The organism is Paracoccus sp. (in: a-proteobacteria) (assembly GCF_046289755.1).
Taxonomy (GTDB): Bacteria; Pseudomonadota; Alphaproteobacteria; order Rhodobacterales; family Rhodobacteraceae; genus Paracoccus.
The window spans coordinates 1-95,434 of sequence record NZ_JBKBVD010000011.1 but is presented as its reverse complement, the minus strand read 5'-3'; the positions used below and the strand labels follow the sequence as shown (position 1 = coordinate 95,434).

Annotated in this window: 89 protein-coding genes and 1 pseudogene; 35 read left to right on the top strand and 55 right to left on the bottom strand. The window is 67.1% G+C overall.

The window, feature by feature from the left end; genetic code table 11:
• Positions 1–494: pseudogene (locus ACK41U_RS06280) on the top strand (3-oxoadipyl-CoA thiolase); the annotation flags it as partial.
• A gap of 44 nt (positions 495–538) precedes the next feature.
• On the opposite strand, the gene ACK41U_RS06275 reads toward ACK41U_RS06280, so the two are convergent.
• Positions 539–2,539: a TonB-dependent receptor plug domain-containing protein gene (locus tag ACK41U_RS06275; protein WP_409677362.1), complete on the bottom strand. Its 2,001-nt coding sequence runs from the start codon at positions 2,537–2,539 to the stop codon at positions 539–541.
• A 228-nt stretch (positions 2,540–2,767) separates the two neighbouring features.
• Between ACK41U_RS06275 and ACK41U_RS06270 the strand changes: the two genes are divergently transcribed.
• The 3 genes from ACK41U_RS06270 to ACK41U_RS06260 are packed head-to-tail and all read left to right on the top strand — an operon-like array spanning position 2,768 to position 5,035.
• Complete coding sequence (locus ACK41U_RS06270) at positions 2,768–3,418, top strand: lysophospholipid acyltransferase family protein (protein ID WP_409677360.1); 651 nt, start codon at positions 2,768–2,770, stop codon at positions 3,416–3,418.
• A complete protein-coding gene (locus tag ACK41U_RS06265) occupies positions 3,415–4,365 on the top strand; it encodes a phosphatidate cytidylyltransferase (RefSeq protein WP_409677358.1) in 951 nt (316 codons plus the stop codon). The genes ACK41U_RS06270 and ACK41U_RS06265 overlap by 4 nt, the downstream gene beginning before the upstream one ends.
• Positions 4,366–4,393: 28 nt before the next feature.
• On the top strand, positions 4,394–5,035 hold the full coding sequence (locus ACK41U_RS06260) for a CDP-alcohol phosphatidyltransferase family protein (RefSeq protein WP_409677356.1): 642 nt from the start codon (positions 4,394–4,396) through the stop codon (positions 5,033–5,035).
• A 166-nt stretch (positions 5,036–5,201) separates the two neighbouring features.
• On the opposite strand, the gene ACK41U_RS06255 is transcribed toward ACK41U_RS06260, so the two are convergent.
• From ACK41U_RS06255 to ACK41U_RS06235, 5 genes are all read right to left on the bottom strand, one after another.
• On the bottom strand, positions 5,202–6,206 hold the full coding sequence (locus tag ACK41U_RS06255; RefSeq protein WP_409677352.1) for an ABC transporter ATP-binding protein: 1,005 nt from the start codon (positions 6,204–6,206) through the stop codon (positions 5,202–5,204).
• Positions 6,207–6,209: 3 nt separating this feature from the next.
• Positions 6,210–7,034: a carbohydrate ABC transporter permease gene (locus ACK41U_RS06250; protein WP_409677350.1), complete on the bottom strand. Its 825-nt coding sequence runs from the start codon at positions 7,032–7,034 to the stop codon at positions 6,210–6,212.
• Complete coding sequence (locus ACK41U_RS06245; RefSeq protein ID WP_409677348.1) at positions 7,031–7,891, bottom strand: carbohydrate ABC transporter permease; 861 nt, start codon at positions 7,889–7,891, stop codon at positions 7,031–7,033. The genes ACK41U_RS06250 and ACK41U_RS06245 overlap by 4 nt, the downstream gene beginning before the upstream one ends.
• Before the next feature lie 67 nt (positions 7,892–7,958).
• Positions 7,959–9,239 (bottom strand): ABC transporter substrate-binding protein, encoded by a 1,281-nt coding sequence (locus ACK41U_RS06240; RefSeq protein ID WP_409677346.1) that lies wholly within the window; start codon positions 9,237–9,239, stop codon positions 7,959–7,961.
• 54 nt (positions 9,240–9,293) lie between these two features.
• Entirely contained in the window at positions 9,294–11,615 is a 2,322-nt protein-coding gene (locus ACK41U_RS06235) for a family 78 glycoside hydrolase catalytic domain (RefSeq protein ID WP_409677344.1), read from the bottom strand.
• 159 nt (positions 11,616–11,774) lie between these two features.
• Here ACK41U_RS06235 and ACK41U_RS06230 point away from each other — a divergent pair, with 159 nt between their 5' ends.
• The 3 genes from ACK41U_RS06230 to ACK41U_RS06220 all read left to right on the top strand — a co-directional run bounded on the left by ACK41U_RS06230 (position 11,775) and on the right by ACK41U_RS06220 (position 13,779).
• Positions 11,775–12,791 (top strand): LacI family DNA-binding transcriptional regulator, encoded by a 1,017-nt coding sequence (locus ACK41U_RS06230; protein ID WP_409677342.1) that lies wholly within the window; start codon positions 11,775–11,777, stop codon positions 12,789–12,791.
• A gap of 108 nt (positions 12,792–12,899) precedes the next feature.
• The gene (locus tag ACK41U_RS06225) at positions 12,900–13,340 is read left to right on the top strand and encodes an N-acetyltransferase family protein (RefSeq protein WP_409677340.1); all 441 of its coding nucleotides are present in this window, start codon (positions 12,900–12,902) and stop codon (positions 13,338–13,340) included.
• Positions 13,341–13,383: 43 nt separating this feature from the next.
• Positions 13,384–13,779 (top strand): hypothetical protein, encoded by a 396-nt coding sequence (locus ACK41U_RS06220; protein ID WP_409677338.1) that lies wholly within the window; start codon positions 13,384–13,386, stop codon positions 13,777–13,779.
• 26 nt (positions 13,780–13,805) lie between these two features.
• On the opposite strand, the gene ACK41U_RS06215 is transcribed toward ACK41U_RS06220, so the two are convergent.
• Both ACK41U_RS06215 and ACK41U_RS06210 read right to left on the bottom strand, forming a co-directional pair.
• Positions 13,806–14,969 carry a LysR family transcriptional regulator gene (locus ACK41U_RS06215; protein ID WP_409677336.1) on the bottom strand — a complete coding sequence of 388 codons (1,164 nt, stop codon included), beginning with the start codon at positions 14,967–14,969 and terminating at the stop codon, positions 13,806–13,808.
• Positions 14,942–15,820 carry a DUF1932 domain-containing protein gene (locus ACK41U_RS06210; protein ID WP_409677334.1) on the bottom strand — a complete coding sequence of 293 codons (879 nt, stop codon included), beginning with the start codon at positions 15,818–15,820 and terminating at the stop codon, positions 14,942–14,944. The genes ACK41U_RS06215 and ACK41U_RS06210 overlap by 28 nt, the downstream gene beginning before the upstream one ends.
• 159 nt (positions 15,821–15,979) lie before the next feature.
• On the opposite strand from ACK41U_RS06210, the gene ACK41U_RS06205 reads away from it, so the two are divergent.
• From ACK41U_RS06205 to ACK41U_RS06175, 7 genes are all read left to right on the top strand, one after another.
• Positions 15,980–16,723, top strand: a complete 744-nt coding sequence (locus ACK41U_RS06205; RefSeq protein WP_409677332.1) for a PIG-L deacetylase family protein — start codon at positions 15,980–15,982, stop codon at positions 16,721–16,723.
• A gap of 12 nt (positions 16,724–16,735) precedes the next feature.
• Positions 16,736–17,707, top strand: a complete 972-nt coding sequence (locus ACK41U_RS06200; protein ID WP_409677330.1) for a VOC family protein — start codon at positions 16,736–16,738, stop codon at positions 17,705–17,707.
• Positions 17,708–17,710: 3 nt separating this feature from the next.
• Entirely contained in the window at positions 17,711–18,382 is a 672-nt protein-coding gene (locus ACK41U_RS06195; protein WP_409677328.1) for a 4-carboxy-4-hydroxy-2-oxoadipate aldolase/oxaloacetate decarboxylase, read from the top strand.
• Positions 18,375–19,439 carry a 4-oxalomesaconate tautomerase gene (locus tag ACK41U_RS06190; RefSeq protein ID WP_409677326.1) on the top strand — a complete coding sequence of 355 codons (1,065 nt, stop codon included), beginning with the start codon at positions 18,375–18,377 and terminating at the stop codon, positions 19,437–19,439. Before ACK41U_RS06195 ends, ACK41U_RS06190 begins: the two co-directional genes overlap by 8 nt.
• Before the next feature lie 315 nt (positions 19,440–19,754).
• Entirely contained in the window at positions 19,755–20,744 is a 990-nt protein-coding gene (locus ACK41U_RS06185; RefSeq protein WP_409677324.1) for a TRAP transporter substrate-binding protein, read from the top strand.
• The gene (locus ACK41U_RS06180; RefSeq protein WP_409677322.1) at positions 20,744–21,253 is read left to right on the top strand and encodes a TRAP transporter small permease; all 510 of its coding nucleotides are present in this window, start codon (positions 20,744–20,746) and stop codon (positions 21,251–21,253) included. Before ACK41U_RS06185 ends, ACK41U_RS06180 begins: the two co-directional genes overlap by 1 nt.
• Entirely contained in the window at positions 21,250–22,554 is a 1,305-nt protein-coding gene (locus tag ACK41U_RS06175; protein ID WP_409677320.1) for a TRAP transporter large permease, read from the top strand. The genes ACK41U_RS06180 and ACK41U_RS06175 overlap by 4 nt, the downstream gene beginning before the upstream one ends.
• 10 nt (positions 22,555–22,564) lie before the next feature.
• Here the strand turns inward: ACK41U_RS06175 and ACK41U_RS06170 are convergent, their stop codons facing one another.
• On the bottom strand, positions 22,565–23,515 hold the full coding sequence (locus tag ACK41U_RS06170) for a LysR family transcriptional regulator (protein WP_409677318.1): 951 nt from the start codon (positions 23,513–23,515) through the stop codon (positions 22,565–22,567).
• Between the two features lie 101 nt (positions 23,516–23,616).
• Here ACK41U_RS06170 and ACK41U_RS06165 point away from each other — a divergent pair, with 101 nt between their 5' ends.
• From ACK41U_RS06165 to ACK41U_RS06135, 7 genes are read left to right on the top strand one after another with little or no spacing between them, the layout of a single operon-like run.
• Complete coding sequence (locus ACK41U_RS06165) at positions 23,617–24,795, top strand: cytochrome P450 (RefSeq protein WP_409677316.1); 1,179 nt, start codon at positions 23,617–23,619, stop codon at positions 24,793–24,795.
• 58 nt (positions 24,796–24,853) lie between these two features.
• Entirely contained in the window at positions 24,854–25,177 is a 324-nt protein-coding gene (locus ACK41U_RS06160) for a 2Fe-2S iron-sulfur cluster-binding protein (RefSeq protein ID WP_409677314.1), read from the top strand.
• 4 nt (positions 25,178–25,181) lie between these two features.
• A complete protein-coding gene (locus ACK41U_RS06155) occupies positions 25,182–26,348 on the top strand; it encodes an NAD(P)/FAD-dependent oxidoreductase (protein WP_409677312.1) in 1,167 nt (388 codons plus the stop codon).
• Positions 26,345–27,055, top strand: coding sequence for an alpha/beta fold hydrolase (locus tag ACK41U_RS06150; protein ID WP_409677310.1), 711 nt, complete (start codon positions 26,345–26,347; stop codon positions 27,053–27,055). The genes ACK41U_RS06155 and ACK41U_RS06150 overlap by 4 nt, the downstream gene beginning before the upstream one ends.
• The gene (locus ACK41U_RS06145) at positions 27,039–27,389 is read left to right on the top strand and encodes an extradiol ring-cleavage dioxygenase (protein ID WP_409677308.1); all 351 of its coding nucleotides are present in this window, start codon (positions 27,039–27,041) and stop codon (positions 27,387–27,389) included. Before ACK41U_RS06150 ends, ACK41U_RS06145 begins: the two co-directional genes overlap by 17 nt.
• The gene (locus ACK41U_RS06140; protein ID WP_409677306.1) at positions 27,389–28,237 is read left to right on the top strand and encodes a class III extradiol dioxygenase family protein; all 849 of its coding nucleotides are present in this window, start codon (positions 27,389–27,391) and stop codon (positions 28,235–28,237) included. Before ACK41U_RS06145 ends, ACK41U_RS06140 begins: the two co-directional genes overlap by 1 nt.
• Positions 28,237–28,581: a YciI family protein gene (locus ACK41U_RS06135; protein ID WP_409677305.1), complete on the top strand. Its 345-nt coding sequence runs from the start codon at positions 28,237–28,239 to the stop codon at positions 28,579–28,581. Before ACK41U_RS06140 ends, ACK41U_RS06135 begins: the two co-directional genes overlap by 1 nt.
• A 21-nt stretch (positions 28,582–28,602) precedes the next feature.
• On the opposite strand, the gene ACK41U_RS06130 is transcribed toward ACK41U_RS06135, so the two are convergent.
• The 3 genes from ACK41U_RS06130 to ACK41U_RS06120 form a co-directional block, all read right to left on the bottom strand.
• Complete coding sequence (locus ACK41U_RS06130; protein WP_409677303.1) at positions 28,603–30,381, bottom strand: monovalent cation:proton antiporter-2 (CPA2) family protein; 1,779 nt, start codon at positions 30,379–30,381, stop codon at positions 28,603–28,605.
• 160 nt (positions 30,382–30,541) lie between these two features.
• Positions 30,542–30,946, bottom strand: a complete 405-nt coding sequence (locus ACK41U_RS06125) for a hypothetical protein (RefSeq protein ID WP_409677301.1) — start codon at positions 30,944–30,946, stop codon at positions 30,542–30,544.
• Positions 30,943–31,803, bottom strand: a complete 861-nt coding sequence (locus ACK41U_RS06120; RefSeq protein WP_409677298.1) for a TIGR02587 family membrane protein — start codon at positions 31,801–31,803, stop codon at positions 30,943–30,945. Before ACK41U_RS06120 ends, ACK41U_RS06125 begins: the two co-directional genes overlap by 4 nt.
• Before the next feature lie 200 nt (positions 31,804–32,003).
• Here ACK41U_RS06120 and ACK41U_RS06115 point away from each other — a divergent pair, with 200 nt between their 5' ends.
• A complete protein-coding gene (locus ACK41U_RS06115) occupies positions 32,004–33,293 on the top strand; it encodes a PQQ-dependent sugar dehydrogenase (protein WP_409677296.1) in 1,290 nt (429 codons plus the stop codon).
• A gap of 61 nt (positions 33,294–33,354) precedes the next feature.
• Here ACK41U_RS06115 and ACK41U_RS06110 read toward each other — a convergent pair whose 3' ends face one another.
• The 11 genes from ACK41U_RS06110 to ACK41U_RS06060 form a co-directional block, all read right to left on the bottom strand.
• The gene (locus ACK41U_RS06110; protein ID WP_409677295.1) at positions 33,355–34,827 is read right to left on the bottom strand and encodes a mannitol dehydrogenase family protein; all 1,473 of its coding nucleotides are present in this window, start codon (positions 34,825–34,827) and stop codon (positions 33,355–33,357) included.
• A 91-nt stretch (positions 34,828–34,918) separates the two neighbouring features.
• Positions 34,919–35,689: an L-iditol 2-dehydrogenase gene (locus tag ACK41U_RS06105; protein ID WP_409677293.1), complete on the bottom strand. Its 771-nt coding sequence runs from the start codon at positions 35,687–35,689 to the stop codon at positions 34,919–34,921.
• The gene (locus tag ACK41U_RS06100) at positions 35,686–36,690 is read right to left on the bottom strand and encodes an ABC transporter ATP-binding protein (RefSeq protein WP_409677291.1); all 1,005 of its coding nucleotides are present in this window, start codon (positions 36,688–36,690) and stop codon (positions 35,686–35,688) included. Before ACK41U_RS06100 ends, ACK41U_RS06105 begins: the two co-directional genes overlap by 4 nt.
• Positions 36,691–36,701: 11 nt before the next feature.
• The gene (locus tag ACK41U_RS06095) at positions 36,702–37,532 is read right to left on the bottom strand and encodes a carbohydrate ABC transporter permease (RefSeq protein WP_409677290.1); all 831 of its coding nucleotides are present in this window, start codon (positions 37,530–37,532) and stop codon (positions 36,702–36,704) included.
• Positions 37,533–37,544: 12 nt separating this feature from the next.
• A complete protein-coding gene (locus ACK41U_RS06090) occupies positions 37,545–38,417 on the bottom strand; it encodes a carbohydrate ABC transporter permease (RefSeq protein WP_409677288.1) in 873 nt (290 codons plus the stop codon).
• Between the two features lie 108 nt (positions 38,418–38,525).
• The gene (locus tag ACK41U_RS06085; RefSeq protein ID WP_409677285.1) at positions 38,526–39,845 is read right to left on the bottom strand and encodes an ABC transporter substrate-binding protein; all 1,320 of its coding nucleotides are present in this window, start codon (positions 39,843–39,845) and stop codon (positions 38,526–38,528) included.
• Positions 39,846–40,028: 183 nt separating this feature from the next.
• Positions 40,029–41,726 (bottom strand): ABC transporter ATP-binding protein, encoded by a 1,698-nt coding sequence (locus ACK41U_RS06080; RefSeq protein WP_409677283.1) that lies wholly within the window; start codon positions 41,724–41,726, stop codon positions 40,029–40,031.
• A 13-nt stretch (positions 41,727–41,739) separates the two neighbouring features.
• The gene (locus ACK41U_RS06075) at positions 41,740–42,507 is read right to left on the bottom strand and encodes an ABC transporter ATP-binding protein (protein ID WP_409677281.1); all 768 of its coding nucleotides are present in this window, start codon (positions 42,505–42,507) and stop codon (positions 41,740–41,742) included.
• A complete protein-coding gene (gene fhuB / locus ACK41U_RS06070) occupies positions 42,504–44,468 on the bottom strand; it encodes a Fe(3+)-hydroxamate ABC transporter permease FhuB (protein WP_409677279.1) in 1,965 nt (654 codons plus the stop codon). The genes ACK41U_RS06075 and fhuB overlap by 4 nt, the downstream gene beginning before the upstream one ends.
• Positions 44,465–45,379, bottom strand: a complete 915-nt coding sequence (locus tag ACK41U_RS06065; RefSeq protein ID WP_409677277.1) for an ABC transporter substrate-binding protein — start codon at positions 45,377–45,379, stop codon at positions 44,465–44,467. The genes fhuB and ACK41U_RS06065 overlap by 4 nt, the downstream gene beginning before the upstream one ends.
• A complete protein-coding gene (locus ACK41U_RS06060; protein WP_409677275.1) occupies positions 45,373–47,460 on the bottom strand; it encodes a TonB-dependent siderophore receptor in 2,088 nt (695 codons plus the stop codon). The genes ACK41U_RS06065 and ACK41U_RS06060 overlap by 7 nt, the downstream gene beginning before the upstream one ends.
• 141 nt (positions 47,461–47,601) lie before the next feature.
• On the opposite strand from ACK41U_RS06060, the gene ACK41U_RS06055 reads away from it, so the two are divergent.
• A complete protein-coding gene (locus ACK41U_RS06055) occupies positions 47,602–48,585 on the top strand; it encodes a siderophore-interacting protein (RefSeq protein ID WP_409677273.1) in 984 nt (327 codons plus the stop codon).
• On the opposite strand, the gene ACK41U_RS06050 is transcribed toward ACK41U_RS06055, so the two are convergent.
• Positions 48,548–48,874 (bottom strand): VOC family protein, encoded by a 327-nt coding sequence (locus tag ACK41U_RS06050; RefSeq protein WP_409677271.1) that lies wholly within the window; start codon positions 48,872–48,874, stop codon positions 48,548–48,550. The two genes, ACK41U_RS06055 and ACK41U_RS06050, sit on opposite strands and share 38 nt — an antisense overlap.
• Here ACK41U_RS06050 and ACK41U_RS06045 point away from each other — a divergent pair.
• Genes ACK41U_RS06045 through ACK41U_RS06030 form a run of 4 tightly spaced genes read left to right on the top strand, consistent with a single transcriptional unit; the run spans position 48,836 to position 51,035 of the window.
• A complete protein-coding gene (locus ACK41U_RS06045) occupies positions 48,836–49,282 on the top strand; it encodes a MarR family winged helix-turn-helix transcriptional regulator (RefSeq protein WP_409677366.1) in 447 nt (148 codons plus the stop codon). The genes ACK41U_RS06050 and ACK41U_RS06045 overlap by 39 nt on opposite strands.
• Positions 49,283–49,339: 57 nt before the next feature.
• Positions 49,340–49,681 carry an ArsR/SmtB family transcription factor gene (locus ACK41U_RS06040; RefSeq protein WP_409677269.1) on the top strand — a complete coding sequence of 114 codons (342 nt, stop codon included), beginning with the start codon at positions 49,340–49,342 and terminating at the stop codon, positions 49,679–49,681.
• Positions 49,678–50,160: an SRPBCC family protein gene (locus ACK41U_RS06035; protein ID WP_409677267.1), complete on the top strand. Its 483-nt coding sequence runs from the start codon at positions 49,678–49,680 to the stop codon at positions 50,158–50,160. Before ACK41U_RS06040 ends, ACK41U_RS06035 begins: the two co-directional genes overlap by 4 nt.
• The gene (locus ACK41U_RS06030; RefSeq protein WP_409677265.1) at positions 50,157–51,035 is read left to right on the top strand and encodes an SRPBCC domain-containing protein; all 879 of its coding nucleotides are present in this window, start codon (positions 50,157–50,159) and stop codon (positions 51,033–51,035) included. The genes ACK41U_RS06035 and ACK41U_RS06030 overlap by 4 nt, the downstream gene beginning before the upstream one ends.
• 403 nt (positions 51,036–51,438) lie before the next feature.
• Here ACK41U_RS06030 and ACK41U_RS06025 read toward each other — a convergent pair whose 3' ends face one another.
• The 6 genes from ACK41U_RS06025 to ACK41U_RS06000 all read right to left on the bottom strand — a co-directional run bounded on the left by ACK41U_RS06025 (position 51,439) and on the right by ACK41U_RS06000 (position 60,124).
• The gene (locus ACK41U_RS06025; RefSeq protein ID WP_409677264.1) at positions 51,439–53,139 is read right to left on the bottom strand and encodes a hypothetical protein; all 1,701 of its coding nucleotides are present in this window, start codon (positions 53,137–53,139) and stop codon (positions 51,439–51,441) included.
• Positions 53,057–53,734, bottom strand: coding sequence for a hypothetical protein (locus tag ACK41U_RS06020; protein WP_409677262.1), 678 nt, complete (start codon positions 53,732–53,734; stop codon positions 53,057–53,059). Before ACK41U_RS06020 ends, ACK41U_RS06025 begins: the two co-directional genes overlap by 83 nt.
• 89 nt (positions 53,735–53,823) lie before the next feature.
• Complete coding sequence (locus ACK41U_RS06015; RefSeq protein ID WP_409677260.1) at positions 53,824–57,429, bottom strand: vWA domain-containing protein; 3,606 nt, start codon at positions 57,427–57,429, stop codon at positions 53,824–53,826.
• A gap of 314 nt (positions 57,430–57,743) precedes the next feature.
• Positions 57,744–58,709, bottom strand: coding sequence for a helix-turn-helix transcriptional regulator (locus tag ACK41U_RS06010; protein WP_409677259.1), 966 nt, complete (start codon positions 58,707–58,709; stop codon positions 57,744–57,746).
• 313 nt (positions 58,710–59,022) lie between these two features.
• Positions 59,023–59,892, bottom strand: coding sequence for a LysR family transcriptional regulator (locus ACK41U_RS06005; protein WP_409677257.1), 870 nt, complete (start codon positions 59,890–59,892; stop codon positions 59,023–59,025).
• Between the two features lies 1 nt (position 59,893).
• Positions 59,894–60,124, bottom strand: a complete 231-nt coding sequence (locus ACK41U_RS06000) for a hypothetical protein (RefSeq protein WP_409677255.1) — start codon at positions 60,122–60,124, stop codon at positions 59,894–59,896.
• A gap of 35 nt (positions 60,125–60,159) precedes the next feature.
• On the opposite strand from ACK41U_RS06000, the gene ACK41U_RS05995 reads away from it, so the two are divergent.
• The 6 genes from ACK41U_RS05995 to ACK41U_RS05970 all read left to right on the top strand — a co-directional run bounded on the left by ACK41U_RS05995 (position 60,160) and on the right by ACK41U_RS05970 (position 66,871).
• Positions 60,160–61,443 (top strand): TRAP transporter large permease, encoded by a 1,284-nt coding sequence (locus ACK41U_RS05995; protein ID WP_409677253.1) that lies wholly within the window; start codon positions 60,160–60,162, stop codon positions 61,441–61,443.
• A gap of 22 nt (positions 61,444–61,465) precedes the next feature.
• Positions 61,466–62,437: a TRAP transporter substrate-binding protein gene (locus ACK41U_RS05990; RefSeq protein WP_409677251.1), complete on the top strand. Its 972-nt coding sequence runs from the start codon at positions 61,466–61,468 to the stop codon at positions 62,435–62,437.
• Positions 62,438–62,465: 28 nt separating this feature from the next.
• Entirely contained in the window at positions 62,466–63,017 is a 552-nt protein-coding gene (locus ACK41U_RS05985) for a TRAP transporter small permease (RefSeq protein WP_409677249.1), read from the top strand.
• Positions 62,998–64,191, top strand: coding sequence for a M20 aminoacylase family protein (locus ACK41U_RS05980; protein ID WP_409677247.1), 1,194 nt, complete (start codon positions 62,998–63,000; stop codon positions 64,189–64,191). Before ACK41U_RS05985 ends, ACK41U_RS05980 begins: the two co-directional genes overlap by 20 nt.
• 319 nt (positions 64,192–64,510) lie before the next feature.
• Positions 64,511–66,109: an ABC-F family ATP-binding cassette domain-containing protein gene (locus ACK41U_RS05975; RefSeq protein ID WP_409677245.1), complete on the top strand. Its 1,599-nt coding sequence runs from the start codon at positions 64,511–64,513 to the stop codon at positions 66,107–66,109.
• Between the two features lie 69 nt (positions 66,110–66,178).
• Positions 66,179–66,871, top strand: coding sequence for an aspartate/glutamate racemase family protein (locus ACK41U_RS05970; protein WP_409677243.1), 693 nt, complete (start codon positions 66,179–66,181; stop codon positions 66,869–66,871).
• 73 nt (positions 66,872–66,944) lie between these two features.
• On the opposite strand, the gene ACK41U_RS05965 is transcribed toward ACK41U_RS05970, so the two are convergent.
• The 6 genes from ACK41U_RS05965 to ACK41U_RS05940 form a co-directional block, all read right to left on the bottom strand.
• Complete coding sequence (locus ACK41U_RS05965) at positions 66,945–68,207, bottom strand: TRAP transporter large permease subunit (protein ID WP_409677364.1); 1,263 nt, start codon at positions 68,205–68,207, stop codon at positions 66,945–66,947.
• 50 nt (positions 68,208–68,257) lie between these two features.
• Entirely contained in the window at positions 68,258–68,857 is a 600-nt protein-coding gene (locus tag ACK41U_RS05960) for a TRAP transporter small permease subunit (RefSeq protein ID WP_409677241.1), read from the bottom strand.
• 65 nt (positions 68,858–68,922) lie between these two features.
• Complete coding sequence (locus tag ACK41U_RS05955; protein ID WP_409677239.1) at positions 68,923–69,939, bottom strand: TRAP transporter substrate-binding protein; 1,017 nt, start codon at positions 69,937–69,939, stop codon at positions 68,923–68,925.
• A 32-nt stretch (positions 69,940–69,971) separates the two neighbouring features.
• A complete protein-coding gene (locus tag ACK41U_RS05950; RefSeq protein WP_409677237.1) occupies positions 69,972–71,021 on the bottom strand; it encodes an L-idonate 5-dehydrogenase in 1,050 nt (349 codons plus the stop codon).
• Positions 71,021–71,791, bottom strand: coding sequence for an SDR family oxidoreductase (locus tag ACK41U_RS05945; RefSeq protein ID WP_409677235.1), 771 nt, complete (start codon positions 71,789–71,791; stop codon positions 71,021–71,023). The genes ACK41U_RS05950 and ACK41U_RS05945 overlap by 1 nt, the downstream gene beginning before the upstream one ends.
• On the bottom strand, positions 71,788–72,990 hold the full coding sequence (locus ACK41U_RS05940) for a mandelate racemase/muconate lactonizing enzyme family protein (protein ID WP_409677233.1): 1,203 nt from the start codon (positions 72,988–72,990) through the stop codon (positions 71,788–71,790). Before ACK41U_RS05940 ends, ACK41U_RS05945 begins: the two co-directional genes overlap by 4 nt.
• Before the next feature lie 257 nt (positions 72,991–73,247).
• Between ACK41U_RS05940 and ACK41U_RS05935 the strand changes: the two genes are divergently transcribed.
• Entirely contained in the window at positions 73,248–73,913 is a 666-nt protein-coding gene (locus ACK41U_RS05935; protein ID WP_409677231.1) for a FadR/GntR family transcriptional regulator, read from the top strand.
• Positions 73,914–73,944: 31 nt separating this feature from the next.
• Here ACK41U_RS05935 and ACK41U_RS05930 read toward each other — a convergent pair whose 3' ends face one another.
• Both ACK41U_RS05930 and ACK41U_RS05925 read right to left on the bottom strand, forming a co-directional pair.
• Positions 73,945–74,709: a coniferyl-alcohol dehydrogenase gene (locus ACK41U_RS05930; protein WP_409677229.1), complete on the bottom strand. Its 765-nt coding sequence runs from the start codon at positions 74,707–74,709 to the stop codon at positions 73,945–73,947.
• 93 nt (positions 74,710–74,802) lie between these two features.
• The gene (locus tag ACK41U_RS05925) at positions 74,803–76,275 is read right to left on the bottom strand and encodes an aldehyde dehydrogenase family protein (RefSeq protein ID WP_409677227.1); all 1,473 of its coding nucleotides are present in this window, start codon (positions 76,273–76,275) and stop codon (positions 74,803–74,805) included.
• 186 nt (positions 76,276–76,461) lie between these two features.
• On the opposite strand from ACK41U_RS05925, the gene ACK41U_RS05920 reads away from it, so the two are divergent.
• Entirely contained in the window at positions 76,462–78,150 is a 1,689-nt protein-coding gene (locus ACK41U_RS05920) for a XylR N-terminal domain-containing protein (RefSeq protein ID WP_409677225.1), read from the top strand.
• A 36-nt stretch (positions 78,151–78,186) separates the two neighbouring features.
• On the opposite strand, the gene ACK41U_RS05915 is transcribed toward ACK41U_RS05920, so the two are convergent.
• From ACK41U_RS05915 to ACK41U_RS05835, 17 genes are all read right to left on the bottom strand, one after another.
• Positions 78,187–79,101 carry an aminotransferase class IV gene (locus ACK41U_RS05915; RefSeq protein ID WP_409677223.1) on the bottom strand — a complete coding sequence of 305 codons (915 nt, stop codon included), beginning with the start codon at positions 79,099–79,101 and terminating at the stop codon, positions 78,187–78,189.
• Positions 79,102–79,127: 26 nt separating this feature from the next.
• Positions 79,128–79,901 carry an amino acid ABC transporter ATP-binding protein gene (locus ACK41U_RS05910; RefSeq protein WP_409677221.1) on the bottom strand — a complete coding sequence of 258 codons (774 nt, stop codon included), beginning with the start codon at positions 79,899–79,901 and terminating at the stop codon, positions 79,128–79,130.
• Between the two features lie 18 nt (positions 79,902–79,919).
• On the bottom strand, positions 79,920–80,585 hold the full coding sequence (locus ACK41U_RS05905) for an amino acid ABC transporter permease (RefSeq protein ID WP_409677219.1): 666 nt from the start codon (positions 80,583–80,585) through the stop codon (positions 79,920–79,922).
• Positions 80,586–80,595: 10 nt separating this feature from the next.
• Positions 80,596–81,261: an amino acid ABC transporter permease gene (locus ACK41U_RS05900; RefSeq protein WP_409677217.1), complete on the bottom strand. Its 666-nt coding sequence runs from the start codon at positions 81,259–81,261 to the stop codon at positions 80,596–80,598.
• A gap of 74 nt (positions 81,262–81,335) precedes the next feature.
• Positions 81,336–82,160 carry a transporter substrate-binding domain-containing protein gene (locus ACK41U_RS05895; protein ID WP_409677215.1) on the bottom strand — a complete coding sequence of 275 codons (825 nt, stop codon included), beginning with the start codon at positions 82,158–82,160 and terminating at the stop codon, positions 81,336–81,338.
• The gene (locus ACK41U_RS05890; protein ID WP_409677213.1) at positions 82,157–82,843 is read right to left on the bottom strand and encodes a GntR family transcriptional regulator; all 687 of its coding nucleotides are present in this window, start codon (positions 82,841–82,843) and stop codon (positions 82,157–82,159) included. The genes ACK41U_RS05895 and ACK41U_RS05890 overlap by 4 nt, the downstream gene beginning before the upstream one ends.
• Before the next feature lie 215 nt (positions 82,844–83,058).
• Entirely contained in the window at positions 83,059–83,544 is a 486-nt protein-coding gene (locus ACK41U_RS05885; RefSeq protein WP_409677211.1) for an NUDIX hydrolase, read from the bottom strand.
• A gap of 64 nt (positions 83,545–83,608) precedes the next feature.
• On the bottom strand, positions 83,609–84,364 hold the full coding sequence (eutC, locus tag ACK41U_RS05880; protein WP_409677209.1) for an ethanolamine ammonia-lyase subunit EutC: 756 nt from the start codon (positions 84,362–84,364) through the stop codon (positions 83,609–83,611).
• Positions 84,361–85,761, bottom strand: a complete 1,401-nt coding sequence (locus ACK41U_RS05875) for an ethanolamine ammonia-lyase subunit EutB (RefSeq protein ID WP_409677207.1) — start codon at positions 85,759–85,761, stop codon at positions 84,361–84,363. The genes eutC and ACK41U_RS05875 overlap by 4 nt, the downstream gene beginning before the upstream one ends.
• Positions 85,758–86,702 carry a choline kinase family protein gene (locus ACK41U_RS05870; protein ID WP_409677205.1) on the bottom strand — a complete coding sequence of 315 codons (945 nt, stop codon included), beginning with the start codon at positions 86,700–86,702 and terminating at the stop codon, positions 85,758–85,760. The genes ACK41U_RS05875 and ACK41U_RS05870 overlap by 4 nt, the downstream gene beginning before the upstream one ends.
• Positions 86,699–87,688, bottom strand: coding sequence for a phosphotransferase family protein (locus tag ACK41U_RS05865; RefSeq protein WP_409677203.1), 990 nt, complete (start codon positions 87,686–87,688; stop codon positions 86,699–86,701). The genes ACK41U_RS05870 and ACK41U_RS05865 overlap by 4 nt, the downstream gene beginning before the upstream one ends.
• A complete protein-coding gene (locus ACK41U_RS05860) occupies positions 87,685–88,959 on the bottom strand; it encodes a Zn-dependent hydrolase (RefSeq protein WP_409677201.1) in 1,275 nt (424 codons plus the stop codon). The genes ACK41U_RS05865 and ACK41U_RS05860 overlap by 4 nt, the downstream gene beginning before the upstream one ends.
• Positions 88,952–90,790, bottom strand: a complete 1,839-nt coding sequence (locus ACK41U_RS05855) for an ABC transporter ATP-binding protein (RefSeq protein ID WP_409677199.1) — start codon at positions 90,788–90,790, stop codon at positions 88,952–88,954. Before ACK41U_RS05855 ends, ACK41U_RS05860 begins: the two co-directional genes overlap by 8 nt.
• A gap of 1 nt (position 90,791) precedes the next feature.
• A complete protein-coding gene (locus tag ACK41U_RS05850; RefSeq protein WP_409677197.1) occupies positions 90,792–91,700 on the bottom strand; it encodes an ABC transporter permease in 909 nt (302 codons plus the stop codon).
• Positions 91,700–92,680, bottom strand: a complete 981-nt coding sequence (locus ACK41U_RS05845; RefSeq protein ID WP_409677195.1) for an ABC transporter permease — start codon at positions 92,678–92,680, stop codon at positions 91,700–91,702. The genes ACK41U_RS05850 and ACK41U_RS05845 overlap by 1 nt, the downstream gene beginning before the upstream one ends.
• A 93-nt stretch (positions 92,681–92,773) precedes the next feature.
• A complete protein-coding gene (locus tag ACK41U_RS05840) occupies positions 92,774–94,348 on the bottom strand; it encodes an ABC transporter substrate-binding protein (protein WP_409677193.1) in 1,575 nt (524 codons plus the stop codon).
• Between the two features lie 32 nt (positions 94,349–94,380).
• The gene (locus tag ACK41U_RS05835) at positions 94,381–95,178 is read right to left on the bottom strand and encodes an inositol monophosphatase family protein (protein WP_409677191.1); all 798 of its coding nucleotides are present in this window, start codon (positions 95,176–95,178) and stop codon (positions 94,381–94,383) included.
• Positions 95,179–95,434 lie beyond the last annotated feature (256 nt).

The following is a 95,434-nucleotide window of genomic DNA, read 5'->3' as shown; positions in this document are numbered from 1 at the left end:
AACTGCGGCCTTTGTTCACCGGCGGCTCGGTCACGGCGGGCAATGCCTCGGGCGTCAATGACGGGGCGGCGGCGCTGGTTCTGGCCTCCGAGGCAGGCGCGCGCCGCCACGGCCTGACCCCGATCGCGCGGGTGCTGGGCGGGGCTGCGGCGGGCGTGCCGCCGCGCGTGATGGGCATCGGGCCCGCGCCTGCGGCACAAAAGCTGATGGACCGGCTGGGGCTGACGCCCGCCGATTTCGACGTGATCGAGCTGAACGAGGCGTTCGCGGCCCAAGGTCTGGCCTCGCTGCGTCAGCTGGGGATTGCGGATGATGACCCGCGCGTGAACCCGAACGGCGGCGCCATTGCGCTTGGCCATCCGCTTGGCATGTCGGGCGCGCGCATCACCGGCACGGCGGCGCTGGAGCTGCGCCTGACCGGCGGGCGCCGCGCGCTGGCCACCATGTGCATCGGCGTGGGCCAGGGCATCGCCATCGCCGTCGAGCGGGTCTGAGGGGGTCAGCCCGGCCCGGACCTCAGATCCGGGCCGGGCGCCACTCAGAACCGCAGCGCAGCGGTCACGCTGACGGTACGGCCCGGCTCGTTCAGCGGCGCGATGCTGGTGAAATCGGCACCATAGGTCGCGCGGTCGGCATAGCGCTTGTCAAACAGGTTCGCGACCTCGCCCCGGATCGTCAGATCGGACATCTGCGGCGGGACATATTCGACGAACAGATCGACAACACCGTAGCCCGGCAATGGCCGCTCGTCATCGGCGGCGCCTTCGTGGCTGTAGGATTGCGCCGCCTGAATGCCGCCACCAAAGGCGAAGGGGCTGCCCGCAGGGCCATGCTGAACCTCCAACGCAAAGACGCCGCCAAGGGGGGTGCCGTAATCCTGCGCGGCAAAGCTGCTGGCCGGGGCATCGTCGACGCGGACCTTGCTTCTGGAATAGCTGGCGCGCAGGAAGCCCTGCTGCCAGTCATAGGTCGCGCCCAGATTGAAGCCCCGGCTTTCAAAGTCGAAATTCCGGACTGCCCCGCGCGTGACATTGCGCGCGTCATCCACCTGCGTCACGAACATCTCGCCATCCAGCCGCAACGTGCCTGCGTCATAGTCGAAACCGATCGTCGCGTTTCTGGCCCGTGACGCCGCCAGCCCCTCATAGCCGGTGAAGCCGTCAAACAGGAAATTGTCCTCCAGCACGATGCCGCCAAAGACGGATGAGACGCCGCCGCGCAGACGCAGGCCATCGCTGGCCTGCCATGCCAGCGAGGCATTGCCGCTGGCGCCCGACACATCGCGCCCGGTCCCGTCGATGCCGGTAAAGTCCTGCCAGTCATAGCGCAGCCCGAACGAGGTCGAGATCACATCCCCCGGTTCCAGCCGGGCCTGCACATAGACGCCGGTATTGCGCGCGCGTTCGGTCAGGGCCGGGATGACATCGTCGGAATAGGTGCTGCGGCGGTCGTAATGGTCCACACCCACCGTCACCGTGTCGCGGTCGCTGAGGTGAAAGCGGTTCTCGATCTTGCCGTTGCGGTTTTCCGAGGTGCCGTCGCTGCGCCGGATCGCCGCGAAATCGGGCTGATCGACCCTGATCCCCACGCGCGAGCGCCCGAACGACACGGTCGGGTCCCACATTCCCTGCGCCTGGGTGTTGGTATAGGTCAGGGCGATGGTGTCGCGGCTCGTGTCATAGCGCCGCTGCGGCGTATAGGGCCGCCCGCCGGAGGCATCGCCGATATTGGCGCGCGAGCGGCGTAGCGCGTCATCCTTCATCCGCTGGCCCGACAGCACAAAGCGGTGGCCGTCCGGCGTCTCATAGGCCAGCTTCAGCAGCGCGGATTGCAGATCGGCCGCCGTCCCGCCCAGCACATCGCCGCCCCCGACCTCATAGTCATCGCCGGTTGCGGATTTCAGATAGCCCAGCCACTCGACCCCCTCATGCTGCCCGGCCAGCGTCAATGAGCGGCCAAAGGTGCGGCCATTGTCGGCATAGGACAGGCGCGCAGCCCCGCCCACCGTGGCGCCATCGCGCAGGATGTCATCTGCATCGACCGTCTCCATCACCACGGCACCGGCCAGCGCGTGCGGCCCGGCATCGGCGGCAGCGATCCCGGCATCGACGCGCACGAATTTCATCAGCCCCGGATCGAAGGCATTGGCCGAGACGTGGTGAAAGATGCGATTGTTCTGCGAGACACCATCGACGGTGACATTCAGGTTCAGCATATCGACGCCGTTGACGAAAATCTTCTGCGCCACCGGAATCCCGCCCCCGACCGAGACCGAGGCGACGCCCTGAAACAGGTCGCGCAGATTGCCCATGCGGGCGCGATCCAGCTCGGCATCGGCGACATATTTGCTGGTCGCGCGGTCGGCGGCATTGCCGTCGATGTCGCGCGCGCGCATCGTGATCGGGTCGAGCATGATGACCTGAGGCGCGCCCTGAGCAGCGGCCACATCGGCCAGCAGCCCGGCCAGCGCCACGCCGCACATCAGCCGGGTCAGAAAAGCGCCACGACGGGGCGCTGTGGGCAGGGGGGAATATGCCATGAAACTACCTCTGTCAGAGTTGATGGCTGGACAGAGTCGTGGCTGCGGCGCGATTAGCACCGACAAAGACAAGGCGCAACAGGCGCCGGTCGGTCAGAAGGGGTTCAGACCGCACACCCGTTGACAAAGACGGGACATCGCCGGATCAATTCAGATCCGTGCCCGTCTGCCGGGGGCCGGGACAGCGCAGCCGACTGAGGGGGCCGGAATCATGCAGGTGGCGGAAACATGGTGAAAAGCAGGCGGATGGCGGGCTTGGCGGGCGGCGCGATCGCGTTCTTTGCGCGGGCTGTGACGGCCGTGCAGGCCGTCTGGTCCGGCAGCGACCCGACGCAGGTGCAGCAGCGCATCTATTTCGCCAATCACGCCAGCCACGGTGACTTTATCCTGATCTGGGCCGCCCTGCCGCCCCGGCTGCGCCAGCAGGCGCGGCCCGTGGCCGGGGCCGATTACTGGAACACGGGCAGGCTGCGCCGCTTTGTCGGCTGCGACGTGTTCAACGCGGTGCTGATCGCCCGCAACGGTGCCGACCGCGACACCGACCCGGTCGGCCAGATGGCGGGCGCGCTGGATGAGGGGTCGTCGCTGATCCTGTTTCCCGAAGGCACCCGCAACATGACCGACAATGTGCTGCTGCCCTTCAAGTCCGGGCTGTTCCATCTGGCCCGGACGCGGCCCGACATTGATCTGGTCCCGGTCTGGATCGAGAACCTGAACCGGGTGCTGCCCAAGGGCGCCGTGATCCCGGTGCCGCTGATGTGCCGGGTGCATTTCGGCCCCGCCCTGCGGCTGGAGCGGGACGAGACCAAAGACGCCTTCCTGCAACGATCACGCGCGGCGCTGCTGTCGCTGAGCCCGCAAAGGGGGGCGCCTGAATGAGCCATCTGCACGCGGATCTTCTGACCGTCATTGCCGGGATCGGCGGGCTTTTGCTGCTGGCCAGCCTGATCGGCTTCGTGCTGCAGCGGCGCCTGTCGCCCGACGGGCAGAACCCGGGCGTCGAGAACCTGAACGCCCGCATCCGGGCCTGGTGGGTGATGGTGATCGCCATCTCGCTGGCGTTTCTGGCCGGGCGCACCGGGGTCATCATCCTGTTTGCGCTGTGTTCGTTCGCGGCGCTGCGCGAGTTCATGACCCTGACCAATGCGACGCGCGCCGATCACCGCACGCTGGCTGCGGTGTTTTTCATCGTGCTGCCGGTGCAATATGTGCTGATCGGCATCTCGTGGTACGGGCTGTTTTCGATCTTCATCCCGGTCTGGGTGTTCCTGCTGCTGCCGATCGTCTCGGCCCTTGCCGGGGACACGCGCAACTATCTGGTCCGGGTGGCGGAAATGCAGTGGGCGCTGATGATCTGCGTCTTCTGCGTGTCCCATGTGCCCGCCCTGCTGAACCTGAACATCCCCGGCCACGAAGGGCGCGGCGTGCTGCTGATCGCCTTTCTGGTGATCGTGGTGCAACTCAGCGACGTGCTGCAATATGTCTGGGGCAAGCTGATCGGGCGCCACAAGATCGCACCCGGCCTGTCGCCCTCGAAGACGGTCGAGGGGCTGTTGGGCGGCGTCCTGAGCGCGACGCTGATCGGCGCCAGCCTGTGGTGGATGACGCCGTTCTCGCCGCTGCAAGCCGCCGGGATGAGCCTTGCGATCACCCTGATGGGGTTCCTGGGCGGTCTGGTCATGTCCGCGATCAAGCGCGACCGGGGCGTCAAGGACTGGGGCCACAGCATTGCGGGCCATGGCGGCTTTGTCGACCGGCTGGATTCGGTGATCTTTGCCGCGCCGGTGTTTTTCCACCTCACCCGCTATTACTGGAGCCTGGGATGATCCGCGCCCGCGCCACACGGAGGTCATGATGCCCGAGACGCAGAACCGCCGCCCGCTGGCCAGCCGCAATACGGGCTGGGCCGTCAGAATATCGCGCTGGCTGGTGGGCACGGGGGCGACGCCGAACCAGATCTCGGTCGCGGGGATGGCGGCGGCGCTGATCGCGGGCGGCTGCTTCTGGGCGGCAGGCGGGGCCACCGGCGGCGCGCGCGCGGCGCTGTTGCTGGCGGCGGCGGCGTTCGTGCAGTTGCGGCTGCTGTGCAACCTGTTCGACGGCATGGTCGCGGTCGAGGGCGGGCGGGGCGCGCCCGATGGCGGCTTCTGGAACGAGTTTCCTGACCGCGTGTCGGACATGCTGATCCTGATGGGCGTGGCCCTGTGCGTGCATGAACCGGCGCTTGGCTGGGCCGCGACCTCATTCGCCTTTCTGACCGCCTATCTGCGCGAGTTGGGCGTCACCTGCCGCGCGGGTGCGGATTTCGCGGGCCCGATGGCCAAGCAGCATCGGATGGCGCTGGTGACATTCGCGGCCCTTGCCAGCCTGACCGAGCCGTGGTGGACGACCCAGGGTCAGGTCCTGACCCTCGCCCTGTGGGCCGTGGCGGTCGGTGCCGCTCTCACCGCGGCGCGCCGCGCCGTCCGGCTGGTGACAAAGCTGCGCGGCGGCTGAGGGCCCGTTGACGCCTCGTCGTGCTGCAACGGCAGGGGCGGCCTGCACCGCCGACAAGGCAGCGACCGCCCGCCTGGCACCAGCAGATGCACAGCCGCGCGCCCATCGCCCTGAAACCCGAACTCGTCTGTCGAGAAGGGGCGGCGCGGAATGACCTGCACACGGGTCAGGCGCCGGAGGCGGGCATGTCTGTGCGGTACAGGAACTCTGTCCCCGGCTGAGGCGTGGCGCTGACCTGCTGCCCCGGACGGAAGGTGCGGCTGCCCTCGGTCCGGGCGACCAGCGTGCCAAGGCCGGGCACATCCACATGAATGATGGTGTCCGCACCAAGCCGTTCGACATGGCGCACCGGCCCGGTCCAGCGCCCGTCGCTGTCGGAAATCACCAGATGCTCGGGGCGGATGCCGTAGATGTCGCAGCCCATCTGCCGCGCGACATCACCCTCGAACAGGTTCATGCGGGGCGAGCCGATGAACCCCGCGACAAAGGGCGTGGCGGGCCGCTGATACAGGTCCATCGGCGTGCCGACCTGTTCGATCCGCCCGGCGTTCAGCACGACGATCTTGTCGGCCATGGTCATCGCCTCGACCTGATCATGGGTGACATAGATCATCGTCGCGCCCAGACGCGCATGCAGCTCGGTCAGCTCCAGCCGCATCTGGCTGCGCAGCGCCGCATCGAGGTTGGACAGCGGCTCGTCGAACAGAAACACCTGCGGATCGCGCACGATGGCGCGTCCGATGGCGACGCGCTGGCGCTGACCGCCCGACAGGGCCTTGGGCTTGCGCTCCATCAGCGGGGCCAGCTGCAGGATCTCGGCCACGGCATCCACCTTCTGCCGGATCTCGGCCTTGGGGCGCCGCGCCAGCGACAGGCCAAAGCCGATATTGTCGCGCACGCTGAGATGCGGATACAGCGCGTAGGACTGGAACACCATGGCGATGCCGCGCTTTGAGGGCTCATCATGGCTGACATCGCGGCCGCCGATGCTGATCTGCCCCGAGCTCTGATCCTCCAGCCCCGCGATCATCCGCAGCAGGGTGGATTTGCCGCAACCCGAGGGGCCGACGAAGACGCAGAATTCGCCCGGCTCGACCACAAGGTCGATGTCCCGGATCACCTCGACCGCGCCATAGCTTTTGCGCAGGTTGTTCAGTTCGACGCGCGACATTGCCTATCCTTTCACCGCGCCCGAGGTCATCCCGGCGACGATCTGGCGATTGAAGAAGATGAACACGATCAGCGGCGGGATCGTGACCAGCAGAATGTTCATGAACAGCAGGTTCATCTGGCTGACGAACTGGCTTTGGAAATTATACAGCGTCAGCTGCACCGTCACGTTCTCGCGTCCCGGCAGGTAATACAGCGGATGGGTGAAATCGTTGAAGATGGCGATGGACTGCACGACGATCACGGTCACGGTGACGGGCCTGAGCAGCGGCAGGATCACGCGGAAGAACACCTGCAGGGGGCGGGCGCCGTCGACGATCGCCGCCTCGTCCAGATCGCGCGGGATCGAGGCGATGAAGGCGCGGAACAGCAGCACCGTAAAGCCCAGCCCGTAGGCCACCTGAATCAGGATCATCCCGTGCAGGGTCTTGAACAGGTTGATCTCTTGCAGCAGCCAGATGGTGGGCACCACGGCGGGCGGGATCATCAGTCCGGTCAGCACGAAGGCATAGACAAAGCTGCTGAACCGCGACGGGCGGCGTTGCAGGACATAACCGACCATCGCCCCGAAGATGACCAGCAGCGTCACGGCGCCAACCGTAATGACGGTCGAATTGAAATAGGCCAGCAGCAGCATGTAATCGCGCGCCTGCACCACATCCGTCAGGTTGCGCCAGAACTGCCAGGTCTCGGGCAGGCTGAAATCCAGCCGCGCCGATTCCGCCGCCGATTTCATCGCATTCAGCGCGACAAAGATGAACGGGATCACAAAGATCACAAAGGCTGCCGCAAAGGATACGGCGCCGATGACATATTGACGGGGCCTCATATGTCCACCTGTCGTTTGTTGAACCAGTAGGTCAGCGGCGCAATGATCAGGGCAATCAGGATGAACAGGATGACATTGCCTGCCGTCGACAGGCCCCAGAAGCCGGACTGATATTGCTTGTAGATCACGCTGGCCAGAACATCGGACGAAAAGCCGGGGCCGCCGCGCGTCATCGCCCAGACCAGATCGAACAGCCTCAGCCCCGAAATCAGCGACAGCATCACCACGGTCGTCGTGGCGGGCCAGACCAGCGGCACGGTCACGCGCCAGAACTGCTGCGTGCGGGTGGCGCCGTCGATGCGCGCGGCCTCGTAATAATCGGGGCTGATCGTGGCCAGCCCGGCGATATAGATCAGGGTGGCCAGCCCCACCCCGCGCCAGACATCGACCAGCGCCACCGAGAACAGCGCCAGCGACGGGTTGGTCAGCCATCCCGGCCCGCTGATGCCGATCCATGACAGGGCCACATTGATGGCGCCATGCGTGGGGTGCATCATCTCCTGAAACAGCAGTCCGACGCCGATGGTCGAGACCAGCACCGGAAAGAACACGACCGACCGCAGCAGGCTCTGCCCCCAGATCCCCGAGGTCAGCAGCACCGCCAGCAACAGCCCCAGCACGGTTTTCAGCAACGATGTCACCACCGCAAAACCCACCGTGTTCACCACGCCGCGCATCAGGAACGGCTCGGAGAAGAACTGGACGTAGTTGTCGAAGCCGGAAAAGCGCGCCTCGAACGGGTCCCAGATCGTCAGGCTGAAATACAGCGAGGCAATCGTGGGCAGGATGAACAGCACGACAAAGACCGACAGCGCGGGCAGCATGAACCAATAGGGGTAGTTCGATTTTCGTTTCATATCAGGCCCTTCGGGTGATGAACGGCCCGCCTTGAACACGGGCCGTCCGCATGAACCGGCGCCGGGTTCACCAGTTCGGCAGACCAAGCTGACGCGCCTGCTTGGCCACATCGCCATCATAAAGCTCTGCCGCACTTTGCGCGTCGCGGATGCCCGAGCCCACCTCGACCGTCAGCTGCTCCAGCGCCGGGCCCTTGACCGGCGACAGGAATTCCAGCGCCGGGGCGGTGCGGCCCTCTTGCGTGAAATAGGGCAGCATTCCCGCCACCGCTGTGGGCACATCCTCGGGCAGGGTGCAGCCCTCGATCAGGTAGGGACCACCGGCGCCGACGCTGTCGGTGATGATGTCGCAGGCTTCGGGAGAGGCCACGAAATTCACGAAATCCTTGGCGATCTCGACATTGTCGCCGCCCTTCCTGACGAAATAGCCGTTCGGCATCCAGACCGTCAGCCCGTTCTGATCGGCCACATCGCCCGGCTGCGCGAAAAAGCCGACATCGTTCTGATCCTCGGGGTGGTTCTGCTGGATCGCGGCGATTGCAAAGGTCAGCATCGGATAATGCGCCGCCTCGCCGGTGGCGACCATGCGCAGGCCGTCATTATAGGTGGCGGCCCCGAAATCGGCGTTGAAATAGCCCGCCTCATAGGCCTGCTGCAACCGTGCAAACCCCTGCATCGCCGCCGGCGTGGTCGCGTATTTTGCCTCGTTTGCGGTATACATTTCCGCAAAATCGGGTTCCTGCGTGTGGACGTTGAAATAATCGGCCAGAATGAACAGCTGCGAGGTCCAGGGATCGCGATAGGTCTGCGCGATGGGGGCCACCTGACCGTCCGCCGCAATGGCCGCGTTGTTCTGCATGAAGGCCTGCCATGTCAGGGGGATGTCCAGCCCAAGGCGGTCATAGGTCGGCACATGATACAGGATTCCGCCCCCCATCGCGGCCTTGTGCGGGACGCCATAGACATTGCCCTCGGTGTCGGACACGGTCAGCGTGTAGCTGTCAAAGATCGCGCCAAAGTTCGGAATGTCGTTGACCGGCTCCAGCGTGCGGGCCGGGCGCAGCGCCTGCAGCAGCGCGCCTGCGTTGTAGGAAAACAGATCGCCCATCTCGCCGGTGGCAAGGCGGGTCTTGACGACATTCTCGCCCTCGCCGCCGCCCGGTCGGGTCTCGATGTCGAAACGCACATCCGGGTTGCGGGCGCTATAGGCCGCGGTCAGCGCCTCGGTGATGGCGATCGTGTCGGGGTTGTTGTCGATCAGGATCGACAGCTGCTGTGCCGCCGCCGCCCCCGATGTCAGGGCCAGCGCCGCCGTCAGCGCCGTCAGGCCGGTTGTCCTTGTCGTCATGTCTTCTCTCCCTTGATGGGCCGGACCTCCTCGTCCGGTTCCCGTATGCCGCGTTCAGAGGTCGAAACGGATCGTGTGACGGCCCGAAGGGACCGGCCCCTCGATGCTGGGGTTTTTCAGCTGCCCGGCGGGGATCTCACCCGTGCAGCCCTCGGGCAGCGTCACGGTATAGGTCACGCGGCTGCCCTCGATCTTCCACGCCGCCTCGATCCGGCCATGGCGGCAGTCGTGCCACATCGACACCTGCCCCAGTCCGGGCAGGATGGTCGGGCACAGGCGCACGCGGTCAAAGCCCGGCGCCTCGGGCAGGGGTCGCACGCCCGCGACATCCTCGAACAGCCACTGGCAGACCGCGCCATAGGCATAGTGATTGTAGCTGTTCATCATCGGATCATAGATCGTGCCATCCTCGCCAATGGCGTCCCAGCGTTCCCAGATCGTGGTCGCGCCCCGCTCGACCTGCCACAGCCAGCCCGGCACCTTGCGGTTCAGAAACACCTGTTCCGCCAGATCCACCATGCCCAGCCGGGACAGCGCAGGCAACAGCGCGGGCGTTCCGATAAAGCCGGTGCCGATCAGATAGCCCGCATCCTCGATGACGCGGCGGAAATAGGCTTTCGCCGCCTCGGCATGCTGATCCGGCACGAGGTCGTAAAGAAACGCCAGCGCGTAAGAGGTCTGGTCATGATGCGCCAGACGCCCGGTTTCGGAAAAGTATTCCCGCGCGAAGGCGTGACGGATGATTGCGGCGCGGGCGTCGAGGCGGTCGGCCTCGGCCTCTTCGCCGATGATCCGCGCAATCCGGGCCGCAAGCGCCGTGGAAATAGCATGATACAGCGTCGCCGCACAGTCATCCGACACGGTGGGGCGCGGCTTGCGGTTGTCGCCCACCGGCTGCAGCCAGTCGCCGAAGGTAAAGCCCTTTTCGCCCCAGACCGAATGCGGATGGATGATCGGCCCGTCCGAAATGCTCCACAGATAGTCGAGCCATTTCAGCATGGCCGGAAAGCACTCGCGCAGCACCTCACAGCGGCCATAATGCAGGTAAAGCTGCCACGGGATGATGACGATCGCATCGCCCCAGCCGGTCGAGCCCGCCCAGTCCCCCGGCGCCTTTGACTGCGGGCGCCGCGTCGGATCTGGCGAGAAATGCGACACGCCGCCGTCAGGGCGCTGGTCGTGGATCACATCACGCAGGTATTTGCGCAGGAAATCCTCGCAATCGGCCAGCCAGCAGGCGGTGCCCGCAAAGACCTGCGCATCGCCGGTCCAGCCAAGACGTTCGTCGCGCTGCGGGCAATCGGTCGGGATCTCGATGAAATTGCCGCGCTGCGACCAGATCGTGTTCGTCACCAGCCGGTTCACCGGGCCGACGCCGCATTCGAACCCGCCCGCGATCTCGGGCACCGATGTCACCGGCACCGAGACGATGTCGGTCACCTGCGCATCGCCGGTGATCGCTATCCGCGCATAGCGAAAGCCGACAAAGGAAAACACCGGCGCCCAGACCTCTTCGCCCTGCCCGTTCAGCACATAGGAGAACGCAGCCCGCGCCTCGCGGTAGTTGCGGTTGTCAAAGCTGCCATCCTTGTCCAGCACCTCGGCATGGTCGATATACAGCCTCGCGCCTGCCGCGCCCCTGACGCTGATCCGCGGATAGCCCGCCGCGTTCTGGCCGAAATCATGGACCATGCGCCCCTGATCATCCCGCCAGCTTTTGACAGGGGCTATCGGGGGCAGTTCGATGACGGCGCGCGCCTCGTGCGGGACCAGCAGGCCGGTGTCAAAGGACAGCGCCTTGACCCCGTGATCCGCCTCCAGCTGCGCAAGACGGGCATCGTGATCCTCGCCCCAGTAAATCCCGGATTTCGTCACCGGCAGCAGCCCCGACACCCAGCCCTCGGAGGTCGACAACACCGGCTTCCCCCCGACCACCAGATCGGCGATCGCGGCAATCCGGTCGCCCCATGTGTCGGTGATCTTGATGTCGCGCCACAGCAACGTCGACCGGTACCAGCCATCGCCCAGCCAGATTTCGATGCGGTTGGTCCCCGCGCGCAAAAGCCCCGTGACGTCATAGCTTTGATAGGCGATGCGGTCGTCATAGCAGGTCCAGCCCGGCGTCAGAACGTCATGGCCCACCCGCTGCCCGTTGATGAAGGCGCGATAGAGGCCCTGCGCCGAGATGTGCAGCACAGCCTCGCCACCGTCATGCTGAACGCCGTCATACTGAAAATCACTGGCAACAAAACTCGCCCGCGTCCCCGCACCGGCATCCGCCAGCGGCGCGATCATCTGACCTGCCCAGTCCCGCCCCGGCCTGCGTTCACGCAGCAGGGGTCGCCCGCCGTCGCGGGTGTTTGCAGCAATATTCATATGTCCTCCCCCCGCCCGGTCAGACGCCCTCCGCGACCGGACATTCGTTTCGTATATCGTTTCGCTTCGTATATCGTTCTACGTAAAACATTATACGAAGCAGATTGTCTGGCAAGGGGTTTGTCCCTATCTTTTTTCATCAGGACAGGAGCGCCCGCGATGCCGCCGCAGACGACCAAGGCGAAAGTCACGATCCGCACGGTGGCCGAAGATGCGGGCGTCTCGGTTGCCGCCGTGTCCAAGGTGCTGCGGGATGCCTATGGGGTCAGTGATGCCCTGCGTGCCAAGGTTCTGAAATCCATCGAGACGCTTGGCTATCGCCCGAACATGGCCGCCCGTGGCATGCGCGGCAAAACCAGAACGGTCGGCATTCTGCTGGTCGAGATGGCCAACCCGTTCCTGAGCGATGTGATCGCGGGCATCGACCAGACGCTGAAGGCGCTGAACTACCGGACCATGATCGGCGTCGGAGAGGCGCAGGAGCAGCTGGAAACCTCGCTGATCGAGACGATGATCGACTTTCAGATGGACGGGCTGATCCTGATTTCGCCGCATCTGGGATCTGCGCCGATGGCGCGGGCGGCGGGCGGGATCCCGATGGTCGTCATCGGCCACCACGAACCCGTGTCGCAGGTCTTCGACACGGTCAATTCCGACGACCGCGCCAGTGCGAAACTGGCGGTCGATGCGCTGATTGCGCGCGGGCATCGTGCGATCACGATGACCAGCCTGCACCACCAGCGCCTGAGCGATCATGACGTCGTCTTTGAACGCGAGGCGGGCTATGCCGACGCGATGCGGGCCGCCGGGCTGGACCAGCATCTCAGCATCCTGCGCCTGCCGGACCGGACCGCGCAGATGGATGCCGACATGCTGGCGCTGCTGCGCGCACCCGACCGCCCCACCGCCCTCTATTGCTGGAGCGATCTGCACGCCGTTCCCCTGATCAACATGGCCAGATCGCAGGGCATCCGCGTGCCCTCGGATCTGGCCATCATCGGCTGCGACGACTCGCCCCCGGCGCGGATGCAGCTGGTCGACCTGAGCAGCATCAATCAGGACGGTCCCCGACTGGGCGAGATCGCCGCGCGCACGCTGCTGTCGCGGATCGAGGGGCGCCGCGTCCCGGAACATATCCTGATCGCGCCCCGGCTGGTCGTCAGGTCCAGTATCTAGCGCCCGACCCTGACCTTGCGGCCCGCCCATGGACATGCCCTGTTGCACGACCGCATGTTGATGGTCTCTGGTGAGGGGGTGTCTGCTTGAAAAAGGATCTGATCGCTGATGTCAGTCACTGTCCGCCCGCTTGGCCCCGATGACGAAGAGGCATGGAAGCCGCTCTGGCGCGCCTATCTGGCGTTCTATGAGACCGAGCTGCCCGACGAGGTTTATTCGGTCACCTTTCAACGGCTGACCGACCCTGCGCGCCCCGCGCAGTTCGGCCTGATCGCCGAGATGGAGGGCCGCGCCGTCGGGCTGGTGCATGTGATCGTGCACCCCCACAACTGGCGCATCGAGGATGTCTGTTATCTGCAGGATCTGTTTGTCACCCCCCCGGCCCGTGGCACCGGCGCGGGGCGGGCGCTGATCGAGGCGGTCTATGCCGCAGCCGATACCATGGGCGCGCCGACCGTCTATTGGACGACGCAAGAGTTCAATCACGCCGCACGACAGCTCTACGATCGCATCGGCAAGGTGACCCCCTTCATCAAATATCAGCGCTGAGCGCGTCCCCGCCTGCCTGTGCGTTCCGCCTTGCAGATGCCGCGTGCCTGCAAGGCGGAACGCACAGGCAGGCGGGGCGCGGACCAGCTCGCGGGTTCCCGGCATCAAGCTGCACACGACGCTGGTGGCGGTCATGTCCGGGGTGCCGACGGTCTGTCTGCACCCCGTCGCCAAGGCCCGCGCCGTCATGAGCGCGGCCGGATGCGCGGGTCTGGCGCTGGCGCATGACGATCGCCGCCTGATGTCGCTGATCAAAGCGGGCCTGCCGCCCCCGTCGCCCGCCCCGATCGCACAACTGCGCGGCGAAGCCTCGGCCGCCATGGTGGCATTCGGCCAGCGGATCCGGGACGATTTCCGCAATGCCCGGCCCGCCCGCATGCGCGCGCGGGCCGCCTCACCGGCCACACCGGGCGACTCTGTCGGGATGGGACAGTCCTGAACGCGCGCAGCCCCGCGACGCGCGCCTCAGGTCGCGTGCCGGATCGCGTCGATCATCGCCTGCTGGGCGGGTGTGGGCAGAAAGCCCTCGCGCAGGGTCAGGCCGATGGGGCGCGGCTCTGACGGGCCGGGAAAGGGCAGTTCAGAGACGATGCCGCGCTGTATTTCGCGGGCCGCCTGCGCCTTCGAGATGCAGGCCAGGTGGTGACCGTCGGCGACCATCTCGCGCATCAGGATGACCGAGCCGGTCTCGATGATGCTGCCCGGTGGCGCAAGCCCGGCCTGACGGAACAGCGCCTCGAACTGGTCGCGCGTGGGGGTGCCCCGCCGCGGCACCAGCCAGGGCCGCTGCTGCATCTGCGCCAGCACCGCCGCCCCCCCCGCCAGCGGATCGCCCGGCCCGGCCAGAATGGCCAGCACATCGTCAAACAACCGCTCCTGCACCACGTCGTCCACCGGCAGCCGGTCGCGCAGCGCGCCGATCATCAGGTCGATCTCGCCCCGGCGCAGACCGGCCAGCAGGTCACGGTGAAGCCCGTCGATGATGCGGATCGGCTGAAGGGGCCGGGTCTTGCGGAACCGTGTCAGCGCCTGCGGCAGGATATGGGACCGCGACAGCGGCAGCGCGCCGATCACGATCTCTCCGACCTCGCGGCCCTGCGTCTCGGCCAGTTCGGCCACCGCCTGATCCAGCTCGGCAAAGGCCAGCCGGGCGGCCAGCGCCAGCGCCTGTGCCTGCCGGGTGGGGGTCACGCCAAGCGGGCTGCGCTGAAACAGCGCCCGCCCGACCGAGGCCTCGATGCCGGTGATGGCCCGGTGCACGGTCGGCTGCGCGATGCCCAGACTGTGGGCGGCCAGCGTGAAGCTCTGCGCCTCGGTCGTGGCGATCAGCGCGACCAGCTGCGCGCGCGTCGCGGTGATGGTCAGCCGCGGCGCGATGTCCGACATGGCCAGATCCAGCCGCGCCAGCGCACGCGAGATGCGGTGCTGCAGCAGCGCCCCCGCCTCGGTCGGAAACAGGCCCTGCGGGGTGCGGCGGAACAGCGGCGTCCCGGCGCCCTCTTCCAGCTTGGCCAGCGCCTGCGTCACGGCGGGTTGCGACACGAACCCCATCGCCGCCGCCCGCGTGACCGAGCCGCAATCCGCGACGCTGAGAAACACCCTCAGGTGCCGGAGGTTTCCGACCAGCATGCCGCCCTCTCGATCATGTCCAGCCGCGCGTCGATTCCGCCGCTGCGGTCGCGCAGTCCCAGTTCTCCGATGCGGCTCTGCCAACCGGCGGTGGCGCGGGCCATCCCGTCCGGCAGCCCCAGCGCGGCGACGGTCAGCGCCACCTCGCGCATCTCGGCGGCGCGGCGCGTGCCGTGCTGCATCATCCGCTCCAGATTATAGCCCGCCCGCACCGGCCAGTCGCCCGCCGGGTCCGAGGCCCGCAGCGAGGCCAGCACCTCATCCAGCACCCCGGCCCGCCCGGCAGCAAGGAAACACTCGGCCGTCAGCGCCTCGATCCCCTTGACCATGACCGAGCGGATCATCTTGACCGACGAGGCCGCGCCGATCTGCGGCCCCTGATAGCGATAGTCCATCCCCATGCGGTCCAGAAAATCCAGCGCCCCGTCCGGGCCTGCGATCAGCAGGGGGGTGCGGTGCAGGCGCGGATGGATCGGCGCCATGATCGCCATATCGACATAGGTGCCCCCCGCCGCCACGATGATCTTTGCCGCCGCGTGTTTGCTGCCGGGCGCGCAGGAATTGCCGTCATACCAGAACGTGCCGGGTGCCAGATGGGGGGCGCATTCACGGGCGGCGGCGACCGCCTGATCCGCTGTCACCAGACACAGCACGTGACGCGCACAGGCCAGTGCCGCCGCCCGATCCGGGGCGCAGATGGCGCCGGTTTCGGCGCATGCCAGACGGATCGCGTCCCCGCCGCCGCTGCCGGTCTTCACGTCAAAGGCCGCCACCCCGGCGGCCCGGCCCCATCCCTGCGCGATCGCCTGCCCGGCCTCGCCAAAGCCTATGAATGCGATGTCTGCGGGCATCCGATCCCTCCTGCTGTGCCGGCCCAGACTGCGGCAGCGCGCGGCCCCGGCAAAGTCGTCATAGCCAGATCTTATCATGGCATGCGCTTTTCTGAATTGAAATGATGCACTGTGGGATGTGACTTGCCGGGGACCCACCACGCCAAAGGAGCCCTCGTCATGGCCGCCCCCCAACCTGCGCCCAAGACCGCGCTTGTCCTCTCTGCCCATGCCGCCGATTTCGTCTGGCGCTGCGGCGGCGCCATCGCGCTGCACGCCGCGATGGGCTATCAGGTCACCGTCGCCTGCCTGTCCTTTGGCGAGCGGGGCGAAAGCGCGCGGCTGTGGAAAGAGGGCAAGGCGCTGGACGAGGTCAAGGCGATCCGCCGCGCCGAGGCCGAGGCGGCCGCCGAGGTGCTGGGCGTGCACCGGCTGGAATGTTTCGATCTGGGCGATTACCCGCTTGAGATGACGCGCGATCACAAGTTCCGGCTGGTCGATCTGATCCGGCAGGTCCAGCCGCGCTTCATGCTGAGCCATTCGCAATACGACCCCTACAACACCGACCACATGTACATGACGCAGGTGGCGCTGGAATGCCGGATGGTCGCGCAGGCCTGGGGCCACGCGCCGGGTCAGAAAGTGCTGGGTGCGCCGCAGATGTATCTGTTCGAGCCGCATCAGACCGAGCAGATGGGCTGGAAGCCCGACACTTTCCTCGACATCACCCCGGTCTGGGACAAGAAGCGCGCCGCGATGGAGCATATGAACGGGCAGGTTCATCTGTGGGACTATTACACCCGCGTGGCGCAGCAGCGCGCCAACCATTTCAAGCGCAATTCCGGCGGCCAGTCGGGGGGGCGCGACTGCCTCTATGCCGAGGGCTTCCAGTCGGTCTTTCCGCGCACCGTCGACGAGCTGTAAGGGGGTCCGCCGATGCCAGACCCCACCAACCCCTCATTCGACATCGCCCATCTGGGCCATGTCGAGATGCTGACCGACCGCTTTGACGACAGCCTCGATTTCTTCACCCGCGTCTATGGCCTCACCCTGTCGGGGCGTGATGCCGACAGCGCGTATCTGCGGGCCTGGGACGATTACGAGCATGGCACGCTGAAACTGACCCGCGCCGCCACGACCGGGCTGGGCCATATCGGCTATCGCACAGCCAGCCCCGAGGCGCTGGAGCGGCGGGTCGCCGCCATCACGGCCTCGGGCTACACAACGCATGGCTGGGTCGGGGGCGATGCCAGCCACGGCCGCGCCTTCCGGTTCGAGGACCCCTTTGGCCATCTGTTCGAGATCTATTATGATACGGTCTGGTTCACCCCGAAGCCGTCCGAACGCCCGGCGCTGAAGAACACCGCCAGCGCCTTTACCGGCGCCGCGCCGCGCCGTCTGGACCATGTGAACCTGCTGGCCGGGGATGTGACCGAATTCCGGCGCTTCATGGAAACCTGCCTCGGCGCCCGCGTGACCGAGATGATCCGGCTGGACAATGGGCGCATCGGCGGCTGCTGGTTCACGGTCAACAACAAGACCTATGATCTGGCCTGCACCGAGGATCATGTCACCGGGAACCATGCCAGCGGCCGCCTGCACCATGTCACCTATGCCACCGACCAGCGCGAGGACATCCTGCGCGCCGCCGACATCTTTCTGCAGAACGGCACCCATATCGAGACCGGCCCCCACAAGCACGCCATTCAGGGCACGTTCTTTCTGTATGTCTGGGAACCTGCGGGCAACCGGGTCGAGCTGGCCAATGCCGGGGCGCGGCTGATCCTGGCGCCCGACTGGCAGCCGGTGGTCTGGACCGAGACCGACCGCCGCAAGGGTCAGGCCTGGGGGCTGAAAACCATCGAGACATTCCACACCCACGGCACGCCGCCCCTTACGAAAGGCTGAACCATGGCCAAGGTCATCACCTCCATCCCGCGCGCCGATGCCGCGACCATCGCCGGGCTGGCCTGCGCCGGGGTCGCCACCGTGCACGAGGCGCAGGGCCGCACCGGCTGTCTGGCCAGCCATCTGCGCCCGATCTATCCCGGCGCGCGCATCGCGGGCAGCGCCGTGACCATCAGCGCCCCGCCGGGCGACAACTGGATGCTGCATGTCGCCATCGAACAGCTGCGGCAGGGCGATATTCTGGTGCTGGCGCCGACCTCGCCCTGCGATGCGGGCTATTTCGGCGATCTGCTGGCGACCAGCGCCATGGCGCGCGGCTGCCGGGGGCTGGTGATCGACGCGGGCGTGCGCGACATTCGCGACCTGACGCAGATGGGCTTTCCGGTCTGGTCGCGGGCGATCAGCGCGCAGGGCACCGTCAAGGAGACCCCCGGCTCGGTCAATGTGCCGGTCGTCTGCGGCGGGCAGGCGATCGCGGCGGGCGATGTGATCGTGGCCGATGATGACGGCGTCTGCGTCGTGCGTCAGGCCGATGCCGACCGCGTGCTGACCGCCGCCCGCGCCCGGATGCAGGCCGAAGAGGCCAAGCGGGTCCGGCTGGCTGCGGGTGAGCTGGGGCTGGACATCTACGACATGCGCGCACGGCTGGCGGCCAGGGGGCTGACCTATGTCTGAACATGATCGGCGGGGCATCCGCTGCCTGTGGATGCGGGGCGGCACCTCCAAGGGGGCGTATTTTCTGGCCTCGGACCTGCCTGCGGATGCGACCCAGCGCGATGCGTTGCTGCTGCGGATCATGGGCTCGCCCGACCCGCGCCAGATCGACGGGATCGGCGGGGCGGACCCGCTGTCCTCGAAAGTGGCGATCCTGTCACCCTCCACCCGGGCGGATGCGGATGTCGATTACCTGTTCCTGCAGGTCTTTGTCGATCAGCCGCTGGTGTCCGACGCGCAGGGCTGCGGCAATATTCTGGCGGGCGTCGGCCCCGCCGCGATCGAACGCGGGCTGGTGCCGGTGGCGGGCCCGGTGACGCCGGTGCGCATCCATATGTGCAACACCGGCGAGGTCGCCGTGGCCCAGGTCCGCACGCCCGGCGGGCAGGTCAGCTATGCGGGCGAGGCCGCCATCGACGGCGTGCCGGGGCATGCGGCCCCGGTCCCGCTGATGTTTCAGAACATCGAAGGCGCGATGACCGGCGCGCTGTTGCCGACCGGCAATGCGGTCGATGTGATCGCAGGCGTTGACTGCACGCTGATCGACAGCGGCATGCCCATCGTGGTCATGCGCGCGGTCGATTTCGGCCTGACCGGACAGGAAACCCGCGAGGCGCTGGACGCCGATGACGCGCTGAAGGCGCGGATCGAGGCGATCCGGCTGCTGGCCGGGCCGATGATGAATCTGGGCGATGTGCGCGACAAATCGGTGCCCAAGATGACGCTGGTCTCGGCCCCCGCGCAGGGCGGCACCATCAGCACGCGCAGCCTGATCCCGCATCGCGTCCATGCCACGATCGGGGTCTTTGCCGCCATCAGCGTGGCGGTGGCCTGCACGCGGCCCGGCTCACCTGCGGGCGGGCTTGCGCGTCTGCCGGAGGGCGGGCGTTTCGCCATCGAGCATCCCACCGGCGCGGTCGAGGTTCTGCTGGAACGCGACGATGCGGGCCGGGTCCTGCGGGCCGGAACGCTGCGGACGGCGCGCAAGCTGTTCGACGGGATGGTCTATCCCGGCTGAGCCCTGCTGCGGGCCGAGGATCACCGCGGTTATCGCCTTTCGTCACAGATGGGGATTGCCGCCCGCAGCGGCTGAATGCATCTTATCAATTGAATTATCACGGAATAATTTCAGAAATCGTCAGATTTTCTGATTGATTGACGCTATTCGCGCCTACAATTCCCCACGGGTAACGATGCAACACCTATAGCAAAAACTGATGCAAAGCGTGAAAGTTTGAATATGCGCGACCGGGGCGGACGATCTAGGTTGCCCTCACCATCGGCGCGTGGAGGCGCGACCCGTTCGACAGACCAGACAACAAGGGAGGATACCATGATCTCGATCCGTGATCTGACAATCGGCGCCGCGCTGACCGCAGGCATCGCATGGCCGCTGGCCGTGCAGGCGCAGGAACTGAAATTCGCGAATTTCTCGGCCCCCGGCCATACCATCACCGCCGCGGTGATCGACACATTGAACGACAGCCTGTCCGCAGCCACCGGCGGCGCCACCACCGTGCGCGGCTATCACGGCGGCGAGCTGGGCTCGGGGCCGAACGATCAGTATGTCCGGGTGGTGCAGGGCGTGGCCGACATGTCCTGGGGCTTGCCGGGCTATACCTCGTCGCAGTTTCCAAAGACGATGATCATCGAAATGCCCGGCGCGCTGCCGCTGGACCAGCCCGCCTATCCGGCGCTGCTGCGCGCGTTTCCCGATCATCTGGCGGGTGAGTATCCGGCCACCCGTCCGCTGGCATTGTGGGCGTCCGAGCCCAACATCTTCATCATGAAATCGGCCGAGATCCGCACCCCGGACGATCTGCGCGGGTTGAAGATCCGCGTGGCCGGGTCAACGGCAGGCGAGGCGATCGCGGCGCTTGGCGCGACGCCGGTGCAGATGCCGATGACGCAGGTGTATAACGGCTTGCAGACCGGGCTGATCGACGGCGCCATCTCGGGCGTCTCGACGCTGATCGACTTCAAGCTGGACGAGGTCGCCGACAGCTTTACGCTTGGCGCGAACATGGGGCGCCTGACGTTTTTCGCGGTCATGAGCCAGTCCAGCTATGACGGGCTGTCCGACGAGGCGAAAGCGGCGCTGGATGCCGTGGCGGGTGAAGAGCTGTCGAAATCGGCGGAAGAGGCCTGGCTGGCCACTGCCGCTGCCGCGCTGGAGGCCGCGCGGGCCGATGACCGCAATGTGGTGATCGACCTGACGCCCGAAGAGATGGCGGCCTTCGACGACGCACTGGCCCCGGTGACCGAAGCCTATATCGAGACGGTCGGCGGCGCCGACGCGCTGGCCGCAATGCGGGCCGAGTGATGCTGCCCGTGCTGCGTATCGTGACGGACAGGCTGATCAGCCTGTCCGCCCTGCTGGGCACCGTGGCGTTGCTGGTCGTGGTGGGGATCGTGCTGGTCGATGTGATCGGCCGGTCCCTGGGCCAGCCGCTTTACGGGTCGGTGGATATGACCACCATGGCCTTTGTCATCGTCATCTTTGGCGGCATGGCCCTGTGCGACCAGCAAGGCAGCCATATCGCGGTCGATCTGTTCGAGAGCTATTTTCCGGCGCGGATGAACCATGTCATCGACATCATCATCGACCTGCTGGGCGGCGTGGTCTTTCTGGTCATCGGCTATGCGGTCTGGCGCTCGGCGCAGCTCAGCGTGATGCTGAACCTGCGCACCAACCTGCTGGGCCTGCCGCAGGCGTGGTTTCAGTGGGTGCTTGTCACGCTGGCGGTGATCACCGGGCTGGCGCTGCTGCTGCGCGCGCTTGAGTTCATCATCGCAGGCACATCCGACCACAAAGCGAGGCCCGCCGAATGACCCCCGTTGCAATTGCCCTGTCGGGCACCACCGTCCTGCTGGTCCTGCTGGCGCTGCGCATTCCGGTGGCGCTTGCGCTGTTTCTGGTGGGCTTTACCGGTATCTGGGCGCTGAACGGGCTGAACGCCGCCCTTGGCCTGCTGTCATCGGAATCCTTCACGCTGGCCTCGAATGCCGAGTTGATCGTGATTCCGCTGTTCATCCTGATGGGCAACGTGGCCAGCGTCACCGGCATGAGCCGCCGTCTGTACGAGGCCGCCTATGCCATCGTGGGGCAGGTGCGCGGCGGGCTGGCGGCGGCGACCGTGATCGGCTGCGGCGGGTTCGCGGCGCTGTCGGGGTCGTCGGTCGCCTCGGCGCTGACCATGGGCAAGGTGTCGCTGGCCGAGATGGACCGCTATGATTACGATCCGCGCCTGTCGACCGGCGTGGTCGCGGCGGGTGGCACCCTGGGCATCCTGATCCCGCCCTCGACCGGCTTCGTCATCTACGCGATCCTGTCCGAACAAAGCATCGGGCGGCTGTTTCTGGCCGGGGTCATTCCGGGTCTGCTGCTGCTTGGCATGTTTCTGGCGACGGTCTGGGTGCTGTGCCTGATCTGGCCCCGGATGGGGCCGCGCGGCCCCGCCACCAGCATGGCCGAAAAGACCCGCGCCGTGCTGAACGCGCTGCCGATCATCGTGCTGACCCTGCTGACCATCGGCGGCATCTATGGCGGTTTCTTCTCGCCGGTCGAGGCGGCGGGCGTGGGGGCAGGCGCGGTGATCCTTGCGGGCTTCGCCACCCGGACACTCAGCGTCGGGCAGCTGTGGCGCGCCTCGCGCGACAGCATCGTTACCACGGCGGCGGTCATGCTGATCCTGATCGCGGCGCATATCTTCAACCCGTTCCTGGCGCTGAGCCACATCCCCGATTTCGTCAAGGAGGTCATCACCGCCGCCCAGTTGGGCCCCATCGGCACGCTGGTCATCATCCTGATGATCTATATGGTCCTTGGCGCCTTTCTGGAGGGATTCGCGATGCTGGTCCTGACCCTGCCGATCTTCGTGCCGATCGTCAGCGGCATGGGCATCGACCTGATCTGGTTCGGCGTGCTTGTGGTGCTGACGCTGGAGATGGGGCTGATCTCGCCGCCGGTGGGCATCAACGTCTTTATCGTGAAATCGGTGGCGCCGAAGGTGCCTCTGGGTCAGATCTTTGTCGGCGTGGCGCCGTTCTGGGTGGCGATGCTGATCACGCTGGCGATCCTGATCGCAGTGCCGCAGCTGTCGCTGTATCTGCCCGGCACGATGATCCGTTAGCGGGGATCCGTTAGCGGGTCGGCTCGCCCCCTGCCTCCGGCTGCGCCGCGATCGCGTCCAGATCGCGGCGCAGCCCGATCACCAGACCGCGCACCCATTGATGCATCGCATCGGCGTGGAAACGCGGCGGCCAGACCAGCGTGATGTCGAACCGCCCCGGAAACGGGCAGCGGGCGATGTGCAGCCCGCCGCCGATCTGCTGCGCCAGACGGCGCGGCACCGTCGCCACCAGCGTCGAGCCCGCCACCAGCCGCGACACGCCCGCCGGGCTGGGCACCATCAGCGCCGGGCGCAGCCGGTGCCCCGCCGCCTGCAATTCGGTGACATAGGGCGAGACCCAGTTGCCCTCATAGGTGATGTCGATCAGTTCCATCGCCAGATAGTCACTGATTCTCAGATCGCGGCCCGCCATCGGATGCGCCGGGTCCATCAGGCAGACATACTCCTCGCGGCACAAGCGGCTGACATAGGCGCCGCTCTGCGCCATCGGGCGCGGCCCGATCAGCAGATCAGAGGCGCCCTGCAGCATCCGCTCCAGCCCGGTGCCACGGGCATTGACGACCTCCAGTTCGATCCCCGGCGCCAGATGGCGCAGTTCGCGCACCAGCAGCGGCACGATCAGCAGGCGTTCATAATAGTTGCAGGCCAGCCGCAGCCGCTGGCGCGCATGGGCCGGGTCGAATTCGTCGGGCCGGGCCAGCCGCTCCAGCGTGGCCAGCATCGGGCGCAGCTGGGCGATGATCTGCTGGCAACGCTCGGTGGCGATCTGGCGCCCTTTTTCGCGCACGAACAGCGGGTCGTGAAACACGCCGCGCAACCGCTCCATCGTATAGCTGATGGCGGATTGATTGACCCCCAGCGCATCCGCCGCCGCGGTGAAGGACCCGGCATCATGGACGGTGCACAGCGTCCGCAGGGTGGCGAAATCGAGGCTGAGCGGATCGACGGGCGGTTTGCTCACCGGGACCTCCATCAAGAACACTGATGGGCACAATAAAGATGATCGCATTGATGGATAGTCAAGCACGCGCTAGCGTTTGCAGACAGCATGAAGGGGAGAGCATGCCGCACGCACCGGAAAACACCGACATCACCTTTGACCAGCTGGTTCTGGACCCCTATCCGCTGTATCGCCGGATGCGGGCCGAGACGCCGGTGATCCGCGTGCCTGCGGTTCAGCGCACCTTTCTGGTCAAGGCCGATGCGACCAAGATGGTCAAGGACGACCCCGAGCTGTTCAGCTCGGACGATCCGCGCACGCCGATGCAGCCGGCCTTTCGCGCCCATACGCTGATGCGCAAGGACGGCGCCGATCACCTGCGCGAACGCAAGGCGATCATGCCCGCGCTGACGCCCAAGGCGATCCAGTGCAACTGGGCGCCGCTGTATGAACAGCTGGCCGCCGACTATCTGGACCGCCTGCCCAAAGAGGGGCCGGTCGATCTGTTCACCGATCTCTGCGGCCCGATTGCCGCGCGCATTCTGGCGCATATTCTGGGCATCCCCGAGGCCACCGACGCGCAGATGATGCGCTGGTCGCAGGAGCTGATCGACGGCGCGGGCAATTTCGCCTGGCGCCCCGAGCCGTTCGAGGTCACCGACCGCGCCAATGCCGAGATGAACGCCCTGTTCGACACGGTGGTTGACCGGGTGCGGGCCACGCCCGACGCCTCGGCCTTTTCGGTGATGGTCAATGCCGCCGATCCGATCCCGGTCAGCCAGATCTACGCCAATATCAAGATCGCCATCGGCGGCGGCATCAATGAACCGCGCGACGCGCTGGCCACGCTGATCTATGGGCTGCTGACCAATCCCGACCAGCTGGAACAGGTCAAACGCGGCGATGATTGGGGCAAGGCCTTTGAAGAGGCCGTGCGCTGGGTCGCGCCGATTCAGGCCAGTTCGCGCCTTGTCACCCGCGACACGCAGATCGGCGGATATGACATCCCCAAGGGCGACACGGTGATGACCATTCAGGCCTCGGCCAACCGGGATGAGGACGTGTTCGGCGCCAATTCCCAGGATTTCTTCGTCTATCGCGACAAGAACCCGCATCAGTCCTTTGGCAACGGCCCGCATCACTGCGCGGGCGCCCATACCGCCCGCCGCACCGTGGGCAAGATCATGGCGCCGATGCTGTTCGAGCGCTTCCCGAACATGCGCCTGCCCGATCCGTCTGCCGTCCTGTGGCGCGGCTTCGGCTTTCGCGGTCCGGTCAACATGCCGGTCCTCATGGGCTGACCGGCCCCGATTTCCCGCCCATCCCCAGCCAGACAGACCCGCCAAGGAGGAAACCCGAATGGTGAAAGTCACCTTTATTGCCGCAGACGGACAGGCCACCACCGTCGAGGGCGACGCCGGCAGCAGCGTCATGCAGACCGCGCTGGCCCATGATGTCGACGGCATCGTCGGCGAATGCGGCGGCTCGATGATGTGCGCGACCTGCCATTGCTATGTCGACGACGCCTGGACGGACAAGACCGGCACCCGGCATCCCGATGAGGATGACATGCTGGAAGGCACCGCCAGCGAGGTGCGCGAAACCTCGCGCCTGTCCTGCCAGATCCGGCTGGACCCGTCGCTGGACGGGCTGGTCGTGCATCTGCCCGAAGAACAGTTCTAGAGCCATGGAACAGGGACCGATCGTCATCGTGGGTGCGGGTCAGGGCGGGCTGCAGGCGGCGGCCTCGCTGCGCCAGTCGGGCTATGAGGGCGCGCTGACCCTGATCGGCGACGAGCCGGGCCTGCCCTATCAGCGCCCGCCTTTGTCCAAGGCCTATATGGCCGACGGCAATCCCGAGGCGCTGCAGCTGCGCGCGGCCGAATTCTATGCCAGCCGCCAGATCACCTATCTGCCCGGCACCCGCGTCAGCGCCATCGACCGCGAGGATGCCCGCATCGCCACCACGGCAGGCGAGCTGCCCTATGGCCATCTGATCCTTGCGACCGGCGCCGCCAATCTGCGCCCGCCGATTCCGGGGCTGGAACGTGCGATGGACCTGCGCACGCTGGCCGATGCCAGCCTGCTGCGCGCGGTGATGGACAGGCCGCGCCGCTTTGCCGTGATCGGCGGCGGCTTTATCGGGCTGGAATTCGCCGCCGTCGCCCGCAAGGCCGGGCATCAGGTCACCGTGGCCGAGGCTACGGCCCGGCTGATGGGCCGCGCCGTCTCGCCGCAGATCTCGGCGCTGTTTCTGGACCTGCACCGCGCTCTGGGCAGCACCGTGCTGCTGGGCGATCCGGTGTCGGCTGTGGATGCGGGCGGCATGGCGCTGGTGGGCGGCACGCGCGTTGCCGCAGACACGGTTCTGCTGGCGGCGGGGGTGCATCCCAACACCGCGCTGGCCGAGGCGGCCGGGCTGGATTGCGGCAATGGCATTCTCGTGGACGGGCAGCTGCTGAGTTCGGACCCGCGCATCTCGGCGCTGGGGGATTGCGCCTGCTTTCCCGATCCGCGCAGCGGGCGGCGGGTGCGGCTGGAAAGCGTGCAGGCCGCGACCGATCACGCCCGCCACATCGCCGCGCGCCTGACCGGCAAGGCGCCGGGCGCCTATGCCGCGCTGCCGTGGTTCTGGTCCGATCAGGCCGATTACAAGCTGCAGATCGCCGGACTGGCCCAGCCCGAGGACCGGGCCTGCGCGATGGGCGATCACATCGCGCTGCGCTTTGACGCCGAGGACCGGCTGACCGCCGTCGAGACGGTCAACGCCGCCAAAGTGCATATGAAGGCCCGCAAGCTGCTGGCCGCGGGCGATCCGGTCAGCCCGGCCATGGCGCGCGAGGCGCTGACATGACCCGGTTCGTGCTGATCCCCGGCCTGATGTCGGATGCGACCGTCTGGCAGCCGCTGGCCGATGCGCTGGGGCCTGCGGCGCAGGCCGCCGATGTCAGCCGCGACGATACAATCGAGGCGATGGCGCAGCGCCTGCTGGACGAGGTTCCGGGCGATTTTGTGGCCATCGGTCATTCCATGGGCGGCCGCGTCGCGATGGAAATGGCCCGTCAGGCCCCCGCCCGCACCCGCGCGCTGGTGCTGGCCAGCACCGGCCATAACGGCGGCACCGAGGCCGAGCTGCCCCGGCGCCGCGCCCGGATCGCGCTGGCCCATCAGGGGATGGCGTTGCTGGCCGATGACTGGCTGCCGCCGATGGTGGCGCCCGCGCGGCGCGATGATGCGGATCTGATGGCGGCACTGCGCCGGATGGTGCTGCGCTTTGACCCCGAAACCCATGAACGCCAGATCCGCGCGCTGGTGGGCCGCCCCGATGCCGGCGCCTATCTTGCCGCGATCACCTGCCCGATCCTGCTGCTGGTGGGCGATGAGGACGGCTGGTCCCCCGAGGCGCAGCACCGTCAGATTGCAGCCCTCGCCCCCGATGCCAGCCTGCGGGTGATCGCAGGGGCGGGGCATTTTCTGCCGCTTGAGAAACCCGCCGAAACCGTCGCCGCCATCACCGGCTGGCTGACCCGGAAAGGATTTGCCCATGGCCCTCACGACTGACTCTGCCAGAACGATCGCGGCCACACCGCTGTTCGACCGCGACGCCAATCTGCGCGGCTACAAGCTGAACAAGATGGGCATGTCGCTTGGCCAGCCCGAAAACCGCGCCGCCTTCAAGGCGGACGAGCCTGCCTATCTGGCGCGCTTCGGGCTGGACGAGGCGACCCGCGCCGCCGTGAGCGCCCGCGACTGGCACGAGATGGTGCGTCTGGGCGGCAATCTGTTCTTCATCCTCAAGATCGCGGCGGTCGATCCGGTCCCGATCACCGCCATCGGCGCGGCGCAGGCAGGCATGACGCATGACGCGTTTCTGAAAGAAAGGCTGGGGAAATAATGGCACATCTTATCGGCGGGCTGGGCACCAGCCATGTGCCCTCGATCGGCGTCGCGCTGGATCGCGGGCTGGCGGAGGGCCCCGACTGGAAGCCGTTCTTTGACGGCTATGACTATGCGCAGGACTGGATGCGCCAGCACAAGCCCGACATCGCCGTGGTGATTTTCAACGATCACGGCAACAGCTTTTTTCTGGACCGCGTGCCGACCTTCGCGGTGGGCGTGGCCGACAGCTATGCCCCCGCGGACGAGGGCTGGGGCCCGCGCGCCATCCCCGATTTCCGCGGCGCCGCCGATCTGGGCTGGCATTTCGCCGATCAGCTGGTCTCTGCCCATTTCGACCCGATGATCTGCCGCGAGATCGAGGTGGATCACGGCCTGCAGGTGCCGATGGAGCTGTTCTGCGGCCGCCCCGAGGCGGGCGGCGACTGGCCGGTCAGGGTGCTGCCGATCTGGGTCAATACGATCCAGTTCCCGATCCCGACCCCGCAGCGCTGCTGGCAGATGGGCGAGGTGCTGCGCCGCGCCATCGACAGCTTTCCGGGCGATGACCGGGTGGTCATCATGGGCACCGGCGGGCTGTCACATCAGCTGCAGGGCACGCGCGCGGGCTTTCTGAACCCGGATGCCGACCGGCAATGGCTGGACACGATCGGCTCTGACCCCGACCGCTGGCGCAATATGACCCGCGAGGACTATGTCGAGACCTTCGGCTCCGAGGGGGCCGAGCTGATGATGTGGCTGGTCATGCGCGCGGCGATGAACCCGCAGGTCCATACCCGCCACAAGCATTACTTTGTCCCGGCCTCGATGACCGGGGCGGGCTGCGTCGTGCTGGAAAACGCCTGATGGGGTTCTTTCTGATGCGCTGCCTGCACCATCCGGGCATGGCCGAACGCCGCGATGCGCTGCGGGCCGAACACCGGGTCTGGGTCGGCTCGGGCGGGCGGGGGCTGGTCTCGGTGCTGATCGGGTCGGCGCTTTTGGGGGAGGATGGCGACAGCATCGGCAATTTCGGCATTCTTGAGGCCCGCAGCATCGGGGATGCCCGCCGCTTTGCCGAAGGCGACCCCTTCGCGGCAGCGGGCATCGTGCGTGACATCGACATCACCCCCCTGCCCGACGGGTTTCAGGCCGCCCGCATCACCGATCCCATGTCGCCCCGGCTGCAAGGGATCGCGGATGCCGGCTGACCGTTTGCGCCCGGCGCGCGCTCAGTGCCCGTCGCCGGGCTGCGCCACATTGCCGTGCAGCAGGCCCCGTCCGGCATAGACCCCGCCCGCCAGTTCCAGCGCGAAACGGTCGCGGTCCCGCTCGCGGACACTGTTCAGGATCTCGGCGGCGTCCTCGGGGCTGTCGCCCAGACGCATCAGCGCCTCGCGCCCCAGTTCCAGCGCGCTTTCAAAGGTCTCGCGGATCTGGAAATCGGCCCCGGCGGCAATCAGCTGCTGGGCATGGGCGCGGTCGAAGGCCCGCGCCAGAACCGGCACCAGCGGGTATTGGTGCTTGGTCAGTTCGACCATCCGCGTCACCGCCTCGCGGTCGCCCGCCGCCGCGATGATCAGGCTGACCTCATGCGCCCCGGCGGCATGCAGGATATCCATGCGCGCGCCGTCACCATACCAGACCTTGAAGCCGAACTCCTGCGCGTTGCGGATCGCCTGCGGGTCGGTGTCGATGATCGACAGGCTGTGCCCGCGTGCCAGCAAAGGCTGGCTGACGATCTGCCCGACGCGGCCAAAGCCGATCAGCAACACGCGGCCGGCAAGGTCATGCGCGGTCTCGACCCCCTCCATCGACGGGCCGGCAGCGGGCGCGAACCGGGCGTGCAGGAGGATCATCAGCGGCGTCAGCACCATCGAGATGATGATGATCGCGGTCAGGTTGGCGTTCCATTCGGGCGTCAGGATGCCGACCTGCGTGGCGGCGGCATAAAGGACAAAGGCGAATTCACCGCCCTGCGCCATCAGCACCGCACGCTCCAGCGCCTCGTCGCGGGGCGCCTTGAACACGCGCGCGACCAGATAGATCACCAGCATCTTCAGCACCATGAAGGCCGGGACGGAAATCGCGATCACGGCCCAGTTCCGGGCGATGATCTCAAGATCCAGCGCCATGCCGACACCCAGGAAGAACAGCCCCAGCAGCAGGCCCCGGAAGGGTTCGATATCGGCCTCGAGCTGGTGGCGGAACGAGGATTCCGACAGCAGCACCCCGGCCAGAAACGCGCCCATCGCCATCGACAGCCCGCCCGCATCCATCAGCACGGCAGCGCCCAGCACGACCAGCAGCGCCGCCGCCGTCATCACCTCGCGCGCGCCGAAGCGCGCCAGCAGCCGGAACATCGGGTCCAGCAGATAGCGCCCCGCGACGACCAGCGCGGCAATGGCCGCCAGCCCGATCGCCACGCTTTGCATGCGGTCGGCCAGTGTCGCCTCTTCTGCGCCGGGCGCCAGAAAGGCCACCAGTGCCAGCAGCGGCACGATGGCCAGATCCTCGAACAGCAGGATCGCGATCATGCGCCGCCCCGGCGGCAGGCCCATCGCCTGGCGTTCCTGCAGGATCTGCATGACGATGGCGGTCGAGGTCAGAACGAACCCGGTGCCAGCGATGAAACTGGCCTCGACCGGGTAGCCAAGCGAGATCCCGACCCAGACCAGCGCGAACATGGCCAGCGCGACCTGCAGCGCGCCCAGCCCGAAAATCTCGCCCCGCATCGACCACAGGCGCGAGGGCTGCATTTCCAGCCCGATGATGAACAGGAACAGCACCACGCCCAGTTCGGCGACATGGATGATCGCCTGCGCATCCTGAAAGACCCCCAGCCCGTAAGGCCCGATCGCCAGCCCCGCCGCCAGATAGCCCAGAACCGAGCCAAGCCCGATCCGGCGAAAGACCGGCACTGCGATGACCGCCGCCGCCAGCAGGATGACCACGGGACCCAGATCGAACGCGTGATGCGCGGCCTCGGCCGCCTGTGTCGGATCTGCCATCGGCCATCCTTTCAACTGCCATGCGGGAATCGCGAAGATCACCAGCAGGATAGAAAGTCCGGTTCGCGGCGGATAGCCGGTTTTCGCAGCCCCCGCCCCAAAGCATCGACGACGCAGGCTGCCGGAGGACCGCAGGCCGCCCGCCGCGCGCGCCGGGCCGTCAGGGTTCGACGAACCCGTGAATGGTCAGGCGGACATCCTCGGCCACGACATCGGGGCGATCGAACAGGAAGGCGCCGGTCTGCGACGACCCCGACGCGACATAGTCAAAACTGATGTCGCGGCCTTCGTCGCCGGCAATCGCGGCGCGGACGGTCACCCCGGCTGCGGTCGTTTCGCCGCGATTGGTGACGGTCACCATCATCAGGGTTTTCGCGCCCAGGGGCCGGGTCGACTGAACGCTGGCCTCAAGATCGGGCGGGCCTTCATCCCCGGTCACGACCTGGTAGGCCAGATAGATCATCAGCACCAGCACCGCCGCCGCCGCGACCGAGCCGACGATGATTTCGGCCAGCGGCTTTCGCGGCGCATCCTGCGCGCGATTGCTATCCCCGGCGCCGCTCACAGGATCAGCCTTGCGGCGGCCGCGCCGATCGAGGCGGGAAAGGCCAGCACGATGGCCAGCTTGCTTGCGGCCCCCATCGCCAGCCCCTCCAGCGAGCCGAAGATCCACAGCAGATAGAGGCTGAGCAGGATCGAGATCAGATAGCCCGGCAGGGTAAAGAACAGAAAGGCGCGCGGCGTTGTCAGATCGTCGGTCACCTTGCTGCCGCCCGCGAAGCCCAGTGAGAACACGAACCCATGCATGATCAGCAGCGACACGACGACCACGATCAGCGCCTGCAGATAGCCGATCTTGTAGGAAATCAGCACCATCTCTTCGGTCGGCGCGACATTCAGCGCCAGAAACAGCGCCCCGATCGCCATCAGCAACAGCTCTCGTGGATAGGTTTCGGTCACATCGCACCCGTCGGCGCCCCCGTCAGTGGCCGAGGCGCCAAACTGGCTGCGCGCCAGCAGGGCGCCGATCGAGGCCGGGACAAGCTGGACGGCGACCGCCCCGGTCACGTTGTCCAGATCCATTCCGGGCGTCATGATCCCCAGCATGTACAGAATGGCCGAGCAGGTCAGCAGCGCGACACCGACCGCAATCAGGCTGTCCCAGATCGCATCTGTCCAGCTCAGCGTCTCTTCAAAGCCCATCTGGCGCGCCAGCACGATCAGAAACGGGCAGGACGAGCACAAAAACAGCAACAGCTTCCACCGCTCGATATAGAGGCCGATGTTCCACAGCTCCATCGTCATCAGCATCGGCAGCGAAAAGATCAGTGCGCCGCCTGCCGCCCGGCCAATATCGCTGATCGCCCGCCGGTTGTCCGAGGCGGTCGGAGGCGCTGCCATCTGTCCATCGCGTGTTTTCATGCCCGGCTTTCCGACCCTGTGTCTGGTGATCCCTCGGCGCCCATGGCGCCGGATCTGTTCCCCATAATGCGTTTCGGGACCGGGCGCATCTTCACCTTTGTTCGGCCCGCCGCCAAGGCGCCGCATGGCCGGCGGGCTTGGCATTTGACCTCGGCGATCCTGCGACTAAGCTGCACCGGCAACAGGACCGGGGGAGCAGGATGGAATTACTGGCAAAGGCGACGGCGATTGTCGGTGGTGCGATGGTGGCGCTGCGGCGGTTCAATGCGCCCAGGACGCAGGCTGTCGGCACGGCACCGACAATCCCCGAGGCGCGCAAGCAGGGGATCATGACGCTGAAGATGCCCACCGCCAAAGGGTGGGAGGCCGGGCATGTCCCCTCGGCGGCGGCGGGGCTGCGGGTCAACGCCTTCGCCTCGGGGCTTGAGCACCCGCGCTGGATCGAGGTGCTGCCCAATGGCGACGTTCTGGTCGCCGAATCCAAAGAGCAGCCGCCCCCGCCGCGCACGCTGATGGACCGTGCCGCGCAGGCCACCATGCGCCGCGCCCGCGCGATCGGCATCAGCGCCAACCGCATCACCCTGTGGCGCGATGCCGATGGCGACGGCACCGCCGAAATCCGCGAGGTGTTTCTGCAGGATCAGAACCAGCCCTTTGGCATGGCGCTGGTCGGGGACACGCTGCATGTCGGCAATACCGATGGCATCGTGGCCTTCCCCTACACGCCGGGGGCCACACAGCTGACCGGACCGGGCCGCAAGCTGGTCGATTTCAAGCCGGGCGGCCACTGGACGCGCAGCCTGATCGCCTCGCCCGATGGCCGCAAGCTTTATGCCGGGGTCGGATCGCTCAGCAATATCGGCGATCACGGGATGGAGGCCGAAGAGGGGCGCGCCGCGATCTGGGAACTGGATCTGGCCAGCGGTCAGGCGCGTATCTTTGCCTCGGGGCTGCGCAATGCCGTCGGCATGGCATGGGAGCCTGCGACCAATGTGCTGTGGACGGTCGTGAACGAACGCGACGGGCTGGGCGATGAGACGCCGCCCGACTATCTGACCTCGGTGCAGGAGGGGGGGTTTTACGGCTGGCCCTATTGCTACTGGGGCAAGACCGTCGATGACCGCGTCACACAGGACCCGCAGCTGGTCGCCCGCGCGATCACGCCCGATTACGCGCTTGGCGGGCATACCGCGTCGCTGGGTCTGTGCTGGATGCCCGCAGGCACGCTGCCCGGATTTCCCGATGGCATGGTCATCGGCCAGCATGGGTCGTGGAACCGCTCGACCCTCAGCGGCTATCGGGTGGTGTTCGTGCCGTTCACCGATGGCAAACCGTCGGGCCCGCCGCGCGACATCCTGTGGGGCTTTCTGTCAGATGACGAAAAGACCGCCTATGGCCGTCCGGTCGGCGTCACGATCGGCCCCGACCGGACCTCGCTGCTGGTCGCGGATGATGTGGGCGACATCATCTGGCGGGTGACCGCGGCCTGATGAAACGGAACCGTCCCGCGCAGGTCTGCGCGGGACGGTCAGGACGGGCCATGCCTGCGTCTCAGCCCGCGCGGTAGGTGGCCAGCGCTGCGCGCACCCCCTGCCCGCGCAGCCGCGCAAGCTGACCCGCGAAGGCCGCACCCAGCCGCGGATCATCGGCCAGATCGCCAAAGACCGCGCGATGGCGCAGAAACGCCTGCGGGTCATCCTGCGCCGCCAGCGCGTGCGGCCGCAGGGTGGCGTGATGCTCGTCATTGGCCGCGATCGCCGCACCCGCCTCGGTCGTGCCCTCGCAATAGCGGCACCACAGCGCCAGTTCCAGCGCCAGACCGTCGATCCCCGCGCCCGCCGCCAGCCGGTCGCGCAGCGTCGGCAGGATGAATTTCGGCTGCCGGTTCGAGCCGTCAAAGCACAGCCGCGGGATGGTGTCCCCGATCCGGGGATTGGCAAAGCGGCGCATGATCAGATCCAGATAGGCGGCGTAATCGACCCCCGGAATGGGCGCCAGCGTCGGGATGATCTCGCGCGCCTCAAGCGCCCGCAGCCAATCCGCAATATCCGCATCTGCCATTGCGTCATGGACAAAGTGATGGCCCAGCAGCGCCGAGGCATAGGCGATCGCCGCATGCCCGCCATTGAGGATGCGCAGCTTCATCAGCTCGTGGCGGCTGACATCGGCGACGAATTCCGCCCCCACCGCCTCCAGCGCCGGGCGGCCCTGTGGAAACTTGTCCTCCAGCACCCATTGGCGGAACGGCTCGCACACCACCGGGGCGGCGTCGGTGATGCCAAAGCGAGAGGCCACCAGCGCGCGTTCCCGGTCGGATGTGGCGGGCGTGATGCAATCGACCATCGAGTTGGGAAACGCCACCTCGGCGGCGACCCAATCGGCCAGCGCCGGGTCGATCATCCGCGCCAGCCCGGTCAGCGTGCGGGCACAGACATGGCCGTTCTCCGGCAGGTTGTCGCAGGACAGAACCGTAAAGGGCGCCTGCTCTCCGGCCCGCCGCGCCTGCAACGCGGCCAGCATCATGCCGAACACGGTGCGCGGTGCATCCGGATTGGCGGCGTCATGCACCATATCGGGATGGGCCGCGTCAAAGCCGTCGGTCGTGGCATCGACGTAATACCCCCCCTCGGTGATGGTCAGCGAGACGATGCGGATCGCCGGATCGGACATGGCCGCGACCGTCGCTGCCGGATCGACCGGCACGTAATCCACCATCGGGCCCAGCACCTGCGCCGACAGGCCCGCCGGGTCCAGTTCGACCAGCGTGGTCAGCCAGTCCTGCGCGGCCAGCCGGTCGCGCATCGCCGCGTCGCCCGGTCGCACGCCCGCGCCGATCAGCGCCCAGTCATGGCCCTGCCCGGTGGCAAACAGCCGGTCCAGATACCACGCCATATGCGCGCGGTGAAAATTGCCCACCCCCACATGCAGGATGCCGGGGGTCAGGGCCGCGCGGTCATAGCCGGGGCGGGCCACATCGGGGGACAGTCCGGCCAGAGCGGCCTGTGTCAGAGGCGTGGTCATCATCATCATCCTTGCAGTGCCCCGGATGCCCGCAGCGGGCGGGGGCAGGTCATCGGTCGGCGGCGGCAGTCCGGTCTCCGGGGGCTGGGGGCTGTCAGCTCAGCCAGTTGCCGCCATCCACATTATAGGTCTGGGCCACGATATACTCTGCATCCGCGCTGGCCAGAAACACCGCCATTCCGGTCAGATCGGCGGCGGTGCCCATGCGCCCATAGGGGACGGCGGCGCCGACCTCGGCCTTTTTCTGACCCGGCGCCTTGCCCTCGTATCTGGCAAAGAAGGCATCGACGCCGTCCCAGTGTTCGCCATCGACCACGCCGGGGGCGATGGCGTTGACGTTGATGCCATGGGCGATCAGGTTCAGCCCTGCCGACTGGGTCAGGCTGATGACGGCGGCCTTGCTGGCGCAATAGACCGCGACCAGCGATTCCCCCCGCCGCCCCGCCTGCGAGGCCATATTGATGATCCGGCCCCCCTGCCCCCGCGCAATCATCGCCCGCGCGACGGCCTGCAGCATGAACAGCGTGCCCGACACGTTTACCGCCATGATGCGGTCGTAATCGGCGCGGGTGATGTCCGCGATGGGGGCGGCGGTGAACAGCGCGGCATTGTTGATCAGGATGTCGATGCCGCCGAAGGCCGCCGCGACCTCGGCCACGCAGGCGTCGATGCTGTCCTGCCGGGTCACGTCGAGGGCCACCGCAATGGCCCCCTCGCCCAACATATCCGCAGCCTTGCGGGCGGCGGGCAGGTCGATGTCGCAGATCGCCACCCGCGCGCCCTCGCGCAGATAGGCGCGGGCGAATTCCAGCCCGATGCCGCGCGCGGCGCCGGTGATCAGCGCGGTCTTTCCCGACAGCCTCATGCGATACGGTCCCCCGTTGCGTCAAATCGGTGCAGCTTGGTGATGTCGGGCGTCAGCCAGACGGTGTCGCCGTGATAGAGGTCGATTTCGCCGCCCGCCCGCACGGTGATCGTCTCGGCCAGCCCGGTGTCTTCGACGTAAAAGAACGTGTCCGATCCCAGATGCTCGCTGACGCCGATGCGGCCCTTCCATGCGCCCTCGGTGGGCGACACGGCGATATGTTCAGGCCGCACGCCTATGGTGGTGGCGCCATGTTCCGCCGCCACCGCGCCGGACAGCAGGTTCATCTTGGGGCTGCCGATAAAGCCGGCGACGAACAGGTTTTTCGGCGCGCGATACAGATCCATCGGGCTGCCCACCTGTTCGATCCGGCCCGCATGCAGAACCACGATCTTGTCGGCCATGGTCATCGCCTCGACCTGATCGTGGGTCACATAGACCATGGTCGTTTTCAGCCGGTTGTGCAGCTCGCTGATCTCCAGCCGCATCCCGACGCGCAGGGCGGCATCGAGGTTCGACAGCGGCTCGTCGAACAGAAACGCGGAGGGCTCGCGCACGATGGCGCGGCCAATGGCGACGCGCTGGCGCTGGCCGCCCGACAGGTTGCCGGGGCGGCGGTCAAGATAGTCGGTCAGGTTCAGCGCCTTTGCCGCCGCCTCGATCCGGCGGTTCTGCTCATCGGGCGCGATCCCGGCCATCCGCATCGGGAATGCGATGTTCTTGCGCACCGACATATGCGGGTACAGCGCATAGGACTGGAACACCATCGCCAGACCGCGCCTGGCGGGCGGCAGGGCGGTGGCGTCAGCCCCGTCGATCAGGATGCGGCCGCCCGATGTGTCCTCCAGCCCCGCGATCAGACGCAGCAGGGTGGATTTGCCGCAGCCCGAGGGCCCGACAAAGACCACGAATTCGCCATCGTTGATGTCCAGATCCAGCGGCGGGATCACTTCGACCTCACCGAATTTCTTGGTCACGTTCTCAAGGGTAATGCGTCCCATGGTGGTTGCCCTTATTTCACCGCGCCGAAGGTCAGGCCGCGGACAAGTTGTTTCTGGCTGAACCAGCCAAGGATCAGGATCGGTGCGATGGCCATGGTCGAGGCGGCGCTGAGCTTGGCGTAAAACAGCCCCTCGGGCGACGAATAGCTGGCGATAAAGGCCGTCAGCGGCGCGGATTTCGCCGCCGTCAGGTTCAGCGTCCAGAACGCCTCGTTCCAGGCCAGAATGACGTTCAGAAGCAGGGTCGAGGCGATGCCCGGAATGGCCATCGGCGTCAGCACATACAGGATTTCCGACCGCAGCCCGGCCCCGTCCATCCGCGCGGCCTCCAGAATCTCGCCCGGAATTTCGCGGAAATAGGTATACAGCATCCAGACGATGATCGGCAGGTTGATCATGGTCAGCACGCCCACCAGCAGGATGCGCGTGTCCAGCAGGCCGGTGTCGCGGGCCAGCAGATAGATCGGCACCAGAACGCCCACGGCGGGCAGCATCTTGGTGGACAGCATCCACATCAGCACGTTCTTGGTCTGCTTGCCGGGCACGAAGGCCATCGCCCATGCGGCGGGAATGGCAATCGCCAGCCCGATCAGCGTCGAGCCAAGCGAGATCACGACCGAATTCCAGAAATGCCGGAAATAGTTCGAGCGTTCCTGAACAGCGGTGTAATTCTCCAGCGTCCAGTCAAAGTTGAACAGGCGCGGCGGCATGGCGATGGCCTGCGCCTCGGGTTTGAAGCTGGTCAGCACGGTCCACAGGATCGGAAAGAAGATCAGCAGACCGACGGTCCATGCGATCACCGTGGTGGCGGCCTTGCGGCGGGGTGTGACGGCGCGGGGCATGATGTCTCCTCCTTACGCGTCGAGGTTCTTGCCGATCATCCGCATCAGGAAGATCGCCACGATATTGGCCAGAATGATGGCGACGACGCCGCCTGCGGACCCCAGCCCCACGTCGAATTGCAGCAGCGACTGCATATAGACGAGGAAGGTCAGGTTGGTGCTGGCCGTGCCCGGACCGCCATTGGTGGTCACAAGGATTTCGGCAAAGATCGACAGCAGGAAGATCGTCTGGATCAGGATGACGACCGTGATCGCACGCGCCAGATGCGGCAGCGTCATGAACCAGAAGCGGCTGAAGGGCCCGGCGCCGTCCATCTCGGCGGCCTCCATCTGTTCGCTGTTCAGCGATTGCAGCGCGGTCAGCAGGATCAGCGCGGCAAAGGGCAGCCATTGCCACGCCACGATCCCGATGATCGAGGCCAGCGGCGCATGGGTCAGAAAATCAAAGGGCTGCAGCCCCAGAACGCGGGCCAGATAGGCGAATATGCCATTGACCGGGTTCATGAACATGTTCTTCCACACCAGCGCCGACACGGTGGGCATGACAAAGAACGGCGCCAGCACCAGCAGCCGCACGATCCCCTGCCCCCAGAACGGCTGATCCAGCAGCAGCGCCACCAGAATGCCGCCGATGGTGGTGATCGCCAGCACGCCGCCGACCAGCAACAGCGTATTCGTCAGCGCCGCCGTAAAGGCCGGATCGGTAAAGAAATAATGGTAATTCTCGAACCCCGCCCAGGCCTCGGTGCCGGGCATCAGCAGGTTATAGCGCAGGAACGAGAAATAGAGCGTCATCGACAGCGGCACGATCATCCAGCCCAGAAGCAGGATCACCGCGGGCGAGATCATCAGCCTTGCGGCCGTGCGAGAGGCCTTGGTGGACATGGGGTCACCTTTCCCGGAAAGGCCGCGCGCAGGGCGGGCCGGGCCATGGGTATGTCTGCAACGAAGAAGCGGCAGGCGCGCGCGCGGATCGGGCGCGCGCCCTTTGGCTTACTTGGGGTAACCGGCGCGGGTCATTTCGCGCGTGGTCAGAGCCTGTGCGTTCGACAGCGCCTGTTCGGCGTTGACCTGCCCGGCAAGGGCCGCTGCGAATTGCTGGCCCACCGCCGTGCCGATGCCCTGAAACTCGGGGATCGCCACGAACTGCACGCCGGTATAGGGGACCGGCTGGACCGTCGGTTCGTTCGGGTCGGCGGCGTTAATGCTGTCCAGTGTCATCTGCGCGAACGGCACCTGCTGGTATTCGGGATTGTCATACAGCGACTGGCGCGTGCCCGGCGGGACATTGGCCCAGCCCTCATTCGCGGCGACCAGTTCGGTGTATTCCCTTGACGTGGCCCATGCGACGAACTGCTTGGCGGCATCGACCTTCTGGCTGCCCGCCGGGATGCCAAGCGACCACGCCCACAGCCAGTTGCCGCGCTTGCCCAGACCGTTATCGGGCGCCAGCGCAAAGCCGACGCTGTCGGCCACGGTCGAATCGGCGGGGTTGGTCACGAAGCTGGCCGCGACTGTGGCGTCGATCCACATGCCGCATTTGCCCTGCTGGAACAGCGCCAGATTTTCGTTGAAGCCGTTATTGGCCGAACCGGGAGGGCCGTATTCCGTCAGCAGCATCAGATAGTCATCCAGCGTCGCGCGCCATTCCGGGCTGTCGAATTGCGGGGTCCATTCCTCATCGAACCAGCGCGCGCCATAGCTGTTGGCCATGGCCGACAGGAATGCCATATTCTCGCCCCAGCCCGCCTTGCCGCGCAGGCAGATGCCATAGACCTCGGCGTCGCGGTCGGTCATCGCGGCGGCGGCCTCTTTGATGAACTCCCATGTCGGGGCCTCGGGCATGTCCAGCCCCGCCGCAGTCATCAGATCGGTGCGATACATCACCATCGAGCTTTCGCCATAGAAGGGCGCGCCATACAGTTCGCCGTTCACGGTCAGGCCGTCGCGGATCGCGGGCAGCAGGTCGTCGGCTTCCCATTCGGGGGGCAGATCGTTCAGCGACACCAGCCAGTCCTGCGCGCCCCAGATCGGCACCTCATAGGTGCCGATGGTCATCACGTCATACTGGCCGCCGCGCGTCGCGATGTCGGTGGTGACGCGCTGGCGCAGGACGTTTTCCTCCAGCGTGACCCATTCCAGCGCGATGTTCGGATTTTTTTCGGTAAAGTCGGCGGCCAGCGCCTGCATGCGGATCATGTCGCCATTGTTCACTGTGGCAATGGTCAGCGTCACATTGTCCTGCGCGGTCGCAGCACTGCCGACAGCGCACAGGGCCGTGGCGCCCAGAAGGGCGCGGAATGTCGTCGTCATGGTATCCTCCCTTGGCGGTTGGGCATTTGCCCTTCCGATGGGCAATTATTCGCCACCAAGACGTGATCTGTCAACAGGGTTGTGCATCTGGCGCGAAGGATCCTGACAACTCTCTGAAATTCAACCATTTATACCAGAGACTTTGAGGTTCTCTGCGTTTCCGGCTGTAACGGACCGACCCCCTCATCCGGCCAATGCGGTATAGAGGCCCTTCTGTCCCAGCAGATCCGCATGGCCGCCGACCTCTGCGATGCGCCCCTGATCCATGACGACGATGCGGTCGGCGGTGCGGATCGTGCCAAGGCGGTGGGCGATCACCAGCGTCGTGCGGCCGACCGACAAAGCATCGAGGGCGGCCTGAATCTCGCGCTCGGTCTGGCTGTCCAGCGCGCTGGTCGCCTCGTCCAGAATCAGGATCGGCGGGTTTTTCAGAAACGCCCGCGCAATGGCCACGCGCTGCTTTTGCCCGCCCGACAGCATCACGCCGCGTTCGCCCACGATCGTGTCCAGCCCCTCGGGCAGCGACTGAACCAGCGAGGTCAGCTGCGCCCTGTCCGCCGCCTCAAGGATCTCGGCCTCGGAGGCACCGAGGCGGCCATAGGCGATGTTCTCGCGCAGCGAGCCGCCGAACAGGAACACGTCCTGACTGACCAGCCCGATCTGGCGGCGCAGGCTGGTCAGCGTCATCTGCGGCAGCGCCCGCCCGTCGATGGTGATGCGCCCCGCGGTCGGGTCGTAAAACCGCGGCAGCAGCGCCAGCAGGGTCGTCTTGCCTGCGCCCGAGGGGCCGACAAAGGCCACGGTTTCCCCGGCACGGATCGTCAGGTCGATGCCGCGCAGGATCGGGCGATCGGCGTCATAGGCAAAGCCCACCCCCTCGAACCGGATATCGCCACGCAGGGCAGGCGCCTCGATCGCGTCGGGGGCGTCGGCGATTTCAGGCTCGGTCGCCAGCAGCTCCTGATAACGGCGGAAACCGGCGATGCCGCGCGGATAGGTCTCGATCACGGCGGCGATCTTTTCCAGCGGCCGGTAGAAGACGCCGACCAGCAACAGAAAGCCGACAAACCCGCCGGTCGTCAGATCGCCCGACAGCACAAAGCCCGCGCCGGTGACCATCACGATCACCTGCACCAGCCGCAGCCCCATATATTGCAGCGCGCTGGAGGCGGCCATGACGCGATAGGCATCCAGCTTGGCCTGCCGGTAGCGGGCATTGTCGGCGGCAAACAGATGGCTTTCATGCGCCTCGTTGCCAAAGGCCTGCACGACGCGGACGCCGCCGAGCGTCTCCTCCAGCCGCACGTTGAAATCGCCCACGCGGGAATAGATCGCCCGCCAGGTCCGGGTCATCCGGCCGCCATAGACGATCACCAGCACCAGCATGGCGGGCACGATCAGCGCCACGATCACCGCCAGCTGCGGGTTGATCCAGTACATCAGCCCGAAGGCGCCGACAAAGGTCATGATGGCGATAAAGGCATCCTCGGGGCCGTGATGGGCAACCTCTCCGATCTCTTCCAGATCGCGGGTGACGCGGGCGACCAGCTTGCCGGTGCGGGCGCGGTCGAACCACCGCCAGGACAGGCGCGTCAGATGATCGAAGGCGCGGGCGCGCATCTCGGTCTCGATATTGATGCCCAGCTTGTGGCCCCAGTAGATGACCACCGACAGCAGCCCGGTATTGACCAGATACAGCGCCAGCAGCCCGCAGGCGGCGGCCAGTGTCAGCGACCAGTCCTCTTGCGGCAGCAACTGGTCGATGAAGGCGGTCACCGCCAGCGGAAAGGCCAGCTCCAGCAGCCCCGACAGCACCGCGCAGCCGAAATCCAGCCAGAACAGGCACATATGCGGGCGGTAATAAGAGAAAAAGGCGCGCATGGGTGGATCTTTCTCAGGAGGGGATGGCGACCGGCTGGCCGTTGTCGCGGGTCAGAACGTCCATCGGCAGGCCATAGATGTCCAGAAGGGTGTCGGGGCGCATCAGATCGGCGGGGCTGCCCTGCATCGCCAGCCGTCCGCCCTTCAGCGCCACGATGTGATCGCAGAAACGGGCGGCCATGTTGACCTCGTGCAGCACGATGACGGCGCTGCGGCCCTCGGCCCGGCACAGGCGGCGGACCAGCGCCAGCACCTCGACCTGATGGGCGACATCCAGCGCGCTGATGGGTTCGTCCAGCAGCAAGGTCGCCGCTTGCTGCGCGATCATCATCGCCAGCCAGACCCGCTGGCGTTCGCCGCCCGACAGCGTATCGACCAGCCGGTCGGCAAAGCCGTCGACGCCGCATTCGGACATGGCGCGGGCGACGATCGCGTGATCGCCGGGGCCAAAGCGACCCAGCGCGCCGTGCCACGGATACCGCCCCAGCGAGACCAGTTCGCGCACCGTCATCCCCTCGGCGGGGGGCAGCGACTGCGGCAGAAAGGCCAGCCGCCGGGCATGGGCGCGCGCGTGCCAGTCGGTCAGCGCGCGCCCCTCGAAGGTGATGTGCCCGTTCGCGGGGATCTGCCGCGCCAGCACCCGCAGCAGCGTCGACTTGCCCGATCCGTTATGCCCGATCAGGGCCGTCACCTGCCCCGCCGGAAGGTCCAGCGTGAGGGCGTCCAGCAGCCGGCGGCCCGGCACATCGACGGTCAGGTCGCAAAGGGTGAAAAGGGTCATCGCAGGGTCCGTGTCATCAGCCAGATCAGCCAGGGCGCGCCGATCAGCGTTGCGAAAAGGCCAAGGGGCAGTTCGTAGGGGAACCCCGCCATGCGTGCCCCGAAATCAGCCGCCAGCATCAGCCCCGCCCCGATCAGCGCGCTTCCGGTCAGGTGATCGGCGGGACGCGCCAGCCCGAGACGACGCGCCAGATGCGGCGCCATCAGGCCGACAAAGCTGAGCGGGCCGGTGACCAGCGTCGCGGCCCCGGTGGCCAGCCCGGCCAGCACGATCAGGCTCAGCCGCGCCAGCGTCAGGTTCATCCCGACGCCCGCCGCGATCTGCGACCCCAGCGGCAGCAGCGCAAGCCAGCGGCGCACCGCCAGCGCCGCCACCCAGACGACCGCCGCCAGCGCCGCCAGCGCCAATGCGCCTGTCAGCGAGACCGCCGCAGTCGCGCCACTCAGCCAGCTCAGGATTGCCCAGGATCGCGCATCCCCCACCGCCATCATCGCCGACAGCACCGCCGATGCCAGCGCCGAGACCGCGATCCCGGCCAGCAGGACGCGTTCCGCAGGCATCTCCCGGCGGGCCGTGAAAACGGTCAGCGTCAGCAGCGCGGCGGCGCCACCGGCCATCGTGCCCAGGGTCAGCATCAGCGGGGTCGGTGCGCTGACAAGAAAGGTCACGGCGGCAAATCCCAAGGCCGCGCCACCGGACACGCCCAGCACCTCGGGCGAGGCCAGCGGGTTGGCCGTCAGTCGCTGCAGGATCGCCCCCGCCAGCGCCAGCGCCGCCCCCGAGGCCGCCGCCGCGATCAGCCGGGGCAGGCGCATCGGCAGAAAGGCGGCAAAGCCGTCGCCGTCCAGCACCGCCCATCCCCCCGGCACGCGCCCGACCCACAGCAGGACCACGCCCGCCGCCAACAGCGCCATCGCCAGCGACCACAGCAAGGGGCCGGGATTGGCATGGCGGGGGCCGGGGCCCTCGGCGCGTTCGGTGCCCGGCGGGGTCGAGCCGCGCAGACGCGGCAGCAGCCAGATCAGCAGCGGCCCCCCGACAAGACCGGTCAGGGCGCCGGTCGGAAACATCTCGCCGCCCATGCCCGCGATGGCCAGCACCAGCCCGTCACAGACCGACAGGATCAGCGCGCCCACCACCGGCGACCACAGCAAAAGCGCGGGGATGCTTCGCGCGCCCAGACTGCGGGCCAGCGCCGGGGCGGCCAGCCCCACGAAGGCGACCAGCCCCAGCTCGGCCGAGACGCTGGCCGCGATGCAGACCGCCAGCACGACCGCGACCAGCCGCACCAGCGCCACGTTGAGGCCCAGACCCGCCGCGCCCTCGGACCCCAGCGACAGCACCCGCAGGGGCCGGGCCAGCGCCGCCGCCGCCGCCCCGCCCAATGCCAGCACAAGGGTCAGGTGGCGCACGCCGCTCCAGTCCTGCTGGACCAGCGAGCCGCCGTTCCAGATGACCAGCGACAGCAGATATTGCCCCTGCGCCAGCGTCACCGCCGTGGCCACCGCCGAGGCGGTCAGCCCGACCAGCATTCCGGCAATCACCATCGTGACGGGGGCAAAGGCCCGCGCCGCCCCGATCATCAGCACAAGGGCGGCGGCGGCCAGACCGCCCGCCATGGCGACCGGCCAGCGCCCGCCCTCCAGCAGGCCGGGGGCAAGGATCGTGGCCAGCACCAGCGCCAGTTGCGCCCCCGACGAGATGCCAAGCGTGGTCGGATCGGCCACCGGATTGCGCAGCACCACCTGCAGGATCGCGCCCGACAGCCCCAGCGCGGCACCCGCCAGCAGCGCGATCACCCCGCGCGGCATCAGCCCGAACCCCATGCGGATCTGGTCAAGGGACATGGCGGCGGGCCGCAGCGGCCAGCCGGGCCATGGCAGGTCGCGCGCCGCCAGAAGCCACAGCGCCAGGGCTGCCAGGGCCGCCAGCGGCAGCAGGGTGCGGGCGGCGGATGTCATCCCTGCGCCCCCTGCCCGGCCAGCGCATCCGCCAGCAGCCCCGCAAAGCGCAGGGCCGACGGCACGCCCCCGAAGGCGTTGAGATGCGGCAGCTGATGGACACGCCCGGCGGCCACCTGCGGCAGTGCCTGCCACAGGACGCTGCGCGACAGGCCGCGCAGTGCTTCGGGCGGGATCGGGCCGGTGATGACCAGACGGGCATCGGGCATGGCGGCCAGCCGCTCGATCGGGACAGGCGCCATGAAGCTGAAGGCGGTCTGGCCCGCCCAGGCATTCGACAGCCCGATCCGGTCCAGCGTGCTGCCGAACAGGCTGTCAAAGCCGAAGGCGCGCAGATGGCGTGCGTCACCGATGTCGATCAGCGCCACGGGCCGGTCGGCATAGGGGGCAAGACGCGCCGCCACGCGGTCCAGCGCCGCGCCCGCCTGCCAGACGGCGGCGCGACCTGCGCCCGGCTCGCCGATATGACCGGCCAGCGACACCAGCGCGGCCATCGCCCTGGGCAGGGGCGGCTCGCCCGGCAGATAGAAGGGCAGCGACAGCACCGGCGCGATCTGCGCAAACCGCGCCTCGTATCGCGTGTAATAGGGCGAACTGAGGATCAGCGAGGGTCGCATCAGCTGCAGCAGCTCGAAATTCGGGGCGCCGCGCAGGCCCAGATCGGTCACCCCCGGCGGGATGCGGGGCGTGACGACATCGGCACGAAAGCGGATCAGTTCGGCCGCAGCGACCGGCATATGCCCGATCGCCACGGCGGTTTCCAGCATCGCCCAGTCGATCGCCGCCAGCCTGTGGGGGCCCGGCGCGGCATGCCCGCCCCGCATCGAAAGACCCGCCGCAAGCATCGCGCCCGCGGCGGTCAGGACAGCACGTCGCGTGGGCCCGGCAGATGAGGGCCCGCAGCCTACCACGTGTAGGCCACTTTGGCCGCCAGCCTGCGCCCTTCGCCGTAATAGCAGCCGAACGAGCCGCAATTCGCCACATAAACCTCGTCGGTCACATTGGCGAGGTTCAGGGACGCCTCGACATTGCCCGTGGTATAGCTGGCGCCCAGATCCACAAGGGTCACGCCGTCCAGATCAAAGGTATTGGCGAAATCACCCTTGCGCGCGCCGATATGGCGCAGCCCGCCCCCGGCGCGGAAGCCGTTTCCGAAATCGCGGTCGCCCCAGAGGCTGGCGAGATGACGCGGCGCGTTGGGCATCTCCAGCCCGACCTCGGCGCCGCGCTGTTCGGTTTCGTTATAGGCATAGCTCGCCCGGATCTCCCAGCCCTCGGCGGGTTCGGCGGTCGCTTCCAGCTCAAGCCCGCGGGATTTCACCTCGCGGACCTGCCGGAGGATTCCGGCACCGACATTGCGGGTCAGGTTCTCTTGCGTCAGGTCATAGATCGCCGCCGTGAACAGGGCGTTGTAGGCGGCGGGCTGGTATTTCACCCCGACCTCCCACTGCGTGCCCGTTGTCGGCTTCAGCGTCTCGCCGGTGGTGTCGTCGATGCCGATCTCAGGATCGAACGAGGTCGAATAGCTGACATAGGGCATCACGCCGCTGGCCATGACATAGGACAGCCCCGCCCGGCCCGTCAGCGCGTTGTCCGACTGGTCGATGGCGCTGTCCCCGGCAAAGTTCGTGAACGTCGTGCCGGTCTGCTCGGTCCAGTCATAGCGCAGCGCCAGCGACCCGCGCCAGTTGCCCGCCGAAATCTCGTCCTGCGCATAAAGGCCGATCTGCTTTTGCGTCACATCGCTGATGCTGCTGTACCACGCAGGCAATGCGGGCTGCGCGCCATAGGTGGGCGCCCGCCAGTCCAGCGGCTGCGCCGTCAGGAAATAGGTCGTGGTTTTTGCATCGTACTGGCGGATATCCAGCCCGATCAGCACGTCATGGGTCACGATGCCCGTGTCGATCCGGTTCGACAGGCGCGTGTCGAGGTTCAGCCCCGAGGTGCTTTCCAGCTGCCGGTTCGCACCCCGTGTGACAAAGGCCCCGTCCGCTGTCAGGCCGTTGACGTAATGCCCGGTATATTCCCAGTCGAACGTCTCGGCGCGGAACCCCTGCGACAGGGTCCAGCCATTGTCCAGCTCGTGGCTGATCTCGACCCCGGCATTGGCCATCTTGCGGTCGCTGTCGTCAAAGGACGGCTCGCCGTAATAGGCCTCGCGCAGGTCTTTCCCGTCGCCGGTCCGGGTCAGCGCAAAGGGCACGCCCGGCGGCGAGATCGGGGCATCCCTGGTATAGGACGCGATCAGGTCGATCGTGGTCAGCGCATCGGGCGAATAGCGCAGGGCGGCGCCCAGATAGCCGCGCTGGTTGGTCAGCTCGCGGATCTGCGTCTTGCTGTCGCGCGCGATCCCCGTCAGGCGCCACGACAGCACATCAGACGGTGCGCGGTTGATGTCAAAGAACATCTGTCCGCTGTCATTGCCGTCATAGCCCAGCCCGGCTTCGCTGAAATCAGAGTTCTGGGCACGCTTCTGCACCTGATTGATGATCCCCGAGGGCGCCCCCGCCCCGTAAAGCGACGAGTTCGGGCCCTTGAGAACCTCGACCTGCTGGATCGCATAGGTCTCGAAGGCGGGCGCCCCCACCGCGCGCAACTGGCGCAGACCGTTGATGTATTGCGAACTGCGCGCCTCGAATCCCCGGATCGTCGGGCTGTCAAAGCGCGGGTCGCTGCCGAACGGCTCGCCCAGCACGCCGGCGGTATAGTTCAGCGTCTGCCCCAGCGACTGGGCGTTCTGATCCTGGATCTGCTGGCTGGTCACGACCGAGATCGACTGCTGCGTTTCCGCCAGCGGCGTGTCGGATTTGGTCGCGATCTGTCCGTAGCCCGCCACATAGCCATCCTGACGGGCCGAAATATCGGTCGTCGCGGTGATGGTGATTTCCTCCAGAAGGATCGGATTCTGCGCATCCTGAGACAGTGCGGCGGCGGAAGAAAGGGCAAGAATGCTGGCCCCGGTGAGGCAGACAGAGTGAAATGAGGGTGACATGAGGGCCTGCTGGTTGACGAGACACGCGGTATCTGACTAGTTTTGTCAGGTTCGTCAATCGCCCGGCTGGTCCCTGCGCCGGAAATTTTACCTCCCCGCCCGGACAGGACGCTTTGGGCACGGGCAAGCACAGGCTGATCCATGTCTCATCTGCGCAACTTCACCAGCACCGGCGTGATTGATCGCGCCTCGGGTGCGGCGGCCTCGGCCCTCAGGGCGCGCGCCGCTGCATGGGATATACCCATGGTCGAGACGCCCGAGGGGCTGAGCGTGCATCTGTGGGGGTGCGAGCTGCGGCTGACGCCACAGACCGACAGCCTGCGCATCGACCTGTTTGCCCCGGAACAGCGGCTGATCGGCAATCTGCGCGAAACCGCGACCGAGGTGTTTGCCGAGGTCGGCCTGCCCGTCCGATGGGAGCGCGTCGATGTCGGCGCGCTGGCGCCGGGGCTGTCGCTGATGCGCGTGGTCCGGGTCGCCCCGACGACGCCGGGCTTTCTGCGCGTCCGGCTGGCGGGTCCGGATGCGGCGCGCTTTGGCCGGGGCAGCCTGCATTTCCGGCTGTTGCTGCCACCACCGGGGCGCCCGGCGATCTGGCCACGGGTGGCGGAAAGCGGCCGGACGGTCTGGCCCGAGGGGGCCGATGCGTTGCACCGCCCGGTCTATACGGTCGCCGCGCACGGGGATGGCTGGCTGGATTTCGACATCTTCCGCCACGCCGACAGCCCGGCCTGCCTTTGGGCCGAGAGCAACCCGGCAGGCCAGCAGGTCGGCATTCTGGGACCGGGCGGCGGCTGGTGCCCCGAGGCGTCGCGGCTGTGGCTGTTCGGCGACGAAACCGCCATGCCCGCGATTGCCCGGATGCTGTCGCTGTTCAGGGGCGAGGTCCGCGCCGTGCTGCGCTGCGCCGCGCATGATCTGGGACCGCTGGCCGGTCGACCCGAGGTCAGCCGCTGTGACGACCTTGTGGCGGCGCTGGAGGCGTCAGGACCTTTCGACGACGGCTTTGTCTGGTTCGCGGCAAGCACCCGCGAGGCGCGCAGGGCAAGGGCCTGCCTGCTGGATCGCGGCCTGCCCAAAACCCGCTTCAGCGCGGCGGGATACTGGTCGGACGCGCAGGACTGAGGCGAGGTTCGCGGGTCGGGCCGACCGCTCTGGTCCGGTCGTGCAGACCCCGATGGAGAACATCGCCCGAGCGGGCATATCCTGATCGTCGACGCCGAAATGCCGGTCCGCCGGGTGCGGCGCGTGACCCTCGAACCGCGGCGGGCACCGGACCGCGGGGCCGATTGCGACGCAGCCGCGCTGGCGCAAGACGCGCAAGGGCGCGGCTGTCGGGAAACAGGGCGGTGTAGAATTCGGCGGCCTCTTCGGCCTGACCGTCAAACCACAGAAAGGTGCTGATCTTGTCCATCAGTTCGCTTGCCTGTGCCTGCACACGCAACGTGCCGCCCGCGCCATTGCGCGGCGTTTCGATGAGGCGCTGCGCCCTGTGGCCCTGAAAAGCGGGCAGTTTTCACTGCTCATCTCGCTGAACCGGCCCGAGCCGCCGACCATCGGGTCGGTCGCGGGGCTTCTGGCGATGGACCGCACCACGCTGACCGCAAATCTGAAGCCGCTGGAACGGCGCGGCCTGCTGACGGTGGCCCCCGATGCCGATGACCGACGCTCTCGTCGGCTGAGCCTGACCGGGGCGGGTCTGGCGCTGCTTGAGCAGGCAATCCCGATCTGGATCGCGACCCATGCCCGGATCGAACAACCGGTGACGGGCGACGTGGACGGCCTGCGGACGCAACTGAACATGCTGGCCGCAGGCGGGTGACGACACGACATCGACCCCAGACTTGCCCGAGCGCCGGTTTGTGTTATACTTAGCCAGATGACTAATCATTCGCCGGACCTTTCGCTGCTCTTTCACGCGCTGGCGGACCCGACCCGACGGGCGATCCTGTCCCGTCTGGCCCAGGGGCCCGCGCCGGTGACCGAACTGGCCCAGCCCACCGGGCTGCGCCTGCCAACCGTGATGCGGCATCTTTCGGTGCTGGAAGAGGCGGGGCTGATCGCCTCATCGAAGGACGGGCGCGTCCGCACCTGCGCCATCGTCCCCGAGGCGCTGGCCCCGATGCGGACATGGCTGGAAGAGCAGCGGGCCATCTGGGACTCCCGGCTGGACCGGCTGGGCGACTATGTGATGTCGCTGAAAAAGGAGCGCCGGGAATGACACCGCAACCTGAACTCGACCCCGAAACGGATCTCAGCTTTACCCGCACGCTGGCGGTGCCCCTGCAGCTGATCTGGGAGTGCTGGACCCGGCCCGAACACATTGTCCATTTCTTCATCCCCGCACCGCACAAGGTCACTGCGGCCGATATCGACCTGAAGGTCGGCGGGCGGTTCAACACGCAATTCGAGGTGAACGGCCATGTGATGGACAATCGCGGCGTCTATCTGGAGGTGGTGCCCGGCGAAAAGCTGGTCTTTACCGACGCCTATACCGAAGGCTGGAAACCTGCGCCGGACCCGTTCATGACCGCGATCCTGCTGTTCGCGGATGCCCCCGGCAATGGCACGACCTACCGGGCGATTGCACGCCATCGCAATCCCGACAGCCGCAAGGCGCACGAGGAGATGGGGTTCTTCGATGGCTGGGGCACGGTCACGACGCAACTGGAAACCTACGCTGCGGGCCTGCGGCGATGACCGGCCCCTTTGCAACGCTGACCTTCGACCGGCAGGTCAGCGCGCCTGTCGACACCCTGTGGCAGGTCTGGACCGCACCCGCCGCACGGGCGGTCTGGGCGACGCCCGCACCCTTGGTCGCGGTCACGTTCCTTGAGGCGGATACCCGCGTCGGCGGGCGTGAGGTCTCGCTCTGCACAATCGGCGATCAGCCCGGAATCCGCTGCGATTGCAACTGGCTTGACCTGCTGCCCCCGCGACGCAGCGTGACCTGCGAGGTGATCTCCTCCGGCGGTGTGACACAATCGGCGGCGCTGGTGACGGCGGATTTCGCCAGCGCAGGCGCGGGCAGCCGGATCACGGCGACCGTTCAGCTGTCGTCGCTGGCGGCGGATATGGAGGCGGACTACCGGCAGGGTTTTGGCGCCGGGCTGGACAGTCTGGCCGATGTGGCGGCGCGCACCATGGTGCTGCGGCGGGTGATCCACGCCCCGCGGCAGGTGGTCTGGGGGGCGTGGATGAACCCCGACACCCTGCCCCGATGGTGGGGACCCGAGGGGTTCAGCTGCCGCACAAGGCGGATCGACCTGCGGGCCGGGGGCGAATGGGTCTTTGACATGATCGCGCCGGATGGCACGGTCTTTCCGAACCACCATCAATACCGCGAGGTCCGGGCCGAAGACCGCATCAGCTATGCGCTGCTCTGGGGTGAGAACGGGCCAAAGCATGCCGATGCCTGGGCCCTGTTCGAGGAAACCGACAACGCGACGACGGTAACCCTAGGCATGGTCTTCAGTACGGCGACCGCCTTTCAGGAGGCCAGAAGCTTCGGCGCGGAGGAGCTGGGGATGCAGACTTTGGGCAAGCTGGCACGCTTTGTCGGCGCGGGCCCATAGCCACATCGCTCCCGGATGGACAGGCCTTGCCGCCAAAGCGCCGGTGGGGGGCTGCTGTGGACGGGCAAGGCCAAAGGGCGCGCCATCAGACCGCCCCGGTCACGACAACGCCCACGGGTCCATCCCGCATCCGGCCGGGTGCTGATGAACAGGGCAACATGGCACAGCCGGGGATACCGGATCGCGCCATCCGTGAACTGGTCCGGACCGGCGAAGACCGGGATGGGATCATTGTGACCGGCGTCGCAACCCAGTCGGCACTGGTCGTCCGGATGCGCGGCAGTCCCGGCGTTCCAGGCGGGAGGCAGAAGCCACCGGCAGGCTGCAAAGCGGGTGCCGCAGTCCGTCAGGCAGCCGATGCCCGGCCGTGACCTGACCTGACCTGACCTGACCTGACGGGGGTCTAGCCCTCCCAGGGCAGGCGGTCCATGATCATCGGCATGAACAGCTCTTCGCGGATGCGCGGGAGGGGCTGATGCCTGATCTCGACATAGCCGTCCTCGCCGTCCATCCGCCAGAGCAGGCCCGAGGAATTGTAATGCAGCACCTGACCGTCCCAGAGGCTGCGGGGGAACTCGGCCACGGGGGTATCGGGACTGGTCTGACCGCCCCGGCGCCCCTGGGGGGGGGCGCCGACGCGGCCCGGTTCCGCGTCGGAGGGCAGGCGGTCCAGCAGCAGCATGCGAAAGATCATCTCGGCCATGCCGTCCACCGCCTGATGCGGGTTCAGCATGTCGAACTGCCGGGTCGGGCTGCCGAAGGTGGCAATCTCGTCTGCCGGTGCAAAGCCTGTCACACCGGTCAGGTTGCGCATCGCCTCGGCCACCATCGCGCGTTCCGGGGCGGGCAGCGCGCGCAGTTCGGCCTGCACATCGGGCGGCAACGCGCCGCTGAGCATGTCGAGATTGCCGCGCATCATCGCGGCATAGGCGTCGTTGCCGACGACCTCGCCCGACTCCAGCCTCGTCCCGGCGGTGCGGATGACCATGTCGGCGCCGCTCAGCTCCTTGCCGGTCGGCTGGCCCTCGGCCTGACCGGGCAGCGGAGAGACATAGCGGCTGCGGGTGGTATCGTCACCGTCCCAGACCAGATCGACGCGGCAGGGATAGCGGGTGACGACGATCTCGGCCACCTTCACGGGGCGGTTCGCGGCGCCCGTGCGCAGGGTGATCGCATAGGTGCCGGGCCGGTCGGGGTCGAAACAGACCAGCGCGGGCACCAGGGGCGATGTCGGGTCGCCGGGTCGCTCGGGCACATCGCGGACGCTCAGCCGCCCCGCCTCGACCGCCCAGGACAGGCCCGCGACCGGCTGATTGGCGTGGATCGAGGCGATCCGGCCCGGCAGGATGCATTGCGGCGGGCCCAGCAGCAGCTCTTTGGCCTCCAGCCGCATCCTGACGTCCTGCGCCCGTGTCTCAAGGCGCGGCGGCCTGCTGAAATTGACCAGACGGGCCAGCCAGCGGTCGGGGGCGTCCCCCCCGGCATAGGCGCGGTGATAGGTCAGATCGGGCGCGACCTCGTCATTGACGATCAGGGTCAGATCCCCGGCGGTTCCGGCCTCAAGCAGCGACAGCCGCGCGATCGTCACGGTCTGGACGCCATCGCCGGGGGAAACGGCGGGGGCGGGGCCGGGCTGGATATCGGCCACCATGGCGGCGGCGGCATAGGCGGCCACGCGGGGGGGCCATTCATGGGCCAGCTGGCGCAGGCGCGGAAGATGCAGCGTCACCCTCTTGCCGCTGTGAAAGGCAAGGGCCAGCCGCCTTCTGCCCAAGGGGTCCGGGGCGACCGGCGTGCTGACCCGCACGAAATCGACGAACCTGTCGGCCAGACTGCTGCCCTGTGCCGCCATCAGCGCGCTGACATGCTTCAGCCCGTTATATCCGTCGTTCACATCGGGCTGATGCAGCGCGCGCAGAAAGGCCATGCGCCCGCCGGGACAGGCCGCGCCGAGATGGTCCAGAAACCGCCCAAGCCGGTAGGGATTCCCGCTTGCGCCCCCCGGCGAGATCAGCGGCCGGTCAAGCCCCAGACGATAGGGGATGATATGGGGCCGCTGCCAGGCGTTTTCGGGCTGCGCGACCCAGGCAAGCTCGGCGGCCATCGCGCCCCCCCTCGAACAGCCAGTCCGAACCGCGGCCTTTTGCATCCTCCATCAACTGGCCGTCCAGCGCGGCGACGGTGTTCTGGCTGACATCGGCATAGAGAAACCTGCTGCCGCCGCCGGCGTGCTGGATCAGGTGGAACATCTCGTGAACGATGGTATGGGTCAGGACCGACAGGGTCTTTTCGATGAAGGGCGTCCCGGCCGCAAAGGCCGCGTTGGTGATCTGGCGGTCCAGCCGGTCCAGCGTGATATACAGCGCGGGGCGGGGCAGAACCTTGAAACAGCCCAGGGCATGGGCCAGCCCGCAGGTCCGGGGATCAGGGTCGGGCACCAGATGGATCAGGCGCCGGGTGCCCCGCCCGGTCAGGTCGACGCGGGGAATGGGAAACCCGGCATTCCAATACCAGTCGCCGATCCGGTCGGCGGCCCCGGTCAGCATCGCGGCGATGCGGCTGTGATCGGGGCACGGCATGTCCGTGCAGGCGACCTTCCAGCGAGTGGTGTCGGCGGGCGTGTCGAACTGCGCCTGCGCCGCATGGGGCGCCAGCGCAACCGTTGCCGCCGCCAGCAGCCGGGCGAGGGGACCGGTCATGCTATCCCTCCCGGTCACAGGTGGCGGTGGCAACGCTGCGGCAGGGGCAAGCGCCGCCAGCAGCGCGGCACAGCCAAGCGACAGGCGCGTCATTCCTGCGGCTTTCCGGTCAGATCCCAGATCAGGTCGTCGATCTCTTCTGCGGTCAGTTCGCGGCCCAGGGGCAGTTCGGCCTCGGCGGGGAGGGGCTGGGGCGGGGCCAGTTCGTCGAGGGTGAAGGTCATCTCGTCGGGCACGACGCCGCCATCCGGCAGCAGCGCGGGGGCGGGCTGCGGCGCGGGGCCTGTCGCCGCGCCCTGATCCATCTCCAGCTGATCGCTGCCCGTCAGCCGCAGGCCCAGCAGACCCTGCGGCGCGGCATAGGTGACGGGCAGCGGGCAGTCGCCCGCCGCGCCCTCGCCCGCCGCGCCCTCGCCCGCCGCGCCCTCGCCCATCGTGCAGCGCGCAGGCCCGACGCGCAGGATCATCGCCTCGCAGGGGGCGGCGAAGGCCAGCGGCGCCAGCGTCGCGCCGCTGCCGCCAAAGCCGGTGATCTCCAGCGTCACCGGCGCGTCCGGGTTCAGCAGGCCTGGCACCGGGGTGCCGTCATCGTCGCGCACCGCCTCCAGCGGGGCGGAGAAGGTGAAGCGACCGCCATCGGGCATCGACAGGTCCGCGCCCATCATGCAGCCGCTGCCGAACTGGGTCCGGGCGCGCAGGCCGATGCGGATCGCTTCGGGGCGGTCGTCGATCCTTACCTGAATGCCGGTGGTCGCGCGCAGCCGCCCCGAGGCGTCGTGGACGCGCGCCTCATAGAGGCCGGGCGTCGCGGGGACCGGCAGCACCTGATCCTGCGCCCCCAGCAGCCAGCCGGCATCGGCCTGAAAAACCTCGGCACCGCCTGGGGCATGCAGGGTCACCTGCCCCTGAAACCCGTCCGGCGCCTCGAACGTGATCGGGAAAGATCCGCCCGACCCGGCCAGAATCCCGCCCCCTGCCGGTGCCAGCGTGACCGGCCCTTCGGGGCTGGTGTCGGGGCCGTCGGGCAGCGGCGTCAGGGTCGAGGCGATGAAGGCGGCGGCGATGCGGACCTCGTTGCCGGTGCCGCCCCAGAAGCAGACCGGCCCGGCGGCGCTGTCAAGGCAGGGGCCGTTTTCGGGGTTCCAGCCGTCGCGGCCCACCAGCATGATCAGATCGCCGCCATTGGTGAACTGCGCGCGGGGCGTGCCGTCCTCACGCCCGGCCTGACGGACCCACCAGCCCTGCGGCAGTTCGGCCACCAGCCCGGCCTGAGGCAGTTCGAACCGGCAGGCGGACTGGGCACAGGGCTGGTCGGCGGCCAGATCAGAGGGCGCCGGATCGCCCGGCCCGGCCTGACCTTCGGAGATGACCAGCGAGGGCGCGAGGGTTTGCGCCGCCACTGCCGTGCCGGGGGCGGCATCGAAGAACCAGCACAGCGGCCCCGCCCCGGTGCTGATGCAGGGACCGTTCGAGGCAAGCCATTGATGCGGGTTCAGCCGCAGCTCTTCGCCCGGCATGGGGCCGTGGAAAGACATCATCGGCAGATCGGTCGGCAGGTTGTCCCCGACCGCCGAAAAGAACAAGGGCTCGGTCATGCCCCAGCCCTGCGGCAGCAGGGCCGTCAGCCGTCCCTGCGTGACGCGGCATCCGGCGGCCTCGTCGCAGCGGGCCACGATCGGCACATCGGTTGGACGGCCTTGCGGCGCCGCGCCGTACAGTGCCGTCTGCATCGTGGTCAGGTCGGGCAAGGGCTGGCTGTCGGGCCAGAACACCACCGGTACCGAATTGGCGCCCGAGGTCATCGTGCCGGACCAGCCGTGATCGCCCAAGGGCCCCAGCGCGATGCGGAACGGCTCGGGCGACAGCTGGGTCTGGGTGAACTGCAGGAACAGATTTCCGTCCTCGTCCTCGGCCCGGTCCAGATCGCCCCCGGCGACCTGCGGACCGCCCACCGGACCGCCCATCGAACCGGACAGGGTGAAGCGGCCCGTAAACCCGTCCGCCCCCTGGGTCAGGGTGATGCGCATCATCCGGATCGGCCCCTCGGCCGCGCCCGCGGGCGCGTCATAGGGCGGGATGGCCAGGATCTGCCAGTCCCCCTCCAGCGGCAGGACCGAGCCGTGATCCTCGTGGCTGGCCGAGGTCAGGGGCAGCGTGAAATCATTGTCCTGACCGGGGAAGATGTCCAGATCGGCCGAGAATTCGGTCTCGCCCGGCGCGCGGGCGGTGACGCGCCAGCGGCCCGGCTCGAATGTGCCGGTGATGGTGGGGCCGGTGTCCATCGGTGCCCAGGCCTCGGGCGCCATATCGGGGTCCAGCGGCACCGCGTCCCATGTCACCGCGCTGTCCGGCACGCCCTCCGGCAGGCGGAAGGTGGCGGTGACGGCGGCGATCTGATCCTGCGCGGCGGCGCCCTGCGTGGCGGCGGTGGCCTGCGCCGCCAGATCGTCGCTGCGGGTCAGGTCGGCATCCACGAACGGGACCCCCACGCCGAAGCGGCGCGAGAACATCACCCCGGTCGCGCCGCTGTTCAGATAGCGCAGCTCGTATTCGCCCGGCACCTGCGGGGCGGTCAGGCCCATCGCGCCGCGGCTGTGCAGGGCGTTGTTCCAGTCATGGCGCTGATGTTCGTTCACCGGCTGATCGGGGTCGGCAATGACAACCCTTTCGCCCAGCTGTTCGGGCGCGCGGAAGGTCACGCGCAGGCGGCTGCCCGGTTCGACCGAACCGATCGGATCGAACCCCATGGCCGGGGCCACCACCTCGACCGGCTGGCGGGCGATGACGCCATGCGCGGCGGTGCGGATGATCAGGTCGTACATCCCCGGTTCGGCAGGCGCGGTGCGGTCAAGCGGGTTGCGCGGCGTCCCGTCCGGCTGGATGTTGATGGTGTTGAAACTGCCGGATGACGGCGCCCGATCCTCTCCCTGCGGCACAAAGCCCAGGTAGTCCGTCATGGCGGCCTCGCCGCGCCAGCTGATGGTGTAGGTGAACCCCGCCTCGGCCTTGTCGCCGATGTCGAAGGCGGCTTCGGGCGCGGGTTCCGGTGCGGGGTCGGGCGGCGGCGGCGCGGCGCTGACCTGTTGCAGCGCCCGCGCCAGTTCGGCGCCGGAATTGGTGTCGAACAGCATGCCGCCGGTCTGATCGGTGATGCAGGCGAGGGCATCGACCTCGGCACGGGTCAACCCGAAGCCCACGACATGGGCGCGGATGTCGATGCCCTCGGCCGCGAGGCTGGCGGCCAGCGCGCAGGGATCGCCCTCGCAGGTCTCCAGCCCGTCGGTGACCAGAATGATGTCGGCCGCCTCGGCGGTGGGCGGGATCTGGTCGCGGGCCAGTGCCAAGCTGTCGGTCAGGGGCGTCATGCCGCGCGGCATCAGCGCGCGCAACCGCGCCTCCAGATCACCGGGCGGCGTCTGGCCCATCGGCGCGATCACCTGAATATCGCCGCAATCGCCGCGCCGGTTGTGGCCATAGGCGATGACCGACAGGGGCTGGCCCTGATCGCGGCTGGCAAAGTAATCGCCCATCACGTCGCGGGCAACCTCGATGCGGGTCAGATCGCCCTCGACCCGGTTCCACATCGACCCCGAGGCGTCGAAGACGAGGACCGAGACGCGGTCGGCCATGGCAGGGGCGGCGGTGAGGGTGAGGGGCAGGGTCAGGGCGGCAAGGGCGGGACTCAGACGGGTCATGGCAGATCCTAACGTGACAGCGACAGGGCGCAGTTCAGGGTGGCAGGCGAATGGCTGTTCCCACGGCATGGCGCCCGGATGATGCGGGCGGGCTGTCCCGTCACGGTGCGGGCCTCGGGCGCGGTCAGCGCGGCCTTCGCGGCCCGTCCAAAGATCGGCGCCAGAACAAAACCCGACAGAAAAATCCCACATCCCCGATCCTTGCCGACATGAAGCTGTGCGAATCCTAGCGGCCCGGCGGGGTTGCGTCTTGGGCTGGCCGGAAGGGGTCCGGGCCAGACGGCAGGCGGGCGGCAGGCGGGTGGCGGGCGGGGTCAGTCTTGCCGGCGGCGGGGGTCGGCGAACAACGCCTCGGCCCGGGTGTCGCGCGGCGTCTGGCCGAACCTGCGCCGGTAGCTGTTGTTGAACCATGACAGATCGTCAAAGCCCGCCGCCCCCGCGATCTGGGCAATCGTGGTCACGGCGGCATCGGGGCTGCACAGGGCGGCATGCACGCGACGCAGCCGACGCTCCAGCACATAGGCGCGAAAGCTGGTCTGGTCGGCGGCGAACATCATCCGCAGATAGCGTTCAGAGATGCCGTGCCGCGCGGCGATGGCCCCCGGCGACAGATCGGGCTGGGACAGACAGGCCTCGATATCGTCCCGGATCACGCGCAGCCGCGCCGCCATCGTGCCCGCCAGCGGACCGGGATCGCCCTGACCAAAGGCCGACCGCGCCAGATCGTGCAGATGCCGCGCCGATTGTGCCGCCTGACCGGGCGACAGGCCGTCCAGCTCGGCCATGACAAGTTCACCATAGCGCAGAAACAGCCGCCATTGCGGCGTGATCTCGATCCGCTGGCGCAGCTTGTCGTTCACCCCGCGCAGACCCGCGACCAGACTGCGCGGCAACGAGATGTAAAATGCCTCGTTCCCTGTGTCCAGAAAGCTGGCATTGCCGTCCAGTTCGTTGGGGTCGATATAGATCTGGCCGGGCGTGCAGATCACCTCGGCCGCGCCGCGCTGGTGCATCCGGAAGGCGCCGCTGCGCGGGGCGTGGATCATCACATTGTCCGACCCGGCCGCCGCCAGTTCAGCCGTGCGCCGGACCTGACAGGGCGAATGCATGCTGCGCCCCAGAATCGCCCCCGGAACCAGACCGATCGCCGTCTCAGAGCGAAAGCCCGCCACATCATCGGGCGTAATCTCCAGCTGGCACATCATCGCAACCGCGTCCTGAAACGCGCCGACGCGGACCTGCGTGTCCAGACATGAGGCCGAGAGGGTGTGAAGCGCCATGACCTGAGAGGATAGGCAAGACCGCGCCGATCTGTCCAGCCATCCCGGCACGCGCCGCATGCCCGTCAGGCATCCGGGCAAGCCCGCCCCGTTTCCCGCCATACCGTCGCGATCGGTCTTGATGTCGGCACTCGCCGCGCGTCTTTGCGACGGCCCCCGGTCCTGTCAGGTTCAGCCACAGGTCCAACGCCATGGCCCGCGATGCCATCATGCGGTCAAAGCGGACAGGGTTCACGGATGAAACCGTGACAACGCTCCGGGATCTTCAGGGTACGCCCTGTCAGATCGGACATGATGGATATGGTCCGGGTGATCAGGGGCCGGAGGGACCGTCGTCGCCCGTCATGCCCGCGCGAAAGACCTTGGTGAATTCCTCGCAGAACGCGTCCGTCACGCGGCGGCGGGGCTGGCTGGCGATCTCCAGCACCGCAAGGTCCAGCCCGATCGGCCGGGACAGGGGCAGCTGGCGCATGTCGGGCGCCATCGCCTGCGCCGTCAGCCGGTCGGTGATCGTGCACAGCCCCGCCGCGCGGGCGAGGGCGACCGCAAAGATGATGTTCAGCGCCTGAATGTGACGCCCCGGCGCAATGCCGCGCCGGTCCATCTCGGCCAGGATCAGCCTGCCCATCGGCCCGCGCGGGTTGTGCATGACGCACCCCCCCTCGGCCAGCCACGCCAGATCAAAGGCCGCCTCGCGGGCGCGGGGATGGCCGCGCGGCAGCACGGCGACCAGTGGCATCTTGCCCATCACGGTCTGGCGCAGATCGGGCCGGTTGGCCTGCGCGCCGCCCACCGCAAGGTCGATCGAGCCGTCGCGCAGCGCCGCAAGCTGCACCTTCTGGCGCCCGCCATCCACGACGATCTCCAGATCCGGAAAGCGGGCGTAAAGCGCGCCGATGGCCGGGGGCAGCAGCGTCATGGCCAGCACCGTCGAGGCCATCAGCCGCAGCGATTCCTGCTGTCCGCGCCGGATGGAATCGACCGAACCTTCCAGCAGGTTCAGCCGCTCGAACAGCCCGCCGCTTTCGGCGTAAAGGCGCTGCGCCTCCCATGTGGGTTCCAGCCGCCCGCCGATGGTGTGAAACAGCGCAAAGCGCAGTTCGTCTTCCAGAATGGCGATATGGCGGCTGATCGTGGGCTGCGACAGGCGCATCTGGCGCGCGGCGGCGCTGATGCTCATCATCTCAAAGACGGTCCGGAAGATCTGCAGGCGGTGAAGATTGAGACCGTTCACTGTTTTCAGATGCCTTGAAATTGATCATTCCGCCCGAAATCGCATCAGCAGGCCGCAAAACCTGCATGCGGGTCAAGGCATGACACCGCGCGTCGGAAACGGATTCATCGTTCTGATACAACACAACCCATAGCAACAACGCATACATGCTGCAAATTAATTCGTATTGCGTATGGGTCATGCCTTTCGTTGGGTCGCCGGAAAGGAGACGCTGCGATGCCCATTCTGCCCTTTCTGTTCCTGATCGCCACGCTGATGTCGGGCTCTGCCATCGCGTATTTCGTGGGCGGCGCCACGATCATCGGCTTTTTCAGTCTGGACCAGACGCGCTATCTGGCGGCCCTGCCGCAGCGCGCAATGAGCCAGCTGGACATGTTCGCCTTTCTGGCCATGCCGCTGTTCATCCTGACCGGAGAGCTGATGAACCGGGGCGGCGTGACCGAGGCGCTGATCCGCTTTTCGCTGTCGATGCTGGGCCGGTTCAAGGGCGGCATGGGGCATGTCAACATCATGACCTCGGTGTTCTTCGCGGGCATCTCGGGCTCGGCCACGGCGGATGCGGCGGCGCTTGGCAACACGCTGGTCCCGGAAATGGAGCGGCAGGGATACAGCCGTGATTATGCGGCGGCGGTGACGGCGGCGTCCTCGATCATCGGGCCGATCATCCCGCCCTCGATCATCCTGATCTTTTACGGGGCGCTGATGAACACCTCGGTCGTGGCGCTGTTCGCGGCGGGCGTGGCGCCGGGGCTGTTGCTGGCGGCGGTTCTGATGGTCGTCAATGCCATCATGGCGCATCGCCATGACCATCCGGGCGGCAAGGGGTCCGACATTCCGCCCTTCTGGGCCTCGCTGGTCACCGCGCTGCCCGCGCTGGCGCTGCCGGTGATCATCCTGTCGGGCATCCTGTTCGGCTTCATGACCCCGGCCGAGGCGGCCGCCGTCGCCTCCATCGCCGCACTGGGCGTGGGGCTGTTCTATGGCCGCCTGACCCGGCGCGACGTGATCGAATCGCTGAACCGGACGGTCATGCTGTCGGGCGCGGTCTTTGTCATTCTGGTGGCGGTGGCGACCTTTGGCTACCTCACCTCGGTCGAGCAGCTGCCGCGCAAGCTGGGCGCGCTGATCGGTGATCTGGGCCTTGGGCCGATGGGCTATATGGTCGTGCTGAACCTGATCTTTCTGGCCGCCGGGATGATCATGGACGTCAAGGCCGCCGTGGCGCTGCTGGGCCCGCTGCTGATCCCGCCCGCGATCGTGCTGGGGGTGGACCCGGTGCATATGGGCATCCTGATCGGCTTCAACCTGACCGTGGGCCTGCTGACCCCGCCGCTGGGGGGTGTGCTGCTGATCCTCTCGACCGTGGTGGGGATCGGCTACTGGCGGCTGGTCCGCGCGGTCCTGCCCTTTCTGGTGGTCGAGCTGATCCTGCTGGGCGTGCTGATCTATGTGCCCGCGATCTCGCTGACGCTGCCCCGCTATCTTGGACTGATGAACTGAACACCCAATAGGAGAGAAAACCATGAAAAACACGATCCTTGCCGCCTCTGTCAGCCTGCTGGCCCTGTCGGGCGCCGGCTGGGCGATGGATGACATCACCGTGGCCTTTGCCGGAACCGAAGACCTGCAGAACGACGCCGAGTTCGTCTTTATCAAGGCGTTCAGCGATGCGATGGCCGAACATGGCGTGACCGTCACCGTCCATCCCTCCAACAGCATGGGCGGCGAGAACGAGCGTCTGGACCAGACCGCGCAAGGGCTGATCGAGATGAACCTGGCCAATGGCGGCGCGCTGATGAAGGTGTCCGATTTCGCCTCGGCGCTGTTTCTGCCCTTCCTGTCGCGCGATGACGCCGATTTCGACCGGATCGTCGACGCGTCGGGCGCGCTGGACCGCATCAACGATCAGGCGGGCGATCAGGGCATCCGGGTGCCGGGCTTTGTGATGCGCGGCGGCTCGCTTGGGCTGTTCAACACGCAAAAGCCGGTGACCACGCTGGAAGACGTGACCGACATGCGCCTGCGCGCGCAGAACGGCGATCAGGTGACGGTCTTTACCGCATGGGGCGCGCGCCCGACCGTCGTGTCCTGGGCCGAGACGCCCAACGCCTTGCAGACCGGCGTGGCGGTCGGCCATTTCAACCCGCCCTCGACCGTGGTGGCGGCGGGTCAGGTGGAACTGCTGGACTATTTCACGCCGCTGGACGCGGGCTCGGTCCCCAAGGTCGTGATGCTGTCCGAGGACTGGTATTCCACCCTGTCCGACGAAGAAAAAGGCTGGGTTGACGACGCCATCGCCACAGGCATTGCGGCAAACCGGAGCTGGGCCACCGAACAGGCCCCCTATTTCGAGCAGGTCATCCAGCAGGGCGGCATCGAGATCACGCCGCTGGCCGACGGCGAACGCGACCGCTTTATCGAGACCACGCGCGGGGTCTGGAACCAGATCGTCCCGCAGGCGGATGTCGATTTCATCTCCACCCATCTCGACTGATCCCGGACAGCCCCGGCAGGAGGTTCCCATGACTGCATTTGCATCCGCCATCCTGTGGCTCAGCGACGGCATCGACCGCGTGCTGCGCGGGGTCGCGCTGGTCTGTCTTGTGGCGATGGTGGCGTTCATCGCGCTGCAGGTCGTCGCGCGCTATGGGTTCGCAGCCCCCCCGGCATGGACCGAAGAGGCGGCGCGCTATGCGATGGTCTGGGTCGGCCTGCTGGGGGCCAGCATCTCGTTCAAGGCGGGGTTCGACCCCAGCCTTGTGCAGGTGCCCGCCCGTCTGCCGCGCCCGGTGCGGCAACTGGCGGCGCTGCTGCGCGGGGCGGCGGTGGTCGTCTTTCTGGGGCCGATCCTGTTCTATTGCTTCTTCGGTCCCGGCCTGAACCCGGCGCGGTCCTTTCTGGCCCGCAGCCTGAACAACACCGCCGAAAGCTTTGGCATGCCGCTGATCTTCGTGGCCGCCACCGTGCCGATCTTTATCACCGCCATCTTCATCCACGGCCTTGCGCAGCTGGCGCAGGGCCTGACCGTTCCGCCCGCCGCCGACAAGGACAGCCATGACGCCCGCCACGCCTGACACGATCCGCACTGACACCGATTTCATCGCGCGCCTGACCGCAATCCGCCACGACATCCACCGCCACCCCGAAACCGCGTTCGAAGAGATCCGCACCTCTGGCATCGTCGCGGCCTTCCTTGAGGGGCTGGGGATCGCGGTGCATCGCGGCCTTGGCGGCACCGGCGTCGTGGGCACCCTGCGCGGCAAACGCCCCGGCACGCGCACCATCGGCCTGCGCGCCGATATGGACGCGCTGTTCATCGAAGAGGCGACCGGCCTGCCCCATGCCTCGACCGTGCCGGGGCGCATGCATGCCTGCGGCCATGACGGCCATACCACGATGCTGCTGGGCGCCGCCGAGAAACTGGCCGCCGACCCCGATTTCGCCGGCACCGTGCATTTCATCTTTCAGCCCGCAGAAGAGGGGCTGGGCGGCGCCCGCGTGATGATCAATGACGGGCTGTTCGACCTGTTCCCCTGCGACGCGGTCTATGGTCTGCACAATGGCCCCCAGCATCCGCTGGGGCACCTGCAGACCCGCCCCGGCCCTTTCATGCCCGCAGGCGACACATGGGAGGTGATCTTCGAGGGCAGCGGCGGGCATGGCGCCATGCCCCATGCGGGCAGCGATCCGACCGTGCCTGCCGGGCAGTTCATCGCCACGCTGGCGCAGATCATCTCGCGCAAGGTGCCCGCGAATGACGCGGCGGTGATCTCGGTCGGTCATATCGCGGCGGGCAGCTATGACAGCCCCAACATCATCCCCGCCCGCGTGACGGTGCGCGGCACGGCGCGGTCCTTCCGCCCCGGGATCCGCGATCTGCTGGAGGACAGCCTGGGCAGCTTCGCCAGCCATTGCGCCGCCCCCCACGGCGTCACCGCACGGCTGATCTATACCCGCCGCTACCCGCCGCTGATCAACAGCGCCCGCGAGACAGCCACCGCCATCGCCGTCGCCACGCGGGTTCTGGGCGCGGATCACGTCGACGGCGCCGCGCCTCCGGTCGGCGGCAGCGAGGATTTTTCCTTCATGCTGGAAAAGGTGCCCGGTGCCTATGTGATGATCGGCAACGGCGACGGCCCCGGCGCGGCCTTTGTCCACACCCCGCGCTATGATTTCAACGACGCGCTGCTGCCCATCGGCATCGCCTATTGGCTGGGCCTTGTCGCCGCCGAACTGGGCGGGGACTGAGGTCCCGGCGCGGAACCGCTGCCCGCCGCCGAGGTTGTCCTGATCAATCACAGGAGACGACCATGCTCAAATTCCTCGGCGGCGCCATCGGCATCATCTTCATCATCGGCCTGCTGGTCGTGATCGGCATTCTGTCGCTGATCTTCTGACCGGGGGCCGATGGCCCACCCCTGCCCCTGCGCCTGCCCCCTGCCCCTGCCCTTGCGATGCCCGCGCATCGCGCCTAAATTCCGATGACGCACAGACCGGAGACCAACCGACATGGACATGAACCTCACAGCCTTCGCCCCTTCGGTTTCGCTGCTAGAAGTCCTGTCCCATGTCTGCATTCGTCTCCCTCTCTGCCCTGTCGTGGTCCACGGCTGACGGCACCCCGCTTTTCCGCGACATCAATCTGACCTTCGGCCCTGAACGCAGCGGCATCACCGGGCGCAACGGCACCGGCAAGACCACGCTGCTGCGGCTGATTGCGGGCGATCTGCGCCCGGCTTCGGGGCAGGTCAGGGTTTCCGGCACCGTCGGCATGATGCGGCAGGACGGGGCAGAGCAGCCCGGACAGACCATCGCCGATCTGTTCGGCGTCCGGCGCGCGCTGGATCTGCTGGACCGGGCCGGGGCGGGGCTGGCCGCCACGGATGAACTGGCCGCAGATGATCTGGCAAATGCCGACTGGACCCTGCCCGCCCGGATCGAGGCTGCGCTGCTGCGCCTGGGCCTTGATGCGGGGCCGCAGACGCCGCTGGCGGCGCTGTCGGGCGGTCAGCGCATCCGCGCAGCGCTTGCCGCGCTGATCCTGGCCGATCCCGACATCCTGCTGCTGGACGAGCCGACAAACAACCTCGACCGCGAGGGACGCAGGGCCGTGACCGACCTTCTTCGTGGCTGGGCCAAGGCCGCGATCGTCGTCAGCCATGACCGTGCGCTGCTGGACCAGATGGACGCCATCGTCGAGCTGACCCCGCTTGGCGCCACCCGCCATGGCGGCAATTACAGCGCCTTCCGTCAGCGCAAGGATGCGGAGCTGGAGGCTGTGGGGCGCGATCTTGCCCATGCCGAAAAGACCCGCGCCGAAACCGCCCGCCGTGCCCGGCAGGCTGCCGAGCGCAAGGCGCGCAAGGACGGCGCCGGGCACCGGGCGCGGGCCAAAGGGGATCAGCCCAAAATCCAGATGGATGCCGCCAGGGGCCGGGCCGAGGCGTCGGGCGGCGCCGGCGCCCGTCTGCGCGATGCCCGGCGCGAGGCCGCAGAGGACGCCCTGTCCGCCGCCCGCGACCGGATCGAGGTGCTGCTGCCCCTGCGCATGGACATCCCCCCGACCGGCCTGCCCCCCGGCAAGCCGGTCCTGCGGCTGGAGGGCGTGACCGGCGGCCATGATCCCCACCACCCGGTCATCCGCGACCTGTCGCTGACCCTCACCGGCCCGGAACGCGTGGTCATCGCCGGGCCGAATGGCAGCGGCAAGACCACGCTTCTGCGGCTGATCACCGGCCAGATCGCAGCACTGCACGGCACGGCCGAACCGCTGGTCCCCTTCGCCCTGCTGGACCAGCATCTGGGCCTGCTCGATCCGGCGCAGACGCTGCACGAGAACTTCTGCCGCCTGAACCCTTTGGCGGATGCGCATCTGGCACACGCGGCGCTGGCCCGGTTCGGGTTCCGTGCGCGCGACGCCCTGCGCCTTGCCCGCGATCTCAGCGGCGGTCAGCGCCTGCGCGCGGGCCTTGCCTGCGCCCTCGGCGCGGTGCCGCCACCGCAGCTGCTGATTCTGGACGAGCCGACCAATCACCTTGATCTGGATGGCATCGCCGCGCTGGAATCCGCGCTTGCCGCCTATGATGGCGCGGTTCTGGTGGTCAGCCATGATGCGGGCTTCCTGACCTCGCTGGCGCCGGACAGAACCGTGCAGCTGGGTGCCTGACCGTGCCGACAGCAGCGGTTTGCACCCCGCTGGCCACCTCGCTACATTTCCGCCAAAGGAGCATGTCACGTGAAGAAAATCGGAATGATCGGCGGGCTGAGCTGGGTTTCGACCGCCGAATATTACCGGCGCACGAATGAGATCATGCAGCAGGTCGCAGGTGGCGTGACCTCGGCCCGGATCGTGCTGGAAAGCGTCAACCGGCAGGATTATGTCGATGCCGTGATCGGGCGCCGCGACGAGGAGGCCGCCTGCGCCCAGATCCTGACCTCGGCCCGCGCAATCGAGGCCGCAGGCGCGGATTTCATCGTCATCACCTGCAATGACGTGCACCGGTTCGTCCCCGCGATCCAGCCGCAGATCGACATCCCCTTTCTGCACATCGCCGAGGTGACGGCCACGGCGGTCAAGGCACAGGGCCTGCGCCGGGTCGCCATTCTGGGCGTGCGCAAGACGATGGAAAGCGATTTCTACCCCGATATTCTGGCGCAGCACGGGCTGGAGGCGATCATCCCGGACGAGGATGAGAAAGCCTATATCCACGACAGCATCTATGACGAGCTGGTGCATAACCGCTTTCCCGACGAGACCCGCACCGGGTATCAGCGGATCATGTCGGCGCTGGCCGGACGCGGCGCCGATGCGGTCGCGCTGGCCTGCACCGAAATTCCGCTGCTGCTTGCCCCCGGCGACTGTCCGATCCCCTCGTTCTCGACGACCGAACTTCACTGTCAGGCCGCCGTCGCCCGCGCACTGAATTAGGCGGCCCGTCCCGCAGGCCACGCGCATCGCGGGTCGGGACAGGTGACAACGGGCGTGCTGTCACCTGCCCCGTTCAGTAGACCGCCAGTTGCGGAAAGGCGATCAGCAGCCCGATCGCGATGATCTGCAGCCCGATGAAGGGCAGCAGCGCGCGAAAGATCTCGCCCAGTGAAATCTCGGGCGGGGTGACGGATTTCAGATAGAAGGCCGCCGGGCCAAAGGGCGGGGTCAGGAAACTGATCTGCATGTTCATGCAGAACACCACCCCGAACCAGACCGGGTCCAGCCCCAGCGTCTTGATGATCGGCACAAAGATCGGCATCGTCAGCAGCGCGATGCCCACCCAGTCCAGAAACGCACCCAGCACGAACAGGATCAGCATCATCACCAGCACGATCACCGTCGGATTGTCGGAAATGCCGATGATCAGGCCGGACACGAAATGGATGCCGCCCATCAGGTTATAGACCCCCACCAGCGCGGTGGCGCCGATGCCGATCCAGACGATCATGCCCACCGTCGCCAGCGTCTGCATCGCGGAATCGCGCAGCATGGCAAAGCTGAACTCGCCGCGCAGCACGGTCGAGGCCAGCACGCCCGCCACCCCCACCGCCGAGGCCTCGGTGACGGATGCGATGCCGCCATAGATCGAGCCCAGCACCACGAACACCACCAGCAGCGGCAAAGCCAGCCCCTTCAGCAGGCGGCGCTTTTCGGCGCCCGGAATGGGCGTCAGATCGGGCATCGGCGCGATATGGTCCGAGGTATAGGACCGGATCAGCACATAGGCCACATAGAGGCCCGCCAGCAGAAAGCCGGGCACGAAGGCCGCCGTGAACAGATCCCCGATCGAGACATTGGCCGTCAGCCCATAGATGATCAGCACGATCGAGGGCGGCACCATCGAGCCAAGCGCGCCCCCCGCGCAGACCACCCCGATGGCCAGCTTGCGGTCATAGCCCTGCCGCAGCATCTGCGGCAGCGCGATCAGGCCCAGCAGCACGATCTCTCCGCCGATGATGCCCGACATGGCGGCCAGGATCACGGCGACAAAGATCGTCTGCACCGCCACCCCGCCCCGGATGCGGCGCCCGACCAGCTTCATCGCGTCGAACAGATCGCGCGCGATGCCCGAGCGGTCCAGCAACGCCGCCATCAGCACGAACATCGGCACTGACACGAAGACAAAGCTGTCCACGAAGGTATAGATGCGCGAGGCGATCAGCGGCACCGCCATCGGCCCAAAGCCCAGCAGCGCGAATGACAGCGCGACCAGCAGCGTCACCAGCGCCAGCGGCAGCCCCGTCAGCAGCAGCGCGACCAGCAGGCCGAACATCATCAGCGTGGCGGGGCCGATGCCGATGGCGGCCAGATCCAGAACGGCGTTCACAGCGGATCTCCCTGCCGGAAGCGGCGGGCGTGGTTGATGGCCATGATCAGGAACTGCACCGTCAGGGCCAGCATCACGATCAGCAGGAAGGTCTTGATCAGCGCGGGCGTGGGCGGGTTCCAACTGGAACCGGACCGTTCGGGCCGGAACTCTCCGCCCGGCGTGTACAGCGCGCGGTCCGCCATGGTCCAGGCCGCATAGGCGAACATGCCCGAGGCCAGCGCCGAGACGGCGGCAATCACCGCCTCCAGCGCGCGGCGGGCACGCCCGCTCAGCATGTCATAGATCAGCACGACCCGGATATGGCTGTTGCGCGCGGCACAAAAGAGGCCGCCATAGAGAAACGCCAGCGCGCACAGTGTCGTCGTCGTCTCATGCGCCCACCGGGTGGGGGCGTTCAGGACATAGCGCAGGAAGACCTCGACCAGCAGGATCGCCGCTGCCAGCACCAGACCTGCGGCGAACAGATAGCCGCCGCGAAAGATCCAGCGGCCCAGCAGCCCGGCCTCGGGCATGGCGCCGCTGATGCCTGCGCGGATTTCGGGCGGGACCGGCACGCCATCGGGCAGCACGGTCGGGGGGACAGGGGGCGTCATCGGCATCTCCTTGGCCGCAAGGGGGGACCGGCGGGACACGCCCGCCGGTCCGCATCGCAGGTGCCTTATTCCATCAGCCCGCGGTCGCGCAGATGGGCGGTCAGGGTGTCATAGACCTTCTGCGCCATGGGCGACTGGACAGCCATCTTCTCCCATTCGCCGCGCGCGATGTTGCGGAACTTGGCGCGTTCCTCATCGGACCAGTCATGGACGGTGATCTCGCCGCCCGCGCGGGCGGCCTCGACGGCTTCAAGGTCGCGCTCCATCAGGGTGCCGACCTGATTTTCCTGGAACACCTTGACCGAGGCGGTCAGCGCCTGCTGAATATCCTCGGGCAGCGCGTCCCATTTCGCCTTGTTCATCGACACTTCGACCAGCGGCAGCGAATGGAACCCCGGATAGACCGGATGGGGTGCGATGTCGTTCATGCCCAGTTCCTGATTGACCGAGAACACCGAATAATCGGCGGCGTCGATCACGCCCTTGTCCAGCGAGGTGAACACCTCGGAGGCGGGCAGGTTGACGGGCGCGGCGCCCGCCGCCTGAAACACGTTCGCGATCAGCCCCTCGGGCGAGCGGACCTTGACGCCCCGCAGATCCTCGACCGAATTCAGCGGCACGCGGGACACGAAGGCCTCCAGCCCCGGTGTCGAGACGCCGATGAACTGCATCCCGAACGGGTTGTTCAGCTCGTTCATCAGCTCAAACCCGCCGCCATTTTCGACAAAGTCGATCATCTGCTCGGGCGAGGCCCAGGCTCCCACCGGGTTGGCGATCAGCCCGAAGGCCGGGTCGCGGCCCGCGAAATAGGAGGTGTCGGTGATATGCCCGTCCAGCAGGCCCGCGCCGACCGCATCCTGCGTCTCGCGGTAATCCACGATTGATCCGACCGGCAGCAGCTCGATCGCCACGCGGCCGTCGGTCATCTCGTTGACCGTATCGGTCCATTCCTGCTGGAAGATGAAATTGGGATTGCCCGCCGGGTCCGAGGACTGAAAGCGGAAGCTGAATTCCTGTGCGCCAGCGGCGCCGGCCATCAGGGCCAGTGCGGCCACGCTGTGGCCAAGTGCGGTGATCTTCATTCGGGTCTCCTCCCCCAAGTGTGAAATCTGTGTCAACGGGTCTCGCTGTCGGTAAAGTCCAGCTGCACCTTCATCGCCCCGCCCCCTGCGGCGGCGGCAAAGGCGTCCGCGGCGCGCGCCGCCGGAAAGACGGCGCTGATCAGCGGGGTCACGTCGATCCGCCCCCCGGCGATCAGCTGCGCGGCTTGTGCGAATTCGGCGTCAAAGCGAAAACTGCCCAGCAGGCGCAGCTCTTTGGTCACGACCAGCGACAGGGGCAGTGGCGGCTCAGAGCCCAGCCCCAGCACGATCAGCGTGCCCGCCGGGCGCAGCGCCGCGCAACCCGCATGCAGGGCGGCATCCGCGCCCGAGCATTCGATGGCCAGATCGACCGTGCCCCGCCCCGCCTGCAAGGGCGCCAGCGCATCGGGCTGTGCCGCCAGATCGAGGCAGTCATCCGCGCCCATCCGCCGCGCCATGTCCAGCCGGTCGGGCGCGATGTCGGTGACCACGATCCGGCCCGCCCCGGCATGGCGCGCGACCGCCACCGCCAGACAGCCGATCGGCCCCGCACCCGAGATCAGCACGCTCTGCCCGGCGATGTCGCCCGCTTGGCCAATGGCGTGCAGGCAGACGGCCAGCGGCTCGGTCAGCGCGGCCTGCGCCAGATCGGCCCCGGCGGGCAGGCGCACCGCCTGCGCGGCGGGCACGGTCAGCAGGCTGCGGAACAGCCCCTGTTCGTGCGGATCGCGCATGGCCGATCCGCTGAAGCGCATGTCGGCGCACAGGTTGCGCTGCCCGGCCTGACAATAGGCACAGCGCCCGCAGGGCCGCGAGGGGTTGACGGCGACCGGGTCGCCCGGCGTCAGGCCGTCCACCCCCGGCCCCACGGCATGGATGGTGCCGCTGACCTCATGGCCCAAAGCCATCGTCTGGCGCACCCGCACCGTGCCAAAGCCGCCGTGGCGATAGTAATGCAGATCGGACCCGCAGATGCCGCCATGGCTGACCGCCACCGTCACCTCGCCCGGCCCCGGCGCGGCGGGGGCGTCCAGCGCCGTCACGCGCAGGTCATGGGGCGGGGAAATCGTGACGGCGATCATCACAGCACCGAAATCATGCCGCCATCGGCATAGATGATCTGCCCCGAGACATAGTTCGACGCGTCCGAGGCCAGATAGATCGCCGTGCCCGCCAGTTCCTCGGGCAGGCCCCACCGGCGCATCGGCGTGCGCGCCTTGACCCACGCGTCGAAATCGGCGTTCTCCAGCAGCGCCTTGTTCATGTCGGTGACCATATAGCCCGGCCCGATGGCATTGGCCTGAATGCCTTTTTCACCCCATTCGGCGGCCATGGCCTTGGTCAGCATCTTGATGCCGCCCTTGGCGACCGTGTAGGGCGCGACCGTCGCGCGGGCCAGTTCCGAGGTCAGCGAGCCGATATTGATGATCTTGCCGCGCCCGCGCGGGGCCATGCGCCGCGCCGCCTCGCGCCCGATGATGAAGGCCGAGGTCAGGTTGATCTCGATCACCCGGCGCCAGTCGGCACTGTCCAGTTCCAGCATGGGGCGGCGGAACTGGATGCCCGCATTGTTCATCAGGATGTCGACCGTGATCCCCTCGGCGTCCAGCTTTTCAAAGGCCGCGACGATGGCTGTCTCATCGGCCACGTCAAAAGCCAGCGTCAGCACGTCATGGCCTGCGGCGCGCATCTCGGCGGCGGCGGCCTCCAGCCGGGCGGGGTCCTGCCCGTTCAGGATCACGCGTGCCCCGGCGCCCGCCAGCCCTTCGGCAAAGGCGCGGCCAAGGCCCCGCGACGATCCGGTGATCAGGGCGGTGCGCCCGGTCAGGTCGAACAGGGAAATCGACATCATTCAGCCTCCGTCAGTCGTGTGCTCAGATCCGCGCGGTCAAAGAAACCGGGCAGCAGTTCGGTGCCCAGCCCCGGCCCCTCCATCGGGTGGACATGGCCGTCCGAGATGCGCGGCACCTCGGTCACCAGTTCGCGATACCAGCCGTCATAGAAGGCGCGCACCGATTCCTGGATCAGCGTGTTGGGCTGGCTGAAGGACATGTGCACCGCCGCCGCAAAGCCCACCGGGCCGATGCAGTCATGGGGCGCGAAGGGGCGGTGATACAGATCGGCCATCGCGGCGATCTTGCGCCCTTCGGTCAGCCCGCCGGTCCAGCACAGATCGGCCATCACCACATGGCAGGCATCGCGGTCCAGATACTCCTTATAGGCAAACCGCGTGCCCAGAGTTTCCGAAGCGCAGGTCCACACATCGGTGGATGCCGCGAATTCCGCCAGCACCTGCGCGTTGTTCATGCGGATCGGGTCTTCGTACCAGGTGGGCTCGAACGGCTCCAGCCAGCGGGCGATCTTCTTGGCCATGGGCAGGTTCCACAGCGAATGCAGCTCGACCATGATCTGCATCTTGTCGCCCACCGCCTCGCGGATCAGCTCGAACGGGCGGATCGCGGTGCGCAGCTCATCGCGGGTGATATGCATGCCCTTGTTGGCCAGCGCCGCCGGGTCGAACGGCCAGATCTTCATCGCGCTGATGCCGTTCGACAGCAGATCCTGCGCCAGATCGCCCGCCCGCGTCATGAAGGCGTCCAGATCCTCATACGGGCCGTCCGCGCCGCCCAGATTCCACGTGTCCACGGGCCGGATGCGGTTGGTGCGGACATAGCGGGTGCCCGCGCAGGTGTTGTAGATGCGCAGCCGGTCATGGCTGAGGCCGCCCAGCATCTGATGCACCGGCTGGCCGCACAGCTTGCCGAAAATGTCCCACAGCGCGATGTCGATGGCCGAACAGGCGCGGTGTTCCACCCCGGTCGAGGCCTGCGCCATCGGCAGGTTCAGCATCTCGCGGTGCAGCGCCTCGATCTGCAACGGGTCCTTGCCGACAAGCCGCGAGGCCAGCGTGTCATGGATATGCGCCTCGACCGCGGCGGCCCCATAAAAGGTCTCACCCAGCCCGGTGATGCCTGCATCCGTTTCGACATGAACCCATAGCAGATTCGAGAATTCCTCGGCGCGGAAAGTCCTGATGGCGGTGATCTTCATCTGCGTTCCAGTCTGCTGCCCCGCCCGATGCGGGCAGTCTGCCTCGGCCGGCCGTCAGTGACGCCGGACAGGATATTGCATGGGTTAATTGGTCCTCCGGCACCCTCCAGATGCCGTATTCGATGGCGCTGACACAAACAGCTTTGCTAAGATGAATCAAGCTGAAAATTGGATTTGGTATGTCAACAAATGAAAAAGCTGTCTTACAATCCGATGCAGGTGCCGACGGCCCGGACCTGTCGCTGGTCGGACGGACCATGGATGAGATCCGCGCGCTGATCCGCGCCGAAGGGCTGTCGCCCGGCCAGACACTGCCCTCCGAGACGAAGCTGGCCGCACAGCTTGGCGTCTCTCGCCCGGTCCTGCGCGAGGCGATGCGCGGGCTGGCGACGTTGCGGATCCTGACCATCGGCAATGGCCGCAAGGCGCGGGTGGCCACGCCCGATGCCAGCGCGCTTGGGGTCGTGCTGGATCATGCGTCCTATACGGGCGGCGTCAGCATCCAGCAGATCCTCGATGCCCGCCGCACGTTGGAGCTGCGCACGGTCGAGCTGGCGGCCATGCGCAGATCCGACAGCGACGCGGCCCTGCTGACCGAGATCGTCGCGCGGATGTTCACCGCGCTGGACAGCGATCAGCCGGCCATTCAGGAACTGGACATCCGCTTTCACGAGGTCATCGCGCGGGCCTCGGGCAACCCGCTCTATGCGCTGCTGATCGAGAGTTTCCGCGTCATCACCCGCCAGACATGGCCGATTGGCTGGCAGTCGCGGGGCAACGATGACAGCCGGCGCGAGAATATCCGCTGTCACCAGCGGATCGCGCAGGCCATCGGCGCGCGCGACGCCCCCGCCGCGCAGGCGGCCATGGACGAGCATTTCGTCAATGCCATGGCCGTGCTGCTGCGTGCGGGCATCGTCTGACCTGCGCGCGCGGGTCAGGACTGGGGGAACCTCAACTGTAAAGCGCGTCGATCCCGCCATCCACGGGCAGGCTGACGCCGGTAATCCAGCGCGCCGCGTCCGAGCACAGGAACAGGATCGGGGGCGCGACCTCGTCGGCGATGGCGGGGCGTTTGATGTTCGCGGCATCGGCGGCCACGCGGTCGGGCCCCAGCATCTGGACGAACTCGCCCAGGATCGGGGTCATCACCGGGCCGGGGGCGACCGCGTTCATGCGGATGTCGTGATCCATGAACAGCCGGTATCCGCGCATCTTTGTCCAGACGATCAGCGCCTCTTTGAAATACTGATAGCAGCTGTCCTGCGGCACCGGGTGGGCGGCCAGCCAGTCATGGCCTGCGGCAAAGCCCGCCGTTCCGGCCAGCGCCCTGTGCGCGTCGCGCCGGGCCTGCCAGTCGAATCCCAGAATCGAGACCAGATTGACGACCGCACCGCCCCTCATGCGCGGCACCAGCGCCTCGGTCAGGTGGCGCAGACCCAGATAGTTGACCCGCGCCACCAGATCGCGGTCGGCCAGCCCCGAGACGCCCGCCGCATTGACCAGCGCATCCACCCGGTCGGGCAGCGCGGCGACTGCCATGTCGATCGCCGCGGGGTCGGCCATGTCGACCTTGTAAAACCCGTCCAGCGTGATCGCCGGGTCGTTGCGGTCCAGCCCGATGACGCGGGCGCCCTGAAACCGGGCCAGCCGCGCGGTCTCGGCCCCGATGCCCGAGGATGCGCCCGTGATGACGATGGTTTTTCCTGTCAGTGCCATGATCCGTCCTTGTGATGAAAGGGGCCGTCCGCGCCGGGGCGATCCGGACGGCCCGGAAATGTCGGTGAATGAAACGCGGCCCGCGCCGCCCGGTCAGAACGGCGTGGCAAGGGCTTCGCTGCGGGTGGTGACCCAGACCCATTGCGTGAACTCTTCCCAGATGGCCGGGCCCGAGATGCGGCTGCCATTGCCCGACCGCCCACGCCCGCCAAAAGGCGCAAGCGGGCTGGCCACGACGGTCTGGTCGTTGATGTGCAGATGCCCCACGCGCAGCCGGTTGCCGATAGCGCGCGCGCGGGCCGGATCGCGGCTGATGATGCCCGCCGCCAGCCCGTAATCAGACCGGTTCACCAGCGCGACCGCGTGATCGTCGCTGTCACAGGCCACCACCACCGCGACGGGGCCAAAGATCTCTTCATCAAAGGCACGCATGCCGGGCATCACATCGGCCAGCACCGTTGCCGGGAACATCCGCCCCTGCGGCGTGCCGCCTGCCAGAAGCCGGGCCCCCTTGGCCACGGCATCGTCGACGATCGCCTTGACGCGGACCGCCTCGGCCTCGGTGATCAGCGGACCCATCGCGCAGGGCTCGTTTGCCGGATCGCCAACGGGCAGATGCGCGGCCTTGGCGGCCAGCGCATCGGCCACCGCGCCCGCCATGGCGGCAGGCGCAAGGATCAACCCCGTCGCCATGCAGATCTGGCCCTGATGCAGCCACGCCCCCCAGGCGGCGTTCGAGACGGCGGTGTCAAGATCGGCATCGTCCAGAATGATCAGCGCGTTCTTGCCACCCAGTTCCAGCTGCACCCGTTTGAGCGTTCGCCCGCAGGCGCCGCCGACCTTGGCCCCCACCTCGGCCGAGCCGGTAAAGCTGACCATCGCGATATCAGGGTCCTCGCACAAAGCCGCGCCGACATCGCCGCCACCGGGGATGACATGCAGCAGACCGGCGGGCAGACCGGCCTCTTCGAAGATGCGGGCGATGATGATGCCCCCGGAAACCGGCGTGCGCGGATCGGGCTTGTGGACGATGGCATTGCCGGTGGCCAGCCCCGCCGCAATCGCCCGGATCGACAGGACCAGCGGAAAGTTGAAGGGCGAGATGACGCCGACCACGCCATGCGGCACGCGCAGCAATTCCTCGTGGCGCCCGTCCATGCTGGGCAGGATGCGGCCCGCAGGCTCGGTCGCGATGGCGGCGGCGGCGCGCAGAAAACTGGCCGAATGCTCGATCTCGACGGCGGCCTTGGGCGGGATCGAGCCGGTCTCGCGGATGATCCACGGCATCAGCTCATCGCGGTGCCGCTCCAGCAGAGCGGCGGCGGCGGTCAGGATCTGCGCGCGTTTGTGCGCCGGTGTCGCCTCCCATGCGGGTTGTGCCGCGCGGGCGGCCCGGGCGGCAGCGGCCACATCCGCAGGCCCGCCGGTGCCGACCGAGGCAAGTGTTCCGCCATCGCCCGGTGCGATCACGTCAGCCGCCCCGCCCGTGGCCGTGACCCAGCCGCCGGAATAGAGCCGCCCCTGCCATGTTCCCACCGCCATGAAATCGTGCTGCGTCCCGTCCATTCGTCTCTCCTCCCGAATTTGACTGCAAACGGGATGGCCAGATGCGCACTGTGGTGCAAATTCAAAATATGCGCCGGAATATTATGGCGTTAGTCACTGACATATAACAACAATTCTGATTTCGTTGCAGTGCGGCGCGTTTCATCATATCGTGAATTATTCTCATCACTGCATGAAAGCCTGCAAATGGGCGACCGCATCTCACTGACCGAGGCCGCGCGCCGGGCGCCGCGACTCACCGCGCGCGGCGACAGCCGCCTGCTGGACGAGGGCGCCGCGCCGACGCTGGCCGATCTGGCGGGCGCGCTGCAGTTCGCCCTGGGCGACGGGCGCATCTGGCTGAATGACGAGCGGATGGTGATGATGCAGACGCGCCTGCTGGGCAGCCTGCGCCACCAGATCATCCGCGCGATCGGGACCGGGGCCGCCCGCCGCCTGTTCTATCGCACTGGTCTGGTGCAGGGGGAACAATATGCCAGTCTGGTGCAGAAACGCTTCAAGCAGCAGGACCTGACCGCCGCCCTTGCCGCCGGACCCCGGCTGCACACGATGGAAGGATTCGTGAAGGTCACGACCAAGCGGTTCGAGTTCGACATTTCGCGCGGCCATTACCACGGCGAGTTTCACTGGCATGACAGCACCGAAGCGCAAGAGCATCTGACGCATTTCGGTGTCTCGGACTGCCCGGCCTGCTGGATGCAGACCGGCACGCCCGCCGGATACACCTCGGCCCTGCTGGGCCAGCCGGTGATCTTTCGCGAGGTCGAATGCGTCGCCATGGGCGCCGAACGCTGCGTGGTGATCGGGCGCAACGCCGCTGCATGGGGCGATGATGTCCCCGAACTGCGCGAATTCGCCAAGGCGCCGGTGCGGCCCCGGTCGCGGCCATGGACGCCGCCCGCCAGCCCCGATGCGACCGCCGCCCCGCCCGAGGTTGCCCACCCGATCATCGGCCGCACCGCCGGGATCGAGCGCGCCCGGCGGCTGGTCGAACGCGTCGCGGGCTATGACGAGCCGGTGATGTTTCTGGGCGAGCCCGGCACCGGCAAGGAATTTTTCGCCCGCCGCCTGCATCAGATCGGCCGCACGCCCAACGGCCCCTTCATCGCGGTCAACTGCGGCGCCTGGATCGACGATCCCTCGGCCCGCCCCCTGACCGGCCCCGAGGGCGCGCTGCGCCGGGCCGAGGGGGGGACCCTGTTTCTGAACGATGTCTTTACCCTGCCGGCGGTGCAGCAATCCCTGCTGGCAGCACATCTGGCCGATGTCGGCGGCGCGCTGCCGCTGCGGATCATGTCGGCCAGTTCGTCCCCCCCGCGCGAGGCGATGACGCAGGGCACCATCCGCGCCGATCTGTATTTCCGGCTGTCGCTGCTGCCTGTCTCGCTGCCGCCGCTGCGCGAGCGGCGCGACGATCTGCCGGTGCTGATCGACCATTTCCTGCGCCTGCACAGCCGCAAGCACCACAAACCCCTGCGCCGGATTTCAGGCGCGGCGCTGACGCTGTTGCTGCGCTATGACTTTCCCGGCAATGTCCGCGAATTGTCGAACATGATCGAACGGGGCGTGATCTATGCCGAGGCCGGAGGCGATCTGGACATCTCGCATCTGTTCACCGGAATCGAGGAAATGCCCGAATTCGTCGACGGTCTGCATATGTCCGGCCGGATCGTGCGGCGCCGCGCCACGGGCGACATACCAGCCGACGGGCTGACCTTTTCCGAGATCGAGGCCGAGACCTATGCCCGGGCGCTGGCGGCGGCCGGGGGGAACGTGTCTGCCGCCGCCCGCGCCCTGGGGCTGAGCCGCGCCAAGCTGGACTATCGGCTGCACAAGCTGGGCCTGATCCCCGGCAGGGCCGGGCCGTCACCCTGACGATGCGCCGATGGGGCGGCGGGCACGCCCCGACTGTCACCCCGCGATGAACGCCTGATAGATGTCGTTCATCCGTGCCGTGCGCGGTCCGGGCCTGCCGCATCCGATGGCCCGGCCGTCGATGCTGGCGACCGGGGTGATCCCGCCAAGCGTTCCGGTCACAAAGGCCTCGTCGGCGGAATAGACCTCGGACAGGGTGAACGGCTTTTCGCGGACCGTCATGCCTGCGTCACGCCACAGCTGAATGACCTTTTTGCGGGTGATGCCGTTGAAACAGGTCAGCCCGTCCGAGGTCCACAGCTCGTCCCCCCGGAAAATGAAGAAATTCGTCGAATTGCACGAGGCGACAAAGCCGCGATCGTCCAGCATCAGCGCCTCGTCGGCGCCCATGTTGATCGCCTGAAGCAGGGCCTGAATGAAATTCAGCCGCGAATGAGAGTTCAGGCGAAGATCAAAGACATCCGGGGTCGAACAGCGAATGGTCGAGGTCATCAGCTTCAGCCCGGTGTCCCTGAGGGCCGGGTTCGGCTGTTTCCACTCGGCCACGATGACAATGGTGGCGCCGCCCACGATAAAGCGCGGGTCCTGATTGGGCGTCGATTTGCGCCCGCGTGAAATCATCATCCGGATATGGACACCGTCATGCATGCCGTTGTGGCGCAGACATTTCCAGATTTCGCCGATCAGCTCGTCCTTGCTGTAGCCGATATCCAGCTGGATCGAGGTTGCGCCTTCAAAGATGCGGTCGATATGCTCGTCGATGGCAAGCAGTTTGCCATTGATCAGCCGGATGCCTTCCCACACGCCGTCGCCCAGAACGAAACCGGCGTCGAACACCGACACTCTGGCCTCGTCCCGCGCGAAGAACGCGCCGTTGACATAGATCTCCACGCCATCGTTTCTGGGGTCTTTCACATAGCTTTGCGATGACGTGCTGCTGAGCGGGGTCATGATATTCCCTTGTTTCTTGAAGATGTTCAGAACGCGAATTCGCCAAAGCGGCGCAGGAATTCCTGCGTGCGCGCCTGCTGTGGGTTCTTGAGGACCTGATCGGGTGTGCCGACTTCGTGAAACACCCCCTCGGCCAGAAAGATCACTCTGGTCGCGAAGTGATAGGCAAAGCCCAGCTCATGCGTCACAAGCAGCATGGTCCGGCCTTCCGAGGCAAGCTGGTTGATGACCCGCAGCACCTCTCCGACCAGTTCCGGGTCCAGCGACGAGGTCGGCTCGTCGAACAGCAAAACCTCGGGCTCCATCGACAGGGCGCGGGCGATCGCCACGCGTTGCTGCTGCCCGCCCGACAGACGGCCGGGCCAGGCGTCGTGCTTGTCCTCCAGCCCCACCTTGGCCAATTCGCGGACGGCGATGGCTCTGGCCTGCTGCCTTGCCATGCCTTTGACCGTCACCAGCCCTTCCATGACGTTCTGCAGAACCGTCATGTGCGGAAAGAGGTTGAACTGCTGGAACACCATCCCCAGCCGCTGACGGACGCCGCACAGCTGTTTCTCGGGATAGGTCACGCGGCCGTTGGCTTCCACGCCGATGCGTTCGCCGTCGATCCACACCTCGCCTTCGCTCAGCGTCTCCATGAAATTCATGCAGCGCAGAAACGTGGATTTGCCCGAGCCGGAGCCGCCGATGATGGCGACGCGCTCTCCGGGCTCGACCTGAAAATCAATGCCCCTGAGAACGTGGTGATCGCCAAAGCGTTTGTGCAGGCCCTTGATGTCCAGAATGGGTTTGCGTGTCATATCGGGTCCTTTCCGGTGTCAGTTTGACCGCGCCAGATGCTTTTCCAGCCGCCCGGCCAGAAACGTGCCGGGATAGATCAGGACGAAGTAGATGAACGCCACCGCCGTCAGAATCTCGAACGGACGGTAATAGGTCGAGGACAGCAGCCGCCCCTGATACATCAGCTCGTGGACCGAGATCACCGAGGCCAGCGACGACATCTTGGCCACTTCGATCATCCGGTTGGTGAAGGCCGGCAGCATCCGCTTGACCACCTGCGGCAGGATGATGCGCCGCATCGCCTGCCCCCCGGTCATGCCGATCGCCTTCGCCCCCTCCATCTGGCCCCGGTGGATCGACCGGATGCCGCCGCGAAAGATCTCGGACGCATAGGCCGAGGTGTTCAGCGCCAGTCCCAGCAGGGCCGCCGAAAACGGGCTCAGCTGCACCCCGATCAGAATGGGGAAGGCGTAGTAGAACCAGATCAGCTGGATCAGCACCGGCGTGTCGCGGAACAGCTCGACATAGATCAGGCTTGTGCCGGACAGCCATCTGCGCCGCGACAGCCGGGCCTGCGCGACGACAAAGCCGCCCATCAGGCCCAGCAGGATGGACGGAATCCAGATCTGGATCGTCACCCACAGGCCGCGCAGCAGGACAATCCAGTTGTCGGTGACGATGCTGAATTCGGGAATGTAGTTCATCGTCCGGACCTCATTGATAGGCCGTCAGCCGGTTTTCAACGAGGCGGGCCAGCTGGCTGGCCGTCACCAGAAGGACCAGATACATGGCCGCGATCGTCGTATAGACCTCCAGCGGGCGGAAGGTTTCCGAGTTCACCATCATCGCCTGATACAGCAGATCGGCATAGGCCAGCGTCGAGGCCAGCGCGGTTGTCTTGAGCAGCTCGAAGCTGCGCTCGATGAACGGCGGCACCATCCGCGAGGCGGCCTGTGGCACGATGATGCGCCGCATCAGCGCCGCGTGGCTCATGCCGATGGCTTTCCCGCCCTCCCACTGGCCGCGCTCGACCGAGACGATCCCGCCCCGGAACACCTCTGCGTAAAAGGCCCCCGATTGCGTCGACAGGGCGAGAACGGCGGCCATATAGGGGCTGAGGCTGACCGACAGCATCACCGGCAAGGCATAGAAGAACCAGAAGAAATGCACGATCGGCGGCGTGTTGCGGTAAAATTCGATAAAGACCGCCGCCGGCCATCGCAGCCACCGGCGTGGCGACAGGCGCATGACCGCAAGGACCATGCCGACCAGCACGCCCAGAACGATCGAGACCGCCGCGATCCTGATCGTGTTGAACAGCCCCAGCGCCAGCATGTCGAAACGCGCAAGCACCGGCGCAAAGTCCCAGGAATAGTCCATATGGCGACTTTCGCGTCAGGGATCAGAAAGACGGACACCCGCGCCCATCCGGCGCGCGGGTGTCCGGTCGGCGATTACCAGGCTTCTTTTTCCAGGCCGGGAATGCCCTCGGGGCTGATGCCCTTTCCGGACAGATAGGCCTGGAACATCTGATCCGGGACGCCGTTCTCGTAGAACGTTGCCAGCGTGGTGTTCACCCAGTCCCGGAACGCGGCGCTGTCTTCCTTGCGCAGGCCCACCGAGGTCTCGACCGGGTCCACCGGCGTCGGCAGCAGCACCTTGCCCAGCTTCAGGCGCGAATACTGCACGATCAGCGCCGGGTGAAACTGCACCACCGCATCGACCCGGCCCGCCGCAAAGGCGGCGATCGCCTCGTCATTCGACGCAAAGCGGTTGATTTCGGCATTGGCCATCATCTCGGTGACATTGCGGTCCAGCGAGGTGCCCATGGTCACACCCAGACGCATCTCTGCCGTATCGAGGTCTTGCCAGGTGCTGGCCGTGCTGTCCTCGGCCACCAGGGCCCCCATCGCATAGTAGAACAGCGGGTTTTCGGGGAAATCTATCGCCGTCCTGCGCTCTTCCGTGGGGTCCAGAACGAACATCAGGTCGAACTGATTGGCCTGCAGACCTGCCACGGCATTGACCCATGAGGTCTCGACCGGGACCATCTCGACGCCCAGTTCTGCGGCCATCCGCTCGCCCATCGAGACGCCGACGCCGGTCCATTGTTCCGACATCGGGTCCTTGTAGAACCACGGCTCGGCCGAGGTGACGCCGATGCGAAGCTGGCCGGTGTCCCTGACCTGCGCCATGGTCCCGCTGTCCTGAGACAGCGCAGGCATCGCGGCCGACAGGCTGGCCGTGGCGGCAAGGATAAGAAGGGTCCGTCTGTTCATGTCGTTCTCCTGTTGGATCTGGTCCGCGCCTGTTCCAGCGTTCTGACAAAGGCTTTGGTTTTTTCGAGTCCACGCTGCATGTGGTCCTCGATTTCGGCTTTCATTGCCGAGAGGTCATTCCCCAGCGCCGACCGGATATAGGCGTCGTGGCTGTCGCGTCTGGGGCCGGACATGCCGTGGGCGCGGTGATGCGCGGCCCAATAGACCTGCAGGCGTCCGCGGATGCTGGACCAGTTGGACAGCAGGATCTGGTTGTCGCTGGTCTCATAGGACAGCCCGTGCAGATCCAGTTCGGCATCAATGGCCCGCACATCGTCCTGTGCGTCGATGGCGTCCAGCAGCCGACGATGACGCGCCCGCAGTTCTGCCTCGAACTGGGGGGTACGGCGATCCCAGATCAGCTCGAAGGCGAACACCTCCAGACAGATGCGCATGGCGTAGATGTCGTTGATATCCTTGGTCGACAGATCGACGATGCGGGTGCCGGTATAGGGCACCGACACAATGAGGCCCTGATCAATCAGCTGGCGCAGGGCTTCCCGCATCGGCCCGCGGCTTGTGCCGAAACGCACCGCCAGCCCGCTTTCGGTCACCACCTCGCCGGGTTCGAACTGGCCCGACAGGATGGCGGCGCGCATCATGGTGCAGATCTGAGCACCCATCGTCTCTCGTTTGACCGACATGGAATTCACCGGCTCCGTGCCTCCGAAAATAGGATTGAAGATTGTCTACAACGCAAGAGCGGGTTCGACCAAGGTCTTTTGTAGGTTGTCTACAACTATGGGGCGGACGTGCCTGCTGCATAGGCAGATGGCGGGCGTATTGGAGGAATGCGCAGCCCCGGCACCCGCCGCCGCGCCGGTCGCCTGTTGGCCCTTGCCCCGCCCACGGATGAGGGTCAGTCGCTGGCCGGAGTGATCGTTCCCGCTCGTGCCGCCCCGGTCAGATACGCTTTCAATCCATGCGGGAAAAGCTGCGGTCGGCCAGGCACATCAAGGTCGTCGGGATCGAACCACTCGGCGAAGCATTCGGTCCCGCTATCCTCGTGAAACGCGATGCGGGTCTCATTCTCGAACGCGCCGGGCGGAAAGATTACATCGAAAATGGCAAGGATCTCATGGCCGGGGCGCCCCTCATGGGTAAAGAGGTTCTCCATGAAAACGGGCGGGGCTTTGGTCTGCACGGTGATGCCCAGCTCTTCCCTGAACTCGCGGATCACCGCAGCCTCGACCGTTTCGCCGAACTCGACGGTTCCGCCAAGCGGGCGCACGCCTTTCACACGGCCCCGGTCATCCGTGACCTCTGCGGCCAGCAGCCGGTCGCCGCGCCAGTGCAGCCCCAGCGCTTTCACGCGGATTCCGGAATGAGGGCGCCAGATGGTCATGGCCGTTTTCTATGCAACCGGCCCGGCATCCGCAACGCCCCCCGACCGCCCTGCCAGGCGGCCGTCAGGCAGGCTTGCCCGCAACCGGCGCCGCCTGCGCCCCGCCCGGCAGCCCGCCGCCGCTGTCATCCTTCAGCGCCACGCCGGTGACACCGATGCGGCGGGCCTCGCGGATCAGCCATGTCAGGCGGTCGGCGGCGGCGGCATGGGACAGCCCGCCCCGGCCATGGATGTTCGACACGCAGTTGCGTGCATTGTCGCGCAGACCGATGCGCGGGGCCAGCGTCAGATAGGCGCCCAGACTGTCGGCGACCGACAGGCCCGGACGCTCTCCGATCAGCATCAGGACCATGGCGGCGCCCATCGCCCAGCCCACCGCATCGCCAAGCGCCACGCGGGCGCCCCGCGCCAGCACGACGGGTTGGTCCTGCAATTCGGGCAGGCGGGCGGACAGCGCGGCCATCAGGGGCGCGGCCTGCGCCATGACGGCAGGCGCCGACAGACCGTCACCGATCACCACCAGCAGCGGCGGTTCCAGCCGGGGCAGATCCGCCGTCGCCAGTTGCCGCCCCAGATCCGGGCGGCGCAGATAGGTGGCGCGATCGGTGGCGCGGCTGGCCACATGCAGCACCGGCAGCGGCGACAGATCGCGGGCCAGCGCGTCCCAATCGACCTGCCCGTGGATCGCATCGCGTGCCGCCGCGTGATCCTGCTGAAAATCCAGCAGGTCGGTCAGGCGCGCAGGCCCGGCCCCCGCCTCCAGCCGCAGGCGCGCGGGGGTCAGCTGGGTCAGGCGGCGGTACAGATCGGGGCGGCTCATGCGGGCAAGCCCAGACGGCGGGCCAGCGCGTCCGCATCCGCCACCTGCCCGGACGCGGACCCAGAGCCAGACCCGGGCCCGGACAGGCCGAAATCCTCCAGCCAGCGGGCGAATTCGGGGGCGGGTGTCAGGCCGGTCACCTCGCGCAGATAGGCGATATCCTCGAAGGCGAGGCTTTGATAGCCCAGCATCACGTCATCGGCACCCGGCACGGCGATGACGAAACTGACCCCCGCCTGCGCCAGCAGGGTGGCCAGCGTGTCCATGTCATCCTGATCGGCCTCGACATGGTTGGTATAGCAGACATCGACCCCCATCGGCAGGCCCATCAGCTTGCCGCAGAAATGATCCTCCAGCCCCGCGCGGGTGATCTGCTTGCCGTCATACAGGTATTCCGGCCCGATAAAGCCCACGACCGTATTCACCAGCAGCGGGTCATAGGCGCGAGCGACCGCATAGGCGCGCACCTCCATCGTCTGCTGATCGACGCCGTGATGGCCGTCCGAGGACAGGGCCGAGCCCTGCCCCGTCTCGAAATACATCACGTTCTGCCCGACCGTGCCACGCCCGGCGGCCAGCCCCGCCTGATGCGCCTCGGCCAGCAGCGACAGGGTGACGCCAAAGCCGTCATTGGCGGCCTGACTGCCCGCCACCGACTGAAAGATCAGATCGACCGGCGCGCCGCGCGCCAGCAGGGTCAGCGCATTGGTCACATGGGTCAGCACGCAGGTCTGGGTCGGGATCTCCAGCGCGGCCCGCATCTCGTCCAGTGCTGTCAGCAGCGCGTGGCAGTTCGCCAGATTGTCCGAGGCCGGGTTGATCCCGATCACCGCATCGCCCGCGCCCTGCAACAGCCCGTCCAGCACCGCCGCCGCGATCCCGCGCGGATCATCCGCCGGGTGATTGGGCTGCAGGCGCGAGGCCAGCACCCCCGGCCCGCCGATCGTGTTGCGAAAGGCGGTGACCACGCGGATCTTGCGGGCCACGCGGATCAGATCCTGATGGCGCATCAGCTTGCTGACGGCGGCCACCATCTCGGGCGTCAGGCCGGGCGCCAGCGCGGCCAGCGCCGGGGCATCCGCCGCCGGTGACAGCAGCCAGTCGCGCAGATCGCCCACCGTCATCGCCGCCACCGGGGCAAAGGCCGCGCGGTCGTGGCTGTCAAGGATCAGCCGGGTGACATCATCCGCCTCATAGGGGATCAGCGCCTCATCCAGAAACGCCCGCAGCGGCAGGTCCATCAGCACGCGACGCGCCGCCACCCGCTGCAGGGCGCTGTCCGCCGCGATCCCCGCCAGCTGATCGCCCGAACGTTCGGACGAGGCCGCAGCCATCACCGCCCGCAGGCTGTCAAAGCGGAACGTCTCGCCCCGCGCGCAGGCGCGATAGAGGCTCACAGCGAGCGCAGATGCAGGGGCCAGTCCGGATGGCCGGTGATCTGGCGAAAGCGCATCAGCTTCCACATGCCGTATTTATGGAAATCGAAATCCAGCCGCGACACGCGCAGCTGCACCATCGACCACAGCGCCCATTTCACATCGGCCAGCGCCTTGTGCACCGCCACGCGCGCCAGCAACTGTCGGCTGACATGCCCGAAATATGCCTCGATCAGCTCTGCCTCCTGCGCCGGGGTAAAGAACATTTCTCCAAACCAGATCGCCAGATCATAGCAGCGGTCATTCATCGAGCAATATTCATAGTCGATCAGCATGATCGACCCGTCCGGCCCGATCATGAAATTGCCGGGCATCGGGTCGTTGAAGCAGGGCACCAGATCCATCCCCGCCGCCGCCAGCGCCTCGCGCGCCATCGCCTCTTGCAGCATCACCCAGTCGTGGTGGCGAAAGCGCGGTGCGTCCAGCATGCGGCACTGGTCGCGATGTTCGTCGATCATGTCAAAGACGGTCTTGGTCAGGCCCAGGGCTGGCAGCGCGTGCATCCGGCGATAGGCGGCGATGGCGGCGGCACGCATGGCGGCCTGCGCAAAATCGCTGTGGGTCGAGGGGCGGTGACCGGGCAGGAAATCGTTGATCTCGATCCCCTGATCGGCCAGATCGTCATAGACGCGCGGCCCCAGACCGGCAGCGGCGGCCTTGCGCGAGGCATCCATGGCCGCCACCCGGTCGATGAACATCTCGGTGCCGTTGCCCGGCACCTTGACGAACCAGTCGCCACAGCCATCGGCCCGGCGCACCCGCCAGTTCTCGTTCGAGATGCCGCCTGATACGGGCCCGTACAGAAGACCGGCCCCGTCCCCGAACAGGGGTGCGGCGCGGATCGCGCGTTCGATCGTCTCTTCCATCGGATGGGCGGCGGCGCCCACAGGTTTCATCATCATGCGGCAACCCTTGTCCGGGGCTGCGTGGCCAGACGCAGCATCTGTTCAAAATCGGGATGGTTCAGCGCCAGACGCAGGCGCATCAGCCGCCATTCGCCGTATTTCAGCCATTCCACCCCCGGCCGGGCCGAGACCCGCGACATCCGCCGCGCCCACAGCGCATGCAGCATGTCATCGACCACCGACCAAAGCCGCGCGCGGGCAAAACCGGCCTCGTCGAACCGCCCGGCATAGGCGATGTAACCCGCCCGCATGTCCTGCGGGAAATCGGTGATCTCGGCCAGAAGGCAGCCCAGATCATACATCGGGTCGTTCATCCCGGCGCGGTCGTAATCGACCAGCAGCACCTGACCCGAGGCCCCCCGCATCAGGTTCGAGGCCGCCCCGTCATTGCGGCAGGGCACCAGCGGCATGTCCCGGCACAGCGCCCGGCACTGAAAGGTCAGCCGCCGCAGCCAGCCGATGTCATCGGGCAGCGCGTCCAGTCCCTCCAGCGCCGCGATCTGGGCGTCGATCTGCGCGAAGGGGTCAAAGCGCTGCGGCAGGGGCGCGGTGGCGTGCAGCCTGCGCAGCGCCTGCATGGCGCCCGCCACGACATCCGGGTCCTGCAGCATGTGCTGGCTGGCCCTGTGCCAGTCGGGGCCGGTCAGGGCCTGCATCGCGATGGCGCCCATGTCGTTGTCCGACCAGACCACCCGCGGGCCCGCGCCCGCCGCGCCTGCCTGACGCGCCAGCTGCATCGCCGCGGGCAGATCGAATCCGGCCCGCATCTCGGGATGCATCACCTTCAGGAACACCGCCCCCTCCGGCCCGTCCAGCAGGACCGACGCGCTTTCCAGCGCCAGATAGCTGGGCGAGGCAAGGGCGGCGGGGCCGGGCTGCCCGGCGCGGTCCGGGTCCAGCCCTGCCGCCCGGATCGCGGCGGTCAGGGCCTCGGGCGTGGTCAGGGCGCTCACGGGATCGGGCGCAGAACCGGGGGCGGTCATGGCTGCGCCGCCCGGTCCAGATCGCCACCCGCGCGGTCGATGCGGCGGATCATCTGCGACAGCACATCACCGCCCGCCGCCAGATCCTCGGGCGAGGTATATTCGTCATGCCGGTGGATCACCCCGCCGACCGAGGGCACCGCGATCACGATGGCGGGCAGAATGGCGTTCACCGCCACCGCATCATGCCCGCCGATCGTGTCCAGACGCATCCGGGCATAGCCGAACTCATCGGCCACAGCCTCGGTCAGCGCGACGAGGCGCGGATCGAACCGGCCCGCCATGCGCCGGTCCACCGCCACGATGGCCGCCTGAACCCCGGCCTTTGCGGCCAGCCCCGGCAGGGCCGCGCGCAATTCCGCCTCGGCCCAGTCCAGCATGGCGGGTTCGGGGGCGCGCAGCTCTCCGAACAGTACGGCCAGACCCGGCACGATATTGGGCGAGTTGGGCGACAGATCGACCCGCGCCACCGAGGTATACAGCGTCTCCGCCGCCCGGTCGGCCAGATCGCGCATGAAGGTGATGACATGGGCCGCGCCCAGCATCGCGTCGCGGCGGTCCTCCATGGGGGTGGGGCCGGTATGGTTCTGCGCGCCGGTGACCTCCATGCGGACCTTCAGCGCGCCCCAATGGCGCAGGAAGGGCGCGATGCGGGCGCCGGCCCTTTCCATCTTGGCATCCCCCTCGATATGGATCTCAAGATAGGCATCGGGCCGGGGCGCGGGGTCGTGACCCAGATAGCCGGTGCGGGCCAGTTCCCCGCCCACCGACAGGCCGTCCCGGTCGCGGCGCTCCAGCGCCCAGTCCCGGTCGATGGCCCCGGCATAGACCGACGAGCCCAGCAGGCTGGGCTGGAACCGCGCCCCCTCTTCGTTCATCCAGTCGGCGATGACATAGTTGCAGCGGGGCGCGATGCCCAGGGCTGCGGCCTCGCGCCGCCATGTCTCGATCGCGGCCAGCGCGCAGACGACGCCATAGGCGCCGTCGAAACGCCCGCCTTTGGGCTGGCTGTCCAGATGCGAGCCGACCATGATCAGCGGCGCATCCGGCCCGGCCAGATCAATCCGCCCGAACAGATTGCCGATGTCATCCACCAGCACCGTATATCCGCGCGCCCGCAACTGATCGGCGAACCAGTCGCGGGCGGCCTTGTGGGCATCGGTCAGCACCGGGCGGTCCACCCCGCCATCGCCGGTGGCGCCAAAGCGCGAGACGTCCTCCATCAGTTGTGACAGCAGGTCGGCGTCGATGCGGGTCAGGGTCTCAGACATGCAGGGCCTCGTTCAGTGCAGGGTCGGTGCCACGGACCGGGTCGGGGTTCAGGAAACAGGCCGCCAGCGCCTGACCGCCCCGCGACAGCAGCGCGGGGTTCTCGACCCGGCAGCGGTCGAAGGCATGGGGACAGCGGCTGGCAAAGGCGCAGCCCGGCGGCAGGTCGATGGGGCTGGGCGGCTCGCCCTCCAGCAGGCAATCGGCGGGCAGATAGCGGCGCGGCTCCAGCGTGGGGGCGGCGGACAGCAGGGCGCGCGTGTAGGGATGGCCGGGGTCAAAGAACATCCGGTCGTTCGGCGCGACCTCGACCGCCTCGCCCAGATACATGACCGCGATGCGCGAACAGACCTGCCGCACCATCGTCAGGTCATGCGAGATGAAGACATAGGTGAACCCGTGCTGGGCCTGAAGCCGTTCAAACAGATCCAGCAGTTTGCCCTGTTCGGTCTGGTCCAGCGCCGACAGGGTCTCGTCCATGATGAGAAGGCTGGGTTCAAGGATCATCGCGCGGGCGACGTTCAGGCGCTGGCGCTGGCCTGCCGACAGGCCGGTGGGCAGGCGCTCGTACAGGCCGGGGTCCAGCCCCACCTCGGACATGGCGGCGCGGGCGCGGTCGCGACGCTCGGCCCGGCTGCCGATCCGGTGGATCTTCAGCGGCTCTTCCAGAATCGCCCCGATCGAGGATTGCGGCGGCAGCGATCCATAGGGGTCCTGCAGCACCAGCTGAAAGTCACGGCGCAGTTCGCGCAGCCGTCCGGGGCTGGCCGCGCCGACATCCTCGCCCTTGAACAGGATCTGCCCGCCATCCGGACGCTCCAACCCCGTCAGCAGCCGCATCAGCGAGGATTTGCCGCAGCCGGATTCGCCCACGATGCCGAAGTTGTCCCCGGCAAAGACATCGAAATCGACGCGCCGCACGGCCTGCACCAGCGCACGTCCGGATTTGCCGGTCGTCTCATAGGCCTTGCTGACCCCGCGCACCGACATGATCGGGCGGCTGGCCGCCGCAGGCGCGCGCGGGTCGGGCCCCTGTTGCCATAGCGTCGGCAGTTCCGCGATCAGCGCCCTGGTATAGGCGTGGCGCGGCGCCGTGGTCAGCGCCCGGGGCGTCTGACGTTCGACCACGCGGCCCCGGCTGAGCACCATCACCTCGTCCGAGGCATCGCAGGCCACCGGCAGCGAGGAACAGATGAACAGGATCGCGGTCGAGAATTCCGCATTCAGTTCCCGCAGCAGCTTGAGGATCTGGGCCGCCACCGTCACATCCAGCGGCTGGGTGATATTGTCGGCAATCAGCAGCGCCGGGTCGGAAATCAGCGCATCCACGATCATCGCCCGCTGCATCATGCCGCCGGAATACTGGAACGGGTATTCGTGAAACCGCCGTTCCGCCGCCGGGATGCGCACCGCCTGCAGCAGGCGGATGGCCTTGGCGCGGGCATCCCTGCGGCTGATCTCGGGGCGCACGGCGCGCAGCTTTTCGACCAGCTGCGCACCCACGGTCATCGTCGGGTCCAGCGCGCCTGCGGGATTGCCGCCGACATAGGCGATCTCGCGGCCCGACAGGCTGCGGGCGTGGTCGGGTTCGGCGATCAGGTCGCGGCCCTCCAGCCAGACCTGCCCCGCCGTGACGCGCAGCGGCGCCGACAGCCAGCTGGCCAGCGTGCGCGCCAGCACCGTCTTGCCCGATCCGCTTTCGCCGATCACCGACAGGATCTGGCGGGGGGCCAGATCAAAGCTGATGTCGTCCAGGATCGGCTGCGCGCCCCCGGCGGTGACGGTCAGGTTGCGCACCGAAAGCAGGCTGTCTGCCGCAAGGTGGTCGGCCATGTCACGCGCCTCCGTAGATGGTGTTGCGGGCACGCTCCAGCGCGGCGCCCATCAGGTTGATGCTGGTCAGGACCAGCACCAGAAAGATCCCCGGCATGGTGGCGATCCACCACGCGTTCATCAGGTATTTCCGCCCGTCGGCAATGATATTGCCAAAGGTCGGCGTGGGCGGCTGCACGCCCAGACCCAGAAAGCCCAGCACCGATTCAAAGATCATCATCCGCGCGATATCCAGCACCGCGACAAAGGCCATCGGCGGCAGGACCAGCGGCAGGATCAGCGCGAACATGATCCGCCAGTCGGTCGCGCCCAGAACCATCGCGCCGCGCACATATTCCTTCTTGCGTTCCGACATGACCGTGGACCGCATGACGCGGGCATAGATCGGCCAGCCCGCCAGCCCCAGCACAAGGATGATCGAGGGGATGGTGGGCCGCGAGACGCCCAGAATGGTGATCGCCAGAATGATCATCGGAATGGACAGCTGCGCATCGGTCAGCCGCATCAGCACCGTGTCGATCCGCCCGCCGAAATAGCCCGCGAACAGCCCGATCAGCGCGCCCACCAGCAGCATCAGCACCGTGGTCGAGATCCCGATCAGCAGCGAATAGCGCAGACCCACCAGCGACCGCACCAGCATGTCGCGCCCCAGCTGATCGGTGCCAAGCGGATGCGCCCAGCTCCAGCCCTCGCCCGCAAACAGCGGCGGGGCCAGCCGGGTGGCGATGCTCATCTTGGTGGGGTCGATGCCTGACAGGGCGGGATAGAACAGGGCGGCGGCCAGCAGCGTGGTCAGCACGATCAGCCCGATGCGGAACTCGACCGAGGCAAAGGCCAGATTCCAGATCCGGGTCGAGACCTTTCGGTCGGCCACAGGGGCAGAGGCGATGTCAATGTCGATGCTGCTCATCAATAGTCCAGCCTTGGATCAATGGCCGACGCGGCCAGATCGACAAGAATGTTGATCAGGACGAATGCGGCGGCGGTGACGATGGCGATGCCCTGGATCAGCGGAAAGTCCCGCTGCATGACCGCGTTGATGGTCAAAAGCCCAAGGCCCGGATAGTCAAAGATGAATTCGATCACCAGCACGCCGCCCAGCAGCATGGAAAACTGCACGCCCAGCAGGTTCAGCAGCGGCAGTGACGAATTTTTCAGCGCATGGCGAAAGATGATCTGGTGGCGGGTCAGCCCCCGCACGCGGGCGATGTCGATGAAATTCTGCCGCATCACCCCGGCGACCGACACGGTCAGCGTGCGGATGATAAAGGGCGCGATCTCGACCGCCAGCACCAGCGCGGGCAGGATCGTATAGGCGAATCCGCGATAGCCGATGGCGGGCAGCAGCTGCAGCTTGACCGACAGGATCAGCGCCAGAACGATGCCCAGCCAGAAATTCGGCAGGCTGACGAACAGCGATGACAGATACAGCGCCATCTTGTCGGGCCATCGCCCCGGACGCAGCCCGCCCCAGACGCCCACCGGCACCGCGATGATCAGCGCAAAGACCATGGCCAGCAGCGCCAGTTGCAGCGTCATCGGCGCGGTGGTCGCGATCAGCGACAGCACCTCGGCCCGTTCACTGCGCGTCGCGTCGTCAAAGCTGGCCCCGCCCACCGCCGCGCCATTGGCCGGGCGCACGAAGCTTTGCCCCAGATCGCCCTGCACGACGCCGCCCATATAGCGCCCGAACTGCTGCCAGATCGGGTCGCGCAGGCCCATGTCTTCGGCGATCTGCTCGATCAGCGCCTCGGGCGCCATGCCGCCCGCCATCAGGCGCACCGGGTCGCCCGGCACCACTCGCAGCAGCGTAAAGATCAGCGCCGAGACCAGAAAGACGATGATGGCGCCCTGAAACAACCGGCGTCCAAGAAATCGAAGGATGAACATCTGCGGCTCCGCTGTCTGCGTGGCGTGTCATCGGAAAAAGGGTCCGGGACCGCGCGCCGGGAAGGTCGAAGGGGCGGCGGTCCCGGCGGCGCGTCAGGCGAGGGTTGTCGTCGCCGCGTCGGCCTGGCCGTCGGGATAGATGAACAGCCCGTCGACCTCGTTGCGCATGCCGTGGATCAGAACCGAGGTGAACAGGCTCAGCGCGGGCACCTTCTCGGCCAGCATCGGCATCAGGTTGGTCTGCAGCGATTCCCGCCGCGCCTCCAGCGAGGGGGCGTTGCGCTCCTCGTCCAGCGCCGCGTCGATCTCGGGGTCCTCGATGCCGCAGATGCGCTTGGACGAGGAATGGAAATGCGTGCGCAGCACCAGATCGGGCTCGGGCGAGCCGGTGGACCAGCCGCAATCGACCATATGGCCCGGCCCGCCGCCGGGGCGGTCATACAGACGCTCGTTCCAGGCCGCGACCTCCATGACGTTCAGCGTCACCGGGAATCCCTGTTCCTGCAGCATCGCGGCGATCAGCTCGCCATATTCCTGCGTCTTGGGATAGAACCCGGTCGAGGTGATGTATTCCAGATCCGGCAGCCCCGCGCCGCCCGGAAAGCCCGCCTCGGCCAGCAGGCGCTGGCATTCTTCGGGGTCGTATTCGGGATAGTCGGGAATGTCGTAATAGCCGAACTTGATCGGCGAGACGAAGTTGGACGAGGCTTCCCCGGCCGCGCCCATCAGTTCCATGATCATGGACCGGTCGATGGCATGGGCCGCTGCCCGGCGCAGGCGCGGATCGTCAAAGGGCGGTTTCGAGCAGCGGAACCACAGATATTTGTTCTCGACCGACACGAGGCGAGAGATCTTGATGCCCTCTTCCGCCTCCAGCGTCTGCACCTGTTCTGGTTCCAGCCGTTCGATCACATCGGCCTGCCCGTTCATCAGCGACAGCATCCGCGTCGTCCCGTCGCCCACAAAGCTGAAGGTCACGCCCGTCACCTTGGGGGCGCCCTTGAAGTAATCGGCGAACGCCTCCATCACCGTGTCATTGCCGCGCTGTTCGACAAAGCGGAACGGCCCCGTCCCGTTCAGGCGCTGCGACAGCGGACCGTTGGGGCCTGCGGCAATATCGGTGGCCGACAGCATCGGCAGATACGAGGCCAGAAAGATGAACAGCGACGCGCCATAGCCGCCCTTCGACGTGTCGATGACCACGGTGTAATCGTCGGGCGTGGTCACCTCGAACGTGTCGGTGGGGCCGGGATAGACCTGCTTGGGGCGGTCGGGCAGCGCGCCATATTCCAGCGTGGCCTTGACATCCTCGGATGTGAAGGGCTTGCCGTCGTGGAATGTCACCCCCTCGCGCAGTTTGATCTGCAGCCGGTGGGCGTCCAGTTCGGTGATCTCGGTGGCCAGTTCATAGACCACCTCGTCGGGTGTCTCGGGGCGCATCGGCGCGCGGGTCAGATAGCCCATCACGAAACCCTCGATATTGGTCTGCGACAGCGTCGTATGGGCGGTGGGGTCCCAGTTGCCGGTGATGTTCTCGGCCGACAGAAAGACCAGCGGCCGCGCCTCTTGCGCATAGGCCGAGCGGAAGAAGAAGTCGGGATTGATGCGGGCGGTCCCGAACAGGGCACCGGCGGCCGCGCCGTAGCGAATGAAGTTCCGTCTGTCCATCTGACTCTCCTGTTGAAGGGGGGATGCGGTCTTTACGCCGCTTGTCTGTCCTGTATCTCTGCCAGCTTGCGCAGCATGGCCGCGTGCAGTTCGGGGGTGGCCGAGGCCAGCACATTGCCGTCCGAGCCGACCCCCAGATCATCGCCCCGCCAGTCGGTGATGACCCCGCCTGCCCCGCGCACCACCTGCACCACCGGCAGATAGTCATAGGGCTGCAGCCCCGTCTCCAGCACCAGATCGCAATGACCCGAGGCCAGCAGCGCATAGTTGTAGCAATCGCCGCCAAAGCGGATCATGCGGACCTGATCGCGCAGCATCGCAAAGGCCGCAGCCGTGGCGCCCTCGAACAGCAGCGGATCGGTCGTATAGGCAAAGGCCGTGGCCGGGTCGCGGCAGGCGCTGGTCCGGCAGGGCTGGCCGTTCAGTGTCGTCGCGCGGCCCGCCACCCCGGTCCAGCGTTCGCCCGTGACCGGCATGTCGATCTGGCCCAGACAGGGCACCCCGTCCTGCAGCAGCGCCAGAAGCTGGCCGAACAGCGGATGGCCGGTCACAAAGCTCTTCGTGCCGTCGATCGGATCGACCACCCAGACATGCGGGCGGTCCAGATCCTGCGCGCCCTCTTCCTCGCCATAGATGCCGTGACCGGGCCAGCTTTCGGCGATGCGGGCGCGGATAAAGGCCTCGATCTCGCGGTCGGCGGCGGTGACCGGGCTGTCATCGCCCTTGTGCTCGACCCGCAGGCCGTGGCGGAAATAGCCAAGCGCGATGTCGCGCGCCCCATCCGCTGTGCGGTTTGCGAAGGCCACTGCCCCGGCCAGATCGAGCGTCATGCTGCCTCGTGGATTTACGTGGATTGCCTTGCGTCTCTTTGGATCGGTAGCCGCAGGCCCCCACAAAAATCCACAATTCTCTGCATGCAGACCCGCGATCCCTGCGAAATGCCGCGAATTCGGGCAGGCCGTCGCTGGAGATTGCGCAACAGGCCCCAAAGCACAGGCAGAATTCACACATAAAACCACATTATTCCGCGACGGCTGTGGCAATGCCCGGGGCCCATGCTAAAGACAACGGCAGTCAAAGGAGGTG

Bases quoted from the DNA above. Each gene is read 5' to 3' on its own strand.
- ACK41U_RS06095 (WP_409677290.1), bottom strand. From the start codon at position 37,532: ATGCCCCGCGCCGTCACACCCCGCCGCAAGGCCGCCACCACGGTGATC.
- eutC (WP_409677209.1), bottom strand. From the start codon at position 84,364: ATGAGCCGCCCCGATCTGTACCGCCGCCTGACCCAGCTGACCCCCGCG.
- ACK41U_RS06185 (WP_409677324.1), top strand. From the start codon at position 19,755: ATGATCTCGATCCGTGATCTGACAATCGGCGCCGCGCTGACCGCAGGC.
- ACK41U_RS05870 (WP_409677205.1), bottom strand. From the start codon at position 86,702: ATGATGATGAAACCTGTGGGCGCCGCCGCCCATCCGATGGAAGAGACG.
- ACK41U_RS06215 (WP_409677336.1), bottom strand. From the start codon at position 14,969: ATGCTGGTCGGAAACCTCCGGCACCTGAGGGTGTTTCTCAGCGTCGCG.
- ACK41U_RS06210 (WP_409677334.1), bottom strand. From the start codon at position 15,820: ATGCCCGCAGACATCGCATTCATAGGCTTTGGCGAGGCCGGGCAGGCG.
- ACK41U_RS06075 (WP_409677281.1), bottom strand. From the start codon at position 42,507: ATGACCCTTTTCACCCTTTGCGACCTGACCGTCGATGTGCCGGGCCGC.
- ACK41U_RS05965 (WP_409677364.1), bottom strand. From the start codon at position 68,207: ATGTTCGGCCTGCTGGTCGCGCTGCTGCTGACGGGGCTGCCGCTGGCG.
- ACK41U_RS05910 (WP_409677221.1), bottom strand. From the start codon at position 79,901: ATGACACGCAAACCCATTCTGGACATCAAGGGCCTGCACAAACGCTTT.
- ACK41U_RS06265 (WP_409677358.1), top strand. From the start codon at position 3,415: ATGAGCCATCTGCACGCGGATCTTCTGACCGTCATTGCCGGGATCGGC.
- ACK41U_RS06225 (WP_409677340.1), top strand. From the start codon at position 12,900: ATGTCAGTCACTGTCCGCCCGCTTGGCCCCGATGACGAAGAGGCATGG.
- ACK41U_RS06055 (WP_409677273.1), top strand. From the start codon at position 47,602: ATGTCTCATCTGCGCAACTTCACCAGCACCGGCGTGATTGATCGCGCC.
- ACK41U_RS05995 (WP_409677253.1), top strand. From the start codon at position 60,160: ATGCCCATTCTGCCCTTTCTGTTCCTGATCGCCACGCTGATGTCGGGC.
- ACK41U_RS05920 (WP_409677225.1), top strand. From the start codon at position 76,462: ATGGGCGACCGCATCTCACTGACCGAGGCCGCGCGCCGGGCGCCGCGA.
- ACK41U_RS05885 (WP_409677211.1), bottom strand. From the start codon at position 83,544: ATGACCATCTGGCGCCCTCATTCCGGAATCCGCGTGAAAGCGCTGGGG.
- ACK41U_RS06085 (WP_409677285.1), bottom strand. From the start codon at position 39,845: ATGACGACGACATTCCGCGCCCTTCTGGGCGCCACGGCCCTGTGCGCT.
- ACK41U_RS06115 (WP_409677296.1), top strand. From the start codon at position 32,004: ATGGAATTACTGGCAAAGGCGACGGCGATTGTCGGTGGTGCGATGGTG.
- ACK41U_RS06180 (WP_409677322.1), top strand. From the start codon at position 20,744: ATGCTGCCCGTGCTGCGTATCGTGACGGACAGGCTGATCAGCCTGTCC.
- ACK41U_RS06100 (WP_409677291.1), bottom strand. From the start codon at position 36,690: ATGGGACGCATTACCCTTGAGAACGTGACCAAGAAATTCGGTGAGGTC.
- ACK41U_RS06060 (WP_409677275.1), bottom strand. From the start codon at position 47,460: ATGTCACCCTCATTTCACTCTGTCTGCCTCACCGGGGCCAGCATTCTT.
- ACK41U_RS05930 (WP_409677229.1), bottom strand. From the start codon at position 74,709: ATGGCACTGACAGGAAAAACCATCGTCATCACGGGCGCATCCTCGGGC.
- ACK41U_RS06245 (WP_409677348.1), bottom strand. From the start codon at position 7,891: ATGAAACGAAAATCGAACTACCCCTATTGGTTCATGCTGCCCGCGCTG.
- ACK41U_RS06025 (WP_409677264.1), bottom strand. From the start codon at position 53,139: ATGGCCGCCGAGCTTGCCTGGGTCGCGCAGCCCGAAAACGCCTGGCAG.
- ACK41U_RS06020 (WP_409677262.1), bottom strand. From the start codon at position 53,734: ATGACCGGTCCCCTCGCCCGGCTGCTGGCGGCGGCAACGGTTGCGCTG.
- ACK41U_RS06270 (WP_409677360.1), top strand. From the start codon at position 2,768: ATGGTGAAAAGCAGGCGGATGGCGGGCTTGGCGGGCGGCGCGATCGCG.
- ACK41U_RS06105 (WP_409677293.1), bottom strand. From the start codon at position 35,689: ATGAGGCTGTCGGGAAAGACCGCGCTGATCACCGGCGCCGCGCGCGGC.
- ACK41U_RS06155 (WP_409677312.1), top strand. From the start codon at position 25,182: ATGGAACAGGGACCGATCGTCATCGTGGGTGCGGGTCAGGGCGGGCTG.
- ACK41U_RS06090 (WP_409677288.1), bottom strand. From the start codon at position 38,417: ATGTCCACCAAGGCCTCTCGCACGGCCGCAAGGCTGATGATCTCGCCC.
- ACK41U_RS05845 (WP_409677195.1), bottom strand. From the start codon at position 92,680: ATGTTCATCCTTCGATTTCTTGGACGCCGGTTGTTTCAGGGCGCCATC.
- ACK41U_RS05935 (WP_409677231.1), top strand. From the start codon at position 73,248: ATGGATGAGATCCGCGCGCTGATCCGCGCCGAAGGGCTGTCGCCCGGC.
- ACK41U_RS06160 (WP_409677314.1), top strand. From the start codon at position 24,854: ATGGTGAAAGTCACCTTTATTGCCGCAGACGGACAGGCCACCACCGTC.
- ACK41U_RS06260 (WP_409677356.1), top strand. From the start codon at position 4,394: ATGCCCGAGACGCAGAACCGCCGCCCGCTGGCCAGCCGCAATACGGGC.
- ACK41U_RS05900 (WP_409677217.1), bottom strand. From the start codon at position 81,261: ATGGACTATTCCTGGGACTTTGCGCCGGTGCTTGCGCGTTTCGACATG.
- ACK41U_RS05955 (WP_409677239.1), bottom strand. From the start codon at position 69,939: ATGAAGATCACCGCACTTGGCCACAGCGTGGCCGCACTGGCCCTGATG.
- ACK41U_RS06190 (WP_409677326.1), top strand. From the start codon at position 18,375: ATGTCTGAACATGATCGGCGGGGCATCCGCTGCCTGTGGATGCGGGGC.
- ACK41U_RS05990 (WP_409677251.1), top strand. From the start codon at position 61,466: ATGAAAAACACGATCCTTGCCGCCTCTGTCAGCCTGCTGGCCCTGTCG.
- ACK41U_RS06120 (WP_409677298.1), bottom strand. From the start codon at position 31,803: ATGAAAACACGCGATGGACAGATGGCAGCGCCTCCGACCGCCTCGGAC.
- ACK41U_RS05960 (WP_409677241.1), bottom strand. From the start codon at position 68,857: ATGACGCCCCCTGTCCCCCCGACCGTGCTGCCCGATGGCGTGCCGGTC.
- ACK41U_RS06140 (WP_409677306.1), top strand. From the start codon at position 27,389: ATGGCACATCTTATCGGCGGGCTGGGCACCAGCCATGTGCCCTCGATC.
- ACK41U_RS06030 (WP_409677265.1), top strand. From the start codon at position 50,157: ATGACCGGCCCCTTTGCAACGCTGACCTTCGACCGGCAGGTCAGCGCG.
- ACK41U_RS06255 (WP_409677352.1), bottom strand. From the start codon at position 6,206: ATGTCGCGCGTCGAACTGAACAACCTGCGCAAAAGCTATGGCGCGGTC.
- ACK41U_RS06165 (WP_409677316.1), top strand. From the start codon at position 23,617: ATGCCGCACGCACCGGAAAACACCGACATCACCTTTGACCAGCTGGTT.
- ACK41U_RS06150 (WP_409677310.1), top strand. From the start codon at position 26,345: ATGACCCGGTTCGTGCTGATCCCCGGCCTGATGTCGGATGCGACCGTC.
- ACK41U_RS06050 (WP_409677271.1), bottom strand. From the start codon at position 48,874: ATGGACAAGATCAGCACCTTTCTGTGGTTTGACGGTCAGGCCGAAGAG.
- fhuB (WP_409677279.1), bottom strand. From the start codon at position 44,468: ATGACATCCGCCGCCCGCACCCTGCTGCCGCTGGCGGCCCTGGCAGCC.
- ACK41U_RS06250 (WP_409677350.1), bottom strand. From the start codon at position 7,034: ATGAGGCCCCGTCAATATGTCATCGGCGCCGTATCCTTTGCGGCAGCC.
- ACK41U_RS06015 (WP_409677260.1), bottom strand. From the start codon at position 57,429: ATGACCCGTCTGAGTCCCGCCCTTGCCGCCCTGACCCTGCCCCTCACC.
- ACK41U_RS05950 (WP_409677237.1), bottom strand. From the start codon at position 71,021: ATGATCGCCGTCACGATTTCCCCGCCCCATGACCTGCGCGTGACGGCG.
- ACK41U_RS05895 (WP_409677215.1), bottom strand. From the start codon at position 82,160: ATGAACAGACGGACCCTTCTTATCCTTGCCGCCACGGCCAGCCTGTCG.
- ACK41U_RS05940 (WP_409677233.1), bottom strand. From the start codon at position 72,990: ATGAAGATCACCGCCATCAGGACTTTCCGCGCCGAGGAATTCTCGAAT.
- ACK41U_RS05840 (WP_409677193.1), bottom strand. From the start codon at position 94,348: ATGGACAGACGGAACTTCATTCGCTACGGCGCGGCCGCCGGTGCCCTG.
- ACK41U_RS05985 (WP_409677249.1), top strand. From the start codon at position 62,466: ATGACTGCATTTGCATCCGCCATCCTGTGGCTCAGCGACGGCATCGAC.
- ACK41U_RS05865 (WP_409677203.1), bottom strand. From the start codon at position 87,688: ATGACCGCCCCCGGTTCTGCGCCCGATCCCGTGAGCGCCCTGACCACG.
- ACK41U_RS06275 (WP_409677362.1), bottom strand. From the start codon at position 2,539: ATGGCATATTCCCCCCTGCCCACAGCGCCCCGTCGTGGCGCTTTTCTG.
- ACK41U_RS06005 (WP_409677257.1), bottom strand. From the start codon at position 59,892: ATGATGAGCATCAGCGCCGCCGCGCGCCAGATGCGCCTGTCGCAGCCC.
- ACK41U_RS06205 (WP_409677332.1), top strand. From the start codon at position 15,980: ATGGCCGCCCCCCAACCTGCGCCCAAGACCGCGCTTGTCCTCTCTGCC.
- ACK41U_RS06110 (WP_409677295.1), bottom strand. From the start codon at position 34,827: ATGATGACCACGCCTCTGACACAGGCCGCTCTGGCCGGACTGTCCCCC.
- ACK41U_RS06130 (WP_409677303.1), bottom strand. From the start codon at position 30,381: ATGGCAGATCCGACACAGGCGGCCGAGGCCGCGCATCACGCGTTCGAT.
- ACK41U_RS05980 (WP_409677247.1), top strand. From the start codon at position 62,998: ATGACGCCCGCCACGCCTGACACGATCCGCACTGACACCGATTTCATC.
- ACK41U_RS06175 (WP_409677320.1), top strand. From the start codon at position 21,250: ATGACCCCCGTTGCAATTGCCCTGTCGGGCACCACCGTCCTGCTGGTC.
- ACK41U_RS06035 (WP_409677267.1), top strand. From the start codon at position 49,678: ATGACACCGCAACCTGAACTCGACCCCGAAACGGATCTCAGCTTTACC.
- ACK41U_RS06135 (WP_409677305.1), top strand. From the start codon at position 28,237: ATGGGGTTCTTTCTGATGCGCTGCCTGCACCATCCGGGCATGGCCGAA.
- ACK41U_RS06200 (WP_409677330.1), top strand. From the start codon at position 16,736: ATGCCAGACCCCACCAACCCCTCATTCGACATCGCCCATCTGGGCCAT.
- ACK41U_RS06000 (WP_409677255.1), bottom strand. From the start codon at position 60,124: ATGACCCATACGCAATACGAATTAATTTGCAGCATGTATGCGTTGTTG.
- ACK41U_RS06010 (WP_409677259.1), bottom strand. From the start codon at position 58,709: ATGGCGCTTCACACCCTCTCGGCCTCATGTCTGGACACGCAGGTCCGC.
- ACK41U_RS06195 (WP_409677328.1), top strand. From the start codon at position 17,711: ATGGCCAAGGTCATCACCTCCATCCCGCGCGCCGATGCCGCGACCATC.
- ACK41U_RS05905 (WP_409677219.1), bottom strand. From the start codon at position 80,585: ATGAACTACATTCCCGAATTCAGCATCGTCACCGACAACTGGATTGTC.
- ACK41U_RS05860 (WP_409677201.1), bottom strand. From the start codon at position 88,959: ATGTCTGAGACCCTGACCCGCATCGACGCCGACCTGCTGTCACAACTG.
- ACK41U_RS06240 (WP_409677346.1), bottom strand. From the start codon at position 9,239: ATGACGACAAGGACAACCGGCCTGACGGCGCTGACGGCGGCGCTGGCC.
- ACK41U_RS06040 (WP_409677269.1), top strand. From the start codon at position 49,340: ATGACTAATCATTCGCCGGACCTTTCGCTGCTCTTTCACGCGCTGGCG.
- ACK41U_RS05945 (WP_409677235.1), bottom strand. From the start codon at position 71,791: ATGATGTCGATTTCCCTGTTCGACCTGACCGGGCGCACCGCCCTGATC.
- ACK41U_RS05850 (WP_409677197.1), bottom strand. From the start codon at position 91,700: ATGAGCAGCATCGACATTGACATCGCCTCTGCCCCTGTGGCCGACCGA.
- ACK41U_RS05855 (WP_409677199.1), bottom strand. From the start codon at position 90,790: ATGGCCGACCACCTTGCGGCAGACAGCCTGCTTTCGGTGCGCAACCTG.
- ACK41U_RS06235 (WP_409677344.1), bottom strand. From the start codon at position 11,615: ATGAATATTGCTGCAAACACCCGCGACGGCGGGCGACCCCTGCTGCGT.
- ACK41U_RS05915 (WP_409677223.1), bottom strand. From the start codon at position 79,101: ATGACCCCGCTCAGCAGCACGTCATCGCAAAGCTATGTGAAAGACCCC.
- ACK41U_RS06230 (WP_409677342.1), top strand. From the start codon at position 11,775: ATGCCGCCGCAGACGACCAAGGCGAAAGTCACGATCCGCACGGTGGCC.
- ACK41U_RS05925 (WP_409677227.1), bottom strand. From the start codon at position 76,275: ATGGACGGGACGCAGCACGATTTCATGGCGGTGGGAACATGGCAGGGG.
- ACK41U_RS06145 (WP_409677308.1), top strand. From the start codon at position 27,039: ATGGCCCTCACGACTGACTCTGCCAGAACGATCGCGGCCACACCGCTG.
- ACK41U_RS05835 (WP_409677191.1), bottom strand. From the start codon at position 95,178: ATGACGCTCGATCTGGCCGGGGCAGTGGCCTTCGCAAACCGCACAGCG.
- ACK41U_RS06080 (WP_409677283.1), bottom strand. From the start codon at position 41,726: ATGCGCGCCTTTTTCTCTTATTACCGCCCGCATATGTGCCTGTTCTGG.
- ACK41U_RS05975 (WP_409677245.1), top strand. From the start codon at position 64,511: ATGTCTGCATTCGTCTCCCTCTCTGCCCTGTCGTGGTCCACGGCTGAC.
- ACK41U_RS05890 (WP_409677213.1), bottom strand. From the start codon at position 82,843: ATGTCGGTCAAACGAGAGACGATGGGTGCTCAGATCTGCACCATGATG.